The organism is Paraburkholderia sp. RL17-337-BIB-A (assembly GCF_046025895.1).
GTDB classification, from domain to species: domain Bacteria; phylum Pseudomonadota; class Gammaproteobacteria; order Burkholderiales; family Burkholderiaceae; genus Paraburkholderia; species Paraburkholderia fungorum_C.
In genome coordinates this window covers 4,598,860-4,714,202 of record NZ_JARESY010000001.1, presented here as the reverse complement: position 1 = coordinate 4,714,202, position 115,343 = coordinate 4,598,860, and the positions used below count along the sequence as shown (strand labels likewise).

The following is a 115,343-nucleotide window of genomic DNA, read 5'->3' as shown; positions in this document are numbered from 1 at the left end:
TGAGGGCGACCAGGAAGTCGAGCGGGAAGTACCGACGCGCAACGGTGAATATGTTGGCTTCTATATCGCCTTGGCGGATGCCATTCAGAACGGCGTGAAATTTCCTGTCACCCCACAGGATGCCGTCGACGTGATGACGGTTATCGAGCTTGCTGCCCGGAGTTCGGAAGAAGGCGTCCGGCTGCCGTTTGAGCGTATTCGCTGACTTTTGCCAGCGGGGCGCTTGCGGGCTATCTGGCGGGGGCATGCACGGCATCGGCATGCCCTCGCCAGAGACTAAACGCCTGACAAGACGGAAAGGAACATAACGTTACAAATAACCCCGTCTTCGCGGTCGTCGTGAATCTCCGGCAATCCGTTGCTACCCTGTAGCACCACAAAACGACAACGACTTCCCGGAGAGTCCATGCCCCGTATCGTCCGCGCAGTAGCAGCATGCGCATTGCTCAGCTCCCTCGCCGCCTGCGTGGTGGCTCCCCAGCAACCCGCATCGGCGCCGCGCCCTAGTCCGCAGCAAATCGCGGATCAGCGTCTGCGTCAGGTCGACGGCCGTATCGACACCCTGAGCCGCCACATCGACGCTCACGTCAATCAAGGCTACTACCCGCCTGCGCAAGGCAGCGCGTTGCATCATCGCCTCGATGTGATCCGTCAGGAAGCTCATGAGATGGCAGCGCGACACGGCGGCGGTCTGTCCAGCGACGAACAGCGCCTGCTGAATCAGGAACTCGACAACGCGGCGCATGCCATCGGCGAATAATCGCGCCGGTTCAGGTACCGAAGCAAAGAAGCGCGGGCAGCCTGTCCCGCGCTTTTTTTTGATTTCCGCGAACCCCTGGCGCCAACCCCCATGGCCCTCGCAGGCCTTTATTTGACAAGCCCCCGGCCCTCGCGTACATTCGCCGCACGCGTCGGGAGAGCGTGCTGGCCGCAGAAAATCGCAGGCCGCGCCGCCGAAGGGGCACACCCGCAAACTCTCAGGCAAAAGGACCGACCGCGTCGAAGAACCCGCGTCAAGGCAACATCAGGCCCGAGTTTTTCGCACTCTGGAGAGCGGCAGTAGCCGTCTGCGTCGTTTATATCGAGCAGACTTTGGCAGGCTGCCCACCGAAGGGGCGCGCGTTCCACCGCAGCGATTGCAGCAGCATTCAAATCGCCCGGCAACGCAATCTCTCAGGTATCGAGGACAGAGGGGTCATGCAACGCAAGCGCTCGCAGCCAGCAGGCCGCGAGGCGTAGTGCCGCATGGCCTTTTTTGTTTCGCGAGATGCCCGAGGCCCCATGACTGAACTCAAACACACCCCGCTCAACGCCACCCATCGTGCGCTCAACGCCCGCATGGTCGATTTTGGCGGCTGGGACATGCCCGTCAACTACGGCTCGCAGATCGACGAACACCGTGCTGTGCGTACCGACGCCGGCATGTTCGACGTCTCGCACATGTGCGTCGTCGATTTCACCGGCGAGCGCGTGCGCGCCTTCTTCGAATACGCGCTGGCGAATAACGTCGCCAAGCTGCAAACGCCGGGCCGCGCGCTGTACTCCTGTCTGCTGAATCCGAACGGCGGGGTGATCGACGATCTGATCGTCTATTACTTCGGCGAAGATCATTTCCGCGTGGTCGTCAACGCCGGCACCGCCGATAAAGACATCGCCTGGTTCGGCCAACTCAACGCCGAAGGCAGCTTCGGCCTGACCATCACGCCGCGCCGCGACTATGCGATCGTCGCCGTGCAAGGCCCGAACGCCCGCGAAAAAGTCTGGCAAACCGTGCCGGCCGCACGCGCCGCCACTGAAGCATTGAAGCCCTTCAACGCCGCGCGTATCGAAGACACGCCGTTCGGCGAGCTCACCGTCGCGCGCACCGGTTATACCGGCGAAGACGGCTTCGAAATCATCGTCCCGGCGGATCACGTCGAAGCGCTGTGGAAGGCGCTGCAAGCACAAGGCGTGCGCCCTGCGGGTCTCGGCGCGCGCGACACGCTGCGCCTCGAAGCCGGCATGAACCTGTACGGCCAGGATATGGACGACAACGTCTCGCCTTTGGACGCCGGCCTCGCCTGGACCGTCGATCTGACTTCGCCGCGTGCCTTCGTCGGCAAGGACAAGCTTGAGGCCGACGGTTCGCAGGCTGCGTTCGTCGGTCTGATCCTGCTGAAGGAAAACGGCAAGGCGGCAGGCGTGCTGCGTGCACACCAGAAAGTCGTCACGCCGCAGGGCGTTGGCGAAATTACTAGCGGCACTTTTTCCCCGACTATGCAGGAATCGATCGCCTTCGCGCGCGTGCCGAAAGGCGTGCAGCCGGGCGATACCGTTCACGTCCAGATTCGTGACAAAAACGTTCCCGCAAGCGTGGTAAAACTGCCGTTCGTGCGCAACGGCAAGGTGCTCGCAGTTTAAGCAGCCGGCGCGTGCGTTATCCCTCAAGAAAACACCGGGCCGCCCCAAATTTTCCGCCCGGCAGGAAGACCCCTTGGGGCATTGACTTCCGGGAGGCCTGGCGCGAAGCGACAGGTTTGGGGACCCTTTTTAGTCACTACCGAATCACACCGCATAGGAGCATCCGATGAGCATCCCGGCCGATCTGAAATACACCGAATCGCACGAGTGGGTCCGCACCGAGGCGGACGGCACGCTGACGGTCGGCATCACCGACCACGCGCAGGAAGCGCTCGGCGATATCGTCTTCTTCGAAGTCCAGGCACTGGGTAAGACCGTGACGGCTGGCGACACCGTTGCCGTGATCGAATCGGTCAAGGCCGCTTCCGATATTTACGCGCCGGTTTCGGGCGAGATCATCGAAGCGAACCCGGCCATCGCCGACACGCCGGATGGCGTCAACAGCGCGCCGTACGAAAGCTGGCTCTTCAAGATCAAGCCGGCCGCGGACGCCACGCTGGACCGCCTGATCGACGCGGACGCGTACACGAAGTCGATCGGCGCCTGAAGCACCGCATTTGCACCATTACGTTTAACCCGACAGGTGCGGCCGGTCCGAATCGACAGGACAGCCGCACCGGCAGGAACACCTTATGAAGCTCGAACACCCGGATCGTCTGATGAACCGCACTCCTCTCCCGCTCGCCGCGCTCGAAGTGCATGACGCCTTCGCTGAACGGCACATCGGCCCGGATTCGGCCGACCAGCACGCGATGCTCGAAGCCCTCGGCTTTGCGTCGCGCGCCGCGCTGATCGACGCCGTCATTCCGAAGACGATCCGCCGCACCGAAACGCTGCCGCTCGGCCCCTTCGCCCAGCCGAAGAGCGAAGCCGAAGCGCTCGCCGCGTTGCGTGAGCTGGCGGACAAGAACCAGGTGTTCCGCTCGTACATCGGGCAGGGCTATTACAACGCGCACACGCCGACGGTGATCCTGCGCAACGTGCTGGAAAATCCCGCGTGGTACACCGCGTACACGCCGTACCAGCCGGAAATCTCGCAAGGCCGTCTGGAAGCGCTCCTGAACTTCCAACAGATGATCGTCGACCTCACGGGTCTGGCGATCTCGAATGCGTCGCTGCTCGATGAGGCCACCGCCGCCGCCGAAGCGATGACGCTGCTGCAACGCGTCGGCAAGCCGAAGTCGAACGTGTTTTACGTTGCCGACGACGTACTGCCGCAAACCATCGAAGTGGTGAAAACACGCGCCACGCCGGTCGGCATCGAAGTGAAAGTGGGCCCGGCCGCGCAAGCCGCGAACGCGAATGCGTTCGGCGTGCTGCTGCAATACCCGGGCGTGAACGGCGATGTACGCGACTACCGCGCGCTCGCCGATGCGATCCACGCAGCGGGCGGCCACGTGGTGGTCGCCGCCGACCTGCTCGCGCTGACCGTGCTCACGCCCCCGGGCGAATGGGGCGCGGACGTGGCCGTCGGCAACACGCAGCGTTTCGGCGTGCCGGTCGGTTTCGGCGGCCCGCATGCGGCTTACCTCGCCGTGCGCGACGAGTTCAAGCGTCAGATGCCCGGCCGTCTGGTCGGTGTGACCGTGGATGCGCAAGGCAATCCGGCGCTGCGTCTCGCGCTGCAAACGCGCGAACAACATATCCGCCGCGAGAAAGCGACCTCGAACGTGTGTACCGCACAAGCGCTGCTCGCGATCATGGCCAGCATGTACGCCGTCTATCACGGCCCGCACGGTCTGAAAACGATCGCGCTGCGCGTGAACCGCATCGCCGCTTTGCTCGCGGAAGGCGCGAAGCAACTCGGCTACACGCTCGTCAACGAAACGTTCTTCGATACGCTGACGTTCGAAAGCGGCGCGCGTACTCAAGCATTGCACGACGCCGCGAAAGCGAAGCGCATCAATCTGCGCCGTGTGAGCGACACGCAAGTCGGTCTGTCGATCGACGAAACCACGACGCGTCACGATCTGGCCGATCTGCTCGCCGTCTTCGCAGAAGCAGCGGGCGCGAAAGACGTGCCGCAAGTCGATGCGCTCGACGCGGCCGTCGCCGCATCGAACACCGCATCGGTGCCGGCCGCTTTGGAGCGCACCAGCGCGTACCTCACGCACCACGTGTTCAACCGTCACCATTCGGAAACGGAAATGCTGCGCTATCTGCGCAGCCTGTCGGACAAGGACCTCGCGCTCGACCGCTCGATGATCCCGCTCGGCTCGTGCACGATGAAGCTGAACGCGACCTCGGAAATGCTGCCGGTCACGTGGCCAGAATTCGGCCAGATCCATCCGTTCGCACCGGCAGAGCAAACCGTGGGCTACCGCGAGATGATCGATCAGCTCGAAGAGATGCTGGTCACCGCAACGGGTTACGCGGCGGTGTCGTTGCAACCGAACGCCGGCTCGCAAGGCGAGTACGCCGGTCTCTTGATCATCCACGCTTACCACGCGTCGCGCGGTGAAGCGCATCGCAACGTCTGCCTGATCCCCGCTTCGGCGCACGGCACGAACCCGGCGTCGGCGCAAATGGCCGGCATGCAGGTGGTCGTTGTCGCGTGCGACGCGCAAGGCAACGTCGATATCGAAGACCTGAAGAAGAAAGCCGATCAGCACGCCGACAAGCTCGCGGCGATCATGATCACGTATCCGTCCACGCACGGCGTGTTCGAAGCGAACGTCCGCGAAATCTGCGAGATCGTGCATGCGCACGGCGGCCAGGTCTATGTGGACGGCGCCAACATGAACGCCATGGTCGGCCTGTGCGCGCCGGGCCAGTTCGGCGGCGACGTCTCGCACCTGAACCTGCACAAGACCTTCTGCATTCCGCACGGCGGCGGCGGACCGGGCGTCGGTCCGGTCGCGGTCGGCGCGCATCTCGCGCAATTCCTGCCGAACCAGATCTCGTCGGGCTATGAGCGCGCGCCGAACGGCATCGGCGCGGTGTCCGGCGCACCGTACGGCTCCGCGTCGATCCTGCCGATCTCGTGGATGTACATCGCGATGATGGGCGCGAAGAACCTCACGGCGGCAACCGAAACCGCGATCCTCAACGCGAACTACGTCGCGAAGAAGCTCGCGCCGCATTACCCCGTGCTGTATTCGGGCCCCGGCGGCCTGGTCGCGCACGAGTGCATTCTCGATCTGCGTCCGATCAAGGACACGAGCGGCATCACCGTCGACGACGTCGCCAAGCGCCTCGCCGACTACGGCTTCCATGCGCCGACCATGAGCTTCCCGGTGCCGGGCACGCTGATGGTCGAGCCGACCGAATCGGAATCGAAGGAAGAACTCGACCGCTTCATCGAAGCGATGATCGCGATCCGCGACGAAATCCGTGCTGTCGAAGAAGGCCGCTCGGACCGCGAGGACAATCCGCTCAAGCACGCGCCGCATACGGCGGCGGTCGTCATCGCGAACGACTGGAAGCATGCGTATGCGCGCGAAACCGCCGCCTATCCGCTGCCCACGCTGATCGCGAAGAAGTACTGGCCGCCGGTCGGCCGTGCGGACAACGTATACGGCGACCGCAATCTGTTCTGCTCCTGCGTGCCGATCGCCGACTACGAGTAAGCGTGTCCGCAAACCGCGCAGTGCCTGAAGGTTGTAAGCAGGCGTTGCGCGGTTCTGTCGCTGGCGTCCGCAAACGGCTAACATCACACACCGAATCAGCCTAACGAGGAGTTTCGCATGGCGCAAAAGGTGCGATTGATGCAAAGCCGGACCGAAGCAAGGCGAGCCCAAACGGGGCAACAGGCTTGCATGCTGCTGTTGGCAGGCGCGGCCGTGCTGCTGCCGCTGCGGCAGGCGCAGGCCGCGATGAATTTTTGTGCGGCGCCCGCCCTGCAAACCAGCGAGCGCACGAATGCCGATCCAGGCGTCAAGGCGCTGGTGAGCAACGTGCAGGCGCATCTGAACGATCCGCCGCATGCGCTGGCGAAGCTGCATACCGAAGGCACGCTGCCGCACGAGGGCATCTACGATCAGAGCGTCGAAGCGGAAAAGGATCTCGATCTGCTGCGCGATGCGGCGCTCGCCTGGCGCGCCACGAGCGACGATCGGTATCTGAAGCTGGTCGACCGTTTGCTGTATGCGTGGGTCACAACTTACCAGCCGAGCTTCAATCCCATCGACGAAACCCATTTCGAAGGCCTGATTCTCGCCTACGACATGACCGCGAGTGCGTTGCCGGTGAAAACGCGCAATGCATCGATGGCGTTCCTCACGAAGCTCGCCAACGGCTATATCGCGCAGATCGACGCGCAGCCGCGGCCCCTCAAAGGCACGTTCAAGAACAACTGGCAGAGCCACCGGATCAAGCTGATCGCCATGGCTGCGTTCACGCTCGACAACCGCAAGATGATCAACGCGGCGCAGCGTCTGTTCGAAGAGCATATCGGCGACAACATCGCGCCGGACGGCTCGACGTTCGACTTCGGCGAGCGCGACGCGCTGCACTACGTTACTTACGACCTGCAACCGCTCGTGACCGCCGCGCTGGCCGCGCGCCGCCACAACCGCAACTGGTTGCCGGAGAAGGCCGCCAACGGCGCGTCGCTGCAAGCCGCGCTCAACTGGCTAACGCCGTATGCGGACGGCAGCAAGACCCATGAAGAATTCGTGCATTCGAGCGTCCCGTTCGATGCCAAACGTCGCGAGGCCGGTTTGCCCGGCTACTCGGGTCAATGGGATCCGAAAAACGCGACAGAACTATTTCACCTGGCGGCACGTCTCGATGGACGCTATACGCCGATCGCGCTGCAGCTCGCACCGACGCCGCCCGCGTGGCTCGCCGTGTGTTTGCCGCTGGCGGCGCGCTAATCCAACTTTTATCAGCAGGGAGCAGTAAATGGCAGTTAGCGTGTTCGACCTCTTCAAAATCGGCATTGGTCCGTCCAGTTCGCATACAGTCGGGCCGATGCGTGCGGCGCTGATGTTCGCGCAAGGACTCGAACGCGACGGGCTGCTTGCGGCGACGGCATCGGTGAAAACGGATTTGTACGGTTCGCTTGGCGCGACCGGCAAGGGGCACGGCACCGATCGCGGCGTGATGCTCGGCTTGATGGGCGATGCGCCTGATACGGTCAATCCGGACACGATCGCGCAGCGTCTGGAAGCGGTGAAGGCATCGCGCAAGCTGGCTTTGCTCGGCACGCACGAGGTGCCGTTCGTGCAGAAAGATCACATTTCGTTTTATCGCCAGGCGCTGGCCGAACATCCGAATGGTCTCAAGCTGCATGCGTTCGATGCGCAAGGCGAGACGCTGCGCGAGTCGACGTATCTATCGGTGGGCGGCGGTTTCGTGGTGACGGCGGGCGCACCGAACACGAAGGTGCTGAGCGCCGTCGAACAATTGCCGCATTCGTTTCGCAGCGGCAATGAATTGCTCGCCCTGTGCAAATCGACCGGCAAGAGCATCGCGCAATTGATGTGGGAAAACGAGCGCGTCTGGCACACGGAAGAGGAGACGCGTACGGGCTTGCTGAAGATCTGGGACGTGATGCAGTCGTGCGTGTCGCGCGGTTGTGGCATCAACAATCCGGATGCGGAAGGAAACTTGCCCGGTCCGTTCCAGGTGAAGCGCCGGGCGCCGCAGTTGTATCGCGCGTTGTCCGGTAATCCTGAGCTGGCGCTGCGCGATCCACTGTCGATGGTCGACTGGATCAATCTCTACGCGATCGCCGTGAACGAAGAAAACGCCGCTGGCGGGCGCGTGGTCACGGCTCCGACCAATGGTGCGGCCGGCATCATTCCGGCGGTGCTGCATTACTACACGCGCTTCATGCCGGGCTCGAATCAGCAAGGCGTGATCGACTTCCTGCTGACGGCCGCGGCAATCGGCATTCTGTACAAGCTGAACGCGTCGATTTCAGGCGCGGAAGTGGGGTGCCAAGGCGAAGTGGGCGTGGCCTGTTCGATGGCCGCCGGTGCGCTCGCGGCGGTGATGGGTGGCACGCCTGCACAAGTGGAAAACGCTGCCGAGATCGGCATGGAGCATAACCTCGGGCTGACGTGCGATCCGGTTGGCGGGATGGTGCAGATTCCGTGTATCGAACGCAATGCGATGGGCTCGGTGAAAGCCGTGAACGCCGCGCGAATGGCGCTGCGCGGTGATGGTACCCATTACGTGTCGCTGGACTCCGTGATCAAGACGATGATGCAGACCGGCGCGGACATGAAGACGAAGTACAAGGAAACGTCGCGCGGTGGCCTGGCGGTGAATATTGTGGAGTGTTGAGGGCCCCACTGCGCCTATCGCAACTATCGCAACATCTGGAGGCTTCATCGCAATGCCGCTCGCTTCTGAATCTTCTTGCGCCGCCCAAACCACCGGCGCGCGTCTCGTCGTCGATGCCTTGCTGACGCACGGCGTCGAACGTGTTTTCTGTGTACCGGGCGAGAGCTTTCTCGCTGTACTCGATTCGCTACACGACGAAACCGATCGCATCCAGACCATCGTTTGCCGGCACGAAGCGGCCGCAGCGAACATGGCTGAAGCGGTCGGCAAATTGACCGGTCGTCCGGGCGTCGCAATCGTCACGCGCGGACCCGGCGCGACGCATGCGTCGATCGGCGTGCACACCGCGTTTCAGGACTCGACGCCGATGATCCTGCTGATCGGCCAATGCGCGCGTGAGCATCTCGATCGCGAGGCCTTTCAGGAAATCGACTATCGGCGCATGTTCGGTCAGATGGCGAAGTGGGTCGCGCAAATCGACGATCCGAAGCGCATTCCCGAATATCTGAGCCATGCGTTTCACACGGCGACATCGGGGCGGCCGGGGCCGGTCGTGTTGTCGTTGCCGGAAGATGTGTTGAGTGACGCGTGTGAACTTGTAACCGGTGCACCGGGATATAAGCGTGTGGCGGCGTCGCCGTCTGCGGTGCAGATGGAAGAGTTGCGTCGATTGCTGGAAGGCGCTCAACGGCCGATGGTGATTGCCGGCGGCAGCGGTTGGACGCCCGACGCATGCGCCGACCTGCAACGCTTCGTCGAGAATTGGCAATTGCCGATCAGCCTCGCGTTCCGCTTTCAGGACACACTCGACAACGAGCATTCGAACTATGCAGGTGATGTCGGCCTCGGTATCAATCCGGCGCTGGCTCAACGTATCCGCGATGCGGACTTGCTGCTCACGTTGGGTCCACGGCTTGGCGAAGCGACAACGAACGGCTACACGTTGCTCGATATCCCGAAGACGAAGCAAACGCTGGTGCACGTGCATCAAGGTGCGGAAGAACTGGGGCGGGTCTATTCAGCGGATCTACCGATCGTCTCCGGTATGCCCGAGCTGGCGGCGTTGCTTGCGGCATTAAAGCCTTCTTCCGACAAACCTGCGTGGGCCGGCGCGGCGCAAGAAGCGCATCAAGCGTATCTCGACTGGCGCAAACCACGCCAGATTCCTGGCGATGTGCAAATGGGCGAAGTCATCCAGCAGTTGCGCGCGCATCTACCGGAAGACGCAATCCTCACGAACGGTGCGGGCAATTACGCGACGTGGTTGCATCGGCATTTCTCGTATCGGCACTTCCGCTCGCAACTTGCACCTACTAGCGGTGCAATGGGTTACGGCGTGCCCGCGGCAATCGCGGCAAAGTCGATGTATCCGCAACGCGCAGTAGTCGCGTTGGCAGGCGACGGCTGCTTCATGATGTCCGCGCAAGAACTCGCGACGGCGATGCAGTACGACTTGCATGTGATTTTCATCGTTGTGAACAACAGCCACTTCGGCACGATACGGATGCATCAGGAACGGCACTACCCGAATCGTGTGCACGGCACCGGTCTCACGAATCCGGACTTCGCGGCGTTCGCGAGGTCGTTCGGCGCGCATGGTGAGACGGTAGAGCGCACGAAGGATTTCCTACCGGCGTTGCAGCGGTCGATAGCGGCCAAGCGTGCGGCGGTGATCGAGATTCGCATGCCGCAGGAGGCGAGTACACCGGGCGCTACGCTGGAGCAGATTCGCGAGCAAGGGAGAAAGCTGCGAGCAACCGGAGCTTAGTGGCGATCCACTTTCGCAATCGCTCGAGCGCGACAGCGCTGCGCGCGATGTCGCACCGCTGTCGCTGCGGCGCCGCTGAATCGTCTCATGACGGAATTATCATCCCGCCATCACGTAGATGTTCATGCCCGCTGGCTATATTTCAATTCATATCCACTAATCTTTGACGCTGTCGAGGGTTCAGTGCGATTCATGCGAAGCACCGGCAGGTGCGTCTTCGCCAACGTGCGGTTACCCGGCGTGAGCAGGCAATCGCTCGTTCAGATTTTTCCTGATAGAACCCCGTCCCCTGGTGACTAGGGTCGCTGCGTAGTGGTGACCTGTTGCCGGAAACGGCGCGCGTCGCGACTGGACACCTCACGGTTCTATTCAAAGTCAACTGTCCGATCCGGAGGCGGCTTATGCGCGGCTACGCAGAGAACGATTCCACGACCAGAACGAAGCGACGCCAGCACGATGAAATTGATCAGCAACTGGCGCTCCACGTCTGGAACGGTCGAAACCATGCGTCTTTTGATGCATCGGGGGACAGCGCTAACGCTGTATGTACGAGGTGGCAGAGAACCACTACTGGGCGCTCATAGAGGGCGAAAGAGTCTGGGTTCGACCTGACGGCAACTGTTTCTTCAACGCTACCAGGGCGGGCGAGCGGGAGAGCGGGCGGGCTGAACGCACATCCTAACCATCCCGATTCTGCCGAAGATTTACCCCGCGTGGCTGCTCACAGCCTGGTTCAAACCGGTTCACACAATCAGGAGTATCACATGTGGATTTATATATCCTGGATGAAAATGGAGTGGCTGCACGAATTCATTACCAGTAGCTTCGATAACGGGTTATTTGAAAAATCCATGATCGATTTGTGGCTGGGCAAGACTTCAACCGATTTGACGCCCGAGGCGGCCACATACTCCAGCGCTGTAAAAGCAGCTCTTTCCGACTATCAAGCTGACAAAAGCAGTATGGACGCCAGACGTCTATCCTCAGAGGACCGCTATGGAGCCGAACTATACCAACTTCCCAATTCGACTGGCGGCGCAGGTTCTTCACCGAACGCCTATAGCGTCATCCCCATTTTAATAAAAATAAAAGCGTATGGAACCTGTCGTTACGGCGACGTGTTTGGCCGGCCCGCAGAAGGTTCTATTTCATCAGCCGTTGAACTGGAATCGCTTTTTTCGTTACCCGCCACCTCGCCAGAGGCTCGCGCGTCCGAAGTCGAATTTCCGAAATTTCTTAAATCAGAACTCCGGCCGGGGATGTTCTTTGAGCTAGACGAGAACTGCAAAAAGGGTTGCGAGACAGCACGGGAAATATATACAGGTTCATTAAAAAACGAGATAGCCACGCACGGTGGAACCTTGAATTTTTCTGACATTACGACAAGTGCCAAATATACCCGCAACATCATTCGCTCAACAATAAACGACTGTCGGAATTTTCTATACAATTATAGAGGATCCACCTATCGCTCTGCGTGCGACAAGAAGAGCGCAAAGCTCTTGCAGAGCAGATATGCCGCCATGTATCTCTCAATACTTGCAAAGCGGTCCCGGGAATATCTTGATATTTTAATAGATCTGAGAACTCGGCTGCCGCCTGTGTCTCGTGCGGATACCAACATTCTGCTGCTCGACAGCCGCGCCCAAGCCGTTCGCGAAGCACTTCGAAAATTCGCGCCCGAGGAATCGCGACCAAAGCTTGAACAGCTGTCCACAAAGGACCTTCTTAATAACTATTCTGGGTTGATCGCGTCGAACGAGGATGTATTTTATTTTGTGTCTTTTGGGGAAGCGATCTTTCTGATGGCGCAAATGGGAGCGACTGTCGATCAATTTTACAGCGAGGTCACAGATCCACCCCGAGTCATTCGCCATTTCAATTCGCTTATGCAGCAGCTCCCGTTTTCCCGAAGCGCTCACCGCAACAGTATTGAAGGGTTATCGTATTTACAAAATGTGGAGAGCAACACAGAGACAAAAAGCGATCCCAAATATTATGATCAATTTTCAACTTTTAAACACAAATATTTCTCCGATGTTACAAAATTAATCGCAATAGACAAATTGACCCAGCTTGGCGTCCATCCTTACGACATGGTCGCCTCACGGCCAATTCGCTGTGCGCGGATGCAATTGACACTTAATAAGCTCGGTTTGTGGACACCGGAAATGAGCGTCATCCCGGAGATTATTAATAGATGGACATATGCGGGAGATCTGGTCTTCTGTCAACTTGAGACGAACGATTGGATAATCATATCAACCATCGGCAGACAGTTATTTTTAAATAAAATTTCCGACTCAACCATGTGTTCAAATGCAGCTTTTAATAAAATAAGGCTGCAATCAACCCCCCCCTAGTTCGACAGCTTAAACCGATTTTCGGGGCAGTTTGCGGGCAAAGGCGCTGACAAATCAAACACTTGATGCGCGGACCTTGAATAACTCTGTAGTGGCACGCCGATACCACAATACAGCTTGAAACAAGCCATATTCGTGACTACAGTTGTGGCATGTTTATCAAAGTCACGTCTTCGGGTCCACGCCAGTACGTCCAGCTCATGGAATCCTTTCGCGATGAGCTGGGTGTGTCGCGTCAGCGCGTGATTGCTACCTTGGGACGACTGGAGAGCGTACAGGCCGGCGGTAACGATGCACTGATCAACGGGTTGCTGCGTGCGGCGGGCAAACCGACGCTCAATGAGGGCACCGGCGAGGCCGCCTTTACGTCGGGCCTGTCGGTTGGCGACACCTGGATGCTCACGGCGCTGTGGGAAGAACTGGGCTTTGCCGATGCGTTCCGTCGCGTGCTGCGACCGCATCACCAGTTCGACGCCGAGCGCCTGCTGCGCGTGATGGTGTTCAACCGGCTGTGCGATCCGGAATCGAAGCTGGGCATCACGCGATGGCTCGAAGCGACCATGGTGCCGGACGTTGCACCTGAGACGGTCACGCATCAACGGCTGCTGCGCACCATGGATACGCTGGTCGAGTGCGCCGATGCACTGGAGGAGGTGTCTGCCGCGCTGCTGCGCCCGCTGATCGACCAGGAACTCTCGATCGTGTTCTACGACCTGACGACGATCCGTACCGAAGGCCACTCGGAAATGGCAGGCGAGATCCGTCAGTACGGGCTTGCGAAGGAAGGGGACATCGCGCGCCAGGTGATGCTCGGCGTCGTGCAGACCGCCGACGGCCTGCCGATCCATCACGAAGTGTTTGCCGGCAACGCGGCAGAGACGCACACGCTCGTGCCAACGATCACCAAGGTGCTGGCGCGCTATCCGGTTCGCCGCGTCGTGCTGGTGGCCGATCGCGGCCTGCTGTCGCTGGATAACCTGGAAGCGATCCAGTCCATCAAGGTCCATGACCAGCCACTGGAATTCATCCTGGCCGTCGCGGCGCGACGCTATAGCGATTTCGACGAACTGCTCGCCAGCTTCCATAACGACACCTGCCTGAAGGCCAGCACCGAAGTCATCGGAGAATTCAAGTGGCAGGGTCACCGGCTGATCGTCGCGCACCGGCCGGACTTCGCCGCAGAAATGGGTGCCCGGCGCGATAAGCATATTGCCGAACTTGAACGGGACGCAGCGCGCTGGGCCGACAAGCTCGATGGACAGGACGGCGGGCGCAAGCACAAGGGCCGCAAGCTCTCCGACAGCGGTGCCAAGGCGCGTCTTTATCAGGCAGTCTGCGAAGCGAAGCTCGCATCGATCGTCAGGGTTGATCTGAAATCGGACCTGTTCACCTACGACATCGATGAGCGTGCACTGACCCGCGCCCGCATGATGGACGGCAAGCTGATCCTCGTGACCAACGTGCCGGAGCTCACCCCGATCGACGTCGTGAAGCGCTACAAGTCGCTGGCTGACATCGAGCGGGGCTTCCGCGTACTGAAGTCCGAAATCGAGATCGGCCCGGTGTTCCATCGCCTGCCCGACCGGATTCGCGCACACGCGATGATCTGCTTTCTGGCGCTCGTGCTGTATCGCGTGATGCGCATGCGTCTGAAGGCCCGCGACAAAGCCTGCTCGCCCGAGCGTGCGCTGGAAATCGTCCGGCGCATCCAGTTTCATCAGGTCGTCCTTCATCGGCGCCAAAGCGCAACCGGCCTGTCCACACTGACTCCTGAACAGAAGGAACTCTTCGATGCCCTAAACCTGCCGATACCGACAATCCGTAGCTTGTAGTGGCAAATTTGCACCCCCGGGTTCAGCAAAATCAATCACTTACACGAAAATCTGTCGAACTCGGGAGTCATTGAGCGCCGGAATGGCGGTCGTGGAGAGTTTGGCGCGCGCTTGCGCGAACGCTTGTCCGGATACCTTGCGCAGCAATTGTGCCTGTTGCTGCAGATGTCCGAAGAACTCGTCCAGTTCGGTCTGGACGCTCTTGCGCATGCCGGTGAGCATCAATGCGATCAGTGCCGGCAAGGGCAATTTGCGACGACGTTGAAACGCCGTGGGATGCTCGGGATCGCAAGCAAGCTGACGAAACTGGTCAGTCTGCATATGGGCGGCGAGATCGGCAAGCAGAGTGGAAAGAGACATGGGGCCAACGAAGATCAAAAAGATCCTCATTGGCCACCGCGCGAAGTTGGCTTCACGTCAAGTGCTTTTTTAACTTGATTGAGTTTCGGCGCGGCAGACACGCTTAACTTGGGTGGATTGGCCCGCTCCTTATCTCTTCAGGCGCGCTATCCGGATGCACTCACGTTATAGGTATAAAGAAATCCGAGAAGGCGATCTATATTTACCACACTGGTAAACTTTCTCGAGGCACTAAATGGCATACACACACTGACGGCGTGAAACATATTGCTCATGTTCATGGCGTTTTGACTGGGCAGAAATCCTCATTCATTTTGCCTGCCGAGCCTGCGACCGCCGATTTAGCACAATTATATGACTACTTTGACAACACTTACATCGTCTCCTCCCGGCCACTAGTGAGCACTTCGCCAACCCGGATTGAACGACGGGATAGTACCCACTGGGCATATAGCTACCAGGGCGCGGAAGGTCGGTTTTCCATTGGAAACAGTCACCTCCTGATTTTGCGAGATAATAAATATAACGTCAAAATTGAAGGATTCGTTGAGGCTGGTTCAATAGACGGAACACCAGTAAAACGGGTGCCGGCTACGGTAGCCAATGATTTAGAGCGTTATTTTCCACCGTCAGCATCACGGCCGTCGTTCGAGACCTCGCGCACGATTGCCGACCTGAGAACGAAGCTCGAAAGTAACGTTGATCTTCGGCCTTTTTTCAACGATCCTCGTACCGACAAGGCTGCCGCCACGACTGCCGTCATGTCATTTATGAAAGAGCTCGGTAGATCGGTGAAATGTCGCCTCGTGATGATCTGGATTTTGCCGAACACCATCGAGCCCGAGATGCATTGGCTTGTTATCGACAGTACCGGGGATACCGCGTTGGCGATCGATATTACCGCCTGGAGGTACCCTAAATTCCGATTACCTTTTTACGGTAGCGAGGAGGCGTGGGCAAAAGAATTTAAAGACCTATATCCTCGATCATTTGTCGCCTACAAGGACTTCGATTCGGTCGCGGGTATCGATCCGGAATTTTCCGGCGCCATTTCTAATAGCAATCGCGCGGTCGGGTCGATGACACCGTTGCGTGTTCCACAGTGGCGTTTGCGTAAAGTTAATTATCCAGCGTATCCCTACGCTTCACAGGATACGACCACCTTTTCAGCGACCGTTCATCTTGCCCAGCAGGCAGATGACTCCGCAGAACAGATACGTTTAAAACCGGAATGGAGTGTCAATATAGATACAAAGGGGCTGTACGTTGGTTTGAACGAAGATATATTCAAAGGTGTTTATGAGAAGCCTGGATCGCTTCGAAAGAAAGATTATTATATTCAATCGGACGGCCACACATACCAGGTGGTATTGGATAGTTCCGGGACAGGTTGGAATCTCAAGCTAGATCCCGGTGTCCAGCCAGCCGAAAGCACAATTGCGGTCGAGAAAAAAGCGGACGGCCGCTGGGTCGTCAAAAAAGCGCCGCCTAAGGCTGGGCCCTTACCCGTTCCCTCGAGCAGCGGTGTTTATCGGCGTGATACGGCTTTTGGAAAACTTGCGGAAAGACTGTCAGACATCAATGTGGACCGCATGTTATGGAATAGCGATTATAGTATTCGACTTGTCGACCGCGATGCAGCCAGGATTAAAGCAAAGATTGATGCGGAAGTTGAGGAAATGGGCGGCCTTGAGTCGTATATAGACTTAGTCGGTATCAACCCCCTCGCTCCACTAGAACCCTCTGACAGCCTTTCCGCCAATAACATCTTCAAGCTAATGGTAGAGAATGCCGTCGCGGTCGATCCATCACGTATCCAGCAAACCGATTTTTCGAAATTCGCCGTAACCCTAAGTACTCTCGATCATCAGAAAAACTATCTCTTCCTGATTAGAGATCATCGGCTCGGACACGATTATTTGATCGATATTCCCGCCGGACCGGATATGAGGCATCGGCTTATACACAATTTCCAGCGTGACCGCCGGCACGTAACTTCTGCAATGTCTTGGCAGCGACATGAACCTCTTTGAGTCCCAGCCAAATAGCTTTCGTGCCGGGTTCGCCATCGCCCTTGCGGCCGAGGAATCCGCCCAGGCGCGCGATCAGGCGCAGCACCTCGTTGAGCTTGGGCTTGTCCGGCTGCTTGACGTCGGTCAGCAAATACGCGCCACGAATTTCATCGACATCGAAGAACAGTTCGGCATCCAGATCGGGGCAACTGCGACCCATGTGCATCAGACGGACGATTCGCCAAGCCACGACCAGAAACAGCGCCAGCGCGCGTTCGAGCCGTTCGATCGCGCCCAGTTGCAGCGCCTCGACCCGGCAACCGTTCTTCAGCACGTTGAACAAGATCTCGATTTCCCAGCGCGCCCGATACCAGTCGATCAGTTCAATCGCTTCCTGCAACGTCGTGGCTTCGCGGTTGGTCAGCAAGCGCCATTCGATCGGCTTGACGCCGCCTGGTGCATCAAACTCACGCGCCACCAGACACGTGGCCGCAACGCTCTGACCAACGCCTGCCGGCAGTTCGATGCGCCGCAACCATACGTGCTGACGCACCTGGCGCGCCTTCACGCCGTGACGCGAGCCCATCGTGAAGGCAATCTCGCCCAGCGGTGTGCCTTCTGTCGTCGCTGTCCATAGCTTGGCTCCCTCGGGCAGCGCGCGGTCGTGGGTCGAGCGAATCAGCCAATCCGCCGGCGTGCCCAACTCCTGCGCCCGCACCATCAGCGCGAGCATGTCTGCCTCGCGATCAGCGACGTACACCAGTCGCGTGTGTGGCAGGCTCGATGCCGTTTCCGCTACGCGCTCGTAACCCTCGATCCAGCGCAGGCTTTCCTTGAGGCCGCCGCGCTGGCCCTGCGCGTCCTTGGGCTCACGCGCCCACATCCATGCGTCGAGTACACCCAGCGGCACCCGCTCAGGCGTCACCGCATAGGTCGGATGCAAATACATCCCGCGCTGCATCTCATAAGACAGTGGCCCAAGGCCCGCGGCCTGCCGGCCGTTGAAATCCAGTTCCGTGGTGTCCTGCAGGCACAACACGACCGACTGAGCGGCCATTCGTTGCTCGGTCTGCCGCCAGTGCGGTTCCAGAATCGCACTCCACTCGACCTCGCCGTTGTCGAAGAAGCGGTACGCCGCCATCGTCTCGCCCCAGCCCCGACACGCCTGCGGCACGCCAGCCGTCGGCTTGGCCGCCAATCGTTCCATCAATGTCCTCGCTCGCTTGTTCAAGCGCGCGTCGCCAAGGTCGAGGTCAGCAAATTCGGTTTGCGTCCAGCACGGTGCTTCCAGGGCCAAGGCGTTCACGCAAAAAGCGAGAGTAAACGCGATGCGCCGAAAGTTTACAAGCCCCCGTCGATCTCATTGCCCGACGACGGTTTGTTCCGGCCTACGGTTGCGGAGGGCTGACTTGTGTATAAGACGATGGATATGAGGGCCTATATTCTGCAGTCGAACGTGGAAGCCGGTGTAATTCCTGAAGTGAGGATTCGCGATTGGCTCACGGGCCGCCGAAAGGAGAGCCTGATCATCAAGGATATCCTCGCGCTGCTAAGCCCCGGTTTCGTACACTTGCCTTCGGCTGAGCAGACCAGATTGCTGGCCTCGATCTTTGATAGAGGGAAAAATCCCGCCAATATCGACGTGAATCGTCTCCGTACAGACAAGGGTGTCTCGTTCATTATGCAGAACTATGATCTCGCCAGTTTCGAGGGCAACGTTGAGCGGATACTCCGGGTCAAAGATCCGAAAAGCTGAAAGGCGTTCACTTCTTCGCAGCGCGCCTATCCTCAACTGGCGCATCAGCGATGAAATGATTAACCGGCCAACCCCGAACACGGATGCACAAGAAAAAGGCCTCCGCGTCTCCACGGAGGCCTTTCCTATTTGAGTACGACGGTACTGCTAATTCATTTCCCACCCACGCTTTGCAGCGTCGTCCACTTTCCATCAACAACCTTGTACAGCGTGATGCCGCCGTTCTTCAGGTCGCCCTTGCTGTCGTACGCAAGGTTCGCTGCCGTCACTGCCGGCATCGAGGTCTTCGCGAGCAGCGGCAGGTACTTGGCCGGATCAGTCGAGTTCGCTTTCTTCATCGCGTCGAACATCGCCATTGCGCCGTCGTAAGCGTACGGCGAGTACGTTTGCACGTCTTCGTTGAAACGCTTCTTGTATTTCGCGACGTAGTCCTTGCCACCCGGCATTTCTTCCAGCGGCAGACCGGCGAGCGATGCCACCGTGCCGTCCGCTGCGTTACCCGCGAGCTGGATGAAGGTCGGGGTGTGGACCATTTCGCCGCCCATCAGCGGCGCCTTGATGCCCAGTTGCTTCATCTGCTTGACCATTGGTGCCGCTTGCGAATCCGCGCCGCCGTAGTACACCAGATCCGGGTTCGACGACTTCAGCTTCGTCAGGATCGATTTGAAGTCCACCGCCTTGTCGTTCGTGTATTCACGATCGACGATCTGGCCGCCTGCTGCCTTCGCCGCCTTCTCGAACTGATCGGCCAGACCCTGGCCGTAAGCCGTGCGGTCGTCGACGATCACGATCTTCTTCATGCCCAGGGTCTTGACCGCGAACGTGCCGGCGACCGAACCTTGCTGCGTGTCGGACGTCATCATGCGGAACGTGGTCTTGAAGCCTTGCTGCGTGTACTCAGGCGCCGTGGCCATGGCGATTTCGGGGATGCCCGCGTTCGCGTAAATGCGCGAAGCCGGAATCGTGGTGCCCGAGTTGAAGTGGCCGAGCATGCCCTTGATGCCGTCATCCACCAGCTTTTGTGCAACGGTCGTGCCGGTGCGCGGGTCAGCCTGGTCGTCGGCCGAATCCAGCACGAAGCGAACCGGCTTGCCGCCGATCACCGGCTTGGTCGCGTTCATGTCTTCCACAGCCAGCGTGATGCCGTTCTGGAAGTCCTTACCGTAGTGCGCCTGTGCGCCCGTCATCGGACCGGCAAAGCCGATCTTCACGTCTTCGGTCGATTGAGCGTTGGCCGTCCCCGCCAGCGACATTGCCGCAACCAGTGCTGCGCCTGCCAGCTGTTTCATTTTGTGTTGCATAGCTTCTCCTTGGTACCAGGTGTGGATGGAGCGGTTTTTCGGGGTCGCCGGTACCGCTTCCGTTTTTTGAAGTAATCGATAAGGTTCGCTCAACCGATCGTCATCAAATTCGCATTACCGCCTGCTGCTGCCGTGTTCACGCTGACCGAACGTTCCGTCAACAGACGCTCGAGCGCGTAGTCTTCATCGCCGCTTTCCAGCGCGCGCGCCGCGACGCCCTGCACCGAGACGATCGGCCCTGCGCGTTTCGCGACTTCTTTCACCAGCGCCAGCAGCTCGTCGCTATCGCCTTCGAACAGCACTGCGTCGAAAGGCGTATCGGCGCTCTTCTTCACGCTTGCGTAAGACTTCAACGCGGCGGGCAACTGAGACGCCAATTGTTCACCAGCCGCGCCTTCGAACAATGCGCGATTTCCCGTAGCCAGCGCCGCGGCGAACTGCACGCGCGCGCCGCTCGCCGTCGAGGCGATACACAGCACCGTGCCGCGCGCGCCCAGCGTGTACGTATTGCGCTCGCCGGTCGGCCCAGACAATACCGCAGTTGCGCCCGCCAGCACATGCGACAGATAACCGTCGACACGTGCGGCCAACACCGGTTGCTGTTCGCCGATCAGCCAGTCGCGGTAAGCCGTCAACGCAGCGGACGGATTGTCGCTGTTTTCCGACGCTTGCGGCGCATCCACCATCAACGACTGCGCCAGCGACTTCGGCAAACCAGCCGGACGCGTGGCCAGCAGACGCTGCAGATACAGCGCGCCGCCGGCTTTCGGACCCGTGCCGGACAAACCTTCGCCACCGAACGGCTGAACACCCACCACCGCGCCGATCACGTTGCGGTTCACGTAGATGTTGCCGACATGCGCGCGGCTGATCACGTGGGCGATGGTCTCGTCGATCCGCGTATGGATGCCAAGCGTCAGGCCGTAGCCGGTGGTGCGGATCTGTTCGAGTAGTTTGTCGAGCTGGCTGCGGCGGTAACGCACCACATGCAGCACCGGGCCGAACACTTCGCGCTTCAATTCGTCGATGCTGTCGAGTTCGATCAGCGTCGGCGGAACAAAGGTGCCTTGGGCGCCGCCTTCCGGCATCGGCAATTGCTCGACCTTGCGGCCTTTCTCGCGCATCGCCGCGACGTGCGCGTCGATGCCGCGCTTCGCGTCGAGGTCGATCACCGGGCCGACGTCGATCGACAGGCGATCCGGATTGCCCACCGCCAGTTCGCGCATCGCGCCCGTCAGCATTTCCAGCGTGCGGTCCGCGACATCGTCCTGCAGGCAGAGAACGCGTAACGCGGAACACCGTTGACCGGCGGAATCGAACGATGATTGCAACACGTCCGCGACGACCTGTTCAGCGAGCGCCGACGAGTCGACGATCATCGCGTTCTGTCCGCCGGTTTCGGCGATCAGCGGAATCGGCTTGCCGTCGGGGTCGAGGCGGTTCGACAGCGTCCTGTTGATCAAACGCGCGACTTCCGTTGAGCCGGTGAACATCACCGCGCGAGTGCGCGCATCGGCCACCAAAGCGGCGCCGACCGTTTCGCCGTCGCCCGGCAGCAGTTGCACCGCGCCCGCCGGCACGCCGGCTTCGCGCAGGATACGCACGGCTTGGGCGGCGATCAGCGGTGTCTGTTCGGCCGGCTTCGCGAGCACCGTGTTGCCGGCTGCGAGCGCGGCGGCCACCTGGCCCATGAAAATCGCCAACGGGAAGTTCCACGGGCTGATACAGACCACCGGGCCCAGCGGGCGGTGCGTGTCGTTGGAGAACTCGTTGCGGATCTGCGTCGAGTAGTAGCGCAGGAAATCGATCGCTTCGCGGATTTCCGCGACCGCGTTCGCCAGCGACTTGCCGGCTTCACGCACCACCAGCCCCATCAGCGTGTGCATCTGCGCTTCGAGCAGATCGGCGGCACGGGCGAGACAGTCCGCGCGGGCGTCGACCGGCGTGGCTTGCCAGATCGGTGCGACGGCGACCGCGTGTGCCAATGCCGCGCTCACGTGTTCCGGCGTCGCTTCGACGACCGTCCCGACGAGATCGCGATGATCGGCCGGGTTACGCACGTCACGTGCGACGCCCACGGCGATCTCGTTGTCTTCGAGCATCGGCGCGGCGCGCCACGGATGATGCGCGCTCGCGAGCAACGCCGACGACAACGATGCCAGACGATGTTCGTTCGACAGATCGAGGCCCATCGAATTGAGACGCTCGGCGCCAAACAGATTGCGCGGCAGCGGAATCTTCGCGTGCGGCGCGCCGAGCGGGACGATCTTCGAGGCTTCATCGACCGGGTCGGCGATCAGGTCCTTGATCGCGACGTTTTCGTCGGCGATGCGGTTCACGAACGACGTGTTCGCGCCGTTTTCCAGCAGACGGCGCACGAGGTACGCAAGCAGCGTTTCATGCGTGCCGACCGGGGCGTACACGCGGCACGGACGGTTCAGCTTGTCACGGCCAGTGACTTCCTCGTACAGCGGTTCGCCCATGCCGTGCAGGCACTGGAACTCATACTGGCCGGGGTAGTAGTTATTGCCCGCGAGGTGATAGATCGCCGACAGCGTGTGCGCGTTGTGTGTGGCGAACTGCGGATACACGGCGTCCGGCGCGCTCAGCAGCTTCTTCGCGCAAGCGAGGTACGACACGTCCGTGTAGATCTTGCGCGTGTACACCGGATAGCCTTCGAGACCGTCCACTTGCGCACGCTTGATTTCGGTATCCCAGTACGCGCCCTTCACGAGACGGACCATGATGCGGTGACGGCTGCGGCGCGCCAGATCGATCAGATACTCGATCACGAACGGGCAGCGCTTCTGGTACGCCTGCACCACAAAACCGATGCCGTTCCAGCCGGCCAGTTCTGGATCGAAACACAGCGCTTCGAGCAGATCGAGCGAGATTTCGAGGCGATCGGCTTCTTCAGCGTCGATGTTCAGGCCGATGTCGTAGCGGCGCGCGAGGATCGCCAAAGAGCGCACGCGCGGCAGCAATTCGCTCATCGTGCGTTCCTGCTGCGAACGCGAGTAGCGGGCGTGCAGTGCCGACAGCTTGATCGAGATGCCCGGGCCTTCGTAAATGCCGCGGCCGCCGGCGGCCTTGCCGATCGCGTGGATCGCCTGTTCGTACGACGCGTAGTAGCGCTGCGCGTCGGCTTCGGTGGTGGCTGCTTCGCCGAGCATGTCGTACGAGTAGCGGAAACCACGTGCTTCGTACTTGCGGCTGTTGGCCAGTGCTTCGGAAATGTTCTCGCCGGTGACGAACTGTTCGCCCATCAGGCGCATCGCCATGTCGACGCCCTTACGAATCAGCGGTTCGCCGCCCTTGCCGATCAGGCGCGTGAGCGCCGACGACAGACCCGTTTCACTATTGGTCGTCACCAGCTTGCCGGTGATCATCAGGCCCCACGTAGCGGCGTTGACGAACAGCGAAGGCGCCTGGCCCACATGCGATTTCCAGTCGCCCTTGCTGATCTTGTCGCGGATCAGCGCGTCGCGCGTGGCGCGATCGGGAATGCGCAGCAGCGCTTCGGCGAGGCACATCAGCGCGACGCCTTCCTGGCTCGACAGCGAGAATTCGTGGATCAAGCCTTCAACGCCACCACCCTTGCTCTTGGCGCGCAGCGTTTCGACCAGCTTGCCGGCCATCGCTTGCACGTCGCCCGCGAGATTGGCCGGCAGACGCGCCTGGCCGAGCAGGAACGGCACGCATTCCGGCTCGGGACGCCGGTACGCAGCGGTGATCGCCGCGCGCAGCACCGACTGCGGCTGCACATTCTGCGCGAATTCGAGGAACGGATGCGAGGCGCCGTCTTCCTCCTGCTCCACCGCGGCGCCGTCGGCCAGATCGGCCGAGCCGGTTTGGCCCGACAGTTCAGGCGGCAACTGGCCGTGCTCGATTTTTTCGAGGTACGCGAAGATCGCCTGCTTGATCAGCCAGTGCGGAGTACGTTCGAGTCGGGTGGCGGCATCTTTCAGCCGGGAACGCAGGAGGTCGTCGACCTTGACGCCGAGGGTGGTGCTAGCCATGTTTCCTTCTTGGAATACCAGACGAATTCACTGGGAAAGACTAAAGTTGGGCGAATCGTACGCCTCCAAATAAAAAGGTGCAACCATGCGCCCTGCATGGTTGCACCTCGTTGAAAGCCCCATATGGCGGGGGTTTGCGGCGAATGGCGTCGCGCGTCGCGATGGCGGTTGCGATCAGTACTTTCCCTGGCGTGATTCTTTTCGCTTTTACCCTTATCAGATCGCCCGGCGCGCCGTTATACAGAACATGGATGGTCGCGGCCGCAAGGCACGCACATAAAAACACGGCACGGGGTTTTAGAGGACTGGCGAAATGGAAAAGTGGTTAGTCGTATTCGGGATCTGGGCGATGTGCGCAACTTGCGCTGTGCTTTTCATCCGTGGCGCGACGGGTGGCCCGGGCAAGCGGGTGACTGAAGAAAAGCGCGCGCGTCCTGCGTCGCGTGCATCGGCTGGCGATACACGGGCAGCGTTAAACGATTGAGGGGCGAGGCCCGGCGGCTATCGATCGACATCGAGACACCGTCCCCGGCTGACACCGAACAGTGAGTGCGCGCCGCCTGGTTCAGGCAGCTGGGGGCGCTGCGGACGTGCGCGTCAGTCCCGTGCGACCGGCTCGTACTGCGCGCAAACGTCGTCGGGCGAAACGAGCTGATCGTGCAGCCGGCATAGCCGGCTGTCCGCCACGCTCGCGCCAAACCCGGAACTGAACACAGCGAGACCCGGAATGCTCTGCTCCAGTGAATGCCTATCCTCGGCGCTATTCCGGCAGCTGGCACAGCGCGGCGCGCACACGTCTTCGCGTGCGTGGGCCGCGCCGGCGATGCGGACAGCCTCGCTCATGACGAGCCCTGCCCCAAGCTATTCCAGTACGGTGCGAACACGTGCGCGGACAGCGCGTAGCCGATGGCGATATTGACCACCACGCCGGCGGTGAAGGCCAGAAAAGGCTTCAGGCCGGTGGTCGTGAGCGAACGCAGGCGCGTGGTGAGTCCGATGCTCAGGAAACAGAACGTGAACGCCCACGTGCGCAACGCGGTGATCGGTGCGACGAATTCGGGCGTGACGACCTTGCGGTAATCCGCCAGCGAATAGTGGCTGGCGATCCACGTCACCAGCGCCGACGCAATCACAAAGCCGATCACGAACTTCGGAAAACGCGCCCAGATCTCACCAGCATTGGGTTTGGCTTTGACGCCGCTATCCTGCGACTCCCAGCGCGTCGTCGCGACAATCGCCAGCACGAACGCCCAGATACCGATCCAGATATCGCGGCCAACGACCTTCATCAGCGTGAACGCCTGAAGCGATGCCTCGGGGGCGCCCGCAATCACGCCGCCCGCATGCTTCGCGAAGTCGCCGTAGGCTTGCGCGGCGGCAATGCCCGCGGCGTCGGCGAATTCGGACGTGCCGATCCAGGCGCCCGCCACTGCCGTCGAGAGTCCCAGCGAACGCGATGCGAACGGCAGCACGAAGATCATCACGATTGCCCACAACACGACCAGCGTGATTGCCACCGATGCCTGCTCCCGCTTTGCCCGCACCGCGCCGGCAATCGCAATCGCCGCCGATACGCCGCACACCGCGCCGCCCACGCCGAGCACGGCCGCAAACCGCCGGTCGAGGCCAAGCGCCTTGCCGGCAAAGAAGATCACGAAGAACGTGACGAGCGAGACGATGGTGGCCTGCCCCACCGCGACCGGCCCCGCCCACACCAGCAAGGTGAACGGCAGCGTCGCGCCGAGCAGCACGATGCCGACCTTGATGTAAAACTCCACGCGCAGGCCGGCTGAGAACCACTCAGGCAGCGTGACAACGTTCGAGATCAACAGGCCCAGCGCCAGCGCCACCAGCGGCGGCTCGAGGTTGTACTTCGACGCGTTGACCCACGCACCCAGCGTGAAGATCAGCGCCGACGCGATGAACAGGACCAGGAACGACGCCAGGAAAGCGCCGACGCGCTGCTTCAACGCGGCAAGGCTTACGCCGAACAGCACGGCGAACACGACGAACAGCGCGAGATAGTTCGGCAGATGCTTGCCGATGTCCTGCGCGGCCTGCTCAACGCTCGACCATTTGGCCGGCGCCACCGCCAGCCACTTGATGCTGCTGCCCGAGGCGAATAGCGCCCAGGCAATCACGATCACCAGCAGGCCGACCCAGACGGCCCACCAGTCTTCCGTGGAAAAGAGACCGCCGCCGTGCGCGCTATGGCCACTGCGCGGTTTGCTGGGCGCGGCGCCGCTCGGCAGTGTCTGGTTGGTATCGCTCATCGCAAATGCCCCGGGAAAGTTGAGGTGGATCGGCGCGTGATTGTTGAGTTTTGCCTGAAAATGCGCCGATTCGGCGAAATATAGGCGAGCGAAGGCGCAAAGCGAAACGACCATTCGCTCTATGAATATGACTGAAAGGAGTAACGCTCTCCGTTGACGCGGCGAGCGGCGTCAGATGTCGAGCGGGTCGACTTCGAGATTCCAGCGCAGCACGCCTTTCAGGCCGCGCAGCACCGGTTGCCACGCACGCAAAGTGGCCTGCAATGCGCCACGCGACGCGCTCTCGATCAGCAATTGCGCGCGATGCACGTGCATGACCTTGACGATGGTGAGTGGCACAGCGTCATAGACCGTTACGCGCTCGGCGGCCGGAATCTCCGTCAGCGCGGCGGCCGCCTGCTGCAGGAAGGCAAGCGCGGCTTCGAGCGTGCGGCCTTCGGCGCGCAGCAAAGCCTGATAGACGAACGGCGGCAGATGCGCGTCGCGCCGCTCGGCCAGCGTCGAATTGGCAAAGCCGACGTAATCATGCCGCCCCAGCGCGTGATACAGCGCGTGGCGCGGATAGCGTGTCTGCACCAGCACTTCGCCCGGCAAACCGGCGCGGCCCGCGCGCCCGCTGACTTGCATCAATTGCGCAAAGAGGCGTTCGCTCGCGCGGAAGTCGTGTGAAAACAAGGCCGTGTCGGCGTTCAGCACGCCGACCAGCGACACCCGCTGGAAGTCGTGGCCCTTCGCGATCATCTGCGTGCCGACGAGGATGTCGACCTCGCCGGCGTGGACGTCGGAAAACAGCGCCTGCGCGCTGCCTTTGCGGCGCGTGCTGTCGGCGTCGATGCGCAGCACGCGGGCGCCGGGTACCGCGCTGGCCAGGGTTTCCTCGACGCGTTGCGTGCCGCGTCCCATTGGCGCGATGTCGACATTGCCGCAGTCCGGACACGAGCGCGGAATGCGCGATTCCCAGCCGCAGTGGTGGCAGCGCAGCGCGCGTTCGGGTTTGTGCAGGACGACATAGGCGCTGCAGCGGGGACAGCCGGCGACCCAGCCACAAGCGTCGCAGGCGAGCTGCGGCGCGTAGCCGCGACGGTTCAAAAACACGAGGCTTTGCTCGCCACGCTCGAGCCGTGTCTTCAACGCCGCGATCAGCGGTCCGGACAACCCCTCTACTGAGGCCCGCCCGCGCCGCCGCTCCTCTTCCAGATCGATCAGCTTGACGGTCGGCAGCACCGCCTCGGCGACCGCACGGCGCGACAGGGTGAGCCGCTTGTAGCGTCCCTGATCCGCCTGCCACCAGCTTTCCAGCGACGGCGTGGCCGAACCGAGCACGACTGGCAAACCGAGTTGCTTGGCGCGATAGATCGCCAGATCGCGCGCCGAATAGCGCAGACCTTCTTGCTGCTTGTAGGCCGGATCGTGTTCCTCGTCGACGACGATGATAGCCAGCTTGGGCAGCGAGGCAAGCACCGCCAGCCGCGTGCCGAGCACGATGCGGGCACGACCGGTGTGCGCGGCGAACCAGTTGCGGGCGCGTTCGCCTTCCGCGAGACCGCTGTGCAGCGTGACAATCGACGCGCCTTCGAGCGCCGCAAAGCGCGCACGGAAGGCGTACTCGAACTGCGGCGTCAGATTGATTTCAGGGACGAGGACGAGTGCCTGCGCGTCGGGCTTCGCCGCGAGGATCTCGGCGAGCGCTCGCAGATACACCTCCGTCTTGCCGCTGCCCGTCACGCCGTGCAGCAGGAACGGCGCGAAGCCGTTTGCGTCGCGGATCGCTTCGACTGCGCTCGCCTGTTCGTCGGTGAGGGTGGGTAGCGTGGGTGCCGGCGTATCCAGCGATGCCGGGTTGGCAAGCACCTCGGCGGCTTCGATCACTTCCAGCGCGACCCAGCCTTCGGCTTGCCAGGCGTCCAGTGTCGCGATGGCTTTGGGATGGAGCGCGCGAGCGTCCGCGGCGATCAGAAATTCGGCCTCGGTCAAGGCGTGGGCAAGCTTGCGCAACGCGCTGGCTCGCGCCGGCAATGTTTCGGGCAATGCGGCGCGCCCCTCAGCTGTCAAGCTGTAACGTTCCGCCGGCGCGAATAGGCGCGACCACCGCGAAGCATCACGCAGGGCTTGCGGCAAAGCCGGCAGCGCCACTTCCCCGAGGCCACGCTGATAGTAGTCGGCGGCGAAGGCCGTGAGCGCCAGCCATTCGGCCGACACGGGCGGGCAGGCTGTGCAGACATTGCTGACCGTCCGCAAGCGGTCAGCAGGCACGTCACTGTGAGCGGTCACTTCGCAGACGAGGCCCACCACGTGGCGTTTGCCGAACGGCACGCTCACCATCATGCCCGGTGCGACACGCGGGGGGGTGTCGCACCGGTAGTCGAACAAAGTCGGCAGTGGATGATCCAGCGCGACGCGAACGAATACGTCACTCACGCGGCGGCACGGACTGGGTAAATGGATGCAGCACGACGCCGCATCATGGTGCACATTGAACAGACGGTGAAGCCATCGAAGTTAAAGTAAAACTTCAATTTCGGCGCTAAGTTTTGGATTCGGCTGAACAATTGCAATCGGCCCGCTTGCCTGTGGATAACTTTGTTGAGAACTTCGTCCAGAAGGGCTGGAAACCGCGCCGCAGCGCCCTTCTGTGGGATTCCGCACATTTTGTCGTAACCCCTTGAAACCCTTGCCAGACAAGGCTTAGATCAAATGCGCCTGCAATGTGCAAGGGCTGGGGCACGACGAAAGCTTCTACCGCGCCGCAGCGTGACCAATGTGCATAAGTCAAGTCTTGACTTTCGCGGGACCGCCATCCGACGGCCCCTTCACTGCAATGTTTCCCTTAGGGCGAGAGCCCACCTCGCTGCGCCGCAGCAAAAATGCTAACGATTACGGCATCAGGTTGGTGCGTGCGCGCCACTGCGAATCGCGCGGCTATGACGATGGACTTCGTCCACGAGTTCGGCCACATTTTCCGGCGGCGTGAACTGCGAAATCCCATGGCCGAGATTGAAAACATGCCCAGGATGATTGCCGAAGCTGTCGAGCACAGCGCGCGCTTCCATGCGGATCGAAGCGGGCGGGGCAAACAGCACCGAAGGATCGATATTGCCTTGCAGCGCCACCTTGCTACCCACACGCTCACGCGCCTTGCCGAGGTTCACGGTCCAGTCGAGACCGACCGCGTCCACGCCGATCTCGGCGATCTCGTCGAGCCACAAGCCACCGCCCTTGGTGAAGGTGATCACCGGTACTTTTTCGCCGTCGTGATCGCGTTTCAGCTGGCTCACGACCTGCTGGATGTACTGCAGCGAGAAGCGCTGGTAGACGCCGTCCGCGAGTGCCCCGCCCCACGTGTCGAAGATCATCACGGCTTGCGCGCCGGCTTCGATCTGCGCATTCAGGTACGCCGCGACCGACTTCGCGTTGACGTCGAGAATACGGTGCATCAGATCCGGTCGCGCGTACAACATCGATTTGACGGTGCGGAAGTCTGCCGAGCCGCCGCCTTCGACCATGTAGCACGCCAGCGTCCAGGGGCTGCCTGAAAAACCGATCAGCGGTACGCGCTGACGGCCTTGCGCGTCGGTAAGCGCGGTGCGGATTTCGCGCACGGCGTCGGTCACATAGCGCAGCGTGGCGTCGATATCCGGCACCGCGAGGCGCGCCACATCGTCTTCCGTGCGCACCGGCCGGGCGAATTTCGGGCCCTCGCCGGCAACGAACTCGAGACCTAGGCCCATCGCGTCCGGCACCGTCAGGATGTCGGAGAACAGGATCGCGGCGTCGAGCGGATAGCGCTCGAGCGGCTGCAGTGTGACTTCCGTTGCGTACGCCGGATTCTTCGCCAGACCGAGGAAACTGCCCGCGCGACCCCGCGTGGCGTTGTATTCCGGCAGATAGCGGCCAGCCTGCCGCATCAACCAGATCGGTGTGTAGTCAGTCGGCTGGCGCAGCAGCGCGCGCAGGAAAGTGTCGTTCAGGAGTTTATGGGCCACGTTGCGTACGACCGAAGGCAAAAGGGCATTTTACCGGACGCGGCTTGTCATCGCCCTCGATGCGGGTAATAACTGTCGCGCACCTTGCTCGCGTGGCCTGTTGCGGCGCCATGACTCAGCTGAACGGCCAATGTTCAGGCGCGATTTGCCGGGCTATCATCCGACGGCTTTACCAAACAACAACGCACAACCAAGGAGACTCAATGAACAAGGCAGCACTTGCATTAGCCGGCGTTCTGGCCGGCATTTTGATGCAGACGGGCGTCGCCCAGGCACAGACCAGCGCAACCGCCGCGGCTCCCTCGCGGCTCGACGAAATACTTGCGCGCGGCACCCTGCGCGCCTGTACGACCGGCGACTACAAGCCGTACTCGTTCTATAAAGCAGACGGCCAGTTCGAAGGCATCGATATCGACATGGCCGAGTCGCTCGCCAAGTCGCTCGGCGTGAAGACGGAATTCGTCAAGACGTCGTGGTCGAACCTGATGAACGACTTCGTCGCGAAATGCGACATCGGCGTGGGCGGTGTTTCGCCCACGCTCGAGCGCCAGAAGCGCGCGTTTTTCACGCAGGCGTACATGGTTGACGGCAAGACGCCGATCGTTCGGTGCGACGACGTCAACAAATATCAGACCGTGGCGCAGATCGATCAACCGTCGACCCGCGTGATCGTCAATCCGGGCGGTACTAACGAGCGTTTCGCCAGACAGTATTTCCCGCATGCAAACCTGACCGTCTATCCGGACAACGTGACGGTCTTCAAGCAGATTCTTGCCGGCAAGGCCGATGTGATGGTGACGGACGCGTCGGAGACCTTGTTGCAGCAAAAACTGAATCCGGGTCTTTGCTCGGTGCATCCGGACAAGCCCTTCCAGTACGGTGAGAAAGCCTGGCTGCTGCCGCGTGGCGACATGGCCTTTCAGCAATACGTCGACCAGTGGTTGCACCTTGCGCAAGCGACCGGCGAGTATCAGGCGATCTCGGATAAGTGGCTGTAGTGAAGCGAGAGTTGCAGGTTCGGCGCGCGTCGCACTCGATCGGGAAAAGCAGGCGAGGCTGACCGCTTATAGGTTCCCGTGGTTAGCGCAATCGTGTAACCGGACCCCAAGGTGTTAAGTAAAACTCGATCAATGCGGTTTGAATACGGGGCCAGCGAAGTGGCCCCCTCCGCATCTTTCCTCCGCATGCTCCAATTGTTGCAACGCAGCGCAACCGCTCGACAGCAAACCAAAGCTTTCGTGGCGCTCGAAAAGCGCTTGTAGCACGGTCGATTCGTCGCAAAAAAGATGAGCATGCAACTATTTCATGCGGAATCGACTGAACGGATTACGTCGCAATATGCGTCGCGAATAGCATCAATCAGGCGTAGGAAATTGCGCGCCAGTCATCGGTAAAAATTGCGTTTGAAACGTTTCCGATTGGCAATAAATCCCGGGGCGCCTTATCTGGCGGGCGTTACAACCTGAAACACTTTGTTACCGCGCTCGTAGGTTAATTCGCCCACAATGCCTTCAACGGTTTCAACACGGATGTGGCTAGGTGCGTGGTGTGAGCGGATACGATGCACTTGCCGGTCGGCGTATGCCGAAGCCCTGTAAAGGGGCATCCCTGCTGGGGCCGTAGTCGGCGCAGGGTCGTCGTCTCAGTCGGTTCCAACTTTGGTCTCCTCGCGCTAACCCCGTAGCGTGTGGTTTTTAGCGGGCTCCAGGCCCGCTTTTTTTTCGCCCGGTCAAACGTTTGCGAGGTTGTTGGCGGATCGATTTTGCAGGTTTTTTTTAACCGAGCAATTTCCTCCCCAGGGGCCCGTTTCGCTGCAAACGGTTTTCCTCAAAATGCCGGCCGGCGCCGTGCGCATCTTCGTGCGGCGCCGAATCAGCATGGCCGTCAGGCCGTCTTGTCTTCCTGCGCCTTCAATTCGCCGATCATCCGTTCGCGCATGATGAATTTCTGCACTTTGCCGGTCACCGTCATCGGCAACTCGTCAACGAAGCGGATGTACTTCGGTATCTTGTAGTGTGCGATCTGGCCCTGACAAAACTGCTGAATCTCCTCTGCTGTGGCCTGCTCCCCCGCGCGTAAAACGATCCACGCACACACTTCCTCTCCGTACTTCGCGTCGGGCACGCCGAACACCTGCACGCTCTGGATTTTCGGATGCCGGAATAGAAACTCTTCGATCTCACGCGGGTAGATGTTTTCTCCGCCCCGAATCAGCATGTCTTTCAGGCGCCCAACGATGTTGCAGTAGCCGTCGGCATCGAGCGTCGCCAGATCGCCGGTGTGCATCCAGCCGTCGACGATGCTTTCCCGCGTCTTCGCTTCATCGCCCCAATAGCCTTGCATCACCGAATAGCCTTTGGTGCACAGTTCGCCTGTCTCGCCCACCGGCACGATCTCACCGAGCGGATCGACGATCTTCACTTCGAGATGCGGCTGGATACGGCCAACCGTCGTAGTGCGCTTGTCGAGCGGGTCGGTGGTCGAACTCTGGAACGACACCGGGCTCGTTTCCGTCATGCCGTAGGCGATGGTGATCTCGTTTGAATGCATCCTCGAAACGACCTTCTTCATCGTCTCGATCGGGCATGGCGAGCCGGCCATGATGCCAGTGCGCAGACGCGAGAAGTCGTAGGTGCCGAAGTTCGGATGATCGAGTTCAGCGATGAACATGGTCGGCACCCCATGCAGTGCCGTGCACTGCTCTTCGGCGACGGCAGCGAGGGTCGCAGCCGGGTCGAAGCCCTCGCCCGGAAACACCATATTCGCGCCGACCGATACGCACGCCAGCACCGCGAGCACCATGCCGAAGCAGTGGTAGAGCGGAACCGGAATGCACAGGCCGTCCTGGTCCGTTAGACGCATCGCCATCGCGATATAGCGCGCGTTGTTGACAACGTTGCTATGGGTCAGCGTGGCGCCTTTCGGATTGCCCGTCGTGCCGCTGGTGAACTGGATGTTGATCGGTTCGTGGCAGGACAGCGTCGCACCGATCGCGTCGAGCCTCGCGACGTCGAGCGTCACGCGGCCCTGCTCGATCACGTCGGAGAAGCTCAGCATACCGGGCGTCTCCGTGTCGCACATGCGGATCACGTAGCGCAGGTCCGGCAAGCGAGCGGCACGAAGTTCGCCCGGCGCTTGTGCCGCCAGTTCCGGCGCGAGCTCCTGCAGCATCTCGAGGTACATCGACGTCTTGAACCGCTCGGCCGCAATGATCGCCTTGCAACCGACCTTCTTCAGCGCGTACTCGAGTTCCGCGAGGCGGTACGCTGGATTGATGTTGACCAGCACGGCGCCGATGCGCGCGGTCGCGAACTGCGTGAGCAGCCATTCCACCCGGTTCGGTGACCAGATGCCGACACGGTCGCCTTTCACGATGCCAAGAGCAAGGAGTCCGGATGCCAGCACATCCACCTCTTCGGCGAACTCCTTCCATGTCCAACGGATGCGTTGCTCACGAAACACCACGGCCGGGCGGTCAGGAAAGCGCTCTGCGGTGTCACGCAAAAACTGCCCGACCGGCGCTTCGCTCAACGGGATCTCGGTGGACCCGCGAACGTACGACAGGTTGTCTTTAGGTTCGATGAGTGCGCCATCGCCTGACACGTGCGTTGCCATGGTGTTGTCTCCGTGAGCGGAAGCTCGCCCTATTGAATATTGAAATGAATTTGAAATCAATTGTGCCACCGGCGGACGTCCGTGAGGCATCAAGTGTTACCCGCAGCGCATTGATGGACAGCTGCTGCTGCAAGATGCCGCCGCAGAGTCGTGGCTCTGGCTCTGGCTCTGGCTCTGGCTCTGGCTCTGGCTCTGGCTCTGGCTCTGGCTCTGGCTCTGGCTCGTGCTCGTGCTCGTGCTCCTGCTCCTGCTCCTGCTCCTGCTCCTGCTCCTGCTCCTGCTCCTGCTCCTGCTCCTGCCTGTGGGCTGTGGGCTGTGGGCTGTGGGCTGTGGGCTGTGGGCTGTGGGCTGTGCCTGTGGCCTGTGCCTGTGCCTGTGCCTGTGCCTGTGCCTGTGCCTGTGCCTGTGCCTGTGCCTGTGCCTGTGCCTGTGCCTGTGCCTGTGCCTGTGCCTGTGCCTGTGCTCCAGCAATCTCGCCTTTTCGCTAGTGACAAGTTGCGCACCGCTACGTGTCATTAGTGGAAAGCCGAATTGCGCTGACCTTTCCGTAAACGTCAAGTCGAGGTCAAAAAAAAGCAGCCAGGAAGGCTGCTTTCTCTCTAAAACGTGATGCCTAGTTCTGACCGCGCAGCTTGCGCAGACGCTGAATCGCAGCGAGTTGAGCCGTCGCGTACGCCAGTTCCGCTTGCGCGGTCGCGTATTCGAGGTTCGAACCCGTGTTCTGCAGCGCTTCTTCCGCACGCTTGCGTGCATCTTCAGCCTTGGCTTCGTCGAGATCCTTGCCGCGGATTGCCGTGTCGGCGAGAACCGTCACAGCGCCAGGCTGGATTTCGAGAATGCCACCGGCGACGAACACAAACTCTTCTTCGCCGTTTTCAGCTTCGATGCGCACCGCACCCGGACGAATCCGCGTGATGAGCGGCGTGTGGCCCGGCAGAATGCCGAGTTCACCTGCTTCGCCCGGCAGCGCGACGAACTTCGCCTGGCCCGAGAAGATCTGCTCTTCCGCGCTGACGACGTCTACCTTGATTGTTGCCATAAGTGTCGACTCCTGTGGCGACCAGAGTTGGCGCTTTAGCGCTTACTCGGGTCCCCCTGCAAAGCTCGACGAGAGTTAGCGCTTTAGCGCTTATTCTCGTCCCATGCAAGGCTGGGTTGAGCGTAGTGAGAGGCGCGATAAATCACGTGTTACTTATTCAGTGATGCGATCTGCCGCGCCTGATTACCTACACCCCACCTTTACTGGATCTTCTTGGCCTTTTCGAAGGCTTCGTCGATCGTGCCGACCATGTAGAACGCTTGTTCCGGCAGATGGTCACACTCGCCGTCAACGATCATCTTGAAACCACGAATCGTTTCCTTCAGCGGCACGTACTTGCCCGGCGAGCCCGTGAACACTTCAGCGACGTGGAACGGCTGCGACAGGAAACGCTGGATCTTACGAGCGCGCGCCACGGCGAGCTTGTCTTCCGGCGCCAGTTCGTCCATACCCAGAATCGCGATAATGTCGCGCAATTCCTTGTAGCGCTGCAGCGTTTGCTGCACGCCGCGCGTGATCGCGTAATGCTCTTCGCCGATCACGTTCGGGTCGATCTGACGCGAGGTCGAATCGAGCGGGTCGACCGCCGGGTAGATGCCCAGCGAAGCGATGTCACGCGACAACACGACGGTTGCGTCCAGGTGGCCGAAAGTCGTAGCCGGCGACGGGTCGGTCAAGTCATCCGCAGGGACGTACACGGCCTGCACCGATGTGATCGAGCCGGTCTTGGTCGACGTAATACGTTCTTGCAGCTTACCCATTTCTTCAGCCAAAGTAGGCTGATAGCCCACTGCCGACGGCATACGGCCGAGCAGTGCCGACACTTCCGTGCCTGCCAGCGTGAAACGGTAGATGTTGTCGACGAAGAACAGCACGTCGAGGCCTTCGTCACGGAAGTGCTCAGCCATCGTCAGACCGGTCAACGCGACGCGCAGACGGTTGCCCGGCGGCTCGTTCATCTGGCCGTACACCAGCGCGACCTTGTCGAGAACGTTCGAGTCCTTCATTTCGTGATAGAAGTCGTTCCCTTCACGGGTACGCTCGCCAACACCGGCGAACACGGAATAACCACCGTGTTCCTTAGCGATGTTGTTGATCAGTTCCATCATGTTCACGGTCTTGCCCACACCCGCGCCACCGAACAGGCCAACCTTACCGCCCTTGGCGAACGGGCAGATCAGGTCGATAACCTTGATGCCGGTTTCGAGCAGTTCCGTCGACGGCGACAGTTCGTCGAACGCCGGAGCCTTCTGGTGAATACCGCGAACCACGTCCGAGTTGATCGGACCGGCTTCGTCGATCGGGCGACCCAGCACGTCCATGATCCGGCCGAGGGTCGGCTTGCCAACCGGCACGCTGATGGGCTTGCCGGTGTTCTTCACCGTCGTACCGCGGCGCAGGCCGTCCGATGCACCCAGACAGATGGTACGGACAACGCCGTCGCCCAGCTGCTGCTGGACTTCGAGGGTCAGTTCCGAACCGTCGAGAATGAGCGCGTCGTAAATCTTCGGCATGTGGTCACGCGGGAATTCCACGTCGATCACCGCGCCGATGCACTGTACGATCTTGCCTTCTACCAAAGCAGTAGTACTCATCGCTTTTCCTTTAGATACTCAATTCTTCACTCGCGCAAAGGCGCAGTTTCGATGGGGCGCGCCTCACGGGCACGCACGAAGCGGCATGCCTGACCGTCAAGGTCAGACTGCCGCTGCGCCACCGACGATTTCCGACAGTTCTTTCGTGATCGCGGCCTGACGGCTCTTGTTGTACACGAGCTGCAGTTCGTTGATGACCGTCTTCGCATTGTCCGAAGCGGCCTTCATTGCGACCATCCGTGCCGACTGCTCCGATGCCATGTTTTCCGCGACGGCCTGATAGACCAGCGCTTCGACATAACGCACCAGCAGTTCGTCCACCACTGCCTGCGCATCCGGCTCGTAGATGTAGTCCCACTGCGTGCTCGGCGTCGTGCCGTCTTCGTCCTTACGCTCGAACTGATCTGCCGACAGCGGCAACAGTTGCTCGATCACCGGTTCCTGCTTCATCGTGTTGACGAAGCGCGTGTACGCCAGGTACACCGCCGAAACCTTGCCTTCCGAGTACAGGTCGAGCTGCACCTTCACCGCGCCGATCAGCTTTTCCAGATGCGGCGTGTCGCCCAGATGCACGACATTCGACACCACCTTGGCGCGCAGACGGTTCAGGAAACCCAGACCCTTGGTGCCGATCGCAGTTGCCTCGACCGTCTTGCCCTGACCTTCCAGTTCCTTGAACTTCTGCAGCGACGCACGCAGCACGTTGGTGTTCATCCCGCCGCACAAACCTTTATCGGTCGTGACGAGGATGATGCCAGCCGTCTTCGCGCCTTCGTTCGACACCATGAACGGGTGACGATACTCCGGGTTCGCACGGCTCATGTGTGCAGCGATATCGCGGACCTTGTCGGCGTACGGGCGAGCAGCGCGCATGCGCTCCTGAGCGCGGCGCATCTTCGATGCGGCCACCATCTCCATCGCTTTCGTGATCTTGCGCGTGTTTTGCACGCTCTTGATCTTGCCGCGAATTTCCTTCATTCCAGCCATTGCTTGCTCCTTGTCGGCCCGAGTAAGCGCTTCAGCGCTTACTCGGGTCCCATGCAAAGCGATCGAAGCAGCGCGGGTTCAGTTGCCTGCGGCCCGCGCCGCTTCAAGGTCCGTTTATGCCTTGCGGATCACTCGCAGATCAATATGCGCCGGACTTCTTGAAGTCTTTGAGAGCCGTATGCAGCAGGGCTTCGTCGTCCTTCGAGAGTTCCTTGGTATCTTCGATGCGCTTGACCAGGTCAGCGTGGCTCGACTTCAGATATTCGCGCAGGCCCTTTTCGAACGGCAGCACTTGCGCAACTTCCAGATCGTCGAGGTAACCGTTGTTCGCGGCGAACAGAGCGATTGCCAGTTCCCACACTTGCAGCGGTTGATATTGCGGCTGCTTCAGCAGTTCCGTCACGCGGCGGCCGCGCTCCAGCTGCTTGCGGGTGGCTTCGTCAAGGTCCGATGCGAACTGTGCGAACGCTGCCAGTTCACGGTACTGCGCGAGGTCGGTACGGATACCGCCCGACAGCTTCTTCACCACCTTGGTTTGAGCCGCACCGCCAACGCGCGACACCGACACACCGGCGTTAATTGCCGGGCGGATACCTGCGTTGAAAAGGTCGGTTTCCAGGAAGATCTGACCGTCGGTAATCGAGATCACGTTCGTCGGAACGAATGCGGTCACGTCGCCTGCCTGCGTTTCAATGACCGGCAGTGCCGTCAGCGAACCGCTCTTGCCCTTCACTTCGCCGTTCGTGAACTTCTCGACGTACTCTTCCGAGACGCGAGCAGCACGCTCCAACAGGCGCGAGTGCAGATAGAACACGTCGCCCGGATAAGCTTCACGACCCGGCGGGCGGCGCAGCAGCAGCGAGATCTGACGGTATGCCCAAGCTTGCTTGGTCAAATCGTCATACACGATCAGGGCATCTTGACCACGGTCGCGGAAGTATTCGCCCATCGTGCAGCCGGCGTACGGTGCGAGGTATTGCATCGCAGCCGATTCCGAAGCCGAAGCGGCCACGACGATCGTGTATTCCAGCGCGCCGGTTTCTTCCAGCTTGCGCACCACGTTCATGATCGACGAAGCCTTCTGGCCGATCGCGACGTAGATACAGAAGAGGTTCTTGCCCTTCTGGTTGATGATCGTATCGACTGCGACTGCGGTCTTGCCGCACTGGCGGTCGCCAATGATCAGCTCGCGCTGGCCACGGCCAACCGGCACCATCGCGTCGATCGACTTCAGACCGGTTTGGACCGGTTCCGAAACCGACTTACGCCAGATCACGCCCGGCGCAATCTTTTCGATTGCGTCGGTTTTCTTCGCGTTGACCGGGCCCTTGCCGTCGATCGGGTTGCCGAGTGCATCGACCACGCGGCCGAGCAGTTCCGGACCCACCGGCACTTCGAGAATGCGGCCCGTCGTCTTGACGATGTCGCCTTCCGAAATGTGTTCGTACTCACCCAGAATCACGGCGCCGACCGAGTCGCGCTCGAGGTTCAGTGCGAGACCAAAGGTGTTGCCCGGGAATTCGAGCATTTCGCCCTGCATCACTTCCGACAGGCCGTGGATGCGCACGATACCGTCGGTCACGGAGATCACGGTGCCCTGGTTGCGAACGTCTGCGCTCGCTTCAAGGCCCTGGATCCGGCTCTTGATCAGCTCGCTGATCTCAGAGGGATTGAGTTGCATTATTCGCTCCTGATAGTCAATTCTGTTGCGTGCCAGCTGCTGAAGCGCCTCGGGCGCTTCAGGCCGTCAGAGCCGTCTGCATGCTGGCAAGCCGCGCGCGGACCGAGGTATCGAGCACTTCGTCGCCAACCGTCACGCGCACGCCGCCGATCAGCGACGAGTCGACTTCGACCGTCGGCTTCAGCTTGCGCTTGAATTTGCGTTCGAGACTTGCGACGAGTTCGTTCAACTGCGCGCCTTCGAGCGGGAATGCGCTGACGATCAGCACATCTGCCGCTCCTTCGCGGGCGTTCTTCAACTCTTCGAACTGCACAGCGATTTCCGGCAGCAATGGCAGGCGATGGTTATCGACCAGCATTTGCACCAGATTCTTCGCTTGCGCGTTGTCCTTGAGCGGCGACTTGACCGCGGCCAGCAGCAGTTCGCTGACCTGGGCGCGGCTTACTTTCGGGCTCGAGGCGATCGACAGCACTTCGGGCAGACGCGCAACCTGTGCCAGCTCCTGCACGAGCGTGGACCAGGCGGCGATGTCACCAGCTTCGGCCACGCCAAACAGCGCTTCTGCGTACGGACGGGCGATGGTTGCAAGTTCGGCCATGATCAGAGCTCGGCTTTCAGTTGATTCAGCAGGTCAGCGTGAGCTGCCTGGTCGACTTCGCGCTTCAGGATCTGTTCAGCGCCCTTCACGGCGAGTGCAGCGACTTCGCCGCGCAGCGTTTCGCGCGCTTTCACGACTTGCTGGTCCGCGTCGGCTTTCGCTTGCGCGATGATGCGAGCGGCTTCAGCTTGCGCTTGAGCCTTGATTTCGTCAGCGACTGCCACAGCGCGCTTTTCCGCGTCAGCAATACGTTGCTGGCCGTCACTGCGTGCCTGAGCCAGTTCCTGGTCGACGCGCTTGTGAGCGGCTTCGAGTTCAGCCTTGCCCTTTTCAGCAGCAGACAAACCGTCAGCAATCTTCTTGGAGCGCTCGTCGAGGGCGTTGATCAACGGCGGCCACACGAACTTCATCGTGAACCACGCGAGGATCAGGAACACGACCATTTGCGCAAACAGGGTTGCGTTGAGATTCACGGTGTTTCCTTAAACGTTGCTAGTTCGGAAAGTGAAACGGCAAGGCGCTCATCGATTCTGTATTCGATCAGCGCCCAAGTGCCCGTTCCGCCCTGCGCCTTTACCAGTTATAGCTCAGGCGCAAACTTCCGAGGAACCTCAGCCTGCCAGCTTCGACAGCAGCGGGTTCGCGAACGCGAACAGCATTGCCACACCAACGCCAATCAGGAACGCCGCATCGATCAGACCAGCCAGCAGGAACATCTTGGTTTGCAGCGGGTTCATCAGTTCCGGCTGACGAGCACATGCTTCGATGTACTTGCCACCCATCAGGCCGATACCGATACAGGCGCCGATTGCACCCAGGCCGATGATGATGCCGATACCGATGGCGGTCAGACCCTGGATGTTGGCGATGAAAGCTTGCATGATCACTCCTTTGTGAAAAGTCTTCTAGAACTGGTTGGAACTGGGATTTAATAAAACAAAACTAAAAACAATTCGTCGTTCGACACGCCGTGATTAGTGGGTGTCGTGTGCCTGCCCGATGTACACCAGCGTCAGCATCATAAAAATGAACGCTTGCAGCAGAACGATCAGGATGTGGAAGATCGCCCAGACCGTGCCTGCGATGACGTGGCCGATAAAGCCGAGCACGGACGCGTCCGCGCCGAAACCCCACATGCTGCCGAGCAGGGCAATCAGCAGGAACAACAGCTCGCCCGCGTACATGTTGCCGAACAGCCGCATGCCGAGCGAAACCGTCTTTGCGACGAACTCGATGATGTTCAATGCAAGATTCGGGATCCACAGCAGCGGATGCGCGCCGAACGGAGCCGACAGCAGTTCATGCACGAAGCCGCCTGCGCCCTTGATCTTGAAGTTGTAGTAAATCATCAGCGCGAACACGCCGAGTGCGATGCCGAGCGTGCCGTTCAGGTCGGCGGTCGGCACGATACGATGATGGGGGATGGCTTCCGAGAGGCCCAGCCAGCCGATCACGCGGCCCGGCAGATCGACGGGGATGAAGTCGAGCGAGTTCATCAATGCAACCCAGACGAACACGGTCAGTGCCAGCGGTGCAATGAAGGTGCGCGAGCCGTGGATCATCGACTTCGATTGATCTTCGACCATCTCGACCAGCATTTCGATCGCGCACTGGAAACGACCCGGCACGCCGGATGTCGCCTTGCGAGCGGCCAGATGGAGGATGGCGATCGTGGCCAGACCGCAAACGATCGACCAGAAAAGGGTGTCCAGATTCCACACATGGATGTCGAAAATCGACGTCTGGTTCGCGGTGGAAAAGTTCTGCAAGTGGTGCGCGATGTACTCGGACGGATCCAGAGCGCGCGTGCCTTCGCTAGCTGCCATATCGTTAATGCCACCCAAATTGTCGAAAATCGTCTTAGGCCGCTCCCGCCACAATGCTGTATTGCGGGAACACGCCGGGTGCGGATCGTGTCATATCCGCACTCCTTATGCCAGCGCTGCGCGCCGGCCTGAATTTTGTGTTGCTATTCTCTGCTACTACCTTAGCGCCACGCGAGGGCGATCCAGTAAGTCTTGAGCGCGATGAGGTAGGTCACGAGCAGCGGCACCCAGCGTACGTCGTGATACCAGAAAGCGATGGCTACAAACATCGCGATCGTCGTCCCCATCTTGAGCGCTTCGCCAATCATCCAGCTCATCACTGTTTCGGCGCCACTCAGCGTTCTAAGGCGTGCCGCGAACAGCGCGCCCGGCACCCAGCAGATCGCCCCTCCCAGGAACGCGGACAGCGCAGCAGCGCCCGGCGGCTTATAGAACAGCCACCACACCAGCGTAGCACCCAGGGACAAAGCCATTTGCGCTGCCACGACCTTAAAAGGCGTGACACGCGATGGACGACTCACATTCGGACCAAACAGCTTTTCAGCCTCAGCCCGCGTGAGCGGAACGATATTGTTATCTTGTTGCTCGACATCCCACGCATCGTCAGTTGTAACGTGCTGACCGGTGGACGCATCGGAAATGGTGCGTTCAGCGCGGTGGTCGTCACGCCCATTCTTCGGCGCTTGATTCGACGTTTTAACCGCCATCGCAGTGTTCCGAAAGTCTTGTTCCAGCCCGAGAGCTTACGCTGCGCTTACGGGGTTGCCGTGCAATTAAATCCGGGCGATTGTAAGCGATAGTTGCAGGCAATTCAAGACTTTAGGCCGTTCAATAACCAGCGTGAAAACGCTCTTCACGATGCGGGAATGGGATTTTGGCCGCCCTGTACACGGCAAATGTAAGGCGGCCGGGGAAAGGCAAAACATGCCCAATATATCGGGTCGGCTGAAGCATGTGGATGCGTCGTTTCGACGCTGTTGCGGACGTCTCAAAAATGCAACAGACGATGGTTTTTGCCAGCTTTGGTGGACATGGAGCGCGGCGCCGGGTAGGGGCGAGACGGTGAATATGGGCTGCGCCCCTTTCCGTGGCGACCAGAGAGCATAGAAAGCCGCCTTCAAAATCAGATGATCGACGCAGCGAGCAACCAGGCGCCGGCCGTTTCGTGTCGAAACCTTCCCTGCCCTTACCCTGCCGATGGCCCCGTCCACGTGTCGTACACGAATTCTGCCGCCCGATCCCAACGGGCGAAAGGCCGCGTATCTGGAACTCGTCGAAGCAGCGCAGCGGTCAGGCTCAGCCCGCCGGCTGCCCGATCCGCGTGGCCATCAAATCGCCGCGCAACCCGGCTATGTCCATCTGCATCGACGCAAAATATCAGCGCATACCGATATATCGCATTCCTGATTATCTACCGCATCACATAGTTAGGAATCCACGTGATATCAGGTCTCGAGTTTCGCTCAATCAGAGAGATCGCAAACGAACCCTGCTCGCGGCAGATACGACCGTCGCACGATCGCCATCGCCGCCGGAAACACACGACGCACGCCAAACAGCTTGTGACTTCGAAAGCCGGCCAACCCGCGAGCAGGCTCAACATCCCTGGCGTTCAATCCGCCACGATCAGGCGATGGTGGCGTTACCCCGCAACCGGACAAGAATGCCTTCCAATGCGTCCAGATCGCCGAAGTCCACCAGCACCTGGCCGCGGCCGCGCCGGCCGAGCTTGATCTTTACCGTTGCGGCAAGCAGATCGGATAACTCCTCTTCGAGCCGTCGCGTGTCGCGGCCGCCGTCCTGATTCGCACGCGCCTTCACTGCGGGCGCAACCTTGGTGGTTGCCGTCACAAGTTTTTCAGTCTCGCGTACCGACATGCGCTTGTTGACCACCTGGTTGGCCAGCGTGATCTGCGTTGCGGCGTCGACGGCCAGCAGCGCGCGCGCATGCCCCATGTCGAGATCTCCGGCCAGCAGCATCGTTTGGACCGGCGCCGCGAGGTTGAGCAAGCGCAACAGATTCGATACCGCACTGCGCGAGCGGCCCACCGATTCAGCCGCCTGCTCGTGTGTGAAATTGAACTCGTCGAGTAAGCGCTGAATGCCCTGCGCTTCTTCCAGTGGATTCAGATCTTCGCGCTGAATATTCTCTATCAGCGCCATGGCTGCGGCGGCCTGGTCCGGCACGTCCTTTACCAACACCGGCACCTCGTCGAGGCCGGCAAGGCGTGCAGCGCGGAAACGCCGCTCGCCGGCGATAATCTCATACTTATCCGCCGAAACCGGTCGCACCAGAATCGGCTGCATGAGCCCCTGGGCACGAATGCTGGCCGCCAATTCCTGTAACGCACCTTCGTCCATGCGCGTGCGAGGCTGGTACTTGCCAGCCTGCAGTTTGCTGAGCGGCAGTACGTTCGGCGCCCCCTGGATCACTGCGGCCTCGGTAATATCCGCACTGCCGCCAAGCAATGCTTCCAGACCGCGGCCCAAGCCCTTCTTTCTTGCTACTGCATTCATTGTGCTTCCTCGATCCGCTTAGGACGCCAAGGGCGCGTCGTTCAACGTGCGCACCCGCTCAATCATCTCTGCACCGAACTGCACATACGCTTGCGCGCCGCGCGACGCCTTATCGAACACGACACCCGGCAACCCATAGCTAGGCGCCTCGGCAAGACGCACGTTGCGTGGGATCACCACGTCGAACACCTTGTCGCCGAAATGCTCTTTCAGTTGATCCGAGACTTGCTGTTGCAAGGTGATGCGCGGATCGAACATGACGCGCAGCAGGCCGATCACCTTTAGATCGCGATTCAGGTTCGCATGCACCTGCTTGATCGTGTTCACCAGGTCGGACAGACCCTCAAGCGCGAAGTACTCGCACTGCATCGGAATCACCACGCCGTGCGCGGCGCACAAGCCGTTGAGCGTCAGCAGCGACAGAGCCGGCGGGCAGTCGATCAATATGAAGTCGTATTCGCTTTCGACCGCCGCCAAGGCGACCTTCAATTGGCGCTCACGGTTCTGCACGCTGACCAGTTCAACCTCGGCGCCAGCCAGTTCACGGTTGGCGGGCAGCATGTCGTAGCCGACGGCTTCCGGGCGTACTCGCGCATCGGCCACCGATACGCCATCCACCAGCACTTCATAGACGGTGTTTGAGCATGCGGCCTTGTCGACGCCGCTGCCCATCGTGGAGTTGCCCTGCGGGTCCAGATCGATGAGAAGGACTCGCTGTCCCTGCGCTGCCAGGCTCGCGGCCAGATTGACTGCCGTCGTCGTCTTGCCGACGCCGCCCTTCTGGTTCGCAACGCAGAAGATTTTTGCCATCGTTGGTGTGTCCCTTTTCCCTTTTTTGCTGCTTGAATAAAGTAAAAGCACTTCTGGTACGCGGTGCGTGTTATTGAGCTGGCGGTGGCCGTCAGTTTTCGGCGTCCACCCGCACCTTGATCAGGTGCCGCTCCGCGTCGAGCGATGGCACGTTCAGCCGAATAATCTGTTCCACGTGGGCGCCCGCTGGCAGGCGCTCGATCTCACCATCCGGACGCAGACCCTTCATCGCCCAAATCGCGCCCTTGTCCGCAACCAGATGACGGGCCAGTGTAACGAAATCCGCGAGTTCTGCGAATGCGCGCGACACGATTACGTCGAACTTTGCCGGTACTTCGGCGCCCGGCTGCAAGGTCTCGACGCGTCCTGTGACGACCGACAGGTTCGCAAGGCCGAGTTCGGCTTTGGCCTGGGCCTGAAAAGCCGTCTTCTTGTGAACGATGTCGTTGACGGTGACCGTCCAGTCGGGCAGGACGATAGCCAGCACGATGCCGGGCAGGCCACCGCCGGAACCCACGTCCAGCACCGAGGACACACTGCGCGTGGCGAGATGCGGCACGATCGAAAGCGAATCCAGGATGTGCTGAATAAGCATCTGCCGGGGATCTCGGATCGCCGTCAGGTTGTAGACGGCGTTCCATTTGGACAGCAACGCTACGTAGTCGAGCAGTTTGCCGAGCTGCGCATCGCTTAAATCGAGGCCGAGTTCGCGGACGCCGTCCGCTAGCAGCGGCGTCAATGCCTCACTATCCCTTCCCTTCTGACTCACCGTCATTGCGTCACCGGCGTGCTATCGGCGCCGGGCTCGGCGGGTTTTGTCGAGCGACGGCCCAAGCCACGCTTCAGGTGAACCATCAGCAGGGAGATAGCCGCTGGGGTAATGCCGGAGATACGCGACGCCTGCCCGATAGTCTCAGGACGGAATTGCGTCAACTTCTGACGCGCCTCGAACGACAGCCCTCTTACCTCGGCGTAGTCCAATCCCTCAGGCAAACGCGTACTTTCGTGTGATTCATTCCGCTCGATCTCATCGGCCTGGCGGTCGATATAACCCTGATACTTGATGCCGATCTCGATCTGCTCCTTGATTTGGGCGAGCAAAACGTCGTCCTCAGCCAGCGTTTCAGGCGCAGCACATGCACCCGCGCGCAAACCGCAGACGCCGTCGTATGTCACGCCCGGACGGCGCAGCAGATCGGCCAGACTGTATTCGTGGTCGATCGGCTTGCCGAGGAGTGCGGTCGCTTCTTCGGGCGGCAACGTCTTCGGGTTCACCCACGTCGTCCGAAGGCGCTCTGTTTCACGTGAAACAGCGTCGCGCTTGCGGCTGAATGCACCCCATCGAATGTCGTCGACCACACCAAGCTCACGACCGATCTCCGTCAGACGCATATCGGCGTTATCTTCACGCAAGCTCAAACGATATTCGGCGCGGCTCGTGAACATCCGATACGGCTCGGACACCCCGCGCGTCACCAGATCGTCGACTAGAACACCCAGGTAGGCCTGATCGCGGCGCGGGCACCACGCGTCTTTACCCTGCACGTGCAAGCCGGCATTGATCCCCGCCAGCAAACCTTGTGCAGCGGCTTCTTCATAGCCGGTCGTGCCATTGATCTGGCCCGCGAAGAACAGACCGCTGATCACCTTGGTTTCCAGCGATGCCTTCAGCCCACGCGGATCGAAGTAGTCGTATTCGATCGCATAGCCCGGCCGCAGGATGTGGGCATGCTCCAAGCCGCGCATCGAGCGCACGAGTTCCAACTGCACGTCGAACGGCAGGCTGGTGGAAATCCCATTGGGGTAGAACTCGTTCGTCGTCAGCCCTTCCGGTTCAAGAAAGATCTGATGCGATTCTTTCGACGCAAAGCGGTGAATTTTGTCCTCAATCGACGGACAATACCGCGGCCCTACCCCTTCAATCACGCCCGTGTACATCGGCGAGCGGTCGAGACCGCCGCGGATAATGTCGTGCGTGCGCTCATTCGTATGCGTGACCCAGCACGGTACTTGGCGCGGATGCTGCTCGACGCGCCCCAAAAACGAGAAAACCGGCACCGGATCCAGATCGCCCGGCTGCTCTTCAAGCTTCGAAAAGTCGATCGTTCGACCGTCAATACGCGGCGGCGTCCCAGTCTTGAGGCGGCCCTGTGGCAGCTTCAATTCCTTGAGGCGCGCCGATAGCGACACCGCTGCCGGATCACCGGCACGGCCACCGGTGTAGTTGTTCAAACCCACGTGAATCTTGCCGTCGAGGAACGTCCCGGCCGTCAGCACAACCGCGCGCGCGCGGAAACGAATCCCCACCTGCGTCACAGCGCCGACCACCCGGTCGCCTTCCACCATCAAATCGTCGACCGCCTGCTGGAACAGCCAGAGGTTCGGCTGGTTCTCCAGCCGATGCCGGATTGCCTGCTTGTACAGCAGACGGTCCGCCTGCGCGCGCGTCGCACGGACAGCAGGCCCCTTCGACGAATTGAGGATGCGAAACTGGATCCCGCCCTCGTCCGTCGCGGCCGCCATCGCACCGCCAAGCGCATCGACTTCCTTCACCAGATGGCCCTTGCCAATACCGCCGATAGACGGATTGCAACTCATCTGACCTAGGGTTTCGATGTTGTGCGTCAGCAGGAGCGTGGTATTGCCCATGCGTGCCGAAGCCAAAGCGGCTTCGGTGCCGGCATGACCACCGCCGACCACGATTACGTCAAATTCTGTGGGAAAAAGCATCGCGGATCTCACGCCAGATCGTCGCGTGAGCCTTTCAAAGAAAAATGTATGGGCGAATTATAACGGGTTCGGTTTAGGCCCGAATTTCGGCCGAATGGCCAGACAAGAAAAAAACGGTGTGTTTCACGTGAAACACACCGCTTTGAATTGCAGCGAACCCAACGAAAACGAGAAATTAAGCCACTTTCTTGGCCAGCCCCAGATAGGTTTCGATCACACGCGGATTCTGCGCCAGATCAGCCGCAGGCCCTTCGAGCGCCAATTCACCGGTTTCAAGCACGTAACCGTAGTCGGAGATCTGCAGCGCAGCGCGTGCATTCTGCTCGATCAGCAGCGTCGCGACGCCGGTCTGCCGCAGCGCACTAATAATGTGGAAAATTTCCTTCACGATCAGCGGTGCGAGGCCCAGACTCGGTTCGTCGAGCATCAGCAGATCGGGTTTGCCCATCAACGCACGGCCGACCGCGAGCATCTGCCGCTCACCGCCGGACAACGTCCCGGCGGCCTGCTTCCGGCGCTCTTTCAAGCGAGGAAAAAGCGTAAAGACCGGCTCGAGTTGATCGAGAAAGTTGCGCTCCCCTGCCCGCTTGCGCCGATATGCGCCGAGGACCAGATTGTCTTCAACCGTCATCGACGCGAACAGCTCGCGCTTTTCCGGCACAAGACACATGCCGCGCGCGACGCGCTTTTCAACCGGTACCGCGCTGACGTCTTCACCTTGATAGAGAACCGAGCCCTTCGCATGGCCCGTAGTCGGCAATGCGCCCATGATCGCGTTCAGCAACGTGGACTTGCCCGCGCCATTCGGACCAATCACTGAGACGATCTGCCCGGGCCGCACCTTGATTGCCGCGCCATGCAGCGCCTCCACCTTGCCATAGCGGACGGACAACCCGTTCACGTCAAGAATCGGTGCAGCCGCATTCATCGTGTTTTCCATCATTCCACCCCGCCCAGATAAGCCTCAAGCACAGCCGGATCTTGCTGGACATCCTGCGGCAGGCCTTCCGCGATCCGCGTACCGAATTCCATCACCACAAGTCGATCGGTGAGATTCATCACAAAATCCATATCGTGTTCGACCAGCAGTACGCTCATGCCTTCGGCTTTGAGGCGGCGCAGCAAGTCCGCCAACTGCAGTTTTTCCTGATACCGCAGACCGGCGGCAGGTTCGTCCAGCAGCAACAAGGTCGGGTCACAGCACAGCGCCCGAGCAATTTCGAGGATCCGTTGTTGCCCCAACGCAAGGCTACCCGCCTCGTCGTACATATGTTGCTCGAGTCCGACGCGGCGAATCTGGCGCGCCGCTTCGGCCATCAGGCGCGCTTCTTCAGCGCCGTTCAACCGCGCGACGCTGCGCCACACACCGGCGTGGCCACGCAAATGCGCGCCGATCGCAACGTTCTCCAGCACCGTCATCCCAGGCAGCAGCTTGACGTGCTGGAAGGTGCGGCCAATACCCCGCTTGACGATTTCACGTGAACTCAGTGAATCGATACGCTCGCCGCGAAAGGTGATTTCGCCGCTGGTCGCTTGCAACACGCCCGTGACCAGATTGAAGGTGGTCGATTTGCCGGCGCCATTTGGACCAATCAAGCCGATGATCTGCCCTGCTTTCACGTCGAAGCTGACATCGTTCACCGCGACCAGGCCGCCGAACTGCTTGCGCGCCTTATTCACGGTCAGCAGGCTTTCACCCGCAGTCGGCTTGCTGCGCTGCGGCAACGGCTCGGCATGATCCGACAGGTGCGCGCGGGGGCCTTTGGGGAAAAACCGCGCGACAAACGGCCAGACGCCTTGGCGAGCGTATTGCAGCAGCAACACCATCAAGATGCCGAACACGATCACTTCGAAGTTACCGTTTTCGCCAAGCAGCTTGGGCAGCAGCGTTTGCAGATAGTCCTGCAGCACGGTCAGGATCGCTGCACCGAGCACGGCGCCCCAGACATGCGACACGCCGCCGACCACCGCCATGAACAGAAACTCGATCCCGTGGTTCAGACCAAAGGGCGTCGGATTCACCGCGCGCTGCAGGTGCGCGTACAAGAAACCCGAGATCGACGCCAGCACTGCGGCATAGACGAAGATCACCACGCGCATCCACGCCGTGTTGACGCCCATCGCTTCAGCCATCATGCCGCCGCCGCGCAATGCGCGGATCGCCCGCCCCGGTCGGCTGTTAAGCAGATTTTGAACAGAGATCACCGCGCCGAGCACCACCACCCAGATCAGGTAATAGATATGGCGGCCGGACTCCAGGTTGATGCCAAAAACATTCAGCACAGGAATCCCGTTAATGCCATCGTACTTGCCGAGCATCTCCATGTTGCCGAACAGATAGAACAGCGCGAGCCCCCACGCGATCGTGCCGAGCGGCAAAAAGTGGCCCGATAGCCGCATCGTTACGAGACCCAGCATCAGCGCGATCAACGCCGTCACCACCACGCCTGCGATCAGCGCGAGCCACGGCGACACGCCATACGTCGTTGTCAGATACGCGGTCGCATACGCGCCGATGCCGACGAACGCCGCCTGTCCGAAGCTCGTCATCCCACCAATACCGGTCAGCAGCACGAGACCGATCGCAACGATCGAATACAAGCCGATGTAATTGAGCAGTGTCACCCAGTACTCGGGCACATGAATCGGATGCGGCAACACCGGCAACGCGAACAGCACCACGAGGAACAGCCAGAAAAACTTGTTTTGCATGATCCGTTTCATCGTGTCACTCCTCTTCCTCTTCCGAGTGCGGGCTGGCCAGACTCCGCCACAGCAACACCGGAATGATCAGCGTGAACACGATCACTTCCTTATAAGCGCTCGCCCAGAACGACGAATACGACTCCAGCAGGCCGACCAGGATCGAGCCTGCTGCCGCCAGCGGATAGCTGACCAGGCCGCCGATAATCGCCCCCACGAAGCCCTTCAGACCGATCAGGAAGCCCGAGTCGTAGTAGATGGTGGTCAAGGGTGCGACGAGGATGCCGCACAGCGCACCGAGGCCCGCAGCGAGCGTGAACGCGAGGCGCCCAGCCTGCGTCGTGCCGATGCCGACGAGCCGCGCGCCGAGCCGGTTCACCGAGGTCGCGCGCAAAGCCTTGCCGGAGATCGAACGGTCGAAGTACAGATACAGCGCACCGATCAGCACCGCTGCCGTACCAACCACCCACAAACTCTGCCCGGAAATCGACAAGCTGCCGAGATTGAAAGTCGCATCCGAGAACGCCGTGGTGCGCGAGCCTTCCGCACCGAACATCACGAGCCCGAGGCCGACCATCGCAAAGTGCACCGCCACCGCCACGATCAGCAGCAGCAGCGTGGTCGCCTCCGCGATCGGCTCATAGGCGAGCCGATAGACGAAGGGCCCCATCGGAATCACGATCAACAGCGTCAGTGCGATCTGCGCGATCATCGGTAGTTGATGTAGGAAAACGCCTTGAGTGAGCGCGTAAACCGCGATGGGAAACAGCAGGTATTTGCCCACCAGCATGACCAGCGTGCGAGCCGCATGCCGCCGCCGCTCAGGATGGCGCACCAACCCCGCCACCTCGACCACGAAGCACGCCGCGCCCATTGCCATCAGCAACCAGCAGGTCGCCGGAAATTTCTGTGTCTGCAGTGCGGCGAGCGTCAACGCGCCGTACGAAACAAACTCCCCCTGCGGGATGAAGATCACCCGTGTCACGGAGAACACCAGCACCAGCGCGAGCGCGAGCAGCGCGTAAATCGCGCCAGTGGTGATGCCGTCCTGCGCGAGGATCGCCGCAATTGATAGATCCATACTTCCTCGTCCTGAAGCGTCGAAATCGAAACCGGGAAACAGTCGTGGCGGCAGAACCCGCGGCCGGCCACTAACCTGCAATGCGTGAAAAGGCGACCGCCGCGCACGAATACGGCGCGGCGGTCGTTGCCATTGTCATCGAACAGAATGGCAATGCGGCATCAGTCATGCACCGCAAATGCGCGAGAGGCGCGTACCGCTTTTGTTATTAGTCGTTCTGCAACTTCCACTTGCCGTCGACGATCTGCACGATCACGCGAGCGCGCTTGTCGAGGCCATTGTGGTCGGTCGTCGTGGTGTTCATGATGCCGTGCGAGACCGGCAGTTCCTTGATGTTCTCAAGTGCGCCCCGCAGCGCCACCCGGAACGCTTCGGTGCCCGGTTGAGCGGTCTTCAGCGCGACCGGAATCGCGGCTTGCAGCATCTGGCCCGCGTCCCATGCGTGACCGCCGAAGGTCGCCACCGAGCCCGTGCCGTACGCTTTCTCATACGCTGCCTTGTACGCCAGCGACGACTTCTTCACCGGGTTCGAGTCAGGCAACTGATCCGCCACCAGGATCGGGCCGGCCGGCAGGAACTCGCCTTCACAGTCCTTGCCGCAGACGCGCAGGAAGTCGTTGTTGGCGACGCCGTGCGTCTGATACACCTTGCCCTTGTAGCCGCGCTCCTTGAGCGTCTTGGCCGGCAACGCGGACGGCGTACCCGCGCCCGCGATCAGCACCGCATCGGGGTTCGCGGCCATCGTCTTCAGCACCTGGCCGGTCACCGAGGCATCGGTGCGGTTAAAGCGTTCGTTGGAGACAATCGTCAGATGATGTGCCGCGGCCGCAGCGGTAAAGACGTTGTTCCAGCCGTCGCCATACGCATCCGCGAAGCCGATGAAGCCGACCGTCTTCACGCCGTGATGCTCCATGTAGTCGGCGATTGCATCAGCCATCAGGCTGTCGTTTTGCGGCGGTTTGAAGGCCCATGCGCGCTTGGCGTCCATCGGCGAAATGATCGCGGCCGATGCCGCCAGCGAGATCACCGGCGTCTTGCCTTCCGCCGCGGCGTCGAGCATCGCCAGCGAGTTCGGCGTAACGGTCGAACCGATGATCGCGTCGACGTGGTCTTCGTCGATCAGCTTGCGCGTGTTCTGCACGGCCTTGCCGGTGTCCGATGCGTCATCGAGGATGATGTACTGTACCGTCTTGCCGCCGATCTCTTTCGGCAGCAGCGCGATGGTGTTCTTCTCAGGAATCCCGAGCGATGCAGCCGGTCCCGTGGTGGACAACGTAACGCCGATTTTCACCTGCGCAAAGGCTGCGCCCGCGCCGCACATCAACGCCATCGCGATACCGGTGCGTACCCATTGCTTTGTCTTTTTCATTGCAAGTCTCCAACGCTTTAAAGCGCGTATCTGTAATCCGGCTCACGGGCCGGGTGTCTGAATCTAGTTATAGGGTTCACGCGTGCCAAGCATGGTTTTCCCTGCTCAGCATCAATGCCTTCGCCCTTCTTCTCGTGCCACTCCCTTGCTGCGAACCACTACTGCGATTTCTTATGCGCAAAACACTAACATATTAGTATGTATTGCGTTTGTATCATCCACGGTCAATAGACGCTCATCCGAATGCTGCGGGTTTGTCCGGAAACCGGCCGTTTCAACCGCGCTTCGAGCGCTGGTTCTTCGATTATCCAACCCGCTTTACGCACCGCCATTCACCCAATGCAGGCAATAAAAAAGACGCGTCAACTGCTCGCGTCTTTTTTGATGAGATTCCGTATCGCTTCGCCTTCGCTCAGTCGCCGGACAGCTTCCACTTACCGCCGACGATCTCCACCATCACACGCGCCCGCTGGTCCAGGCCAGCGTGGTCGTTCGCGCTCATGTTGAAGATGCCGTGGGAAGCGGGCATGTCTTTCGTGTTTTCAAGTGCCGCACGCAGTGCTTCGCGGAATGCAGGCGTGCCCGGTTGACCTTTCTTCAGCGCCACCGGAATCGCGCGCTGCAACAGCAAACCTGCATCCCACGCGTGACCGCCGAACGTCGATACCGAGCCGGCGCCGTATGCGGCCTCATACGCATGCCTGTACGCGAGCGAAGTCTTCTTCACCGGATTCGAATCGGGCAGCTGATCAGCAACCAGCAGCGGACCGGCCGGCAGATACGTGCCTTCGCAATCCTTGCCGCACACGCGCAGGAAATCGTTATTGGCGACGCCATGCGTCTGATAGTACTTGCCCTTGTAGCCGCGCTCCTTGAGCGTCTTTTGCGGCAGCGCAGCCGGTGTGCCCGCGCCGGCGATCAGTACCGCGTCCGGATTCTGCGACATGATCTTCAGCACCTGGCCGGTCACCGAAGCGTCGTTGCGCGCGAAGCGTTCGTTCGCGACGATCTTGATCTTCGCGAGCTCGGCAGCCTTGCCGAACTCCTTGAACCAGCTCTCGCCGTAGGCGTCGGCAAAGCCGATAAACCCGACCGTTTTCACGCCGTGATTCGCCATGTGCTGCGCGATCGCGGTGGCCATCAGAATGTCGTTTTGCGGCGTCTTGAAGACCCATGCGCGTTTCGCGTCCATGGGTTCGACGATGCTCGCCGCGGCGGCCATGGAGATCATCGGCGTGGTGCTTTCCGCCGCGACGTCGATCATGGCCAGCGAGTTCGGCACGACAGTCGAGCCGATCAATGCATCCACATGATCTTCGCTGGTGAGCTTGCGTGTGTTCTTGACGGCCTCGGTGGAATCAGTGGCGTCATCGAGCACGATGTAATCGATTTTCTGCCCCGCTACTTCTTTCGGCAGAAGTGCGATCGTGTTTTTTTCCGGAATACCGAGCGACGCGGCCGGTCCCGTGGCCGACACCGTGACGCCGATTTTCACGTCCGCGAATGCATGACCACTCCATGCTGCGGATACCCCGGTGGCGACCAGTGCCGCGCTCATCCAACGCAATGCCGACTTCATCCCGCTCCTCTATCTACCCCGTTATTCAATTGAATTCAAATCTGCGGATTTGAATCGCCGACCAAGCGGTCGGTGAATGGGGAGTTTAGCGGACGAAAGCCCCGCGCTGCAAGCATTTTGCGGGATCGCGGCAGGTGAAATGGGGAGTGGTTCGGTGAATAAAAAAGGATCACCGAATTAGCTTGGGATTTGAATGGTATTTTACAAGAAACACAAATAAAAAGCGCTGTTGGATATCAATCCAACAGCGCTTTCGTCTGGGCACTGAGTGCCTCATTGTCTCCTCGTTCTCCACCTGCAAAATTCGGGTGCATCAGAACTGCATGAAGATTAAACGAGCGCCTGATCCGCTACAACTAGCAATTACCCTAGTGGTGCAGTGCGGCACTAAATTGGGGCACGTTGTATGCAGCCTTGTTCGCAGCGATGAAACGCGCAGCATAGGGCCCTGCTTCGCACACTTCAAGACCGCCGAATTACATCGGATGCCGAAGCAATTTAAAGTTTTGCGCCATTTCAGGCCCGCAATGGCCGCACCCGCGCGATGATCTCGCCGACAATGCCGCGCCGGAACGCCAGCACACAGGCGATAAAAATCAGGCCCGTCACAATGGTCACCGATTCGCCCAGCGACCGAAACCATTCGACCCCCGTGGACGTTGCCAGCGCGGTGCCAATATCGCCGAGCCGGTCCTCCAGCGCCACGATCAGCGCCGCACCGAGCAACGGCCCGAACAGCGTGCCCATGCCACCGACCAGCGTCATCAGGACCACGAGGCCCGACATGGTCCAGTACGCGTCACTCAGCGTCTCGAAGCCCTGCACCAGCACCTTGAGCGAGCCCGCCAGCCCCGCAATCCCCGCCGACAGAATGAACGCCAGCAGCTTGAAGCGATCCGTATCGTAGCCAAGCGACACGGCGCGCGGTTCGTTCTCCTTGATCGCCACCAGCACCTGCCCGAACGGCGAGTGCACGATCCGTACGATCAGCAAAAACGCCAGCACCATCACGGCCAGCACGACAAAGTACAGCGTCACATCCGACGACAGATCCAGCAAGCCGAACAGCTTGCCGCGCGGCACGCCTTGCAGGCCATCCTCGCCGTGCGTGAACGGCGCCTGCAGGAACACGAAGTAGACCATCTGCGCGAGCGCCAGCGTCACCATCGCGAAGTAGATCCCCTGCCGGCGAATCGCAAACAGGCCGACCACCAGCCCGAGCACGGTCGCCGCGGCCGTGCCGGCCAGCACGCCGAGTTCCGGCGAGAAGCCGAGCGTCTGCATCGCATAACCGGTGACGTAACCGGCTGAGGCAAGAAACATTGCGTGACCGAACGAGAGCAAGCCGGTGTAGCCGATCAGCAGATTGAAAGCCGCGGCAAACAACGCAAAGCACATCACCTTCATGATGAAGAGCGGATAGATGCCGAGCACCGGCACCGCGAGAAGCGCGATCAGCAGCAGACCGTAGAGCACTTTTCTCTGCATCATTTTTCCTTGCCGAAGAGACCCGCCGGACGCACCAGCAACACGAGCGCCATGATCACGAAGACGACGGTCGCCGACGCTTCCGGGTAGTACACACGCGTCAGCCCTTCGATCACGCCTAACATCAGGCCAGTCAGAATCGAGCCCATGATCGAGCCCATGCCGCCGATCACCACCACCGCGAACACGGTGATGATCATCGGCTGGCCCATCAGTGGCGAGACCTGAATCACAGGCGCGGCGAGCACACCGGCGAACGCTGCCAGCGCGACGCCGAATCCATAGGTGAGCGTGATCATCAGCGGCACGTTGATGCCGAACGCCTCGACCAGCTTCGGGTTTTCGGTGCCCGCGCGCAGATAGGCGCCAAGACGCGTCTTCTCGATCACGAACCACGTCACGAAGCAGACCACGAGCGACGCCACCACCACCCACGCGCGATAGTTCGGCAGGAACATGAAGCCGAGATCGGTCGCGCCGGAGAGTGCCGACGGCACGTCATACGGCTGGCCGGACGAACCGTAGATCGAACGGAACACGCCTTCGACAACCAGCGTGAGCCCGAAGGTCAGCAGCAGCCCATACAGGTGATCGAGCTTGTACAGCCAGCGCAGCATCGAACGTTCGATCACGATGCCGAACACGCCGACGATCAGCGGCGCGAGCACCAGCATCACCCAATACGGCAGCCCGAAATACGAGAACCCCATCCACGCGAGCATCGCGCCGAGCATGAACAGCGCGCCGTGCGCGAAGTTGATCACGTTGAGCAAGCCGAAAATCACTGCAAGACCCAGGCTCAGAATCGCGTAGAACGAGCCGTTCACGAGCCCCAGCAGCAGCTGGCTGAGCATTGCCGGTAGCGGAACGCCAAAGATTTCCATTGAAGCCTTAATCCCTTAAGCCATTGCCAGGGTGAGATCGGTCATGCACGATCCGGCCGGCGTGCGATCGGTGAACCATGCACCGATCGCACGTGGCATGTGAAACGCCTTACCGTCGGTCTGTGTACCATCGCGGCGCCATCAATCTCCCGTCAGACGGAGCTCAACGGTGGCCGTGTGGTTATCAACCCGCGCTTATTTCCACAATGCGCAGCGCGTCTGGGCCTTGGTCGTAAACGCCTGCTCGCCCGGGATCGTCGCCATGATCTTGTAGTAGTCCCACGGCTCCTTGGATTCGGCCGGCGTCTTCACCTGCATCAGGTACATGTCGTGGATCATGCTGCCGTCCTGACGGATGTAGCCCTTCGCGTAGAAGTCGTCGATCTTGGTCTTGCGCAGCTGCGCCATCACCTTGTCGGTGTCTGTCGATCCGACCGCTTTCACCGCGTTCAGATAGGTCATGGTCGCCGAGTAATCGGCCGCCTGCAAGCTCGACGGCATCTTCTTCGTCTTGTCGAAGTAGCGCTGCGCCCACTTGCGCGTGGTGGCGTCCTTGTTCCAGTACCAGCTGTCCGTCAGCACCAGACCTTGCGTGGTTTCCAGACCCAGGCTGTGCACATCGTCGATGAACATCAGCAGCGCGGCCAGTTTCATCGTCTTGGTGATGCCGAATTCCTTGGCTGCCTTGATCGCGTTGACCGTGTCGCCACCCGCGTTGGCGAGGCCGAGGATCTGCGCCTTCGACGATTGCGCCTGCAGCAGGAACGACGAGAAGTCCGATGCCGACAGCGGATGCCGCACCTCGCCGAGCACCTGCCCGCCATTCGCCTTCACCACGTCCGCCGTGGCTTTTTCAAGCGCCTTGCCGAACGCGTAGTCGGCCGTCAGGAAGTACCACGTCTTGCCGCCCTGCTTCGTCACCGCCGAACCCGTGCCGTTGGCGAGCGCCGTGGTGTCGTACGCATAGTGAATCGTGTACGGCGTGCATTGCTCGTTGGTCAGCGTGTCGGCGCCAGCGCCGATGTTGATGTAGACCTTGTGTTTCTCGCCGGCCACGGTGTTCATCGACAGTCCGGTCGCCGAGTTCGTGCCACCGATCAGCATATCGACGCCGTCACGGTCGAACCACTCACGCGCGCGCGACGCGGCAATATCGGCCTTGTTCTGGTGATCCGCGTAGACCAGCGTAATCGGCTTGCCGTTGACCTTGCCGCCGAAGTCGGCGATCGCCATGCGGATCGCTTCGAGGCCGCCCTGGCCGTCGATGTCCGCATACAGCCCCGACAGATCGGTGATGAAGCCGATCTTGACCGCATCGTCGGCCGCTTGCGCGCTGCTCATCGTCAACGCGGCGCCGGCGGCAGCCGCGAAACAAAGGGTAGCAAGCCGCGCGAGTGGGTTCTTTTTCATTCCTGTCTCCTGGTTTCTTCGCTTGTGGTTATCAGAGGCAATCGGACGCTTCTCGTTACTTCCTGTCTATACGCCCAGTAGGTCGTGCAGTACCGGCATCTTGCTTTCGAGCTCACTGGCCTCGAAGTGTTCCACGATCGCACCGTGCTCCATCACGTAGAAGCGATCCGCCAGTGGCGCGGCAAAGCGGAAATTCTGTTCGACCATCACGACCGTGTAGCCGCGCGCCTTGAGCGTCATGATCATGCGGGCGAGCGCTTGCACGATGACGGGCGCGAGGCCTTCCGAGATTTCGTCGAGCAACAGCAAACTCGCTCCGGTCCGCAGAATGCGCGCGACGGCCAGCATCTGCTGCTCACCGCCCGAGAGCCGCGTGCCCTGGCTCATGCGGCGTTCCTGCAGATTCGGAAACATCGAATAGATCTCTTCGAGCGACATCATGTGCGCCTTGTCGCCGACGGGCGGCGGCAACAGCAGATTTTCCTCGCACGAGAGGCTCGAAAAAATCCCGCGCTCTTCCGGGCAATAGCCGATGCCGCAATGGGCGACGCGATGCGTGGGCAGATTGATGGTTTCGCGTCCGTCGATGCGGATCGAACCGGTGCGCCGGCCGGTCAGGCCCATGATCGCGCGCAATGTGGTGGTGCGCCCCGCGCCGTTGCGGCCAAGCAGCGTGACGACTTCGCCACGGTTCACCGTCAGATCGACGCCATGCAGGATATGGGACTCCCCGTACCATGCCTGCAAACCCGCGATTTCCAGCGCGGGGGCACCGCCAGCCGTGCCGCTCACTTCGAGGCTTTCGCGCTCCGCAATCGTATTCATGCATGGACTCCGGCAAGCGCCGCATCCGCGCTGCCCACATGGGCTCGCATCACGCGCGGGTTCTTCGACATTTCCGCAATCGTATTCATGCGTGAGCTCCGGCGAGCGCCGCATCCGCGCTGCCCATGTAGGCCTGCATCACAAGCGGGTTCTTCGACACTTCGGCGTAGCTGCCTTCGGCGAGCACTTCGCCCCGTTGCAGCACCGTGATGGTGTCGGAGATGCCGGCGATCACGTTCATGTTGTGCTCCACCATCAGGATGGTGCGGCCGCTCGATACTTTCTTGATCAAGGCCGTGACACGATCGACGTCTTCATGGCCCATGCCTTGCGTCGGCTCGTCGAGCAACATCAACTCGGGCTCCATCGCGAGCGTGGTGGCGATTTCCAGGGCGCGTTTGCGGCCATAGGACAGTTCTACCGTGAGTACGTCGGCGAAATCGGTCAGTCCGACCTGGGTGAGCAAATCCATGGCGCGATCGTCGAGCTGGCGCAACGTGCGTTCGCTCTTCCAGAAGTGAAATGCGGTGCCAAGCACGCGCTGCAAACCAATGCGCACGTTCTGTAATGCTGTCAGATGCGGAAACACGGCAGAAATCTGAAATGACCGGATGATGCCGCGCCGGGCGATTTGCGCCGGGCGTTCATTGGTGATGTCGACGCCGTTGAAGACGATCTGACCCGCGCTCGGTTCGAGGAATTTGGTGAGCAGATTGAAGCAGGTGGTCTTGCCTGCCCCATTAGGGCCGATCAGCGCATGGATCGAGCCACGGCGCACACGCAGGTTCACCCCGTTCACGGCGATGAAGCCTTTGAACTCGCGGGTGAGGCCGCGCGTTTCGAGAATCGTATCGCCGAGAATCATGTTCCCTTCCATACGGAGTAAGGCGAAGCACTACGATCTTCCGCGCGAACCCCTGCGCGACGTTTGATGACGGCGACACCGCCGTGTCACTCGTTGGCGTGCTGCACCAATCCGGACGGTGATCCATGGGGCGACACGCAGCATGGCTGCCATTGTCGCGCCAATGATGCAGCGCATTCATTGGGATTTGCACTTAGTGGATGACGACTGCGTGATCGAGGCCTGCGCTGGCCCGATGCGTGCGGGAGGGGTGCATCGATCTTGCTCCGGACGTGCATGGGGGATGCCCGAGCAGTCCCTGTTCGCGGCGTGCCGAGGGTTGCCCGAACCACGCTCATCTTGCTCGCGACTGTGTATGGGGCATGCCCGAGCAGTGGTTCAAGGTTGCTCGATGCATGCCAGGGAAAGACCGAGGCGCGCGCCGCGGCCTCGGCTTGCCTGCCACACCGCGTGTCACACGGCGGACATTGACGGCGCAGCGCTCGTCTGAACCAGCTCGCTGCTGGCAACGCGTGCGCGGCGGTCTTCGCGGATCATGTCGCTGGCGCGTTCGGCGATCATCAGGGTCGGCGAATTGGTGTTGCCCGAGGTAATGGACGGCATGACCGACGCATCGACCACACGCAAGCCGTCAACTCCAATAACTCGTAGGCGGTTATCGACTACCGCGCCGGGATCGTCGGTGGTGCCCATGCGGCACGTGCCGACCGGATGAAAAATGGTGGTGCCGACCGCGCCCACGGCCTGCCGAAGCTCTTCTTCGGTCTGGTACTGAATACCGGGCAGAATCTCTTGCGGCCGATAGCGCGCCAGAGCAGGCGCCGCTGCAATGCGACGGGTGAGACGCAACGCGTTGGCAGCGACGTGCCGGTCGTAATCAGTGGACAGATAGTTGGGCGCGATCAACGGTGGCGCCGAAGGATCGGCCGATTCGATGTGAATGCTGCCGCGCGAGGTCGGCCGCAACTGGCACACCGACGCGGTGAATGCATTGAAGCGATGCAGCGGTTCACCGAAGCGATCGAGCGAGAGCGGCTGCACGTGATACTCGAGGTCGGGGCGCGTGAGCGAGCGATCATCCGGATCGGATTTGGCGAACGCGCCGAGTTGCGATGGCGACATCGACATTGGACCGCTTTGAAAGAGCGCGTACTGCATGCCGATCATCAGCTTGCCCCACCAATGGGCGGAGGCGGTATTGAGCGTGCGCACGCCGTCGACCTTATAGGCCATGCGCAATTGCAAATGGTCCTGCAGATTTTCACCGACGCCGTGCAGATCATTCACGACCTCGATGCCGAGGTTCTGTAGCCGTGCGCCATTCCCGATACCCGACAGTTCGAGCAATTGCGGCGAGTTGACCGCACCCGAACTGAGGATTACTTCACAACGGGCTTTGGCGAGATAGTCGGTGTTGTCGCCGCGATATTCGACACCGGTGCAGCGACGTCCTTCGAACACGACGCGCTGTGTGTGTGCGCCGGTGATGACGGTGAGGTTCGGGCGCTTGAGCGCCGGACGCAAGAATGCTTTCGACGCGTTCCACCGGATACCGCGTTTCTGATTGACGTCGAAGTAGCCCACGCCGGTGTTGTCGCCGCGATTGAAGTCTTCCGTGGCGGGTATGCCGGTTTGTTGTGCGGCTTGTGAAAACTCTTCTAGGATCTTCCATTTCAGGCGTTGCTTTTCGACGCGCCATGGGCCGCCGGCGCCATGCGATTCCGACGCGCCGGCGTGGTGGTCTTCGCTGCGTTTGAAGATGGGGAGGACGGCGTTCCAGGACCAGGAGTCGTCGTTGGTGACGCGGGCCCAATCATCGTAGTCCTCGCGCTGGCCGCGCATGTAGATCATGCCGTTGATTGATGAGCTGCCGCCTAGTACTCTGCCGCGCGGGTATGAGAGGGAGCGGCCGTTCAGGCCGGGTTCTGATTGGGTTTTGTAGAGCCAGTCGGTGCGGGGATTGCCAATGCAGTAGAGATAGCCTACCGGCACGTGGATCCAGTGGTAGTCGTCTTTGCCGCCGGCTTCCAGCAGGAGGACCTGGATTTCTGGATCTTCGGTCAGGCGGTTGGCCAGCACGCAACCCGCCGTGCCGGCGCCTACTATGATGTAGTCGAATTCGCCTTCTGTACGCCTTGCGGCGTGGGGTTTGGTATTGCTCATTGTTTTGTCTCCTAAGCTTGTTGCGTGCGGCGCTTGTTTGTCTGGTTGCCTACGGGGTTGGCCTTTCCTTGATCTGACTCTTTGGCCTTTCCTTGAATTGATATTGGTCTATTAGCGTTGCCCCTGTGCGGGGCGGCACTTACTTTCTTTGCCGCCGCGTAACTATTCAGCAGCCACCAAAGGCGAAACGACTAATCCGGCGAAGCTCAACGCCAGCGCATTGATCAGCGAGCGGTTCTGCTTGCGCAGGGTGGCAAGGTAGGAGCGGATCGTGCAGAGCGCCTGCATGCCCGATTCTGCGCGGAAGCATCCTGAGATTTTCTGTTTGAGTTTGAGCATACGGATGTCGCGTTCGGCCTGGTTGTTATCGAACGGGACGCGGTGGTCTGCAATGAAACGCCACACCTCGCGTGCATACCTCTGAAGGCGCCGGAGCAGGTTGTAGGTAAAGCTTTGCCTGATTCTGCCGCGGCGGTCCTCGCGCGTCGGTTCACGTGCCTGTTGCGGATTGAGTCGGCGCGCCTGGGCAATCAGCATCCGGCTGCGCCGCGCGTAATGGCGTTGGCGCGATTGATCCAGCGCTGCGTTGCCTGAGGCCAGACTGAGGTCAGCCTCACGCTTTGCCTGGCAAAGCAGGTCGATCATCTGCTGTGCCCAGGTTTGCTGCGTGGACTCCAGCACAAACACCAGTTCGCGCAGATGGTGCGCATTGCACAGCGCATGTTCACATTCATAGCCCGCGTACGGCCCCCAACCGTCATGCACCGCGATGCCCTTGAAGCCGGGGAGAATGCCGAAGCTATCCAATGCCTCGCTACCGCGCTTGCGGTGTGAGCCATACCAGCTCAACATGCGTGTCGAGGCGACATGCAGCCAGTGAGGCGTGCGACCCACGCGCATTGAACTCTCGTCGAAATGCACCACGGGCTGCTCGCGTAGCGCCTGTTTGATCTGTTCAACCGCCGGCGCCAGCAGCTGCGCGGCCTGATCAATGCTGTGCTGTACGGTTCCCGTACTCACAGGCAGACCAAACAGGTCTTCCAGCGCCTGAGCGGTACGCGCTACTGGCAACTGCTGGTATTGCGTCAGATAGACCGCCGCGGCGCGCACCTGGGGACCGTACTGAACCGCCTGGCTCACGCCCTGGGGAAACATGCCCGAATGCTGCTTGCCGCAGCGGCACTGCGCGATCTGGACGCGATGTTCGGTCACCTCAAAGCGCGTGGGCGGCAGATCGATCACCTGACGGCTTTCGGGCAACACGGCAATGCGGGCCGGTTTGATGCGTTTGCCGCATGCATCGCACACCGGCGCCACCGGGTGAATCTTGATGTGATCGGGCTGCGCTACGCGTTTGAGCGTCTTGCCCTTGTGTCCAGGTTGCGCGCCGGGCTTGGCGCCGCTTGTGCCACGCAACGACTTCGGTTTGCGCCTGGGCCCATCGCTTGAGGGCGGCTTGCTGGAGTTATGACTGTCCTTCTCCAGTTTCGCTTCGAGCTCGTTCAGACGTCTCACCAGATCAATGATGAGCGCGTCCTTCTGTTCGTGCGTCAGGTCCTTGATGTCTGGCATCTTCGTCATGTCCTTCACTATGCACAGCCTGGCAACAGTTTACAAGCTGAATAGTTACGCCGCCGCAAAGAAAGATAAGCAAAGAAAGCGGCTCACACCGCCAGCTCATAAGCGGGGCCCTCGCACAGTTCCGGTAGTGGTGCATCTGGAATCCGTTCCCTCGCACATTCAGCCTTGGTGACCAGGCAGTCATACTTCCGGCGGCGCTACGCGCGCCGAAGCCCATTTCATAAAACCAACCACCACGATTTCGCACTTGTGCTTGTGCTTCATTCGGGCGGTGCTCCAACGTGTGTCGCCTCTTCCCTTCCGTCTCTCTCGCCGTTATCGCTTGCGCGCATCGCCGAAGGCCCAAGTCGTACCAATGAGACCTCTGATTTCCTGTGCATACCCATCCGCGACGCACGCAGTGCGGAGTGGGCGCTGATGAGCGCTGTGTCACTCACGCGAAATGTGCGATGGCACAGATTCCAGATGCGCCACTACCGCGACTGTGCGGGGGACCCGCTTATGAGCTGGCGGTTTGAGCCGCTTTCTTTGCTTATCTTTCTTTGCGGCGGCAAAGAAAGTAAGTGCCGCCCCGCACAGGGGCAACGCTAATAGACCAATAACAAATCAAGGAAAGGCCAAAAAGTCAGTTCAAGGAAAGACCAACACCATAAGCAAACAACCAAAACGCACCAAGCACACAAACCAAATCAACCAAACCCCACCGCCGAAGGCAACCAACCACAAAAGCACCGCACACGCAAAACCAAACCCTTATTTAGCCACCGGCATAGTGAACTCAGCCCCCTTCCCGATGCTATCGGGCCACCTCTGCATGATGCTCTTATACCGCGTATAAAACCGCACACCCTCTTCCCCATAGGCATGGTGATCACCAAACAGAGACCTCTTCCACCCACCAAAAGAATGCCATGCCATCGGCACCGGAATCGGCACATTAATCCCCACCATCCCAATCTCGATCCGCCGCGCAAAAGCCCGAGCCACACCACCATCGGAGGTAAACAACGACACCCCATTCGCAAACTCGTTAGCGTTAATCAACTCGACAGCAGACGCAAAATCCGGCACCCGCACAACACACAGCACCGGACCAAAAATCTCCTCGCGATAAATCTTCATATCAGTCGAGACATCGTCGAACAACGTGCCGCCTAGAAAGAATCCTTTCTCATGCCCGGCCACCTGATGGCCCCGTCCATCCACAACCAGCTTCGCTCCCGCCGCAACACCGGCATCGATATAACCAGTCACCTTCTCGCGATGCGCCGCCGTCACCAACGGCCCCATCTCGGCTTCCGATTCCATGCCGTTGAGAATCTTCAGGCTCTTCACTCGCGGTGTCAGTCGCTCGATCAGTTCATCAGCAATATGCCCCACTGCGACAGCCACCGAAATCGCCATGCAACGCTCGCCCGCTGAACCGTAGGCCGCACCGATCAGCGCATCGACAGCCTGATCGAGATCCGCGTCCGGCATCACCACGAGGTGATTCTTCGCACCGCCCAACGCCTGCACGCGCTTGCCGTGCCTCGTGCCTTCCGTATAGATGTACTCGGCAATCGGCGTCGAACCGACAAACGACAACGCGCTCACCTCGGGATGCACGAGCAACGCATCCACCGCGACCTTGTCGCCATGCACGACGTTGAACACGCCATCCGGCAAACCCGCCTCTTTTAGCAGTTCCGCCAATCGATTCGAGACGGACGGATCCCGCTCCGACGGCTTCAGCACGAACGTGTTGCCGCACGCGATCGCCACTGGAAACATCCAGCACGGCACCATCATCGGGAAATTGAATGGCGTAATCCCGGCGACCACGCCCAGCGGCTGACGCAAATTCCAGTTGTCGATGCCACCGCCGATCTGGTCGGTGAAGTCCGTCTTCAACAGATTCGGAATGCCGCACGCGAACTCGACGATCTCGATGCCGCGCATCACCTCACCCTTCGCATCCGAAAATACCTTGCCGTGCTCGCGCGTGATCAACTCCGCGAGTTCGTCATGGTGACGGTCGAGCAATTCCTTGAACTTGAACAGCACGCGCGCCCGTTTGATCGGCGCAGTTTCGCTCCATGCAGGAAACGCAGCACTGGCGGCAGCGACCGCCGCATCTACTTCCGCGACGCTCGCCAGCGGCACGCGCGCGCTCACGCTGCCAAGCGCGGGATTGAAGACGTCGCCGAAACGGCCGCTCGTGCCGTCGATCGTCTTGCCGTTGATGAAATGGGTCAACGCGCGTGCGCTCGTCTCGCTCCGGACGGTCTCGTCCTGATATGTCTCGCTCATCTTCTCGTCCTCTTCCTATGAATGTTTTCCGCCCACCGCAAACGGCGTGATGAACGCAAGCGTACGGCGCCTGGGGGCGACAAATCCAATGAGTAATGCTCAACTGCGCTATAAGCCGAGCTAATATCAAGATATGGATCTGACTCTGCTACGGGCGTTCGTCACCGTCGCACGCGAGGGCAACCTCACGCGTGCCGCGGTGCAACTCCACCTGACCCAACCTGCCGTCAGCCTGCAAATCAAGCATTTGCAGGAGACGCTCGGCGTGACGCTGTTCACGCGGACCTCGCACGGGCTTTCGCTGACACGCGATGGTCAGGCCCTGTTGCCTCATGCCGAACGCGCGCTGGGCGCCGCGAGCGACGTGCAGCGCGCGGCGGCGGCGCTGCGTCACGAAGTGCGCGGTCGATTACGGATCGGCACGATTCTCGACCCCGCTTTCCTGCGCCTCGGCGGCTTTCTCAAGCAACTGGTGGAAACCTGGCCGCACATCGAAACGGCCTTACGCCACGGCATGTCGGGTTGGGTACTGGAGCAGGTTCGCGCGGGAGAACTGGACGTGGGCTATTACATCGGCCTGCCATCGGATGACGACGCCCGCGACGGCGCCGCCTTTCACGCCGTCACGCTCACGCACTTCCAGTATCGCGTGCTGGCGCCGGCGGGCTGGAAAGATCGCGTGAAAGGCGCGCGCGACTGGCGCTCGCTCGCTGCGCTGCCGTGGATCTGGACGCCACCCGCGTCCGCGCACAACAGATTGTTGTCGCGCTGCTTTGGCGAGGCCGGCGTAAAGCCGGTTAAGGTGGCGGAAGTGGATCAGGAGCCGTCGATGCTCGATCTGGTCAAATCAGGCGTCGGGCTAACGCTCGCACGCGACGCCACCGCAATCGCCGAAGCTCACGCGCACGCGTTGACCATCGTCGAAGGCATCACCGTGCCGACCCAGCTCAGCTTCATCACGCTGGCGGAGCGCAAGGACGAACCGGCAATTGCCGCCGCGCTGAAACTGATCGAGCAGCAATGGGCGACTTGAGTGCGGCATGAAGGCGCACCTGAGGGCAAAACGAGAGCGATATGAGCCACTCTCATGACAGCTGCGTACCGTTTGGGCCGGACGATGGGTACCGTTGCCGGCTGCCCCATTAGGGCGACATTCCTCGCCGTTCCTGCGGGCCGCCGTCGGGGTTCGGGGTTCGGGGTTCGTGATCGTGCGCCGCTGTTGGCTGTTGGCTGTTGGCTGTTGGCTGTTGGCTGTTGGCTGTTGGCTGTTGGCTGTTGGCTGTTGGCTGTTGGCTGTTGGCTGTTGGCTGTTGGCTGTTGGCTGGTGCTGGTGCTGGTGCTGTTCGCTGTCCGCTTGTGCTCAGCGCCAGTCGCTCTCGCAAGTCACGTTGACAAATCATCGTCATCGATCCCGCCATCCGAAACCACACCGTCACGCGCTTTTTGTTAGATTGAGGGTTCGCGCTCACGCGCCGACCCCGCATCGTTTTGTTCCGTCTGACTTTGTTCTTCCTGGCAGCTTCGCCCCGGCAACACCGGAAGCCGCCGACCACGCCATCCTTCGACAGGAGCCTGACATGGCACGCAACATTGAAATCAAAGCCCGCGCCCAGCATTTCGAGCAACTGCGCGAACGCGCCGCGAAGCTCGCGCCGGACGCCCCGCTGATCTTCCGCCAGCAGGACTTTTTCTACGATGTACCGCGTGGCCGCCTGAAGCTGCGTCAGTTCGACGACGGCACGCCGGCCGAACTGATCTTCTATCAGCGCGACGATCGCGACGGCCCGAAGGCGTCGTACTATACGCGCAGCCCAGTAACCAACCCTGAAGCGATGCACGCGCTGCTCGCCACGGCGCTGACTACGCGTGGCATTGTCACGAAGGAACGCCACGTTTATCTAACGGGCCGTACACGGATTCATCTGGACCGCGTCGACGGTCTTGGCGACTTCGTCGAGCTTGAAGTCCCGCTGGCTCAGGACGACGACGAAGAAGGCGGCCACGCCGAAGCACACGCGATGTTCCAGACCCTCGGCGTGCCGGAATCGGATCTGGTGGCGGTGGCCTACGTCGATCTGCTGAGCCCGGACAGTGAACCGCAGCAGGCCGCGTAAAGCTTAGGCATCTGGCGCCGCGGACGAAGTCAGTTCGGGAACAGCGGTCTGAAAAGACCTCGCTGTCTCAGTGATCTCAGCCGTCCCAACGGTCTTAGCTGTCTCGGCTGTCTCGGCTGTCTCGGCTGTCTCGGCTGTCTCAGCGGTCTCAGCCGTCCCAGCTGTCTTAGCGATTTCAGTGGCCTGAACGCCCGGAAAAACCGCCGCATCAAGCGGCGGCCGCCCCCGGCGACAGATGGCCGAGCGGCAACGGTCCATTGCGCTTGAACGTGGTCAACACGATATTGGAGCGCACGCTGTCGACCCCCGGCACACGCATCAACTTCTTCATCACGAACGTCGAGAGATAGTTCAGATCCGGCGCCACGATGCGCAGCAGATAATCGGCGTCGCCGACCACTGCGTGACATTCCAGTACTTCGGGCAGCACGTCGATCTGTTGCTGGAATTGCTCGATGATCGAGTCGCCATGATGTTTCAACTTCAGACTCGTAAAAGCCGTTACGCCGAGCCCGAGTTTTTCCGGCCGCAGCACGACGCGATAACCGTCCACCACACCCACCTGCTCCAACCGCTGCAAGCGCCGCCCAATCTGCGACGGTGACAGCGGCACCTGCTCAGCCAACTGCTGATGCGTGGCCCGGCCAAAGCGCTGCAGAACGTCCAGAAGCGCGAGATCGAAGTGATCGAGTTCCAGCATGAGTAATATCCGCATTAAATCCGTGGTCTATGCACGATTATTGCATATCGACGTGTCATAACGCCATCATTGCGCCCTTTCCGCATGCTCGCCGCTCTACACTTGCATCACCGATTCAACCCGCAGTTATCGTAGAGCGCGCAGCATTATGTCCACAGCCAACACCGCCAAACTCAAGGAGCAATTCGACGCCGGCCTCGAAACCCGCGCCGATTTCACCATCGACCAACCGACCGAGCGATATGGCGCAGTCGACCATGCTGTCTGGCAACAGCTTTACGCGCGCCAGACCGCGTTGCTCAAAGGCCGTGTGTGCGATGAGTTTCTGGCAGGCGTCGACTGCATCGGCATGCCGTCCGACCGCGTGCCCTCGTTCGACGAAATCAACGCCAAGCTGACCCCCGCGACCGGCTGGCAAATCGTCGCCGTGCCTGGGCTCGTGCCCGACCAGGTGTTCTTCGAGCATCTGGCGAACCGCCGCTTTCCCGTGACCTGGTGGATGCGCCGCCCCGACCAGCTCGATTATCTGCAGGAACCGGACTGTTTTCACGACCTGTTCGGTCACGTGCCGCTGCTGATCAATCCGGTGTTCGCGGACTACATGCACGCGTACGGCCGCGCGGCGCTCGCCGCCAATGACGCTGGCGCCCTGCCGCTACTCGCGCGGCTCTATTGGTACACGGTCGAGTTCGGCCTGATCCGCGACCCGGCGAGTCCGAACGGCGTGAAGATCTACGGCGCGGGCATCGTGTCGAGCAAGGGCGAGACGCTCTACAGCCAGCAAAGCGCGGCGCCGAACCGGCTCGGCTTTGACCTCGAACGCGTGATGCGCACGCGCTACCGCATCGACACGTTCCAGAAAACCTACTTCGTGATCGACGATTTCGCGCAATTGTTCCGCGTTGCACAAACCGACTTCGCGCCGTTGCTGGCAAAACTGGCCGCGCAGCCGGCGTTTGCGGCGGGCGATGTGCTCGAGCGCGATCACATCATCACGCGCGGCTCGCAGGAAGGCTGGCAAGCCGACGGCGATATCTGACGATCAAACTGATCGGGCCGACAGCAAGCTGATGGCATGCGTGAAAAAATAGCGGATGCGCACGTCCACTGGCGTGCCTGATCAGATCAACGAGGTAGCACGATGATTTCCAGACTGACACCCGAAGAACGCGCCACGCAAGTTGCGGAACTGCACGGCTGGCAAGCCGTAGCAGGCCGCGACGCGATCCAGCGCCACTTCAAATTCGCCGACTTCAACGAAGCATTCGGCTTCATGACGCGCGTGGCGATCAAGGCCCAGGAGATGGACCATCACCCGGAATGGTTCAACGTGTACAACAAGGTGGAAATTACGCTGTCCACGCACGAGGCCAATGGCTTGACCGAACGGGACATCAAATTAGCACGATTTATCGACAGTATTACCGGGTAATACAAGCAATCGGCGCATGGATGCGCGTCGCGTCGAACAATTGGCCTTTAATGAAAGGGCATTGCAGGCAATCCCGCGCCCAAACCTTCAGTTCTACAGGCTATTATTAAGGCGCACGTAAGAATCCCACGCTTGCCTGGCAAACCGGTCCAAACGATCCGGTGATAGCGACTGCTGACGCTGTACAATCATCAGCGCATACGGCTTGGAGAGCGCGCTTGCCTCCTTGCACAGAACGAGTTCGTCGCCGCTTGAAGGTGAGTGGGCGCGCCAGAAGTTGATCGCGGCTTCCAGTTCCTGAATCGTTATCTCGGACATGACGTCGTGATCGTTCGGTGGCTGCCTGATGGCTACTTCATGGCGGCTCGATAGCTGCATCGTGGGCGCTTTGTGCCAATTCGGCACGGCCACGCGGCACGCTGCCTGTGCAGCAGGCGCCCCGGCGAACCGCTTGCCCAAACGCCTAAAACCATTGTACTTGAGTGAAATCCATGCGACTCCTTCTGATCGAAGATGACCGCCCCATCGCACGCGGCATCCAAAGCAGTCTCGAACAAGCCGGCTTCACCGTCGACATGGTCCATGACGGCATTTTCGCCGAACAGGCCCTCACCCAAAACCGCCACGAACTGGTGATCCTGGATCTGGGGCTGCCCGGTATCGACGGCATGACGCTGCTCGCACGCTTCCGTCAGAGCAATCGTCACACGCCGGTGATCATCCTCACCGCGCGCGACGAGTTGAACGACCGTGTGCAAGGCCTGAATTCCGGCGCGGACGACTACATGCTGAAGCCGTTCGAACCCACCGAACTCGAAGCGCGCATCCGCGCCGTGATGCGCCGCAGCGGCCCGCACGGCGACATGCCGCGTCCGGAAGTGTCGTTGGGCGGTGTGCGTCTGTCGGGCGTCGATCGCCGCATTTTCAACGACGACAAGCCGCTCGAACTGTCGCCGCGCGAATTCGCAGTGCTCGAAATGCTGCTGCTGCGCCACGGCCGTGTGGTCAGCAAGGCTCAGCTGCAAGACCATCTGACGCACTTCGGCGGCGATCTCGGCGATACCGCGATCGAAGTCTATGTGCACCGGGTGCGTAAAAAGCTCGAAAGCTGCCGTGTCGAAATCGTCACGGTGCGTGGCTTCGGTTATCTGTTGCAGGAAATTCGCCAGGCCGCATAATCGTCACAAGGGCCGCACACAGCGCTGTTGTATCGCTGTGTGTTGCGGCCTGACGGCGCCAGGCCGGCGCCGCGCACCTGGTGCGCACTTCGCCGGCATCCGGCGGATTTCACGGCGCTTGTCGCCGTTGCCTCTTTCCCGCGCGTTCGATCATGCCCCAGCCGGCCGCCAATAGTCTGCGCCGCACGCTGCTGCGGCGCCTCGCTGCTCCTCTTTCGCTGCTCGCGCTGATGAGCGGCCTGATCGCCTACTGGCTGGCGTGGCAGTACACGCAGCACGTGGTCGACCGGTCGCTCGCGGATCTCGCCACCGCGATCTCCAAACAGATCCAGATTGCCGGCCCTAACGCCAAGGCGACGGTGCCTCCCCTCGCGCAGGCCATGTTCTCCGATCCGGTCGAACAACTCGTCTATCGAATCAGCAACGGTGAAACCGAAATTGCCGGCGATCACAATCTGCCGCTGCAAGGCACCAGCGTGCGCCGCATGCATTACGCGTACGTCTTCGAAACCCAACACGAAGGCGTGACCGTGCGCGTCGCACAGGTGCGCGTCGATCAGCCCTCCGGCAATCCAATCGTCGTCGAAGTGGGTCAGCCGGTGCATCGCCGTTTTCGGATCGCCGCCGAGTTTCTGGTCGCGATCATGATGCCGCTGCTGTTGTTGCTGCTGGCGGGCTGGGTGATCGTGTGGCGTGTCGTCAATCAACAGCTCAATCCGCTGACCGATCTCGCGGACTCGCTGAACCGTCAGACCCACACATCGCTCGAACCGGTCGACGAAACCTATGTGCCGGTTGAAATCCGGCCGCTCACGGGCGCGCTGAATGCGCTGCTCGGCCGCCTGAAAACCGCCCTCGACGGCCAGCGCAAATTTATCGCCGACGCAGCGCATCAGTTGCGCACGCCGCTCACCGCCGTCAAGCTGCATGCGGAACAGGCCGCGGTTGCACGCGACCCGCAGCAAACGCTCGCCGCGGTCCGTGAATTACGCTCAGCCGCCGACCGCGCCGTGCGGCTGTCGAACCAGTTGCTTTCACTCGCGCGCGCCGAGCCGGGCGAACAGGCGGCCCGGTTCGTCAATGTGGATATGGCCGCACTTGCGTTCGACACGGGTGCTGAATGGGTGCCGCGCGCATTGACGTTTCATGTCGACCTGGGTTTTCAGCGCCTTGACGATCCGACCAACGATTACCCGCTGATGGCGCGCGGCAATCCGGTGCTGCTGCACGAGGTGATCGCCAATCTGCTGGATAACGCGCTCAAGTACGTGCCGCCATCGCGATTCGATGGCGGGCGCATCACCGTGACGGTCTCGCAAACCGTGATCGACGATCTGCGCATGGCCGAGATCATCGTCGAAGACAACGGACCAGGCGTGCCGCCCACGCAGCAAGCCGATCTGTTCAAACGATTCTTCCGCGGCGACGGTCAGAGCGACGCCGGAGTGGATGGTGGTGCCGGCCTCGGTCTCGCGATCGTTCACGACATCATGGTGCTGCACCGCGGCAGCGTGCATTACGAAGACGCGCCGGAAGGCGGGGCGCGCTTTATCGTGCGTATTCCGCTTATACCGATCACTGTTCAGCCTAACGTCGATCCTGAGACACGGCGCCCGGCAAAAAAAACGGCGCACTCGGCGCCGATTGATATGTGACTCTGCAGCGGCTCACAACGCGCTGCCACGGGCTGCCTTGAGTTCGATTACATCCAACCCAGACAGCCCGCCTTTCATTTCTTCTTCGCCTTTTTCGCCGGCTTCTTTGCCGACTTGTCCGACCTGGAAGCGCCCTTCTCTTTCTCCGGCGGCGCCAGCATCGTGCCGCGACACTTCCGCGCGCCGCAACGGCATTCGTATTCCTTCTTGAGCTTCTTGGTCTGCCGCGCGTCGATGACGAGGCCGTAGTCGTAAAAGACTTCCTCGCCCTCGGCGATGTCGCGCAACGCATGCACGTACACGTGCCCGTCGATCTCTTCGGCTTCGCAGTTCGGCGCACATGAATGGTTGATCCAGCGCGCGCTGTTGCCGTCCACTTTGCCATCAATCACCTTGCCGCTATCGAGCGCAAAGTAGAACGTGTGATTCGGTTCGTCCGGATTATGCGGATGACGGCGCAACGCTTCCTTCCAGGAGATCCGCTCACCCTTGTATTCGATCAGCCGCTCGCCGGCCGCAATCGGCTCGATGGCAAACACGCCTTTGCCGTGCACACCCGAACGGCGCACGGCGATCCTGCGTGAACTCATTGAATGAATCCTTTGAAGAACTGGGGGTGAAGATCCGGCAGCCGCCAGAAATGCCCGCGTCCAACGCGCTGCTTTTTCCGACGCGGATAGCAAACGCGGCGCCTTGCGAGCGCCGCGTCGATCTGCGACGCTCATGCGTCACATCCGGCATCGTACACGCTCAAGACGGCTTCGTTCAACCGTCAAAAAGACGTGCGCGTGCAAGCCGCGTTGGCAGGTTCACCGTTGTCCGAACGAAATCTCGCCGAACAGCGCCTTTTGCTCACGCGGTTGCGAACGCCAGTACTGCGGCGGCGCTTCGACCGTCGCGCCGAGCTGCGCTGCGGCATGCCACGGCCAACGCGGGTTATATAGCAACGCGCGCGCCATCGCGATCAGATCGGCATCACCCTCTTCGATGATTTGTTCGGCATGCAGCGGATCGGTGATCAGCCCCACGCCAATGGTGGTGAGGCCGGTTGCCTGTTTGACGGCCCTCGCGAACGGAATCTGGTAGCCCGGCTCGAGCGGAATCTTCTGCAGCGGCGAGACACCGCCGGACGACACGTCGATCCAGTCGCAGCCGCGCTTTTTCAACTCCTGTGCGAACGCGATCGTGTCCGCGAGCGTCCAGCCGCCTTCGACCCAGTCGGTCGCAGAGACACGCACGCCAACCGGTTTGTCGGCGGGAAACGCGGCGCGCACGATATCGAAGATTTCAAGCGGAAAGCGCATACGGTTTTCGAGCGAGCCGCCGTAGTCGTCGCTGCGTTGATTGGCGATCGGCGACAAAAACTGATGCAGCAGATAGCCGTGTGCCGCGTGCACTTCGAGCGCATCGATGCCGAGACGTGCGGCGCGGCGCGCGGATGCTGCGAACGCTTCGCGAATCCGGTTCAGTGCGGGCGTATCGAGTGCGAGCGGCGGCTCTTCGCCTGCTTTGTGCGGCAACGCCGACGGCGCGTGCGGCAGCCAGCCGCCTTGCGACACCGGAATCAGTTGACCGCCGTCCCACGGCGCATGACTCGATGCCTTGCGCCCGGCATGCCCCAACTGCATCGCGACGCGAATGTGCGAATGCTTGCGAATCGCGGCCAGTATCGGCTCCAGTGCGGCTTCGGTGGCGTCGTCCCACAGTCCGAGATCGCCCGGTGTGATGCGGCCATCCGGTTCGACGGCGGTCGCCTCGATGCACAGCAAGCCGGCGCCGGATAACGCGAGACTGCCGAGATGGATCATGTGCCACGCCGTAGCCTCGCCACGTTCGGCGGAATACTGGCACATCGGGGAGACGACGATACGGTTGGGAAGCGTCACGCTACGCAGCGTGAGCGGGGAAAAAAGCGCGCTCATGAATTACGCCCAGTAAAAGCCCGAGAGCGAACGAGCATAGCACCGCGATTGATTATCTGCAGGCGCGCGAGAATCAGAGTTTCGGCTCGACCTGATCGAGCCACTCGCTGAACATGCTGCGCGCAGCAGTTTCCAGCACCTGACCGAACTGCGCCGTCTCAGCACGCAACTGACGGGCGTCGATACCGTGGCCGGCAATCTCACCCGCGTTGCCGATCAGCCAAGGTTCGAACCGGTCAGCGCGAATCTCAGGATGACATTGCAGACCCAGCACATGGCCGCCCCAGGCGAACGCCTGATTTTCGCAGGCGGGCGTCGAGGCGAGACGCGTGGCGTTGTCGGGCAAATCGAAGGTATCGCCGTGCCAATGCAGCATTGACGTGTGTGCCCCGTCCAGATGGCGCAGCGGCGAAGCCTGGCCTGCATCGGTGAGCGTAAGCGGTGTCCAGCCGAGCTCGGTATGGCCGGCGGGATAGACTCGTGCACCGAGTACACGCGCGATCAATTGCGCGCCGAGGCAGATGCCGAGCGTCGGCAAACCAGCGGCAATGCGCTTTTCGATCATGGCGAGCAAGGGAACGAGCGTTGGGTAAAGCGCGTCGTCGGTTGCACTGATCGGGCCGCCGAGTACGACCATGAGCGATGCGGCAACTGGGTCCGGTGCTTCGATACGGCCAACGCCGACATCGAGATAGCGCACCGGCCGGCCGCGTTCGCCGAGCTCCAGTTCAAGACTGCCCAGATCCTCGAAGTGCACGTGGCGAATGGCCAGAACTTCGCGATTCATAGCCCGTCCCACCTTCAGTTTGACTAAAGACTTGCCGCTACGCGGCGCGAACCGTCCGGCAGGCGGCGATTGCCGTCTGCCGGAACACGGTTTGGCAGTGTAGCGGATTGTCCGGCAAGAAGTCGCCTTATTGGGCGAAGATCTTCCAGGTCTTCTTTTGGGTAGCGACGTCGGCCGTTTCGTACACTGAGCAATCGAGACGCAGATCCGTGTCCGACATGTTCATGTCGAGCAGCGCGCAGTGATGCGGCGTCTTCTTCGGATTCTTGCTCGGCTCGAAGTGCGTGCAGCTCAGGCACATGCGATGCGGCGGGATAGTGCCTTGCGCTTCCAGCTGGTGGATCGTCTTGAGCAGCGTGCGATAGAACAGCGTCTGCTCTTCGTCGCGCAGCGTGCCGACCGCTTTGGCCAGGAAGTCCGGCCATTGCGCAGCGCGCTTCGCGGCGGTGCGGCCACGCGCCGTCAGACGGACCGCGAGGGCGCGGCCATCGTCGAGGGCACGGCGCTTTTCGACCAGACCTTTGGTCTCGAGCGTGCTCACGGCATCGCTGGTGGTGGCGGCCGTCAGGGCCGTTTCACGGGCGATTTCGCCAAGACGCATGGGGCCTTTGCGCTGCATCAGCAACACCAGAATTTCGCCCTGGGTCGGCGTGAGGCCTGCGCCCTCCGCCCATTCCCAAGCCTGGCTCCGCATCGCCGTGCTCAATCGCAATAGGCTGTGGGTCACTCGCCCGCCTGCCTGTTCTCCGTATACGCCTTCGCTCATAATCTTCGTGTGGTTTATTAAAGCTCGCGTGCGATGCCGGCGAATCGCCGCCGAGCACACCCGTAGCCTGTGTGGGGTAGCCTCGCCCAAAAACAGACGAGACGGTTTCTACTATCTCAAAAATTTACCGCCTTGCAAGCCAAAGACGGCGAAAACGACATTCTATGCGAGACCGGCCAATCGTACAGCTAAGTTATCCAACGCAAGCTGTGGATAACCATAGGAAAACGCAGGGGATGCCTGTGCGTCCATTCTTGATAAGCGATTTGTTGCCAGTGCCCCCTCCAAAGTTGTCCTCGTTTACCGGGACCAATACGCCTCGGATCAACCCACTTATGGTTTACGTAGCACTTTGACTTTTCAGGGAATTATTCAGTTGTCCACAGGCAGATGCAATGCTTGTTAACTACTACTACTTGTGTATACGTAAATTTTAGAAAAACCTGAAGCCCCCCGATCTGGAAATTTAATTACGAAAAAAAACCCGCGTGAAGCGGGTCTTCCTTACGGTTTGCTGTGAGCAATCCTGTCTCTGGCTAGGCTCGCCACTGCAGACATTGCTGCCTTACAGCTTCGTGCAAGGACTTTTCCTGCTCGAAAACGCCGCGCAACCACGTCGCGTCATTGACCTGGCCGCGCGCGATAGCCCCGATTTCGGCGAGCGCATTACCCGAACCCAACGCTTCGGCGTGCGGTGCAATCAAGTCCAGCGTTTCGAGGATGTCTTCGGAAATCGTCTTGCGTTCGCTTGTTTGCGGATTGATGCAGTTGCCGGCCAGACCGAAGCGGCATGCCTCGAAACGGTTGAACGTGTAGACGAGGTAGTCGTCTTCCTTCGGCGTAATCGGTTTGTCCAGCAACAGATGCCGCGCCAGCGTCTGGATGTAGCAGGCAATCGCCGCGGCGCGATCCACTGAAAACGGCGTATCCATCACGCGCACTTCGATCGTGCCGAAACCGGGCTTCGGCCGGATGTCCCAGTAAAAATCCTTCATGCTGTTGACCACGCCCGTGTGGACCATCTTCGAGAAATATTCCTCGAAGCTGTCCCACGTCAACACGAACGGCGCACGGCCCGACAGCGGAAATGCGAACACTGAATTCAGGCGTGCCGAATGAAAACCAGTGTCGACACCCTGCACGAACGGCGACGAAGCGGACAGCGCGATGAAATGCGGAATGAAGCGCGACATCGAATGCAGCAGGTACAGCGCGCTGTCCGGGTCCGGGCAGCCAATGTGCACGTGCTGGCCGAACACCGTAAATTGCTTGGCAAGGTAGCCGTACAACTCCGAAATATACTGAAAGCGCGGCGTATCGACGATCTGCCGTTCGCTCCATTGCTGGAACGCATGCGTGCCGCCGCCGCACAAGCCGACGTTCAGGCGATCGGCCGCGGAAACCAGCGTATCGCGGATCTTGCGCAAATCGGCGACAGCCTGTTCGTGCGTCGTGCAAATACCGGTCGACAGCTCGATCATGCTTTCGGTGATTTCCGGCGTAATGTTGCCGGGAATTTTTTCGTCCTTGATGAGACGCATCAAATCCGAGCCGGCTTTGGTCAAATCGTAGTCGTGCGTATTGACGATCTGCATCTCGAGTTCGACACCGAAAGTGAACGGTTTCGAATCGATGAAGGGTTCGAGTGACATGGCGTCCCTTGAGTCAGGTCGGCCGGTGTGCGGCACATGCTTGTGTCACATGCCCGGCCGTTTTTGAATCGAATAAGTTGGATAAAACACGCAAATCAAGCGCCTGAAGCATCGAGCAGCGGCGCTGGCTTACTCTTCGCGCCGTTCGGCCACCATCGCGAGGCTGCGATACACGAGCCACGGCCCGAGAATTTGCAGCACGAAAATCGAACACATCACGATGGCCCGCAATTGCGGATCGAAATTCGGATAAAGGTTGTACGTATCGTCGACGAGCAGGTACGCGAGCGCCGACATGGGCGATAGCGACAAACCGAGCGCCATCCCCTGCTTCCAGTTCAAGCCGCTCGGCTTGGCAAAGGCCATCACGCCCACCAGTTTCGCAATCAGACGCGCAACAATCAGACCCAGCGCGGCCACGCCGCCCAGCGCGATGTCCTTCCATTCGAACGAAGTCAGCGTCAGCACGAACAGAATCACGGTCAACAGCCAGCCGGCCGTGCCGAAATGCTCTGGCCACAACTGCGGACGCGCTTCATGATTCTTCACGATGATGCCTGCGGCCAGCAGCGCGAGAATCGTCGACAGCTTGAACAGATGCGCCACCGCAATGGCCAGCAGCACGAGGCCAAACAGCGCGACGAACGAATGCTCGTCCTGCATGTTCAGACGGCGATAGAAAAACGTGCAGGTACGCGCGAGCAGATAAGCGAGCACGAGCGAACCGACCAGCAGATAAAGCGGCTGCAGAATCGTCGCGAAAACGTTGCCGTAAATCTCCTGGTGCAACCAGCTCGAGACGAGCTTTTCGATGACCACCGCATACATGCTGTTCAGCGCGGTCAAGGTCAACAGACGCTGAGTCACCTGGCCTTCCGCGCGCAGCTCGGTTTTGAGCTGGATCACCATGGCCGGTGAAGTCGCCATGGCAATGGCGGCAAGCACCGTCGCCACCATCAGCGGCACATTCAGGAACAACAAAACCGGCAGAACCAGCGCGAAAGTCAACGTGGCTTCGGCAACGCTCGACAGAATCAGCCAGGGATTGCGGCGAATCCAGCGCAAATCGAGCCGGCTACCGAGTTCGAACAACAACAAACCGAGCGCGACATCGAGCAACGGCCGTGCGGCGCTTGCGGAATCCGCGTCGATTACGCCAAAACCGGCTGCGCCTGCGACCAGACCGATAACCGCGTACCCGGAGATGCGCGGCAAACGCCATGCGCGATAGCAAAGTTCACCGCACAGGCCGGCGGCGAGCAGCGCAAGACCAGCCCAAAAAATGGCGTCGGGAGTGAGTGGCCAGGCTGGAAAAAATGAAAACGCCGACTTCATTGTGATGGGTTCTCCTTGTCAGCAACGGCAGACGACACGAACCGGCGCAAACACCGGCGAGCGGGTGGGCACTCGAGGCGCTCACTGTCGCGATCGCTTCGCGTAGCCCGCGTTGCGAGTTTTCAACGATCGGATGATCTGAACACGCCGCAGCCGCAGGGAGCGCGGCGCGTTCGGGGGTGCGGCCGTAGCAACCGGCCCGGCATGGTGAAAGAACGCCGTCGACTTTGAATCAGATTCTGATTGAGCGGCACCGTTCCGTTGCAGCGTGTGCCGCCAGAGGCGAGGCACGACGCGGAAAAGAACGGCGATTGTGCCATAGCTTTTTCAGGCTTGACCGAAAAGACAGGAACATGCAGGTAAAGCGGTAAAAACGTACGCTATCTTCGCAAGATGAGGAAAAAGCGACCGTTTTAAAACCGGGTCGGGCTCTCATAGAGTACAGATTCGACGTTGCAGAAGTGTTTCCTAGTGCACAGCGGGAGGTGTTTTTCTCGAACTTTTGGCGATTCGAGCTCAGCGATCGTGCGCGATCTGCCCACGGCCTTTCTGTTTACAGGTTTACCGTATGTATACGTAGTAACAGTTAACAAGCTGCCTCGGTTTCTGTGGATAACCCCGGTTTACCCAATCAATTCATTACGTTGCCGCTCGCACAACAGGATGCACAGCATGTGCGGCAGCGGCGGGTAAACAAGGGTAACTTTTAGCGATTTTCGGCGGCCGCAAAGTTGCCCCGTTTACGTCCACAACGGTTCCACATGCGTTGCGTCGGTAAACGGCGCGGTTATCCACAAGTTTCGGTGGATAACTCCGGTCGCGACAGGCTTGGTCCGCAAAGTTTGTTTCCCCGCGCTTTGGCCCGATTGTCAGGCGGGGGCGGTTAACTCACTGTGCTTTGGCGCAACGCGCGCAAGAGAAAGCGAGCCGGATCGATGTCTTCAGCCAGATCCCGTTCGAGCGGCCACGGTTCACCTTCAATCTGCGAGGCAATCAACTCCGCGCCGAGCGCCGCCCACACCAGTCCGCGAGAACCGTAGGCGAATGCACCGTACAAGCCGTGGACGCGCGGCAAATCGAGCGGCCATGCGCCACGCAGGCGCTGGGCGTCGCGCGTCGATGCGGCTTCGTCGGCGAAGTTGCCGATCATCGGCATCCGGTCGCTCGTCACGCAGCGAAACGCCACGCGCCCGGCGAGCGCCGCTGCCCGCGCCGGGTCGACGATTCCGTCAAAGGGCGGCAGCATCTGCGCGACACGCTCCAGGTTCTCCAGATGGCCATCTCGCCGCAGCGAGGCGTCAGGGTCGTCGAGTTCGTAAGTGGCGCCGGTCAGCGTGACACCGTCGGTTAGCGGGACCGCGTAGCCAATGCCCATCACCGGCATGCCGAGCGGGGGTACGGTGCCCGGCGGCAGCAAGGTCAACTGGCCGCGGATGCTGCGGGTCGGGGCGTGCTGCAACCCGGCGATCCGCGCGGCGTCGTGGGCGCTCGCGACAATGACCACTGGCGCGCGCGCGACGGCCCGCCCTTCTGTGTCGAAAACGGTCCATTCATTACCGGACCGCTCGAGGCGCGCCACCTCCACGCCGAAACGGCGGTCGAGCAGATCGCCCGCCGTTGCGCACTGCGCCGCACAAAGCGACGCCGGGTCGATCCAGCCGCCATGCGGAAAGAGCCAGCCGCTGTTTGCGAGTGACATGCCGGCAAGCCTTTGCGCTTCGCTCAGCGATACGGGCGTGACGTATTCAGACGGATAACCGAACGCCGCGATCGCCTCACTCATCGAGCGGGCTTCTTCGTCGTCCGCAGCGATCTGCAACAGGCCGGGAGCGCCGCGTAATGGAGGGTGACCAAGCCGTTCGAGCGCTGCCCAGCGTCCGAGCGCGTAGAGAAAGCCCGCACGCGTGACGCGCGACGCGACGCTGTCGTCGCGCGAGATCATGGGATGGAACACGCCGGCCGGGTTGCCCGAGGCGTCCTGCGCCACCGACGCGTGCCGCTCCAGCGATGTAACGCGCCAACCGCGAGAGGCCAGGCGCTCGATCGCCGCGCAGCCGGCGAGCCCGGTACCGATTACGATCGCATGCCGTTCATCGACCTCAAGCGGCGCGGGCGGCTCATAGCGGCGCACGCGCCAGCGGGGCGCGAAATGGCCGACCAGCATCGCGCGTTTCCAGCCGAAGCCGTCGACTTTTTGGTACACAAAGCCGTTTTGCGTCAACGCTCGCTTGATGTCGCCGGCACTGCTGTAGGTCGCGAACGTGGCATCCTCGCCGGCCAACCGAGCGAGCGCTTTGAAGATCGCGGGCGTCCACATATCAGGGTTCCTGGCTGGCGCGAAACCGTCGAGATAGAACGCGTCAGCGCGCAGCCTCAACGCTGGCAGGCTTTCCATCGCGTCGGCGAAGACGAGCGTCAGCGTGATCCGTCCGCCCTCGAATTCGAGCCGGTGCGTGCCGGGGACGAGCATCGGCCATTCAGCGGCCAGCGTTTTCGCCAGTACGGCAATCGCCGGATCTGAAATCGTCGCCGCATAGACGCTACGCAAATCGGCTTGAGTAAACGGATGCTTTTCGGTCGAGACGAAATGCAGCCGCTCGCAACGCGCCGGATCGGCTCGCCAGGCGGCCCAGGTTGTCAGGAAGTTGATGCCCATGCCGAAGCCGGTTTCAAGCACGGTGAAAACGCGGCGGCCCTGCCAGCGCTCCGGCAACTGATTGCCGCGAAGGAACACGTATTGAGCCTGTTCGAGGCCGCCGACAGCGCTGTGATAAATGTCGTCGTAGAGCGGCGAAAAGGGCGTGCCGTTGTCGCGAAACGCGAGGACGGCGGGGATCAGCGGATCGGTCATGCGCAGCGGAAAATGACGCTCGAAAGCGCGAGTCAGACGTTACCGCCAGCGCGCGCAGCTCGCCGGGCGGCGAAAAAGACGGACTGCAACGTTGGCAAAAACCAACGCTAAGCCCCGCCCATACTGGGTTTCAGCCCTCGATTGAGGCTCGCGAAGAGAAAAAGGAAGGGTTTCCCCTCAATCTCAGCCCCGGAACCGCTTAATTCTTCGAAACCCTTGTCCTGATTGGGTTTGCGCTGCGCTATCATAGCAAGCGCCGCGTAGGGAGCGGCGGCACGGCCGACGGGCAGTCAACCGCCCGGCGCTAATTGTCCGGACGGGATCCGGAGCCGCAGCTGCTCGACGGCGCGGCCCGCGCACGTATAATCGGCGCGTTCGCGCTGTTCGTGTCAACCTAAACTCAGAAAGGAACCTTAATGAACAAACAGGAACTGATCGACGCCGTCGCAGGACAGACCGGCGCCAGCAAGGCTCAAACCGGTGAGACGCTGGACACGTTGCTGGAAGTGATCAAGAAGTCCGTGTCGAAGGGCGACGCGGTCCAGTTGATCGGCTTCGGTAGCTTCGGTTCGGGCAAGCGCGCAGCACGTACGGGTCGTAACCCCAAGACCGGCGAAACCATCAAGATCCCGGCAGCCAAGACCGTCAAGTTCACGGCTGGCAAGGCGTTCAAGGACGCCGTCAACAAGCGCTAAGCAGATTGCTGCCAGGCAGTTGACACCCGCCAACGGCGGGTTTTTTTTCGTCCGCGATTTTTTGGCCTGGCCGCGACGGGCGCCGCGGTCAGGCAATCAGGTAAACAGTGGCAAGGCCGCTCAGTCGTGGCGATGCACGATTTCGCCGTGGCCATGACCGTCGTGATCATGATGGTCGTGGTCGTGGTCGTGGTCGTGATCGTCTTCGTCGAAGTCCCATGCCGGGAACGGATCGGCGAATTGTTGCCACGCTTGCGGCCCCGCCGCATATTCTGCGTCGGTCAGCAGGCACGCGTCGAACTTCGCTTGCCAGATAGCCGGGTCGATGCCGACGCCGATCATCACCAGTTCCTGCCGACGATCGCCGATGCTCAGATCGTCCGGATCGCCATACCAGTCGGCGGCAATTTCAGCGGCCAGTTCGTCATCGCCGTCCGGCCATTCGCTGCGTTCCTGAGCGGCCCACCACATTCCCGCCGGACCATGCCGGCAAGCGCCGCCCGCCTGCGACAGCGAACCGCCGATATCGTTACGCGTGGCGAGCCAGAAGAAGCCCTTGCTGCGCAAGACGCCCTTCCACTCCTGATGCAGGAGCGCCCACAGGCGCTCCGGATGAAACGGCCGCCGCGCGCGGTAAATGAAATTGCCGATGCCGAATTCGTCCGCTTCACCGTGATGCGCACGGCCGTGTTCGTGCTCGTGGTCATGTTCATGATTGAGCGACGCCAGCCAGCCCGGTGCGCTCGATGCCTCGTCGAAATCGAAGCGTCCGGTATTCAGCACCTCGGCAAGCGGCACTTCGCCGAAACGGCTCACCACCTGCACGGCGCGCGGATTGAGGCGGGCGAGGATGCGCTGCAAACGCGTGAGTTCATCGGCGCTCACCAGATCGGCCTTGTTCACCACCAGCACGTCGCAGAATTCAATCTGCTCGATCAGCAATTCGACCAGCGTCCGATCGTCCTCTTCGCTCGCGGCAATGCCCCGCTCCGCGAGCGCGTCCGCTGAACCATAGTCGCGCAGGAAGTTGAACGCATCGACCACCGTCACCATCGTATCGAGCTGCGCGACGTCGGACAGCGAGACGCCATCGTCGTCGACAAAGGTGAAGGTTTCGGCAATCGGCATCGGCTCGGCCACCCCGGTCGACTCGATCAGGATCGCATCGAAGCGCTTTTCGCCCGCCAGCCGCTTGATCTCGACCAGCAAATCGTCACGCAACGTACAGCAGATGCAGCCATTCGACAGTTCGACGAGTTGCTCTTCGACATGCGAGAGCGTGGCGGCATCGCGCACGAGCGTTGCATCGATATTGACGGCAGCCAGATCGTTGACGATCACGGCGACGCGCAAACCGGCGCGATTTGCAAGGATGTGGTTCAGGAGCGTGGTCTTGCCGGCGCCCAGAAAACCGGAGAGCACGGTGACGGGCAATAGCGGCTGGTTCATCGCAGTACGGAAAAACAAGAGGATTGGAAGGCGTGCCGGGCTTGGGTCGCATGACTCCGGGGTCAGAAGATGGCCGAAACACCGACGGCAGCACGAAGCCGCATTGTGCATCAAACGGGGAGCGGCCGCGTGACGGGCCGGATCAGAAAGCGCGAGCAGCCATGCTGACAGGCGCTGGCTATAACGCCGCAGCCGTGTGAACGCCGACACCTGTGCCGGTGAAGGTGCGCATGAAAATACCGCTCAGCGTGCAGCTGGCATCAGATTCCATTTGCGCAGAATCGCGGCGATCTGCTGCGCGTATTTATCGCGCAGCGCCGGCGTCTCGGAGTGATACGCGCCGACGGCCTGCCAGGTATTGCCATACTTGTTCATCTGGCGGCGCAGGTGCCATGCCGCGATGTAGACGTTCTTGCAAGGCTCCATCAGCGTGCCCTGCGAGATACCGTACTGGGCGAGCGTGGGCAGATGAACCGAATTGATCTGCATCACGCCGAAGTCGGTCGAACCGTTGGCGTTCTTATGCAACGCGTCCGGCCGATTGTGCGACTCCTGCCACGCAATTGCGCGCAGAATCAGGGGATTGACTTTCTGGTACCCTGCTGCCGCGTCAAAGCAATCGGCGCGTGCGGACCCTGCTGCAACCAGCATGGCAAGTCCTGCGGCGACAGTGACGAAGGTTCTTTTCATCAGTCCAGATCGGTCAAGACGACTAAACAAATCGCAAGGGTAAGGTTCGGTAAGACAATGCATCGGCCAAACTTCAGCCGCTGGAAGCCGGTAAGGCTCACTGGTTGGGCACTTTGTCACGCATCGGGGAAAACCCGCGTCTGCAAGTCGCAACCAGTACCTCGAACGGCTCGTATCATACCGGCAGGCCTGCACGCGTCAAGTTGGCTAACCGACATAATCCAGCGTAAAACGAAGCGCTTCCGTGGCTCAGCGCACAGAAGCTCATTTGCTTTCAATTGGTTGACGATTCGTGACGGTCTTTTAGAGTAATCGCACATCGCCGTTTGTTTTGTGACAAAACCGACATGAAAAGCTGTTACTGTTCATTTTTTTCGGACATTGGATGGCGGGCATCCGGGGCGTTGAGCGCCCGTGAGGGTGGCTGGCAGACCGATAGGGCGGCGGCCTGCTCAAATGTTCGCATTGCATGACAGTCGACGGCCGAGGCCGTCGGGATCGATACCACATTCCATGAGAAGAAATCGTATGGCTTTGCGTCGCGTCGCAACGGCGCTGCTGGTGGCTGGCTTGATCACCGCGCAGACAGCACAGGCACAGGTGACACTCAACTTCGTGAACGCCGACATCGATCAGGTGGCCAAGGCGATCGGCGCGGCAACCGGCAAAACGATCATTGTCGACCCGCGCGTGAAGGGTCAGATCAACCTCGTGTCGGAAAATGCGGTGCCTGAAGATCAGGCACTCAAGACCTTGCAATCCGCATTGCGGATGCAGGGCTTCGCGCTGGTGCAGGACCACGGCGTGCTGAAGGTCGTGCCCGAGGCTGATGCCAAGCTGCAAGGCGTGCCGACTTACGTCGGCAATGCGCCAGTCGCGCGTGGCGATCAGGTGGTCACGCAGGTGTTCGTGCTGAAGAACGAATCGGCCAACAACCTGCTGCCGGTATTGCGTCCGCTGATCTCGCCGAACAACACGGTGGCCGCCTACCCGGCCAACAATACGATTGTCGTGACCGATTACGCCGACAACGTGCGGCGTATCGCGCAGATCATCGCCGGTGTGGACACGGCCGCGGGCCAGTCGGTCTCGGTGGTGCCGCTGAAGAACGCGAACGCGCTCGATATCGCCGCGCAGTTGACCAAGATGCTCGACCCCGGCGCGATCGGCAGCACCGACGCAACGCTGAAGGTGTCGATCACGGCGGACCCGCGCACCAACTCGCTCCTGATCCGCGCGTCGAACGGCGGGCGTCTCGCGGCGGCCAAGCAGTTGGCCAAGGAACTCGATGCGCCGACCACGCAGCTCGGCAACATGCACGTGGTGCCCCTGCGCAACGCGGACGCGACGAGGCTCGCGAAGACCTTGCGCGGGATGCTCGGCAAGGGCGGCGACACCGGCTCGTCGGGCGGCTCGAACGACGCGAATTCGTTCAACCAGAACGGCGGTGGCGGTGGCGGCGGCGGCGGTGGATTGGGCAGCAATTCGACGGGTACCTCGGGTACGCCGCCGTTGCCGTCGGGCGGACTCGGAGGCGGTTCGTCGCCGATGGGCGGCAGCGGTGGAGGATACGGCTCGAGCGGCGGTTCCGGCTCCGCCGGCCTGCTCGGCGGCGACAAGGACAAGGGCGACGACAATCAGCCTGGCGGCATGATCCAGGCAGACTCCGCGACCAACTCGCTGATCATCACGGCGTCCGACCCGGTGTACCGCAACCTGCGGGCGGTGATCGACCAGCTCGACGCGCGGCGCGCACAGGTTTATATCGAGGCGCTGATCGTCGAGCTGAATTCGACCACGAACGCCAATCTCGGCATTCAGTGGCAGATCGCGAACAATTCGGTATTTGCCGGCACCAACCTGGCGACCGGCAACAGCAACAGCATCATCAATCTGACGGCGGCGGCCGCAGGGGCCGCGGCGACGGGGGCCACCGGCGGTCTCGCCGGGGCGCTCGCAACCAATCAGCTCCAGCAGGGGCTCAACGTCGGTTGGATTCACAACATTTTCGGTGTGCAGGGACTTGGCGCGCTGCTGCAGGCGCTCTCGCAGACCGCTGACGCGAATGTTCTGTCGACACCTAACCTCATCACGCTCGACAACGAGGAAGCCAAGATCGTCGTCGGCACGAACGTGCCGATCCAGACAGGTTCGTATTCGAATCTCACGAGCGCCACCGCGACCTCGGCGTTCAATACCTACGACCGCGTCGACGTCGGCCTGACGCTGCACATCAAACCGCAGATCACCGACGGCGGGATTCTGAAGCTGCAGCTCTACACGGAAGACTCGGCGATCGTGAACGGCACGACCAACGCGACGACCAACCCGGCCGGCCCGGAGTTCACCAAGCGCTCGATCCAGTCGACGGTGCTCGCCGATAACGGCGAGATCATCGTGCTGGGTGGCCTGATGCAGGACAACTACCAGGTCAGTAACAGCAAGGTGCCGTTGCTGGGCGATATCCCGTGGATCGGCCAGTTGTTCCGCTCGGAACAGAAGACACGCGACAAGACCAATTTGATGGTGTTCCTGCGCCCTGTGATCATCACCGATCGCGAAACCGCACAGGCCGTGACGTCGAACCGCTACGACTACATCCAGGGCGTGCAGGGTGCGTACAAGTCGGACAACAACCTGATCAAGGACAAGGACGATCCGGTGGTGCCGCCGATGCCGCTCGGTCCTGCCGAAGGTGGCGCGCCCGCGATGAACCTGTTCGATCTCGACAAGATGCGTCGTGAGCAGATGGCGCCGCCGGGGTCCGCTCCGGCGCCGGTCACGAATGGCGGGGCGGTGACGACGAATCCGGTCATGAACAATGGCGGAGCCGTGTACCAGACGAACCCCGTCACGAATGGCCCCGCTGTGCAGACGAATCCCATCACGAATGGCGGCGCTGTACAGACCAACCCGGTGGCGCCGTCCACGGCGTCGCCCGGAGTGCGGCCGTGAGCACGCCGTCCACGCCGCCGTCAGCTTCCGCGTCGTCGGCAGCGGCGCGAGCCGCTGCGTCGACACAAGCCGCGGCGATTCCGCCCGCGGTCGTGACGGAGCACGCCGAGCGCAGTGCGCCGTCGGCGATTGCCGCGCGTCTCGTGCCCTACGGCTTCGCCCGCAGCGGCCAGATTCTGGTCGCGCATCAGCACGCCGACAGCCTCGAAGTCTGGATCAGCGAGCGCACCAGTGACGCGGCGCTTGCTGAGGTCGGGCGCAACTTCGGCGCGTTATCCGTCGTGCGTGTGCCGGCTGACGAACTTGCCCAGGCGATCAACCAGGCCTACGCGCGCCAGGACGGCAGTGCGGCGCAGGTGGTCGGTGAAGTGGAAGGCGAAGTCGATCTGTCGCGCCTGATGCAGGACATTCCCGAGGTCGAGGATCTGCTCGAGTCGGAAGACGATGCGCCGATCATCCGCATGATCAACGCGCTGCTCACACAGGCCGCGCGAGAACAGGCATCGGATATTCATATCGAGCCGTTCGAGACTTCTTCGGTGGTGCGCTTTCGTGTCGACGGTACCTTGCGCGATGTCGTGCGGCCGAAGAAAGCGTTGCACGGTGCACTGATCTCGCGGATCAAGATCATGGCGCAGCTCGATATCGCCGAGAAGCGTTTGCCGCAAGATGGCCGCATCACGCTGCGCGTCGGCGGACGTCCGGTCGACGTGCGCGTTTCAACCTTGCCCACCGGCCACGGTGAACGCGCGGTGCTGCGGCTGCTGGAAAAAGATGCGTCGCGCCTGAATCTCGAAGCGCTCGGCATGGCGCCGGATACGCTCGTCAAGTTCGACAAGCTGATCGGCAAGCCGCACGGCATCGTGCTGGTGACGGGCCCAACCGGTTCCGGTAAGACGACCACGCTGTACGCGTCGATGTCACGGCTCGAGACCGCGACCACCAACATCATGACGGTTGAAGACCCAATCGAATACGACCTCTCCGGCATCGGCCAGACGCAGGTCAACGAGCGGATCGGCATGACCTTCGCGCGCGCGCTGCGCTCGATTCTGCGGCAAGACCCGGACATCATCATGATCGGTGAAATCCGCGACCTGGAAACCGCGCAGATTGCGGTGCAGGCCTCGCTGACGGGTCACCTGGTGTTAGCGACGCTGCACACGAACGACGCCGCCTCCGCGGTCACGCGTTTGACCGACATGGGAGTCGAGCCGTATCTGCTGGCGTCGTCGCTGCTCGGCGTGCTGGCGCAGCGGCTGGTGCGGCGGCTGTGCCCGGTGTGCCGCGAAGAGCGCATCGAAGAAGATGGCAGCGTGCGCTGGCATCCGGTGGGTTGCGACAGATGCGGGCAGTCCGGCTACGCAGGCCGGCGCGGCGTGTACGAACTGCTTTTGATCGACGACGAAATCCGCACGCTGGTTCACCGCAATGCGTCCGATGCTGAGATTCTCGCTTCGGGCCGCGCGCAAGGCATGCGCACGTTGCGTGAAGATGCGGACCGCTGGCTTGCCTCCGGGCTGACGTCGCTCGAAGAAGTGATCCGTGTGACGGGCGGGGCATAAGCGCATGCCGGCATTTCGTTTCGAAGCAATCGATGCGGCGGGCAAGGCGCAAAAAGGCGTGCTCGACGCGGACAGCGCGCGCGGCGCGCGCACCAATCTGCGCTCGCAAGGACTGACGCCACTGGTGGTCGAACCGGCGGCGTCGCGTACCCGTGGCGAACGCAACCAGCGCCTGTCGCTGGGCCGGCGTTTGTCGCAGCGCGAGCAGGCGATTCTCACGCGTCAACTCGCCAGTCTGCTGATCGCCGGCTTGCCGCTCGACGAAGCGCTCTCGGTGCTGACCGAACAATCGGAGCGCGACTACATCCGCGAACTGATGGCGGCGATTCGCGCTGAAGTGCTGGGCGGCCATTCGCTCGCGAATGCGCTGACGCAGCATCCTAAAGACTTCCCCGAGATCTATCGCGCGCTGGTGGCCGCCGGCGAACATACCGGCAAGCTCGGTCTCGTGCTCTCGCGTCTGGCCGACTACATCGAGCAACGCAACGCGCTCAAGCAGAAGATCGTGCTCGCGTTCACGTACCCGGCGATCGTGACGCTCATCGCCTTCGGCATCGTTACGTTTCTGTTGAGCTACGTGGTGCCGCAGGTGGTGAACGTGTTCGCCAGCACCAAACAGCAGTTGCCGTTTCTCACCATCATGATGATGGCGCTCTCCGGTTTCGTGCGGCACTGGTGGTGGGCGATGCTGATCGGCGTGGTCGTGCTGATGTATCTTGTGCGCTCGATCCTGAAGCAGCCTGGCCCGCGCCTCGCCTTCGACCGGTGGCTGTTGACCGCCCCGCTGCTCGGCAAACTCGTGCGTGGCTACAACACCGTGCGCTTTGCCAGCACGCTAGGCATTCTGACGGCCGCAGGCGTACCGATTCTGCGCGCGCTGCAAGCCGCCGCCGAAACGCTCAGCAACAACGCGATGCGCGAGAACATCGACGATGCGATCGTTCGAGTGCGTGAAGGCACGTCCCTGTCGCGTGCGCTCGGCAATACGAAGACATTTCCGCCGGTGCTGGTGCACCTGATCCGTTCGGGTGAAGCAACCGGCGATGTGACGACGATGCTCGACCGCGCGGCCGACGGCGAAGCACGCGAGCTGGAGCGTCGCACGATGTTCCTGACGAGTCTGCTCGAGCCGTTGCTGATTCTGGCGATGGGGGGGGTAGTGCTGGTGATCGTGCTGGCGGTGATGCTGCCGATCATCGAGTTGAACAACCTGGTGCAGTAAGGCGGAGACGTGCTGGCGGTTGCGCGGCTGCGGCGGTTGATGTTGGCGCTGCGGTTGTCGATGCAGTTGCGGCTGCGGCGGTCAATGAGGTTGTCATTGCAGTTGGCGCTGCGGCGGTCAATGAGGTTGTCACTGCAGTGGCCACCGCGGCGGCACCCGTGATGATCACTCGACGTGGAAACCGCTGTGACAAGCGCGGCGAGCCATGTGGCAAATCGCGATGGACGCGATGACCGCGCAAGCAGTTGAAGCCAGGCAGAAATGCCTGAAGCAGAAACGCCTAAGTCAGCGCACGTAGATCGTAGGACCTGCGGGATTGGCCGGCAGGAACACTTCGGAATGCGCGCCATTGCGATCGATGATGATCGAGCGGGCGCGGACTTCGGAGAGTTTGGCGCCTTGCATGAGCGCGCTGCCGAGCGACACCGCATGCGGCGGTTCGCCGCCGACGCTGACGATGGCCGCGGCGCCTTCCCGCAAAGCGAGGATGCCGAACAGATGCACGTCCTGGTTGGCGCTGCGGGTGAGCTGGCCGCCGAACAGCGTGGCGGCCTGTTCGGTCGTGACCTGCTTATGCACGGCGGCGGCGGGTAACGGCGCGCCGGACAGCGTGGAAAGCGTGATGACCCAGTAGGTCAGCGTCGCGCAAAACACGGCGAACAGGGCGAGCGACAGAAGGCGGATTTGGATGGCGTTCATGCGCACATTGTACGGACTATTGTGAAAATTGCGTTGGGGGAAAGCGATCCTGATCTGGCGCTTCGCGCCAGGCCCCCGAGGGCAGACGATCCCCAAGGGGACTTCGTGCGGAGCGGAAACTTGAGGCAGCCCGGCGTTTTCTCACGACCCTTCAACTGCGTGACATTAAAATGACCGGCCGGACGTGTTCAATGGCAGCCTGATTGCTGATACGCGATTCCCGCCCGATCGAAAATTTCACCTGAAAAGAGGTAGCAAGCTATGCAACTGTCGACCATTCGCCGTACTGACATCGCGGCTCCGCGCAGCCGTCGTCAACGCGGTTTCACGCTGATCGAAATCATGGTCGTGATCGCGATTCTGGGCATTCTGGCGGCGTTGATCGTGCCGAAAATCATGAGTCGTCCGGACGAAGCGCGGCGCGTCGCCGCCAAGCAGGACATCGGCACGGTGATGCAGGCACTGAAACTCTACCGTCTCGACAACGGCCGTTATCCGACTCAGGAGCAAGGTCTGCGCGCGCTGATCGAAAAGCCGAGCACGGACCCGGTGCCGAACAACTGGAAGGACGGCGGTTACCTCGAACGTCTGCCGAACGATCCGTGGGGCAATGGCTATCAGTATCTGAACCCGGGCGTGCATGGCGAAATCGATGTGTTCAGCTATGGCGCGGACGGTAAAGCGGGCGGCGAAGGCAACGACGCTGATGTTGGGTCGTGGCAGTAGTCCGGTAAGCCAGTCGTCTCAGTCGTCTATTAAGCGCCGTTGGTTTGCAGGCGGGCCGGATCGCCCTCCTCTTTCGCGATCCGCCGCGCGTCTTATCGACTCATTGTTATTCTGATTTTTGGTTGATCGTTCGTGGCCGGCATTATGCGACTGTCCGCTTGCAAGTCCCGTGTGGACATTCCGTGTACGGCTCAGCCGTCGGACACGGCGTGCGCCGGCGCACGCATGCGCGGCTCACGTGGGTCACGTAGTTCATGTGGCTCACGTAGCTCACATGATTCGTGCGCAGGTGGCCGCAAGCGTGCGGCGGGGTTCACACTGCTGGAAATGATGGTGGTGCTGGTCATCGCGGGCATTCTGGTATCGCTGACCGCGCTGACGATGACCCGCAACCCGCGCACCGATCTGAATGAGGAAGCGCAGCGTCTGGCGCTGCTATTCGAATCGGCCGGCGACGAAGCCCAGGTGCGCGCACGGCCGATCGCCTGGCAGCCGTTCGAGGGCGGTTTTCGTTTCGACGTGCGTACCGAAGACGGCTGGCGTCCGTTGCGTGACGAGCTGCTCGGGCCGCGCAGCTGGGAAGGCGGCGTGACGGGTGTCACGATCGACTATCCCGGGTCGGATTCGCACCCGAGCCGCGTCATATTCGGCACAGAGGCGATCGACGTGCCCGTGGAGATCACGCTGTTTTCGGCGGTGGGGCGCGCGACGATCGTCGGCACTGGCAATGGCCGCTATGAGGTGCACTGAGATGCGTCGTTGCAGAGACATGGGCGCTCGCGTATCGCAGCGCGGTTTTACGATGATCGAAGTACTGGTGGCGCTGGCGATTATCGCGATTGCATTGGCGGCGTCGTTGCGCGCGGTGGGGAGTCTGGCGAGCGGCGAAGCCGATCTGCATCAACGGCTACTGGCTGGATGGAGCGCCGACAATACGTTGGCGCAATTGCATTTGACGCATGGCTGGCCGAACGTCGGCTCGACGAGTTTTGACTGCTCGCAGGGAAATTTGCAATTGATCTGTACCGAGCATGTCACGGCGACGCCGAATCCGGTGTTTCGTCGAGTGGAAGTGATGGTGACGACGCCGGGGCGTTCCGGCAATCTCGCCCAGATGGTCACGGTGGTCGCGAATGAATACAACCGTTCGCTCTGAGCGCCGCGGCCGATCGGGCGCGCGTGGCTTCACGCTGATCGAGTTGCTGGTCGCGATTGCGATCTTGGCGGTGATTGCCGTGTTGTCGTGGCGCGGGCTGGACCAGATCATTCGTGGCCGGCAGACGATTACGAACGCGATGGAAGACGAGCGCGTCTTTGCGCAGCTGTTCGACCAGATGCGGATCGACGCGCGCCAGGCCGCGTCGGATGATGAGTCTGGACAGGCGGCCGTGACGGTCAGCGGCAACGTGCTGCAGATCGTGCGGGAGACGTTGTTGCCGGGGACGGCGCCGCGTTTGCAGGTGGTGAGGTATCGGGTGTCCGAAGGACGCGTGGTTCGGTATGCGTCGCCACCGTTGGCGAATGTGGGTGAATTGCGGCGCGCGCTGCGCGGTGGCGAGGGAGATGGGTGGACGGCGGTGCCCTTGATGGGCGGCGTTGGTGCCATATCGGCGCGTGTCTATGTGCCGAAGGTCGGCTGGACCACGCAGATGAAAGATGTGCAGAGCGCGATTACGGAGAACGATAATAATTTGAAGGTGCCCCAGTTGGGGAATGCGCCGCTGCCGCGGTCGGTGACTGGGCTGGAAGTGAGTGTGGGGGCTAAGTCGTTGGCGCGGCCTATTACGCGGGTTTTTCTCGTCGGAGAATGAAATGAGGGGTTCTTTTTTGTCTCCGCGACGCTCTGGGTTTTCGTTGGTGTTGTCTTCGCGACGCGCTGGGTTTGTTTGCCTGCGGCTCGGGGCTTTCTTTCGCTTTCTGGCGGGTTGGCGTCTTTGTCTGCGCTCTTGTGGTGTTGGCCTTTCCTTGTTTTCTTGTCGGTCTATTAGCGTCGCCCCTGTGCGGGGCAGGCACCTACTTTTCTTTGCCGCCGCAAAGAAAAGTAGGCAAAAGAAAGCGGCTCAAACCGCTAATGCTAAGCGGGTCCCCCGCGCAGCAAACCACAGTGGTGCATCTGGAATCCGTGCCCTCGCACATTCACCTCTCGTGACAAAGCAGTCATCCGTTCCGGCGGCGCTGCGCGCGCCGAGCGGTACATCACAAACACTCGGCACGTCCAGCACACGCGGCACACCCGGCGCACTCGGCGCGTTCAGCACACTCGGCACAGCCAGTACACCCAGTACACCCGGCGCACCCGGCGCACCCAGTACACCCGGCACATTCGGCACACTCGGCACGCCCGGCACACCCGGCGCATGCGTCTCCCATCCACAAGCAACTGCCGGCGAATTGGTGGGGCGCTGCGCCGAGGCGAAGCCGACGGCCCCCGCCCACCTCAAACGAAGCTCATGGTTTTCAAGGCGGACCCTTCCGGCGAGCGCGCGGCGCGAGGCGGGAAGTATGACTGCCTTGTCACTTCGGGTTGGGGATACGGGGGGCCAGATTCCAAATGCACCACTACCTCCTCCAAGCCGGGGGACCCACTTAAGAGTTAGCGGTTTGAGCTGCTTTCTTTTGCCTACTTTTCTTTGCAGCAGGCAAAGAAAAGTAGGTGCCCCCCCGCACAGGGGGAACGCAAATAAACCGATAAGAAAACAAGGAAAGGCCAACGCTGCAGGCGCACACCCAAAAAGCCAGCCGCAGGCAAACCAGCACGGCGTAGCCATCATCAGCGCCTTACTAGTAGTCGCCCTATCAGCGATCCTGGTCTCCGGCATGCTCTGGCGCCAGCAAATCCAAATCCGAAGGATAGAAAACCAGCGTCTGCTATCCCAAGCCCTATGGGTCTCCCGAGGCGCGCTAGACTGGACGCGCCTGATCCTCCGCTCGGAGGGCGACACCTCAGCGGGCATCACCTACCTGGGTGGCCTATGGGGCGTCCCCATCGCCAAAACTCGTCTGTCGGATTTCCTCGGGCAAATAGGTGAAGTCAGAGCCGAGCAAGGCCAGGCCACCTACCTCTCAGGTTCAATCGAAGACGCCCAGGCGAAATTCAACCTCCGCAACCTGGTCTCGAGCCCAGCGCCAGGCGTCATGCAACTGAACACCGAGCAGATCGCCGCCTATCAGCGCCTGCTAGTGTCCCTCGGCGCGAGCAGCCAACTGGCGAAAGCCACCGCCGTGGCGGTACGCTCGAGCCTCGGGCAATCGGCGACACGTTTCCAGACGGTCACGTCCGGCCCCGGGGGAACGGCGGCCCCAGTCACCGCGGACGGCGGCGCCACCGGCGGCAGCTTCACCGACAAACCCGGTATCGAAGACGGCGACGACAACGCGGAGGTCGCGCCGCTGCAAATGAACGGCGTCGATTCACTGCTCGACATCCCCGGCTATACGCCGGAAATGGTCGCGCGCTTGCGCCCATTCGTTACCGTGCTGCCGACGGCGACGGCGGTCAACATGAATACGGCCTCCGCCGAAGTGATCGCGGCGATCGTGCCAGGGATGAATCTGTCCTCGGCGCAGGCCCTCGTCGCGCGCCGGCAGACGGTGTTTTTCCGCAACGTCGCCGACGTGCAGCTCGCCTTGACCGGCGCTGGCGTACAGTCGATCTCGATCGACCCGAATGCCATGGACGTCAACACGAACTACTTTCTGATCCACGGCCGTGTACAGCACGAACGTGCGGAAGTGGACCGCACGACCCTCGTCTATCGCGACGCATTGACTCACACTACGCGTATCGTGCGGGTACAAGACCAACCATGAATAACGCCTTTCCCAGAGAGAGTGGCCTTTGAGCACGCTGATCGTTCTATTGCCGCCGCGTGATCCGGCGGTGCCATCGCAGGAATGGCAACTGCCGGAGCTGCCGTTCGTGCTGCTCGACAAGTCGGGCCGGACCCAACGCGCGGGCCGCTCAGCGCTCGCGTTGCTGCCGCGCGCTTCGTCGACGGTGCTGATGGTCGCCGCCCGCGACCTGCTGATGATGCCCGCCAAGCTGCCGCCCTTGCGCGGCCCGCGGTTGCGTCAGGCGTTGCCGAATATCGTCGAGGATCAGCTGATCCAGGACCCGCAAACCTGCCACATCGCCGTCGATCCGCAACCGGTCGCGGGCGGCCGGCAGTTGCTCGCGATCATCGACCGCGGCTGGTTCCGCTTCTTCTGCGAAGCGTTTGCCGCCGCCGGCCACCGCAGCGTGCGCGCGGTGCCGGTCACGCGCTGTCTGCCGCAAGCCGTCGCGCTCGACACACCCGCTGAAGTCGCGGAAATGGTCAACGCAGGCGAGCCGGTGATGGCGGGCTCGGCTAGCGTGGCGACATCGCTGCCCGGCGTGGCGCCGGTGGTGGCGCCAGGCGTGGCGTCGGTGGTGCCAATGGTGGCGGCCGTGCTCGGCGCGGTTGTCCAGACCGCGCCCGCGTTGCTGCTCGAAGGCGCGATCGAAAGCGCGGTGGTGAACGGTGCGCCGCGTGTCGAACTGGCGATCGCGCGTGGCGTACAAGGCGAAGGGCTGGCGGTGCCGGCCAACGCCGTCAACGCCACGCTCAGCGCGCTCGCCGGCGCCGCGCCGATCTCGCTGTACATGTTGACTGAAGTGCCCGGCAACGAGCCGGGCCTTTCCGCGACCAGTCCGGCGAAGCTCGCGGCCCACGTGCATGGGGCCAGTCCGTTGCCGTTCGAGCAGCTCGCGCGTCGCGCGTTGGAGTGCCGCTTCGATTTGTGTCAGTTCGAGTTCGCCTCGCAGCCGTGGCGGCTCGACCGCCCGACGCTGCGGCGGCTGCGCCTGCCGGTCGTGCTGGCGGTCGCCGCGCTCGTGATCGCGATCGTCGGCGCGAACGTGCAGTGGCTAATGCTTTCGCGCCAACGTGACGCGATCAGCGCGCAGATGACCGAATTGCTCCTCAACACCTTCCCCAAGACAACGGTCGTGCTCGACGCGCCCGATCAGATGTCGCGCCAATTGCAGCAGTTGCGGGTGGCGGCGGGTGAGCTGTCGCCGGACGATTTTCTGTCGCTGGCCGATGGCTTGGCCCGTTCGTTGGCGCCGGTGCCGGTCAATGGCATCGCCGCGCTCGACTATCACGACCGGCGGCTCGATGTGACCTTCAAGCCCGAAGTGAAACTGGATGCCGATTTCGCCCAGCGCCTCGCGCGCAACGGCCTGAGCGGCGCGATCGACAGCAACACCGGCAAGTGGACCATCAGGAACGGACAATGAAAGCTGAACTCGCCCAAAGCTGGGCTGGATTCTGGGACCAGCGCACTGAGCGCGAAAAAACGCTGCTGACATGGGGCGGCGGGGTGCTGGCCGTGGTGATCGCGTGGTCGGTGCTGTGGGCGCCGGCGCAGGATGGCCGCGCGCATCTGCGTGAATCGCTACCCTCCTTGCAACGTCAGTTGGCGCAGATGACCGCGCAGTCGAATGAAGCGCGCCAGCTCGCCGCGGCGGCGCAAGGCGTCGCGCCGACCGGCGCCGCGCTGAAGGACGCGCTCACCGCCTCGCTCAGCGATCACGGCCTTGCCGCGACCCAGGTGCAGATAATCGGCAACGCGGTGCAGGTCCAGATGAAGAATGCGTCGTTCCCCGTGTGGACGACCTGGGTCGACGACGCGCGCAAGCAGTTCAAGGTGCAGGTTGCCGAGGCGCACGTGACCGCGCTCAAGGAAGACGGCCAGGTGGATCTGACGGCGTCGTTGCAGCCGTCTACCGCGAAATGACCGCGCCGTTACAGGATCTCGCATGACTTACTGGATGCGGCGCCTGCGCGTCGCGCTACCCTGGATGGCGGTCGCGGCGCTGGCGAGCGCGGCCGTGATGCTCACGTTGTTGCCGGCCGCCTGGATCACGCCGCAGTTCGCCAAACAGACCCGTGGACACGTCAATCTCGTCGATCCGGCCGGTTCGCTGTGGCACGGTTCGGCCACGCTGATGCTCGCCGCCGGTTCCGACATGAGTGCTGCGACCCTGTTGCCGGGGCGGATCGAATGGCGCACAGCGTTCTGGCCGCTCTTCACCGGCCGTGTGCGCATGGTCATGCGGCACAGCGAAGCGATGCCCGACCCGATCACGGTGGATGCCAGCCTGCACGGCGCTACCGTCACGCCGGGTGCGATGGCGGTACCGGCTTCGTTGCTGAGCGGCCTCGGCGCGCCGTTCAATACGCTCGATCTGCAAGGCGACGTGCGCCTCGCATGGTCCGATTGGCGCAGCTTCAATCAGGAAGCGTTCGGCCAGATGACGGTGACCCTGAACGATGTCAGCTCGCGCATCTCGCTGGTCAAGCCACTGGGTTCGTACCGGTTGCTGTTCCAGGCGCAGGGTACGTCGTCCACGCTGGATCTGACGACCCTCAAGGGGCCGTTGATGCTGACCGGCAATGGCAATGTGTCGTCGGCCTCGACATCCTTTCATGGAACAGCCAGCGCCGCCCCGGAAGCACGCGACAACCTCGCGGGTTTGCTGAACCTGCTGGGGCGGCCAAGCGGACCGGACACGGTCACGCTGACGTTCGTGCACTGAGGCGCGGGTCGGCATGTGTGTCACGCCGTTGAAGTAGTAGGCGCGCGTTCGCGGCGTGCCGTACGGCACGAATCAGGGCGATGTGATGAGATAAAAAAGGCATGACCACATTTCGCGGCCATGCCGTTTTTTGTTGTGCTTTAACGCGTCGCGCGCCTAATTGCTTTGCGCCGGTCGCGGCGTCGCTCCGCTTTGCGCCACGGGCGTCGCCGACGGTGCCGATGCCGGCAGGGCCGCCGGCGCCGCGACATCGCCCGTTTCGCGGTTCATTTGCGCGGCGTCCCAGCCGCCGCCGAGCGCCTTCACGAGCCCCACCGACGACACCATCCGCTCCCCGGCGATGCTTTCCAGCTTCTGCTCGGCTATGAACGCGGTGGTCTGCGCGGTCAGCACGTTGACGAAGCCGACCGTGCCCGCCTTGTACTCGTTCGTGACGATGGCCAGCGCCTGACGCGCGGAATCCACCGCTTGCTGTTGCACGACAATTTCCTGCTCAAGGATGCGTTGCGAGGCGAGATTGTCCTCGACGTCCTGGAACGCAGCCAGAATCGTTTGACGGTATGTCGCCACATTCTGATCGTAGACGGCGCGAGCGGCTTCGGTCTGTGCCTGACGCAAGCCGGCGTCGAAAATCGTGGCGGCAAGTTGCGGCCCGAGCGTCCAGAAGCGCGACGGCGCCGTCAGCAATTGCGAGAACACCGAATTTTCGAAGCCGCCGGTAGCCGACAGCGTCAGCGACGGGAAGAACGCGGCGATCGCAACCCCGATCTGCTCGTTCGCCGCCGCGGCCTTGCGCTCAGCCGAAGCAATATCCGGACGCCGCTCGAGCAGCGCCGACGGCATCTGCGCGGGCACGGCGGGCGGCGTGGCGGTGAGCGGCATGGGCGGAATCGAGAAGGTCGAGGCCGGTTCGCCGACGAGTACGGCGATCGCGTGTTCGTCCTGCGCGCGCTGCACGCCATTGTCGATCGCGGCCGCTTGCGCCGATTGCAACTGCGTTTGCGCCTGAATCACGTCGGAGCGGGCCGCGACGCCTGCTGCGTACTGGTTTTGCGTGAGTTGCAGCGAGCGCTGATAGGCCGCGACGGTGTCGTCGAGCAGCTTCTGGGTGGAGTCGAGCGCGCGCAGCGAGAAATAGGTTTGCGCGAGCGTGGCCTGAGCGGACAGCCGTGCATTCGCGAGATCGGCGGCGGCGCCTTGCTGGCCGGCTTTCTGCGCGTTCACCGAGCGCGTGACCGAGCCCCACAGGTCGGGCTCCCAACTGGCGTCGAGTTGCACGTTGAAGCTGTTGTTGATGCCGGAACGGCTCGACGCCGTGGTGGAGATGCCGTTGGACGATGAGCCATTGCCGGAGCGCGTGGCGCCGATCGATGCACCGACGGTCGGGAAATACGCCGCGCGTGCCTCGCCGACCAGCGCACGTGCCTGGCGATAGGCGGCGGCAAACTGGGCGATGGTCTGGTTCGACGCGTTCAGCTTGGCTTCGAGCGCGTTGAGTTGCGGGTCTTCGTAGATGGTCCACCAGTCGCCGCGGTCTTGCTGGTCGGCCGGCTGGGCGACTTTCCAGCCGGGGGCGGCTTCCTTGTAGGAAGCGGGGATTTCGGCTGCGGGCCGCTTGTAGTCAGGGCCGACTGCGCACCCGGCCAGCACGGTGGCGAGGGCAGCGGCTACGGCGATAGTCAGGGCGCGGGGCGCAAGCGTCCGCGCGCGCGAGATTCGATCAAACTGCATGCAATGGATTCCTTCTGGACGCCGCAGTGCGGCCGACGGCGGCACTCCCGGCCGGGCGAGATCATGGCTCTGCCGGAATGTTAACGTATGGAGCTGCTTGGGCGCGGGAAACTGAAAGGGTAATGCGGGGGGAGGCGGAGGTGTGTTACTTAGGGTGTCGGCATGGTTACATGCTATTACCGGCGTCGTTATCCTTGGCGACGTCAAAAGCGCCGCGCGGGCACCGAAAGCCGGCCCTGCCAGAAAGGAATTAAACCCGCGAATCCGATGACGTAGTCTGCCGGGCTAGCTTTCCAGCCGCAGCCCGACACGGCGCACCTAAGCGCCCTTGGCAAGTGCTTGCGGAACTCGTCGCAGCGCTCGTAGCGGCAACGACACTTGTCGCCGCAATGGCGGATCCCACCGATTCTTCCGGTGCAGCCTGAGCGCCCTTCCGTCCGCGCCGATGTTCCACCCACGCAAACAGCGCGACACCCACCGATCCACCCGGCAGCACGAACAGCACGGTGAGCAACGCCAGTTTCCACCAGCGATGCGGACCCTGAAAGCTGCTCAGCGCGGAATCGGTCAGGGAGCGGCTCAAGCCGCCAAGGGTGTTTTTGAGGTACAGCATGGGGGAAATCCTTTTTCGCACGGCGCCATTGCGGCGTGCAGACAATCGGTCAGAACATGGTCTCGGGTGGCGCGGGTCGCGCGTAACTCGTTGCCGTCAATAATATTGACTATGCAATTAAATTTCAAGATACTTTGCTTCGCGTGCAATGACGGTGTTGTTTTTTGCGTCGTTCGCGCTACGCGAAATGAAGTTTGACTTGTCTGCTTAGGCAGCTAGAATCCGTTCTGCTTGACGATGTTCCCGGAAACCCGATGACCGACGGCCCCTACAACGCGGACGAGATTCACCTTGAATCGAGTCTTGGCTATTACCTGACGAAAGCGCGAAACGTGCTGGTCGAGCGGATGGACCGTGCGGTCAACCCGTTAGGGCTGACTGCCCAGCAGATCGGTGTGATTCTGCTGCTGTCCGCGCAACGCGCGAGCACGCCGTTCGAGTTGTCGCGCGTCATGTCATACGACAGTGGATCGATGACGCGCCTGCTCGATCGCCTTGAAAAGAAGGGCTTTGTGGTGCGCTCGCGGAGTGATGCCGACCGTCGGATGGTCAAGCTGGAGTTGACGCTGCAAGGCCGCGAAGCCGCGCAGCAGTTACCCGCTCTTGGCGCTGCCGTGCTGAACGAGCAGTTGCGCGGATTTTCCGCCGCGGACCACGCCACCCTGCTCGACCTGCTCGGCCGTTTCATTGCGAACGGCATCGGCGGGGGCGCAAGCGCAGGTTGTGGGCTCGGACCGCCGCAGGAATCGCAGGAAGCATCACCCGAAGAACCGCCGGCGGATCACGGCGAGCAATAACCAAGAGGCGCTTTTGAAAGCGCCATTGTTTGAAGATATCTGTCTGGGCAGAGGGTGATCCGGCATGTAACCGCGCCACTCCGGGGGTGCGATAAAGCTGCCGCGACAAGCTTTCCCGGCTAAGGATAAAACACACATGACTGTCACGGCTCCCGTCGACGCTCTACCCGCCGCCCAACCCGCCCCGCTCAAGGGCGGGACGCTGGCGTTGCTCACCGTCGGCCTCGCGCTCGGCACGTTCATGGAAGTGCTCGACACATCGATCGCGAACGTCGCCGTGCCGACCATTTCCGGCAGCCTCGGCGTGGCGACCAGTCAGGGCACCTGGGTTATCTCGTCGTATTCCGTGGCTTCGGCGATCGCGGTGCCGCTGACCGGCTGGCTCGCGCGGCGCGTCGGCGAAGTGCGGTTGTTCACGCTCTCGGTTCTGCTTTTCACGATCGCCTCGGCGCTATGTGGCTTCGCGCACAACTTCGAGTCGCTGATCGCGTTCCGGCTTCTGCAAGGACTCGTCTCCGGGCCGATGGTCCCGCTCTCCCAGACGATTCTGATGCGCTCATACCCACCGGAAAAGCGCGGGCTCGCGCTCGGCCTGTGGGCGATGACCGTGATTTGCGCGCCGATTTTCGGACCCGTGATGGGCGGCTATATCACCGACAACTACACGTGGCCGTGGATCTTCTACATCAACGTGCCGATTGGCTTGTTCTCGGCGGTGTGCGCGTTTCTGCTGCTGCGTGGTCGCGAGACCAAGGTCACCAAACAGCGTATCGATGCGATCGGCCTGGCCTTGCTCGTGATCGGCGTGTCGTGTCTGCAGATGGTGCTCGATCTCGGCAAGGACCGCGACTGGTTCAACTCGACCTTTATCGTGACGCTGACGATCATCGCAGTGGTGTCGATTGCGTTCCTGCTGGTGTGGGAGATGACGGACAAGGAACCCGTTGTCGATCTCTCGCTATTCAAGGATCGTAACTTCGCACTCGGCGTGCTGATCATTTCGTTCGGGTTTATGGCGTTCTTCGGGTCGGTGGTGATTTTCCCGCTCTGGCTGCAGACGGTGATGGGTTACACCGCAGGGATCGCCGGTTTGGCGACGGCGCCGGTCGGGATTCTCGCGCTGTTTTTGTCGCCGCTGATCGGGAAGAATATGCATCGGCTGAATCTGCGCGTTGTGGCGAGTTTTGCTTTTATCGTGTTTGCGTTTGTGTCGTTCTGGAATTCTACGTTTACGCTTGATGTGCCGTTTAATCATGTGATCTGGCCACGGCTGGTGCAAGGCATTGGTGTCGCTTGCTTCTTCGTGCCGATGACTACTATCACGCTGTCCAGCGTGTCGGATGAGCGGCTTGCTAGTGCTTCTGGGTTGTCTAACTTTTTTCGGACTTTGTCAGGGGCGATTGGGACGGCTGTCAGTACGACCTACTGGGAAAACGATACGATTTATCATCATGCGATGTTGACCGATTCGGTTAGTGTTTATGCGGCTGGTACCAATGCTTATACCAATGCGTTGGCCGCTCTTGGGCTTTCTGGTGATGGGGTCACCGCTCAGTTGAATCAGGTCGTTACGGCGCAGGCTTATATGATGGCCACTAATGATTTTTTTCGCGTTTCTTGTGCGGCGTTTCTTGTGTTGGCTGGGCTTGTTTGGGTTACTAAGCCGCGGAAGGGGGTTGGGGCTTCTATGGGGCATTGAGGGAGTTTTTGCCTGTGCGGCGCTTGTTGTTTGTCTTCTTATGGTGTTGGCCTTTCCTTGTTTTCTTATTGGTCTATTAGCGTCGCCCCTGTGCGGGGCAGGCACCTACTTTTCTTTGCCTGCTGCAAAGAAAAGTAGGCAAAAGAAAGCAGCTCAAACCGCAAATTCTTAAGTGGGTCCCCCGCGCAGTCGCGGTAGTGGTGCATCTGGAATCTGTGTTCTCGCACATTCGGCATTAGTGACACAGCAGTCATACTTCCGGCGGCGCTGCGCGCGCCGAAGGGTAACTCTTAAATTGCCCGCCGGGGTTTGTGCACGGGTTTCGTAGTGCCACGCTCGCGTTTCATGCGCGCGCTTTTTCCTCCTTGACCGCGTTATCGACGCGTCGATACCGACGCGCTGTGCGGCGTGCGCTATCCGCTGTTTTCCCTTACTCACTGCGTTATCGCTTCCCCACTCGTTCCGGGGACCGATTGTCCTGAGGCGTCCGGATGCATCGCCGTCGGCGCAGGTTGGGTTGGGTTTGCGCCGCTCTGCGGTGCGCCTGCGCCTCGTACGTATTCCTTGAAGTCGGCGCCCGCTTCCCATGGGTTCGGTTTGCAGCCCAGCGAGCCGTCGCAATGCGCGGCAAAGCCAATCGTTGCCGTGCCGTCCGGGTTCGGTGTGCGCGTGATCTGGTACGCCAGCGCGCGCTTGCCGCCGTCCGGCCCCGCTGTCTGGATCAGCGTGTCAGTCGCGGATTCAACCTTGTACTTCGAATGGCTCGTTACCCACGTCTGCGCGCGTTGCCACCAGATATCACACTCGGCTTTGTTCGAACACGTCAACGGCGTTGTCGCGATCTGCATGACATCCGGGTTCACCTGCCCCTGCGTTGAACATCCCGCCGCCGACACCGCCGCTACGCACAGTACGGCCAACAGATCTTTTTTCATCGCGGTGAAGCCTCCCTCTCCCAAGCGTGTCATTCATGTTGGACCGCAGCCACGGCACGGTGTTTCATACGCAGCAACGAATCACCAAACAAGGGGAGATTTTGCCGGTGTGGCCAGACATCACCCTCCCCTTCGCGTAGACGTTACCTATGCAAAGACACAGCCCCAAGGCCACTTCCCGTTCCACATTGAGACTGGCCTTGCTGGCCCCTCGAACGCGCGCTTCGCACAGCGATTCGGCGCGCCTGAAAAATAAAACCCCACGCGGCGAAACACGTGGGGTTGGTCGGCAGTCTGCGTCGTTCGCTCCGCGTTTGAGACTGGCCCTGCTGGCCCTCAAACTCGCGCTCCGCACAAGCGATTCGCCGCGCCTGAAAAACAAAACCCCACGCTCCGAAAAACGTGGGGTTGGTCAGCAGTCTGTGCCCTTCAGCGTTAGCCAAACAGTATTGGCCTATGGTCTGCCGCGCCGTTCAGACGCTAAACCGGTTCAGCGTGTACGCCCGGTATGCCGCAACAAATGCGTCGAACGAACCCACCTCTTCCCGTTCAAGTTTGGCCTGCTCTGCAAGCGATTGTGCTGCAAGGTCGGTGAATTCCTTCGTCTGCGCAGCATCCAGCGGACGCGAACGGAAATAGGCGGCGTGCACTTCACTTTGTTCAAGAGCAAACGCGAGGAAGCTCTGCTGCTTGTCGCGCATCGTCTGCAATACGCGTGCGGACGGCGTCAGCGATGCGTCCGCCAGTTTCGTGCGCTGAACCGCCACGGCGCGTGCGTGCGCGTCGCCGCCGTGCAAGGCGTCGAGCGTTGCCGCGGCTGCGTCGATCTTGACGAGCAGTTCGTTCGCCCAATCCGTCATCGCAATCGGGCTGCCGTCGCGTGTCAATTCGAGGTCCGGCTTGCGGCCTTCCATCGTCACGCGGCCGAAGTTCTGATTCGCCTCCGCGTACGCGTGCGGCGGCAGCGGCGCGCTTTCGTCGAGCGCGCAGACCAGCAGATAAGCGTCGAGAAAACGCGATGTCTCCAGCGAGATGCCAGTCGGCTCGAATGGGTCGATGTCCATGCAACGCACTTCGACATATTGCACGCCACGCGCAGCCAACGCATGCAGCGGACGCTCGCCCGGATGCGTGATGCGCTTCGGACGGATCGTCGAGTAGAACTCGTTTTCGATCTGCAGCACGTTCGTGTTGATCTGCACCCACTCGCCGTCGCGCTGTGTGCCGATCGCCTCATACGCGGGGTACGGCTGGCTCACGGCCTTCGCGAGCGCGTCGAGGTAGCCCGGCAGCGTGTCGTAGTCGGCATGCAGTGCGGCTTGCGCGGTGGTGTTCGAGTAGCCGAGATCGCTCATGCGCAAGCTGGTCGCGTACGGGCGATACAGCGTGTCGGCGTCGAACGTTTCGAGCGTGTGTTCGCGATCACGGAGGAATCGGCGATCCAGCGCCGGCGACGCGCCGAACAGGTACATCAGCAGCCAGTTGGTGCGGCGGAAATTGCGGATCAGCGCGAGATAACGGTCGGACTGGAAATCGACGGCGTTTGCCGTGGATTGCTGGTCGGCATGCAACACCCGCCACACTTCTTCGTTCAGCGAATAGTTGTAGTGGATGCCCGCAATGCACTGCATCGTGCGGCCGTAACGGAGCGCCAGGCCAATGCGGTACACGTACTTCAGTTTGCCGATGTTCGACGTGCCGTAATGCGCGATCGGAATGCCGTCGTCCGTTTCGGGCAGCAGGCCCGGCATGGAGTTGTTCCACAAGATCTCGTCGCCGAGTTCGGCGTAGACGAAACGATGCAGCGTATCCAGCTTTTCAAGCGTGATCGCGACGTCGTTCTCGGCCGGCGTGATCAATTCGAGGAGTGCTTCGGAATAGTCGGTGGTGAGCGATGGATGCGTAAGCGCCGAACCGAGCGCGCGCGGATGCGGCGTCATGGCCAGCTGGCCGTCGTGCGTCACGCGCAGGCTTTCCTTTTCGATGCCGCGCAGGCCGCGTATCAGCGCATCGGGCTGCGGGCCGGAGGTCAGCACGGACAGGCGGTGCGAGAACGCGTCGGTCGTGCGGGAAGGTGTCGTGTTTGGCATTGATGCAAGTCGGGCGTTGTCGGCCGCCATGTGCCGCTTCGCTGCTCCATGCAGCACGGCGCGGTTGACAACGTTCGGCGGAATTTTCAGGTAGCGGGCACTTTAACATCTCGCCACGGCGGCTGCTTGAGGCCGCTTCGGCGGGCCCACGGACGCCACAATCCGGCCTATTTTCAGGACAAAAGAGGGCCGGCCCTGCGCCTCGTTACTCTACCCGCCGTGCGCCCGATGCGCGATTCGCGTTTGTCCCCGAATGAGGTACAGCCTCATCCGCGGCGCGGGGGCGCCAGCTGCCAGTCCGCCAACTTGTGCGGTCCTGTTGTGTGCGATATGACCTCAACCGCCGAGCTGGGGCGCCGTCCCCGCTCGCTAGCGTCGCTCCCTGACTGCCACATGACCTCAGCCGCCGCGCGCCGCACCTGCCCGGTCGCCACCTCGCTCCACAAATGCATGGCCGCATACGCGCGCCACGGCCGCCAGGCGTCGGTGCGGGTGCGTTGCTGCGTAGGCCGCACGAGCGACGGGTCGCGCGCGCAGATTGCCACACGACCTCAGCCGCCGCGTGCCGCACCCGCCCGGTCCGCCACCTCGTTCCACAAATGCATGGCCGCATACGCGCGCCACGGCCGCCAGGCGTCGGTGCGGGTGCGTTGCTGCGTAGGCCGCACGAGCGACGGGTCGCGCGCGCAGATCGACTGCATCAGCACGAGGTCCCATGCGGGCCACGCATCGGCGTCGCGCCATGCCCGCATCGCCACATATTCCACCGTCCATGGACCGATGCCCGGCAGCGCGAGCAAGGCCGCGCGCAAACCGTCGGCGTCGGCGACGCCGCTGTCGAGCGGCACGTCGCCTGAAGCGACCGCCTGAGCAAAGCCTTGCAATGCCGCTACGCGTTTACCCGGCATGCCGATCTTTTCCAGATCCACAGTCGCGAGCGCGGCGGGCGTTGGAAACCGCCATGCGGTGTTCTCATGCGGATGACCTTCGATACGTTCGCCGGCACGCTGCACCAATCGCCCGATGATGGTGGTTGCCGCCTTCACGCTGACCTGCTGCCCGACAATCGCGCGGACCACCAGCTCGAAGCCCGACCACGCGCCCGGCACCCGCAAGCCTGGCACGGCTTCGATCAACGGCGCGAGCCATGGATCGGCGGCAAGTTCGGCGCCGATCTTCTTCGGGTCGGCGTGCAGGTCGAACATCCTCGCGATCGGCGCGACGAGTGCATCGGCATGACGGCTAGCGGGACCGTCGATGTTCGCGACGATGCAGCGCTTGCGCGGATGAAGGCGCACGGTCAGCGTGCCGCTGTCGCCGGCCCAGTCGATCGCGCGGCGGTAGGCACCGTCTTCGACGGCTTCGACGCCGGGTGTCGCGCGTCCGCCGAAAAAACGCAGCAGGCGCGGCCAGTCGAAGGGCGCTTTGAATGGCAGTTCGAGTGTTGCGACGTCGTCAAGCGTGCTCACGCGGCGTGGTCCAGGTTGGTGGTGGTTGCAGTCAGGGTGGCGCGCTCGCGGCGGTCACGTTCAACAAGCGAAACATCGCCTGCATGCTGGGCCTCGTTATCGAGCAGCGCGGCCTTGCGCGGCAGGCCCCAGCGATATCCCGCCAGCGCCCCGCCCTTCTGCACGACGCGATGGCAGGGAATCGCCAACGCGACCGGATTCGTCGCGCACGCGCTCGCCACCGCGCGCACGGCGCGGGGTGCGCCGACCGCTTCCGCGATCTGGGAATAGCTGCGCGTCTCACCGTAGGGAATGCGCCGCAGCGCGTCCCAAACACGTTGGCGGAACGCGGTGGCGGCGATATCCAAGGGCAGATCGAAATCCTGACGACTCCCGCGCAGATAGGCATCGATCTGCGCGATGAACGGCGCGAGGCGCGCTGCGTCTTCGACCAGATCGGCGTTGGCGAACTTGCCGCGCAGTTCGTCGGCGAGTATCGCGGCATCGTCGCCGAAACCGATTTTGCAGATGCCCTTGTCGGTCGCGGCTACCAGCACGAAACCCAGCGAAGTCGACGCGCTGGCATAGCGCACGGTGAGCCCAGCGCCCTTGCGGCGAAACGCGGACGGCGCCATGCCCAGTTCCGCCGAGGCGCTGTCGTACATCCGCGACGGCGAGCCGAAGCCGGCATCGAGCGTGGCGCGCGTCACGTCGGACCCGCTCTGTAGCGCATCGCGCAACGCTGCGCCGCGCTGCGCGGCCTGATACTGACGCGGCGACACGCCTACCACGCGCTTGAACAGACGCTGCAAGTGGAATGGGCTGACGTGCACCGCATCGCTCAATTGCGCGAGCGTGAGGCGTTGCTGAGGGTCGGCATCCAGCGCGGCGCAAGCGCGATTGACGATCTCCAGTTCGCGCGGCAGGCCGCCGGGCTGGCAGCGCTTGCAGTCCCGATAGCCCGCGGCGCGCGCGGCGTTGGCGTCGGTAAAGAAAGCGACGTTTTCGCGACGCGGCTGGCGCGACGCGCACGACGGCCGGCAGAACACCCCCGTCGTTTTGACGGCGTAGAAGAACGCGCCGTCGGCCTGCGGCTCGCGGCGGGTGACGGCTTCCCAACGGTCGGCGTCGGTGCTCCAGCGGCTAGTGCCGACGGCCATTTCGCTGCCGGTATCGGCGGTATCTGCGGTGTCAGTACGGTCAGTGCGGTTCATGATGGTCCCGGAAAGGCAATGTCGATGCTCACCAATGTAGGCCGCATGCCGACACACTACGCTCCGGTTCTTGCTCTGTCATTGCGCTTCCCCGTAGGCCGGAAGCCGCGCCAGGCGCTCGTTTCGCCTCAAACTGCGACATTTTGGCCCGATATCGGGTTTTCCCTTAAAAAGTTATTGCGTCGCACCAAGCCCATGTGTATATTAGTACTTGTCTCCTCCATGTCTCCTCCTGATATGGATTCAGCCCGCTCCACATAGAGCGGGCTTTTTTTCGTCTGTAGGATTGTGATCCGTCCCTCAAGGGACGGTTACGGCTGCTCTCGTCGCGCCTTTCTTTCTTCTACACTGGTGGCTATTCATCCATTCTGCGGACCGAGCAAGGGGCGTTGGAAATGAGAATCCACATTCGCGAGATCGATCACATCGTCATTCGGGCGTCGAACGTTCCGGACATGACGCGCTTCTATTGCGAGGTGCTTGGTTGCAGCGTCGAAAAGGACCAGCCCGATCTGGGCCTGACGCAATTGCGCGCGGGGCGCTCGCTGATCGACCTGTTGAAGGTCGGCGCGAAGCTCGATCACCCCGAAAACGGCGTGCCGGGTGCGGGGCGGAATATGGATCACGTGTGTTTGCGCGTCGATCCTTTCGACGCCGAGGCGCTCAAGGCGCATCTGGCCGAACACGGCGCGCGGCCCGGCGAGCCGGCTTTGCGCTACGGCGCGGACGGATTTGGGCAGTCGCTGTATCTGTTCGACCCGGAAGGCAATATGGTCGAGCTCAAAGGGCCGCCCGAAGCGGCGCGTGTGACGTCGTTGTAATGGGCATGGCCGCAGCCTTGCGGCGGATGATGTAACAGGCGGCCAGCGTCAAGACAGACAGACGCGCACACAAGCCGCAGACGAACCCAGCGGCAGCATGACGCTACCAGGCGTTGGCGGGCGCCTTCAACACCGTCCACTCGATTTTCACCGCATCGGCCTCTGCGCTGCCAAGCCATGCCTCGCCGTCTTGCACGGTGCATTGCAGACGCATGGTCCGCTCGGCGAGCATGCCGAGCGCCGCGGCGATGTCTTCGCCGAGTGTCCATACCGTCACATTGCGCATGCGTTCCACCTTGCTGCGCACACCTTGCCACCAGATATCCGAGGTGCGGCCACCATAGGCGATCACGATCACCTCGTTCGAGCGGCCGCTCGCCTTGGCGATGCGGCGTTCGTCGGGCTGGCCGACTTCGATCCAGGTTTCGATCGCGCCGGTGAGGTCCTTCTGCCACAAATCCGGCTCGTCGATATCCGACAAACCCTTGCAGAATTCAAGGCGTTCCTGCGCGAACAGCGCGAATGCGGCGAGCCGAACCATCATCCGTTCGTCGGTTTCCGAGGGATGGCGGGCGATCGTCAGGGAATGGTCGGCGTAATAGTGCCGGTCCATGTTGGCGATCTGGAGTTCCGCTTTGTAAATCGTCGATTTGAGAGCCATGCCGTTACTAAACCAGGCGCTCGCTCCACCGGAGCGAACAGAAAAAGAGTCGTCGACGGCTCGTTGCCGTTTTCCGTGTGTGTTGTACATCTTGTGTTCCTCCCGAGCCGACGTCCGGCCGCAATTGCGACTGTCGCAACGGGAGAAGCATTTATCGCGCCACTGCCGGCTCGAAAGCGGTGCCGTAGACCTCGGCAGCGGCTCCCCGCAAGGCTTCCAGCACGACGGAGGCCGCCGGCGAAAGCAGATGGGACTGGCGCGTGATGATACCGAATGTATCCATTCTGCACGGTAAATCGATCGGTACCTGCTTGAGAACACCATACTGTTGGTATTGACGCGCCACTTCATCGGGTAAAACCGCCAACATGTCGCTTTGGAGCAGTAAGCTCGAAATCGCCAGAAAATTGTTGGTATTGACCACGTTTTGAGGCGGATTGAGTCCGATCTGCGAAAACATCAGATCAAAGCGATGGCGCAAAACGCTGCCCGGCGGGTGCAAAACCCAACTCGCGTTGACGATTCCCCGCAGTGTCAAACCTGTTTCATTTTCGAGAGGATGGCCGGGACGCGCCACCACGCACAGCGGTTCGTCGGCAAGCGGCTCATAACGGACTTCGGCCTTGAACTGGTTTTGCCGCTCCAAGACCCGGCCAATCATGATGTCCAGTTCGCCCTCGGCGAGCCTCGGCAGCATCGCGTCTGAGGTCTCGACCTCCACCCAGATTTGCAACTGGGGATAACGTTCTTTCACGCTGGCAATGGCACGCGGCACCATCGTCGCGGCGGCTGCGGCGATCACGCCGATGCGCACCTGGCCGGCCAGGCCGGCGCGCAGTGCGGAGATTTCGTCGTGCGCGTGGCTGAGATTCGAGAGCACCATGCGCGCGTGACGGATCATCACTTCGCCGTACAGGGTGGCGTGCATGCCGTGCGGCGTGCGGTCGAACAGGCTCACCTCCAGCATGTCCTCCAGCTCTTTCAGAAGCCGCGACGCGGCCGGCTGAGTCATGCCTAGCACGTCAGCGGCCCGCCTGACATTGCCCTCCTCTTCCATCGCCGCGAGCAGCAGCAACTGCCGCGTCTTGAGCCGCGCCCGCACGAACCAGTTCGAGTAGCTACGCGTCATGGCGTGTCTCCGTGTGCAGCCTGAGGCCGTCTGTTGGACGATTTGCCGTCGTGAGTCTCCATGATGCCATGTCGAAATTGATATCGGGATGTCCTAAAAAGGGATTGGAAAGTTATTGGGACGACTCATACCATTCGTGGACTTTCTGAGTTTCCCATGCGACGTCCTCCCACGATGAATCGCGATCCACTCGTCCCCCTCGTTGCCAGTCCGTTCCGCCATTACATCAATGGCGGTTGGGAGACCGGCGCGACCACGGCCCCGGCCCTTGGCGGCAATAGTGAGGCCGCTTTGCTGGCCGGCTTGCCTGTCACCCGTATCAAGCTCACAGTGTTCGTATTGCAGGGGCTGATAACGGGCTTTGCCGGCGTGATGCTGGCGTCGCGCATGAGTCTGGGCGACCCGAAAACCTCGGTCGGTCTCGAACTCGGCGTGATCTCCGCATGCGTGCTCGGCGGCGTCTCGCTGACGGGCGGCGTCGCGACGATTTCCGGTGTGCTGGTCGGCGTGCTGATCATGGGTTCCGTGCAGGACGCGATGAGCCTGATGAACGTGCCGACCTTCTACCAATACCTGATTCGCGGCGGGATTCTGCTGCTCGCGGTGCTGTTCGATCAGTTCCGCCGCAGCAAGCGCGTGCACTGACGCAGGATGCACTAACGCGCCCCGGGCTGGGCGCCCCGCTCTACATGCTTGCCAACAGGAGATTTCATGGCTGATTCGAACCAGACTAAAAAGCCGCTGCGCAGCCAGGCGTGGTTCGGCCTCAAGGACCGCGACGGTTTTCTGCATCGCTCGTGGATGAAAAACCAGGGTATTCCGCACGACGAATTCGACGGACGTCCGGTGATCGGCATCTGCAATACGTGGTCGGAACTGACGCCTTGTAACGCGCATTTTCGCGAGCTCGCCGAGTACGTGAAAAAAGGCGTGCACGAAGCGGGCGGTTTGCCGCTCGAGTTTCCGGTGATGTCGCTCGGCGAAACCAATTTGCGGCCTACCGCGATGCTGTTTCGCAACCTCGCCTCAATGGACGTCGAGGAGTCGATTCGCGGCAATCCGATGGACGGCGTGATTTTGCTGGTCGGCTGCGACAAGACCACGCCTGCGTTGCTGATGGGCGCGGCGTCGTGCAATCTGCCCGCGCTGGCGGTGTCCGGCGGCCCGATGCTCAATGGCCGTTTTCGCGGCAAGAACATCGGCTCCGGCACGGGTGTCTGGCAGATGTCCGAGGAAGTGCGCGCCGGCACGATGACGCAGGAGGAATTCACCGAAGCCGAGTCGTGCATGAACCGCTCGCGTGGCCACTGCATGACGATGGGCACAGCGTCGACGATGGCGTCGATGGTCGAATCGCTCGGCATGGGCTTGCCGCACAACGCGGCGATTCCGGCGGTCGATGCACGCCGGCAAGTGCTCGCGCATCTCGCGGGGCGCCGCATTGTCGATATGGTTCGAGAGGATCTGACGATGGACAAGATCCTCACGCGCCAGGCGTTTGAAAACGCGATCCGCACGAATGCGGCGATCGGCGGCTCGACCAATGCGGTGGTGCACCTGATCGCGCTCGCGAAGCGCATCGGCGTCGAGCTTTCGCTGGAAGACTGGGAGCTCGGCTCGAACGTCCCGTGTCTCGTGAATCTGCAACCGTCAGGCGAATACCTGATGGAAGACTTTTACTACGCAGGCGGTTTGCCGGCCGTGCTGAAGCAACTCGGTGAACAAGGGCTCTTGCATAAAGACGCGTTGACGGTGAACGGCAAGACGCTCTGGGACAACGTGCGCAACGCCCCGAATCACGACGAGAAGGTCATCACGACGTTCGCCGAGCCGTTCAAGCCGAAGGCCGGCATTGCGGTGCTCAAGGGCAACCTGGCGCCGAATGGCGCGGTGATCAAGCCTTCGGCGGCCACCGCGCATCTGCTGAAGCATCGCGGCCGCGCGGTGGTGTTCGAGAACATCGAGGAATTCCACGCGAAGATCGACGACGAGTCGCTCGATATCGACGAGCACTGCATCATGGTGCTCAAGGGCGCGGGGCCGAAGGGTTACCCGGGTTTTGCCGAAGTCGGCAACATGCCGCTGCCGAAGAAGGTGCTGCAAAAAGGCATCACGGACATGGTGCGTATTTCTGACGGCCGGATGAGCGGCACGGCCTACGGCGCGGTGGTGCTGCATGTGTCGCCGGAAGCGGCCGCGGGCGGCCCGCTCGCGTTCGTGCAAACCGGTGACATGATCGAACTCGACGTCGAAGCGCGCCGTCTTCATCTGGACGTCAGCGACGCCGAACTGGAACGCCGCCGCGCTGCCTGGCAGCCGCCTGCGCCACCCACGCGCGGTTACTACAAGCTCTACGTCGAGCACGTGCTGCAAGCCGACCAGGGCGCGGATCTGGACTTTCTGGTGGGTTCGAGCGGCGCGCCGGTGCCGCGCGATTCGCATTGATCGCCGTTTGAACGGTTAAGGGTTGTTCCTGCGCTTTGCGAGAAGGCGTACTGCCGATGCGGATCGAAACGCCGCATCGGCTTTTTTACCGGCTTCACATCACAGAAAATGCCCGTGGAAATAAAATCGGCCGGGCATTTCAATGCCCAGCCGATTTTTAACTCACAGGTTCACCGCCTCAGGCTTTTAAGCCGGAGGATTTATGGCACAAAATCAAACTCCGGCATTCCGCCGGAGCGTTGGCGTTTAGTTTATTGTTTGATGAATCGATCGTTTGCCCATAGGCCTTGCGTATCGCTATTGCCGGAATTCACGAATTCCACGTCATGGCCGACGACGCGCACTACGCGGAAACTCGAATTTTCCGGCGTGGAAACACATTGATATCCGGAGAAGAGTTCCTGCATTTTTTGCTGTTCACCGGCTTGAGCATGCTGGTCGGCGGCGTCTAGCTTGTCCTTCGACAGGCAGCCATACCCGTTAGCCTTGAACTGGATGGTTTGCTGCGGCTTGACTACAACGTCTTGCGCCTGAACAGAAGCGGCAGCCAAACCCGCAATGGCAAAAACAAGGGCGATTCGCGTTTTCATATTTTTCCTCCGGTGCGGGTTGAATATTCAGGTTAGCTATGTATTTAACTTTAACGTCGAACCCGCATCTTGCACTTTAGGAGAACATGCAAGAACGACAAGCACATCTTGTGTGCGGTCGCAACAGCGGCGAATTGTCGCGCCACCGGCCGCACCTGCTTAAACCTTGGGCAACAGGTTGGACAGGGTGGAATGCAACGGATAACTAAAGGACGGGTGGGACGCGTCGCTTTAACCAGTAAAGCTTTGCGGCAGGTATTCGCGTAAACGAGATGC

At 61.3% G+C, this 115,343-nt stretch carries 92 protein-coding genes, 2 pseudogenes and 2 riboswitches (1 of these 96 running past the window's edge); of the genes and pseudogenes, 36 read left to right on the top strand and 58 right to left on the bottom strand.

From position 1 onward, the window contains the following. The 10 genes from P0D84_RS20960 to P0D84_RS20915 form a co-directional block, all read left to right on the top strand. On the top strand, positions 1-205 hold the end of the coding sequence (locus tag P0D84_RS20960; protein WP_408339575.1) for an oxidoreductase. The gene continues 845 nt to the left of window position 1, outside the view; the window shows 205 of its 1,050 coding nt (coding positions 846-1,050); its start codon lies beyond the left edge, outside the window; the stop codon is at positions 203-205. Between the two features lie 201 nt (positions 206-406). After that, complete coding sequence (locus P0D84_RS20955) at positions 407-760, top strand: hypothetical protein (RefSeq protein WP_408339573.1); 354 nt, start codon at positions 407-409, stop codon at positions 758-760. Between the two features lie 142 nt (positions 761-902). Next, positions 903-1,003: riboswitch (glycine riboswitch) on the top strand. Between the two features lie 33 nt (positions 1,004-1,036). Beyond that, a riboswitch (glycine riboswitch) is annotated at positions 1,037-1,200 on the top strand. Positions 1,201-1,281: 81 nt separating this feature from the next. Then, positions 1,282-2,400, top strand: coding sequence for a glycine cleavage system aminomethyltransferase GcvT (gene gcvT, locus P0D84_RS20950; RefSeq protein WP_408339571.1), 1,119 nt, complete (start codon positions 1,282-1,284; stop codon positions 2,398-2,400). 166 nt (positions 2,401-2,566) lie between these two features. After that, positions 2,567-2,947 (top strand): glycine cleavage system protein GcvH, encoded by a 381-nt coding sequence (gene gcvH / locus P0D84_RS20945; RefSeq protein WP_408339569.1) that lies wholly within the window; start codon positions 2,567-2,569, stop codon positions 2,945-2,947. Positions 2,948-3,032: 85 nt separating this feature from the next. After that, complete coding sequence (gene gcvP / locus P0D84_RS20940; RefSeq protein WP_408339567.1) at positions 3,033-5,969, top strand: aminomethyl-transferring glycine dehydrogenase; 2,937 nt, start codon at positions 3,033-3,035, stop codon at positions 5,967-5,969. A gap of 117 nt (positions 5,970-6,086) precedes the next feature. Further along, entirely contained in the window at positions 6,087-7,217 is a 1,131-nt protein-coding gene (locus tag P0D84_RS20935; protein WP_408339564.1) for an alginate lyase family protein, read from the top strand. 28 nt (positions 7,218-7,245) lie between these two features. Then, a complete protein-coding gene (locus P0D84_RS20930; protein WP_408339562.1) occupies positions 7,246-8,634 on the top strand; it encodes an L-serine ammonia-lyase in 1,389 nt (462 codons plus the stop codon). Between the two features lie 52 nt (positions 8,635-8,686). Beyond that, entirely contained in the window at positions 8,687-10,402 is a 1,716-nt protein-coding gene (locus tag P0D84_RS20925; RefSeq protein ID WP_408339560.1) for a thiamine pyrophosphate-binding protein, read from the top strand. Between the two features lie 764 nt (positions 10,403-11,166). Next, positions 11,167-12,765, top strand: a complete 1,599-nt coding sequence (locus tag P0D84_RS20920) for a hypothetical protein (protein ID WP_408339558.1) — start codon at positions 11,167-11,169, stop codon at positions 12,763-12,765. 152 nt (positions 12,766-12,917) lie between these two features. Then, positions 12,918-14,597, top strand: a complete 1,680-nt coding sequence (locus tag P0D84_RS20915; RefSeq protein ID WP_408331403.1) for an IS1634 family transposase — start codon at positions 12,918-12,920, stop codon at positions 14,595-14,597. 39 nt (positions 14,598-14,636) lie between these two features. Here the strand turns inward: P0D84_RS20915 and P0D84_RS20910 are convergent, their stop codons facing one another. Then, positions 14,637-14,957: a hypothetical protein gene (locus P0D84_RS20910; RefSeq protein ID WP_408339555.1), complete on the bottom strand. Its 321-nt coding sequence runs from the start codon at positions 14,955-14,957 to the stop codon at positions 14,637-14,639. 116 nt (positions 14,958-15,073) lie between these two features. Between P0D84_RS20910 and P0D84_RS20905 the strand changes: the two genes are divergently transcribed. Further along, a complete protein-coding gene (locus P0D84_RS20905; protein WP_408339916.1) occupies positions 15,074-16,990 on the top strand; it encodes a cycle-inhibiting factor in 1,917 nt (638 codons plus the stop codon). On the opposite strand, the gene P0D84_RS20900 is transcribed toward P0D84_RS20905, so the two are convergent. Continuing rightward, positions 16,917-18,266 (bottom strand): IS4 family transposase, encoded by a 1,350-nt coding sequence (locus tag P0D84_RS20900; RefSeq protein ID WP_459252212.1) that lies wholly within the window; start codon positions 18,264-18,266, stop codon positions 16,917-16,919. The genes P0D84_RS20905 and P0D84_RS20900 overlap by 74 nt on opposite strands. Before the next feature lie 114 nt (positions 18,267-18,380). Here P0D84_RS20900 and P0D84_RS20895 point away from each other — a divergent pair, with 114 nt between their 5' ends. Continuing rightward, a complete protein-coding gene (locus P0D84_RS20895; RefSeq protein WP_408339553.1) occupies positions 18,381-18,725 on the top strand; it encodes a hypothetical protein in 345 nt (114 codons plus the stop codon). Between the two features lie 152 nt (positions 18,726-18,877). Here P0D84_RS20895 and P0D84_RS20890 read toward each other — a convergent pair whose 3' ends face one another. From P0D84_RS20890 to hemE, 6 genes are all read right to left on the bottom strand, one after another. Next, the gene (locus P0D84_RS20890; RefSeq protein WP_408339550.1) at positions 18,878-20,026 is read right to left on the bottom strand and encodes a branched-chain amino acid ABC transporter substrate-binding protein; all 1,149 of its coding nucleotides are present in this window, start codon (positions 20,024-20,026) and stop codon (positions 18,878-18,880) included. An 89-nt stretch (positions 20,027-20,115) separates the two neighbouring features. Further along, positions 20,116-24,045 carry a trifunctional transcriptional regulator/proline dehydrogenase/L-glutamate gamma-semialdehyde dehydrogenase gene (gene putA / locus P0D84_RS20885; protein WP_408339548.1) on the bottom strand — a complete coding sequence of 1,310 codons (3,930 nt, stop codon included), beginning with the start codon at positions 24,043-24,045 and terminating at the stop codon, positions 20,116-20,118. 597 nt (positions 24,046-24,642) lie between these two features. Beyond that, complete coding sequence (locus P0D84_RS20880) at positions 24,643-24,888, bottom strand: hypothetical protein (protein WP_408339545.1); 246 nt, start codon at positions 24,886-24,888, stop codon at positions 24,643-24,645. Further along, complete coding sequence (locus P0D84_RS20875; RefSeq protein ID WP_408339542.1) at positions 24,885-26,318, bottom strand: YeiH family protein; 1,434 nt, start codon at positions 26,316-26,318, stop codon at positions 24,885-24,887. Before P0D84_RS20875 ends, P0D84_RS20880 begins: the two co-directional genes overlap by 4 nt. Before the next feature lie 171 nt (positions 26,319-26,489). After that, positions 26,490-28,736 carry a primosomal protein N' gene (locus tag P0D84_RS20870; protein ID WP_408339539.1) on the bottom strand — a complete coding sequence of 749 codons (2,247 nt, stop codon included), beginning with the start codon at positions 28,734-28,736 and terminating at the stop codon, positions 26,490-26,492. 464 nt (positions 28,737-29,200) lie between these two features. Then, positions 29,201-30,301, bottom strand: coding sequence for a uroporphyrinogen decarboxylase (gene hemE, locus P0D84_RS20865; RefSeq protein ID WP_408339537.1), 1,101 nt, complete (start codon positions 30,299-30,301; stop codon positions 29,201-29,203). A 203-nt stretch (positions 30,302-30,504) separates the two neighbouring features. Here hemE and P0D84_RS20860 point away from each other — a divergent pair, with 203 nt between their 5' ends. Then, the gene (locus tag P0D84_RS20860; protein ID WP_408339534.1) at positions 30,505-31,299 is read left to right on the top strand and encodes a transporter substrate-binding domain-containing protein; all 795 of its coding nucleotides are present in this window, start codon (positions 30,505-30,507) and stop codon (positions 31,297-31,299) included. 886 nt (positions 31,300-32,185) lie between these two features. Here P0D84_RS20860 and P0D84_RS20855 read toward each other — a convergent pair. From P0D84_RS20855 to P0D84_RS20725, 27 genes are all read right to left on the bottom strand, one after another. After that, on the bottom strand, positions 32,186-33,916 hold the full coding sequence (locus P0D84_RS20855; RefSeq protein WP_408339531.1) for an AMP-binding protein: 1,731 nt from the start codon (positions 33,914-33,916) through the stop codon (positions 32,186-32,188). Positions 33,917-34,529: 613 nt separating this feature from the next. After that, positions 34,530-34,955, bottom strand: coding sequence for a F0F1 ATP synthase subunit epsilon (locus P0D84_RS20850; protein ID WP_012434800.1), 426 nt, complete (start codon positions 34,953-34,955; stop codon positions 34,530-34,532). Positions 34,956-35,155: 200 nt separating this feature from the next. Beyond that, positions 35,156-36,550: a F0F1 ATP synthase subunit beta gene (gene atpD / locus P0D84_RS20845; protein WP_120346436.1), complete on the bottom strand. Its 1,395-nt coding sequence runs from the start codon at positions 36,548-36,550 to the stop codon at positions 35,156-35,158. 102 nt (positions 36,551-36,652) lie between these two features. Continuing rightward, the gene (gene atpG, locus P0D84_RS20840) at positions 36,653-37,537 is read right to left on the bottom strand and encodes a F0F1 ATP synthase subunit gamma (protein ID WP_179735230.1); all 885 of its coding nucleotides are present in this window, start codon (positions 37,535-37,537) and stop codon (positions 36,653-36,655) included. A 139-nt stretch (positions 37,538-37,676) separates the two neighbouring features. Next, the gene (gene atpA / locus P0D84_RS20835) at positions 37,677-39,218 is read right to left on the bottom strand and encodes a F0F1 ATP synthase subunit alpha (RefSeq protein ID WP_408339527.1); all 1,542 of its coding nucleotides are present in this window, start codon (positions 39,216-39,218) and stop codon (positions 37,677-37,679) included. 58 nt (positions 39,219-39,276) lie between these two features. Then, on the bottom strand, positions 39,277-39,816 hold the full coding sequence (locus tag P0D84_RS20830) for a F0F1 ATP synthase subunit delta (RefSeq protein ID WP_408339525.1): 540 nt from the start codon (positions 39,814-39,816) through the stop codon (positions 39,277-39,279). A 2-nt stretch (positions 39,817-39,818) separates the two neighbouring features. Further along, the gene (locus P0D84_RS20825; protein WP_408339522.1) at positions 39,819-40,289 is read right to left on the bottom strand and encodes a F0F1 ATP synthase subunit B; all 471 of its coding nucleotides are present in this window, start codon (positions 40,287-40,289) and stop codon (positions 39,819-39,821) included. A gap of 138 nt (positions 40,290-40,427) precedes the next feature. Then, positions 40,428-40,697 carry a F0F1 ATP synthase subunit C gene (gene atpE, locus P0D84_RS20820; protein ID WP_007180033.1) on the bottom strand — a complete coding sequence of 90 codons (270 nt, stop codon included), beginning with the start codon at positions 40,695-40,697 and terminating at the stop codon, positions 40,428-40,430. 93 nt (positions 40,698-40,790) lie between these two features. Then, positions 40,791-41,642 (bottom strand): F0F1 ATP synthase subunit A, encoded by an 852-nt coding sequence (gene atpB / locus P0D84_RS20815; protein ID WP_408339520.1) that lies wholly within the window; start codon positions 41,640-41,642, stop codon positions 40,791-40,793. 161 nt (positions 41,643-41,803) lie between these two features. Further along, entirely contained in the window at positions 41,804-42,349 is a 546-nt protein-coding gene (locus tag P0D84_RS20810; RefSeq protein WP_323047232.1) for an ATP synthase subunit I, read from the bottom strand. A 919-nt stretch (positions 42,350-43,268) separates the two neighbouring features. Continuing rightward, the gene (locus tag P0D84_RS20805; RefSeq protein WP_408339518.1) at positions 43,269-44,159 is read right to left on the bottom strand and encodes a ParB/RepB/Spo0J family partition protein; all 891 of its coding nucleotides are present in this window, start codon (positions 44,157-44,159) and stop codon (positions 43,269-43,271) included. Between the two features lie 18 nt (positions 44,160-44,177). Then, positions 44,178-44,969 carry a ParA family protein gene (locus P0D84_RS20800; RefSeq protein WP_408339516.1) on the bottom strand — a complete coding sequence of 264 codons (792 nt, stop codon included), beginning with the start codon at positions 44,967-44,969 and terminating at the stop codon, positions 44,178-44,180. A 91-nt stretch (positions 44,970-45,060) separates the two neighbouring features. After that, a complete protein-coding gene (gene rsmG / locus P0D84_RS20795) occupies positions 45,061-45,744 on the bottom strand; it encodes a 16S rRNA (guanine(527)-N(7))-methyltransferase RsmG (protein ID WP_408339514.1) in 684 nt (227 codons plus the stop codon). Further along, positions 45,741-47,699, bottom strand: a complete 1,959-nt coding sequence (mnmG, locus tag P0D84_RS20790) for a tRNA uridine-5-carboxymethylaminomethyl(34) synthesis enzyme MnmG (RefSeq protein WP_408339512.1) — start codon at positions 47,697-47,699, stop codon at positions 45,741-45,743. Before mnmG ends, rsmG begins: the two co-directional genes overlap by 4 nt. Before the next feature lie 175 nt (positions 47,700-47,874). Continuing rightward, positions 47,875-48,627, bottom strand: coding sequence for an ABC transporter ATP-binding protein (locus P0D84_RS20785; protein ID WP_408339509.1), 753 nt, complete (start codon positions 48,625-48,627; stop codon positions 47,875-47,877). An 11-nt stretch (positions 48,628-48,638) separates the two neighbouring features. Beyond that, complete coding sequence (locus P0D84_RS20780; RefSeq protein ID WP_408339507.1) at positions 48,639-50,423, bottom strand: branched-chain amino acid ABC transporter ATP-binding protein/permease; 1,785 nt, start codon at positions 50,421-50,423, stop codon at positions 48,639-48,641. Positions 50,424-50,427: 4 nt separating this feature from the next. Then, positions 50,428-51,483: a branched-chain amino acid ABC transporter permease gene (locus P0D84_RS20775; protein ID WP_408339504.1), complete on the bottom strand. Its 1,056-nt coding sequence runs from the start codon at positions 51,481-51,483 to the stop codon at positions 50,428-50,430. A 208-nt stretch (positions 51,484-51,691) separates the two neighbouring features. Then, positions 51,692-52,852 carry an ABC transporter substrate-binding protein gene (locus P0D84_RS20770; RefSeq protein ID WP_408339501.1) on the bottom strand — a complete coding sequence of 387 codons (1,161 nt, stop codon included), beginning with the start codon at positions 52,850-52,852 and terminating at the stop codon, positions 51,692-51,694. Between the two features lie 412 nt (positions 52,853-53,264). After that, positions 53,265-54,431, bottom strand: a complete 1,167-nt coding sequence (locus P0D84_RS20765; RefSeq protein WP_408339498.1) for an ABC transporter substrate-binding protein — start codon at positions 54,429-54,431, stop codon at positions 53,265-53,267. A 516-nt stretch (positions 54,432-54,947) separates the two neighbouring features. Further along, on the bottom strand, positions 54,948-55,919 hold the full coding sequence (locus P0D84_RS20760) for a branched-chain amino acid ABC transporter permease (protein ID WP_408339914.1): 972 nt from the start codon (positions 55,917-55,919) through the stop codon (positions 54,948-54,950). Next, complete coding sequence (locus P0D84_RS20755; RefSeq protein ID WP_408339495.1) at positions 55,919-56,803, bottom strand: branched-chain amino acid ABC transporter permease; 885 nt, start codon at positions 56,801-56,803, stop codon at positions 55,919-55,921. The genes P0D84_RS20760 and P0D84_RS20755 overlap by 1 nt, the downstream gene beginning before the upstream one ends. A gap of 195 nt (positions 56,804-56,998) precedes the next feature. Further along, positions 56,999-58,213: an ABC transporter substrate-binding protein gene (locus P0D84_RS20750; protein WP_408339493.1), complete on the bottom strand. Its 1,215-nt coding sequence runs from the start codon at positions 58,211-58,213 to the stop codon at positions 56,999-57,001. A 66-nt stretch (positions 58,214-58,279) separates the two neighbouring features. Beyond that, entirely contained in the window at positions 58,280-59,038 is a 759-nt protein-coding gene (locus P0D84_RS20745) for an ABC transporter ATP-binding protein (RefSeq protein WP_408339490.1), read from the bottom strand. 85 nt (positions 59,039-59,123) lie between these two features. Then, complete coding sequence (locus P0D84_RS20740) at positions 59,124-59,903, bottom strand: ABC transporter ATP-binding protein (RefSeq protein WP_408339487.1); 780 nt, start codon at positions 59,901-59,903, stop codon at positions 59,124-59,126. 453 nt (positions 59,904-60,356) lie between these two features. After that, positions 60,357-62,066 carry a GMC family oxidoreductase gene (locus tag P0D84_RS20735; protein ID WP_408339485.1) on the bottom strand — a complete coding sequence of 570 codons (1,710 nt, stop codon included), beginning with the start codon at positions 62,064-62,066 and terminating at the stop codon, positions 60,357-60,359. Positions 62,067-62,228: 162 nt separating this feature from the next. Continuing rightward, entirely contained in the window at positions 62,229-63,647 is a 1,419-nt protein-coding gene (tnpC, locus tag P0D84_RS20730; protein WP_408339482.1) for an IS66 family transposase, read from the bottom strand. A gap of 753 nt (positions 63,648-64,400) precedes the next feature. After that, the gene (locus P0D84_RS20725; protein WP_408339480.1) at positions 64,401-65,939 is read right to left on the bottom strand and encodes a CoA-acylating methylmalonate-semialdehyde dehydrogenase; all 1,539 of its coding nucleotides are present in this window, start codon (positions 65,937-65,939) and stop codon (positions 64,401-64,403) included. Positions 65,940-66,072: 133 nt separating this feature from the next. On the opposite strand from P0D84_RS20725, the gene P0D84_RS20720 reads away from it, so the two are divergent. Further along, complete coding sequence (locus tag P0D84_RS20720; RefSeq protein WP_408339477.1) at positions 66,073-66,972, top strand: LysR family transcriptional regulator; 900 nt, start codon at positions 66,073-66,075, stop codon at positions 66,970-66,972. A 544-nt stretch (positions 66,973-67,516) separates the two neighbouring features. Next, the gene (locus tag P0D84_RS20715; RefSeq protein WP_408339474.1) at positions 67,517-68,053 is read left to right on the top strand and encodes a class IV adenylate cyclase; all 537 of its coding nucleotides are present in this window, start codon (positions 67,517-67,519) and stop codon (positions 68,051-68,053) included. Positions 68,054-68,261: 208 nt separating this feature from the next. Here the strand turns inward: P0D84_RS20715 and P0D84_RS20710 are convergent, their stop codons facing one another. Further along, positions 68,262-68,753: an Lrp/AsnC family transcriptional regulator gene (locus P0D84_RS20710; protein ID WP_111932250.1), complete on the bottom strand. Its 492-nt coding sequence runs from the start codon at positions 68,751-68,753 to the stop codon at positions 68,262-68,264. Positions 68,754-68,901: 148 nt separating this feature from the next. On the opposite strand from P0D84_RS20710, the gene phhA reads away from it, so the two are divergent. Continuing rightward, on the top strand, positions 68,902-69,792 hold the full coding sequence (gene phhA, locus P0D84_RS20705; RefSeq protein WP_408339472.1) for a phenylalanine 4-monooxygenase: 891 nt from the start codon (positions 68,902-68,904) through the stop codon (positions 69,790-69,792). Positions 69,793-69,894: 102 nt separating this feature from the next. Further along, the gene (locus P0D84_RS20700) at positions 69,895-70,185 is read left to right on the top strand and encodes a 4a-hydroxytetrahydrobiopterin dehydratase (RefSeq protein ID WP_408339470.1); all 291 of its coding nucleotides are present in this window, start codon (positions 69,895-69,897) and stop codon (positions 70,183-70,185) included. 93 nt (positions 70,186-70,278) lie between these two features. Here the strand turns inward: P0D84_RS20700 and P0D84_RS20695 are convergent, their stop codons facing one another. Continuing rightward, positions 70,279-70,503, bottom strand: a complete 225-nt coding sequence (locus tag P0D84_RS20695) for a DUF3717 domain-containing protein (RefSeq protein WP_408339912.1) — start codon at positions 70,501-70,503, stop codon at positions 70,279-70,281. Positions 70,504-70,676: 173 nt separating this feature from the next. Between P0D84_RS20695 and P0D84_RS20690 the strand changes: the two genes are divergently transcribed. Next, on the top strand, positions 70,677-71,363 hold the full coding sequence (locus tag P0D84_RS20690) for a response regulator (RefSeq protein WP_006050820.1): 687 nt from the start codon (positions 70,677-70,679) through the stop codon (positions 71,361-71,363). A 152-nt stretch (positions 71,364-71,515) separates the two neighbouring features. Then, positions 71,516-73,018 (top strand): ATP-binding protein, encoded by a 1,503-nt coding sequence (locus P0D84_RS20685; RefSeq protein WP_408339467.1) that lies wholly within the window; start codon positions 71,516-71,518, stop codon positions 73,016-73,018. Between the two features lie 74 nt (positions 73,019-73,092). Here P0D84_RS20685 and P0D84_RS20680 read toward each other — a convergent pair whose 3' ends face one another. The 7 genes from P0D84_RS20680 to mnmC form a co-directional block, all read right to left on the bottom strand. After that, positions 73,093-73,608 carry an SET domain-containing protein gene (locus tag P0D84_RS20680; protein ID WP_408339465.1) on the bottom strand — a complete coding sequence of 172 codons (516 nt, stop codon included), beginning with the start codon at positions 73,606-73,608 and terminating at the stop codon, positions 73,093-73,095. A 219-nt stretch (positions 73,609-73,827) separates the two neighbouring features. Next, entirely contained in the window at positions 73,828-74,940 is a 1,113-nt protein-coding gene (locus P0D84_RS20675; protein ID WP_408339463.1) for an NADH:flavin oxidoreductase/NADH oxidase, read from the bottom strand. A 73-nt stretch (positions 74,941-75,013) separates the two neighbouring features. Then, complete coding sequence (locus P0D84_RS20670; RefSeq protein WP_408339460.1) at positions 75,014-75,727, bottom strand: glutamine amidotransferase; 714 nt, start codon at positions 75,725-75,727, stop codon at positions 75,014-75,016. 127 nt (positions 75,728-75,854) lie between these two features. After that, entirely contained in the window at positions 75,855-76,493 is a 639-nt protein-coding gene (locus tag P0D84_RS20665) for a MarR family winged helix-turn-helix transcriptional regulator (protein WP_408339458.1), read from the bottom strand. A 536-nt stretch (positions 76,494-77,029) separates the two neighbouring features. After that, positions 77,030-78,145 carry a YbdK family carboxylate-amine ligase gene (locus P0D84_RS20660; RefSeq protein WP_408339456.1) on the bottom strand — a complete coding sequence of 372 codons (1,116 nt, stop codon included), beginning with the start codon at positions 78,143-78,145 and terminating at the stop codon, positions 77,030-77,032. Between the two features lie 129 nt (positions 78,146-78,274). Then, positions 78,275-79,480, bottom strand: a complete 1,206-nt coding sequence (locus P0D84_RS20655; RefSeq protein WP_408339454.1) for a cation:proton antiporter — start codon at positions 79,478-79,480, stop codon at positions 78,275-78,277. A gap of 883 nt (positions 79,481-80,363) precedes the next feature. Further along, entirely contained in the window at positions 80,364-82,331 is a 1,968-nt protein-coding gene (gene mnmC / locus P0D84_RS20650; protein WP_408339452.1) for a bifunctional tRNA (5-methylaminomethyl-2-thiouridine)(34)-methyltransferase MnmC2/FAD-dependent 5-carboxymethylaminomethyl-2-thiouridine(34) oxidoreductase MnmC1, read from the bottom strand. Positions 82,332-82,747: 416 nt separating this feature from the next. On the opposite strand from mnmC, the gene P0D84_RS20645 reads away from it, so the two are divergent. Then, positions 82,748-83,026: an HU family DNA-binding protein gene (locus P0D84_RS20645; protein WP_006050811.1), complete on the top strand. Its 279-nt coding sequence runs from the start codon at positions 82,748-82,750 to the stop codon at positions 83,024-83,026. A gap of 120 nt (positions 83,027-83,146) precedes the next feature. On the opposite strand, the gene P0D84_RS20640 is transcribed toward P0D84_RS20645, so the two are convergent. Both P0D84_RS20640 and P0D84_RS20635 read right to left on the bottom strand, forming a co-directional pair. Continuing rightward, the gene (locus P0D84_RS20640; RefSeq protein WP_408339449.1) at positions 83,147-84,475 is read right to left on the bottom strand and encodes a GTP-binding protein; all 1,329 of its coding nucleotides are present in this window, start codon (positions 84,473-84,475) and stop codon (positions 83,147-83,149) included. Positions 84,476-84,718: 243 nt separating this feature from the next. Continuing rightward, the gene (locus tag P0D84_RS20635) at positions 84,719-85,165 is read right to left on the bottom strand and encodes a lytic transglycosylase domain-containing protein (protein ID WP_408339447.1); all 447 of its coding nucleotides are present in this window, start codon (positions 85,163-85,165) and stop codon (positions 84,719-84,721) included. Positions 85,166-85,693: 528 nt separating this feature from the next. Between P0D84_RS20635 and gspD the strand changes: the two genes are divergently transcribed. The 3 genes from gspD to gspF are packed head-to-tail and all read left to right on the top strand — an operon-like array spanning position 85,694 to position 90,907. After that, on the top strand, positions 85,694-88,120 hold the full coding sequence (gene gspD, locus P0D84_RS20630) for a type II secretion system secretin GspD (RefSeq protein ID WP_408339444.1): 2,427 nt from the start codon (positions 85,694-85,696) through the stop codon (positions 88,118-88,120). Continuing rightward, entirely contained in the window at positions 88,117-89,685 is a 1,569-nt protein-coding gene (gene gspE, locus P0D84_RS20625; RefSeq protein WP_408339441.1) for a type II secretion system ATPase GspE, read from the top strand. The genes gspD and gspE overlap by 4 nt, the downstream gene beginning before the upstream one ends. A gap of 4 nt (positions 89,686-89,689) precedes the next feature. Next, entirely contained in the window at positions 89,690-90,907 is a 1,218-nt protein-coding gene (gene gspF, locus P0D84_RS20620; protein WP_408339438.1) for a type II secretion system inner membrane protein GspF, read from the top strand. 285 nt (positions 90,908-91,192) lie between these two features. On the opposite strand, the gene P0D84_RS20615 is transcribed toward gspF, so the two are convergent. Then, positions 91,193-91,606: a type II secretion system protein N gene (locus tag P0D84_RS20615; protein ID WP_408339436.1), complete on the bottom strand. Its 414-nt coding sequence runs from the start codon at positions 91,604-91,606 to the stop codon at positions 91,193-91,195. Positions 91,607-91,867: 261 nt separating this feature from the next. Between P0D84_RS20615 and gspG the strand changes: the two genes are divergently transcribed. The 4 genes from gspG to P0D84_RS20595 all read left to right on the top strand — a co-directional run bounded on the left by gspG (position 91,868) and on the right by P0D84_RS20595 (position 94,143). Beyond that, positions 91,868-92,332, top strand: coding sequence for a type II secretion system major pseudopilin GspG (gene gspG, locus P0D84_RS20610; protein ID WP_179735304.1), 465 nt, complete (start codon positions 91,868-91,870; stop codon positions 92,330-92,332). Positions 92,333-92,476: 144 nt separating this feature from the next. After that, positions 92,477-93,082 carry a GspH/FimT family pseudopilin gene (locus P0D84_RS20605; protein WP_408339433.1) on the top strand — a complete coding sequence of 202 codons (606 nt, stop codon included), beginning with the start codon at positions 92,477-92,479 and terminating at the stop codon, positions 93,080-93,082. Position 93,083: 1 nt separating this feature from the next. Continuing rightward, positions 93,084-93,488, top strand: coding sequence for a type II secretion system minor pseudopilin GspI (gene gspI / locus P0D84_RS20600; RefSeq protein WP_408339431.1), 405 nt, complete (start codon positions 93,084-93,086; stop codon positions 93,486-93,488). Continuing rightward, complete coding sequence (locus tag P0D84_RS20595) at positions 93,466-94,143, top strand: prepilin-type N-terminal cleavage/methylation domain-containing protein (RefSeq protein WP_408339428.1); 678 nt, start codon at positions 93,466-93,468, stop codon at positions 94,141-94,143. The genes gspI and P0D84_RS20595 overlap by 23 nt, the downstream gene beginning before the upstream one ends. A 249-nt stretch (positions 94,144-94,392) precedes the next feature. Here the strand turns inward: P0D84_RS20595 and P0D84_RS20590 are convergent, their stop codons facing one another. Further along, positions 94,393-94,773 (bottom strand): hypothetical protein, encoded by a 381-nt coding sequence (locus P0D84_RS20590; protein ID WP_408339426.1) that lies wholly within the window; start codon positions 94,771-94,773, stop codon positions 94,393-94,395. Positions 94,774-95,098: 325 nt separating this feature from the next. Here P0D84_RS20590 and gspK point away from each other — a divergent pair, with 325 nt between their 5' ends. The 4 genes from gspK to P0D84_RS20570 are packed head-to-tail and all read left to right on the top strand — an operon-like array spanning position 95,099 to position 98,894. Beyond that, positions 95,099-96,142, top strand: a complete 1,044-nt coding sequence (gene gspK / locus P0D84_RS20585; RefSeq protein WP_408339910.1) for a type II secretion system minor pseudopilin GspK — start codon at positions 95,099-95,101, stop codon at positions 96,140-96,142. Positions 96,143-96,170: 28 nt separating this feature from the next. Then, positions 96,171-97,592: a type II secretion system protein GspL gene (gene gspL / locus P0D84_RS20580; protein WP_408339424.1), complete on the top strand. Its 1,422-nt coding sequence runs from the start codon at positions 96,171-96,173 to the stop codon at positions 97,590-97,592. Beyond that, a complete protein-coding gene (locus P0D84_RS20575) occupies positions 97,589-98,092 on the top strand; it encodes a type II secretion system protein M (RefSeq protein WP_408339421.1) in 504 nt (167 codons plus the stop codon). Before gspL ends, P0D84_RS20575 begins: the two co-directional genes overlap by 4 nt. Before the next feature lie 22 nt (positions 98,093-98,114). Further along, the gene (locus P0D84_RS20570) at positions 98,115-98,894 is read left to right on the top strand and encodes a type II secretion system protein N (protein ID WP_408339418.1); all 780 of its coding nucleotides are present in this window, start codon (positions 98,115-98,117) and stop codon (positions 98,892-98,894) included. Between the two features lie 156 nt (positions 98,895-99,050). Here P0D84_RS20570 and P0D84_RS20565 read toward each other — a convergent pair whose 3' ends face one another. Then, positions 99,051-100,625 carry an efflux transporter outer membrane subunit gene (locus P0D84_RS20565; RefSeq protein ID WP_408339415.1) on the bottom strand — a complete coding sequence of 525 codons (1,575 nt, stop codon included), beginning with the start codon at positions 100,623-100,625 and terminating at the stop codon, positions 99,051-99,053. 250 nt (positions 100,626-100,875) lie between these two features. Further along, positions 100,876-101,238 carry a hypothetical protein gene (locus P0D84_RS20560; protein WP_408339412.1) on the bottom strand — a complete coding sequence of 121 codons (363 nt, stop codon included), beginning with the start codon at positions 101,236-101,238 and terminating at the stop codon, positions 100,876-100,878. Between the two features lie 254 nt (positions 101,239-101,492). Here P0D84_RS20560 and P0D84_RS20555 point away from each other — a divergent pair, with 254 nt between their 5' ends. Together P0D84_RS20555 and P0D84_RS20550 are read left to right on the top strand one after the other, a co-directional pair. Then, positions 101,493-102,035, top strand: a complete 543-nt coding sequence (locus P0D84_RS20555) for a MarR family winged helix-turn-helix transcriptional regulator (RefSeq protein WP_408339410.1) — start codon at positions 101,493-101,495, stop codon at positions 102,033-102,035. Positions 102,036-102,171: 136 nt separating this feature from the next. After that, the gene (locus P0D84_RS20550) at positions 102,172-103,734 is read left to right on the top strand and encodes a DHA2 family efflux MFS transporter permease subunit (protein WP_408339408.1); all 1,563 of its coding nucleotides are present in this window, start codon (positions 102,172-102,174) and stop codon (positions 103,732-103,734) included. Between the two features lie 434 nt (positions 103,735-104,168). Here the strand turns inward: P0D84_RS20550 and P0D84_RS20545 are convergent, their stop codons facing one another. From P0D84_RS20545 to ada, 5 genes and pseudogenes are all read right to left on the bottom strand, one after another. Beyond that, positions 104,169-104,669 carry a hypothetical protein gene (locus P0D84_RS20545; RefSeq protein ID WP_408339406.1) on the bottom strand — a complete coding sequence of 167 codons (501 nt, stop codon included), beginning with the start codon at positions 104,667-104,669 and terminating at the stop codon, positions 104,169-104,171. Positions 104,670-105,142: 473 nt separating this feature from the next. Beyond that, positions 105,143-106,759, bottom strand: a complete 1,617-nt coding sequence (gene gshA, locus P0D84_RS20540; RefSeq protein ID WP_408339403.1) for a glutamate--cysteine ligase — start codon at positions 106,757-106,759, stop codon at positions 105,143-105,145. Positions 106,760-107,158: 399 nt separating this feature from the next. Continuing rightward, positions 107,159-107,301, bottom strand: a pseudogene (locus P0D84_RS20535) (DNA-3-methyladenine glycosylase 2 family protein); the annotation flags it as partial. A gap of 9 nt (positions 107,302-107,310) precedes the next feature. Then, on the bottom strand, positions 107,311-108,228 hold the full coding sequence (locus tag P0D84_RS20530; protein WP_408339401.1) for a DNA-3-methyladenine glycosylase family protein: 918 nt from the start codon (positions 108,226-108,228) through the stop codon (positions 107,311-107,313). Beyond that, positions 108,225-109,421: a bifunctional DNA-binding transcriptional regulator/O6-methylguanine-DNA methyltransferase Ada gene (gene ada / locus P0D84_RS20525; RefSeq protein ID WP_408339399.1), complete on the bottom strand. Its 1,197-nt coding sequence runs from the start codon at positions 109,419-109,421 to the stop codon at positions 108,225-108,227. Before ada ends, P0D84_RS20530 begins: the two co-directional genes overlap by 4 nt. Before the next feature lie 395 nt (positions 109,422-109,816). On the opposite strand from ada, the gene P0D84_RS20520 reads away from it, so the two are divergent. Beyond that, on the top strand, positions 109,817-110,242 hold the full coding sequence (locus P0D84_RS20520; protein WP_408339397.1) for a VOC family protein: 426 nt from the start codon (positions 109,817-109,819) through the stop codon (positions 110,240-110,242). Positions 110,243-110,345: 103 nt separating this feature from the next. Here the strand turns inward: P0D84_RS20520 and P0D84_RS20515 are convergent, their stop codons facing one another. Then, the gene (locus P0D84_RS20515; protein ID WP_408339395.1) at positions 110,346-110,903 is read right to left on the bottom strand and encodes a YaeQ family protein; all 558 of its coding nucleotides are present in this window, start codon (positions 110,901-110,903) and stop codon (positions 110,346-110,348) included. Positions 110,904-111,054: 151 nt separating this feature from the next. Continuing rightward, positions 111,055-112,032: a LysR family transcriptional regulator gene (locus P0D84_RS20510; protein WP_408339392.1), complete on the bottom strand. Its 978-nt coding sequence runs from the start codon at positions 112,030-112,032 to the stop codon at positions 111,055-111,057. A gap of 264 nt (positions 112,033-112,296) precedes the next feature. Here P0D84_RS20510 and P0D84_RS20505 point away from each other — a divergent pair. After that, positions 112,297-112,677, top strand: a pseudogene (locus P0D84_RS20505) (ABC transporter permease subunit); the annotation flags it as partial. A gap of 66 nt (positions 112,678-112,743) precedes the next feature. Further along, complete coding sequence (locus tag P0D84_RS20500; protein ID WP_408339390.1) at positions 112,744-114,477, top strand: IlvD/Edd family dehydratase; 1,734 nt, start codon at positions 112,744-112,746, stop codon at positions 114,475-114,477. Between the two features lie 251 nt (positions 114,478-114,728). On the opposite strand, the gene sap1 is transcribed toward P0D84_RS20500, so the two are convergent. Then, complete coding sequence (sap1, locus tag P0D84_RS20495) at positions 114,729-115,067, bottom strand: surface attachment protein Sap1 (RefSeq protein WP_408339387.1); 339 nt, start codon at positions 115,065-115,067, stop codon at positions 114,729-114,731. Positions 115,068-115,343 lie beyond the last annotated feature (276 nt).

Coding starts and splice junctions, on each gene's coding strand:
- P0D84_RS20635 (WP_408339447.1), bottom strand. CDS start 85,165: ATGAAAAGAACCTTCGTCACTGTCGCCGCAGGACTTGCCATGCTGGTT.
- P0D84_RS20765 (WP_408339498.1), bottom strand. CDS start 54,431: ATGAAGTCGGCATTGCGTTGGATGAGCGCGGCACTGGTCGCCACCGGG.
- P0D84_RS20595 (WP_408339428.1), top strand. CDS start 93,466: ATGAATACAACCGTTCGCTCTGAGCGCCGCGGCCGATCGGGCGCGCGT.
- P0D84_RS20775 (WP_408339504.1), bottom strand. CDS start 51,483: ATGGATCTATCAATTGCGGCGATCCTCGCGCAGGACGGCATCACCACT.
- P0D84_RS20680 (WP_408339465.1), bottom strand. CDS start 73,608: ATGAGTTCACGCAGGATCGCCGTGCGCCGTTCGGGTGTGCACGGCAAA.
- ada (WP_408339399.1), bottom strand. CDS start 109,421: ATGAACCGCACTGACCGTACTGACACCGCAGATACCGCCGATACCGGC.
- gcvP (WP_408339567.1), top strand. CDS start 3,033: ATGAAGCTCGAACACCCGGATCGTCTGATGAACCGCACTCCTCTCCCG.
- gcvH (WP_408339569.1), top strand. CDS start 2,567: ATGAGCATCCCGGCCGATCTGAAATACACCGAATCGCACGAGTGGGTC.
- P0D84_RS20860 (WP_408339534.1), top strand. CDS start 30,505: ATGAACAAGGCAGCACTTGCATTAGCCGGCGTTCTGGCCGGCATTTTG.
- P0D84_RS20670 (WP_408339460.1), bottom strand. CDS start 75,727: ATGAATCGCGAAGTTCTGGCCATTCGCCACGTGCACTTCGAGGATCTG.
- P0D84_RS20645 (WP_006050811.1), top strand. CDS start 82,748: ATGAACAAACAGGAACTGATCGACGCCGTCGCAGGACAGACCGGCGCC.
- P0D84_RS20955 (WP_408339573.1), top strand. CDS start 407: ATGCCCCGTATCGTCCGCGCAGTAGCAGCATGCGCATTGCTCAGCTCC.
- sap1 (WP_408339387.1), bottom strand. CDS start 115,067: ATGAAAACGCGAATCGCCCTTGTTTTTGCCATTGCGGGTTTGGCTGCC.
- P0D84_RS20735 (WP_408339485.1), bottom strand. CDS start 62,066: ATGAGCAATACCAAACCCCACGCCGCAAGGCGTACAGAAGGCGAATTC.
- P0D84_RS20725 (WP_408339480.1), bottom strand. CDS start 65,939: ATGAGCGAGACATATCAGGACGAGACCGTCCGGAGCGAGACGAGCGCA.
- P0D84_RS20935 (WP_408339564.1), top strand. CDS start 6,087: ATGGCGCAAAAGGTGCGATTGATGCAAAGCCGGACCGAAGCAAGGCGA.
- P0D84_RS20920 (WP_408339558.1), top strand. CDS start 11,167: ATGTGGATTTATATATCCTGGATGAAAATGGAGTGGCTGCACGAATTC.
- P0D84_RS20745 (WP_408339490.1), bottom strand. CDS start 59,038: ATGAATACGATTGCGGAGCGCGAAAGCCTCGAAGTGAGCGGCACGGCT.
- atpA (WP_408339527.1), bottom strand. CDS start 39,218: ATGCAACTCAATCCCTCTGAGATCAGCGAGCTGATCAAGAGCCGGATC.
- P0D84_RS20930 (WP_408339562.1), top strand. CDS start 7,246: ATGGCAGTTAGCGTGTTCGACCTCTTCAAAATCGGCATTGGTCCGTCC.
- P0D84_RS20690 (WP_006050820.1), top strand. CDS start 70,677: ATGCGACTCCTTCTGATCGAAGATGACCGCCCCATCGCACGCGGCATC.
- rsmG (WP_408339514.1), bottom strand. CDS start 45,744: ATGACGGTGAGTCAGAAGGGAAGGGATAGTGAGGCATTGACGCCGCTG.
- tnpC (WP_408339482.1), bottom strand. CDS start 63,647: ATGACGAAGATGCCAGACATCAAGGACCTGACGCACGAACAGAAGGAC.
- P0D84_RS20665 (WP_408339458.1), bottom strand. CDS start 76,493: ATGAGCGAAGGCGTATACGGAGAACAGGCAGGCGGGCGAGTGACCCAC.
- P0D84_RS20830 (WP_408339525.1), bottom strand. CDS start 39,816: ATGGCCGAACTTGCAACCATCGCCCGTCCGTACGCAGAAGCGCTGTTT.
- P0D84_RS20925 (WP_408339560.1), top strand. CDS start 8,687: ATGCCGCTCGCTTCTGAATCTTCTTGCGCCGCCCAAACCACCGGCGCG.
- P0D84_RS20915 (WP_408331403.1), top strand. CDS start 12,918: ATGTTTATCAAAGTCACGTCTTCGGGTCCACGCCAGTACGTCCAGCTC.
- P0D84_RS20715 (WP_408339474.1), top strand. CDS start 67,517: ATGGCACGCAACATTGAAATCAAAGCCCGCGCCCAGCATTTCGAGCAA.
- P0D84_RS20880 (WP_408339545.1), bottom strand. CDS start 24,888: ATGAGCGAGGCTGTCCGCATCGCCGGCGCGGCCCACGCACGCGAAGAC.
- P0D84_RS20805 (WP_408339518.1), bottom strand. CDS start 44,159: ATGAATGCAGTAGCAAGAAAGAAGGGCTTGGGCCGCGGTCTGGAAGCA.
- P0D84_RS20700 (WP_408339470.1), top strand. CDS start 69,895: ATGATTTCCAGACTGACACCCGAAGAACGCGCCACGCAAGTTGCGGAA.
- gspI (WP_408339431.1), top strand. CDS start 93,084: ATGCGTCGTTGCAGAGACATGGGCGCTCGCGTATCGCAGCGCGGTTTT.
- atpE (WP_007180033.1), bottom strand. CDS start 40,697: ATGCAAGCTTTCATCGCCAACATCCAGGGTCTGACCGCCATCGGTATC.
- atpD (WP_120346436.1), bottom strand. CDS start 36,550: ATGAGTACTACTGCTTTGGTAGAAGGCAAGATCGTACAGTGCATCGGC.
- P0D84_RS20800 (WP_408339516.1), bottom strand. CDS start 44,969: ATGGCAAAAATCTTCTGCGTTGCGAACCAGAAGGGCGGCGTCGGCAAG.
- P0D84_RS20875 (WP_408339542.1), bottom strand. CDS start 26,318: ATGAGCGATACCAACCAGACACTGCCGAGCGGCGCCGCGCCCAGCAAA.
- P0D84_RS20685 (WP_408339467.1), top strand. CDS start 71,516: ATGCCCCAGCCGGCCGCCAATAGTCTGCGCCGCACGCTGCTGCGGCGC.
- P0D84_RS20675 (WP_408339463.1), bottom strand. CDS start 74,940: ATGAGCGCGCTTTTTTCCCCGCTCACGCTGCGTAGCGTGACGCTTCCC.
- P0D84_RS20740 (WP_408339487.1), bottom strand. CDS start 59,903: ATGATTCTCGGCGATACGATTCTCGAAACGCGCGGCCTCACCCGCGAG.
- P0D84_RS20785 (WP_408339509.1), bottom strand. CDS start 48,627: ATGAATGCGGCTGCACCGATTCTTGACGTGAACGGGTTGTCCGTCCGC.
- P0D84_RS20555 (WP_408339410.1), top strand. CDS start 101,493: ATGACCGACGGCCCCTACAACGCGGACGAGATTCACCTTGAATCGAGT.
- P0D84_RS20890 (WP_408339550.1), bottom strand. CDS start 20,026: ATGCAACACAAAATGAAACAGCTGGCAGGCGCAGCACTGGTTGCGGCA.
- P0D84_RS20810 (WP_323047232.1), bottom strand. CDS start 42,349: ATGGCGGTTAAAACGTCGAATCAAGCGCCGAAGAATGGGCGTGACGAC.
- P0D84_RS20780 (WP_408339507.1), bottom strand. CDS start 50,423: ATGAAACGGATCATGCAAAACAAGTTTTTCTGGCTGTTCCTCGTGGTG.
- phhA (WP_408339472.1), top strand. CDS start 68,902: ATGTCCACAGCCAACACCGCCAAACTCAAGGAGCAATTCGACGCCGGC.
- P0D84_RS20565 (WP_408339415.1), bottom strand. CDS start 100,625: ATGCAGTTTGATCGAATCTCGCGCGCGCGGACGCTTGCGCCCCGCGCC.
- P0D84_RS20640 (WP_408339449.1), bottom strand. CDS start 84,475: ATGAACCAGCCGCTATTGCCCGTCACCGTGCTCTCCGGTTTTCTGGGC.
- atpG (WP_179735230.1), bottom strand. CDS start 37,537: ATGGCTGGAATGAAGGAAATTCGCGGCAAGATCAAGAGCGTGCAAAAC.
- gshA (WP_408339403.1), bottom strand. CDS start 106,759: ATGCCAAACACGACACCTTCCCGCACGACCGACGCGTTCTCGCACCGC.
- P0D84_RS20575 (WP_408339421.1), top strand. CDS start 97,589: ATGAAAGCTGAACTCGCCCAAAGCTGGGCTGGATTCTGGGACCAGCGC.
- P0D84_RS20720 (WP_408339477.1), top strand. CDS start 66,073: ATGGATCTGACTCTGCTACGGGCGTTCGTCACCGTCGCACGCGAGGGC.
- putA (WP_408339548.1), bottom strand. CDS start 24,045: ATGGCTAGCACCACCCTCGGCGTCAAGGTCGACGACCTCCTGCGTTCC.
- P0D84_RS20660 (WP_408339456.1), bottom strand. CDS start 78,145: ATGTCACTCGAACCCTTCATCGATTCGAAACCGTTCACTTTCGGTGTC.
- P0D84_RS20695 (WP_408339912.1), bottom strand. CDS start 70,503: ATGTCCGAGATAACGATTCAGGAACTGGAAGCCGCGATCAACTTCTGG.
- P0D84_RS20560 (WP_408339412.1), bottom strand. CDS start 101,238: ATGCTGTACCTCAAAAACACCCTTGGCGGCTTGAGCCGCTCCCTGACC.
- P0D84_RS20655 (WP_408339454.1), bottom strand. CDS start 79,480: ATGAAGTCGGCGTTTTCATTTTTTCCAGCCTGGCCACTCACTCCCGAC.
- gspD (WP_408339444.1), top strand. CDS start 85,694: ATGGCTTTGCGTCGCGTCGCAACGGCGCTGCTGGTGGCTGGCTTGATC.
- P0D84_RS20760 (WP_408339914.1), bottom strand. CDS start 55,919: ATGCAGAGAAAAGTGCTCTACGGTCTGCTGCTGATCGCGCTTCTCGCG.
- P0D84_RS20750 (WP_408339493.1), bottom strand. CDS start 58,213: ATGAAAAAGAACCCACTCGCGCGGCTTGCTACCCTTTGTTTCGCGGCT.
- P0D84_RS20855 (WP_408339531.1), bottom strand. CDS start 33,916: ATGGCAACGCACGTGTCAGGCGATGGCGCACTCATCGAACCTAAAGAC.
- P0D84_RS20850 (WP_012434800.1), bottom strand. CDS start 34,955: ATGGCAACAATCAAGGTAGACGTCGTCAGCGCGGAAGAGCAGATCTTC.
- P0D84_RS20520 (WP_408339397.1), top strand. CDS start 109,817: ATGAGAATCCACATTCGCGAGATCGATCACATCGTCATTCGGGCGTCG.
- P0D84_RS20515 (WP_408339395.1), bottom strand. CDS start 110,903: ATGGCTCTCAAATCGACGATTTACAAAGCGGAACTCCAGATCGCCAAC.
- gspG (WP_179735304.1), top strand. CDS start 91,868: ATGCAACTGTCGACCATTCGCCGTACTGACATCGCGGCTCCGCGCAGC.
- P0D84_RS20500 (WP_408339390.1), top strand. CDS start 112,744: ATGGCTGATTCGAACCAGACTAAAAAGCCGCTGCGCAGCCAGGCGTGG.
- P0D84_RS20755 (WP_408339495.1), bottom strand. CDS start 56,803: ATGGAAATCTTTGGCGTTCCGCTACCGGCAATGCTCAGCCAGCTGCTG.
- mnmG (WP_408339512.1), bottom strand. CDS start 47,699: ATGCTTTTTCCCACAGAATTTGACGTAATCGTGGTCGGCGGTGGTCAT.
- P0D84_RS20605 (WP_408339433.1), top strand. CDS start 92,477: ATGCGACTGTCCGCTTGCAAGTCCCGTGTGGACATTCCGTGTACGGCT.
- mnmC (WP_408339452.1), bottom strand. CDS start 82,331: ATGACCGATCCGCTGATCCCCGCCGTCCTCGCGTTTCGCGACAACGGC.
- P0D84_RS20910 (WP_408339555.1), bottom strand. CDS start 14,957: ATGTCTCTTTCCACTCTGCTTGCCGATCTCGCCGCCCATATGCAGACT.
- atpB (WP_408339520.1), bottom strand. CDS start 41,642: ATGGCAGCTAGCGAAGGCACGCGCGCTCTGGATCCGTCCGAGTACATC.
- gspF (WP_408339438.1), top strand. CDS start 89,690: ATGCCGGCATTTCGTTTCGAAGCAATCGATGCGGCGGGCAAGGCGCAA.
- P0D84_RS20550 (WP_408339408.1), top strand. CDS start 102,172: ATGACTGTCACGGCTCCCGTCGACGCTCTACCCGCCGCCCAACCCGCC.
- P0D84_RS20615 (WP_408339436.1), bottom strand. CDS start 91,606: ATGAACGCCATCCAAATCCGCCTTCTGTCGCTCGCCCTGTTCGCCGTG.
- P0D84_RS20570 (WP_408339418.1), top strand. CDS start 98,115: ATGACTTACTGGATGCGGCGCCTGCGCGTCGCGCTACCCTGGATGGCG.
- P0D84_RS20510 (WP_408339392.1), bottom strand. CDS start 112,032: ATGACGCGTAGCTACTCGAACTGGTTCGTGCGGGCGCGGCTCAAGACG.
- P0D84_RS20710 (WP_111932250.1), bottom strand. CDS start 68,753: ATGCTGGAACTCGATCACTTCGATCTCGCGCTTCTGGACGTTCTGCAG.
- P0D84_RS20770 (WP_408339501.1), bottom strand. CDS start 52,852: ATGAAAAAGACAAAGCAATGGGTACGCACCGGTATCGCGATGGCGTTG.
- gcvT (WP_408339571.1), top strand. CDS start 1,282: ATGACTGAACTCAAACACACCCCGCTCAACGCCACCCATCGTGCGCTC.
- P0D84_RS20545 (WP_408339406.1), bottom strand. CDS start 104,669: ATGAAAAAAGATCTGTTGGCCGTACTGTGCGTAGCGGCGGTGTCGGCG.